Origin of the sequence: Dietzia sp. SL131 (assembly GCF_026672565.1) — a bacterium.
Lineage (GTDB): Bacteria > Actinomycetota > Actinomycetes > Mycobacteriales > Mycobacteriaceae > Dietzia > Dietzia kunjamensis.
Window position 1 is genome coordinate 281501 of record NZ_JAPPRI010000003.1, and the last position, 115343, is coordinate 396843.

A 115343-nucleotide genomic window follows, 5' to 3' on the forward strand; every position below is an offset into this window, starting at 1 on the left:
TGTTGCAGCGCCATGGGTTGCAAGTTCTGTTGCAACGAGGCGTCGAGGGTGGCCCACCCCTTTACCACCCTGGAACCAGCAACCCCACCCTCGTCCGTTCTGGGCTGGGCGGAACCGATGCCGATGAGTGTGCAGGTCAAACGGAACTGGTGAGGAGCGGCGGAATTGGGGAGTCGGTAGCGGTTCAACGGGCGGTTGCGAGTTCAAGTCTCGTCTCCAGCTCTCGAGTGGCGTCGGCGTTCGAGCCGGAAGCTGAGGGCACGCCAAGTGTCGGGCCGTCGGTGGTGGCCGCGGGATGCGGCCCCGAGCGGGACCCCCAGTTCAGTGATCATTGTTAGCTTCCGTCTACTGATGAGTAGAATGTTCTCAACATTCCCGTCGCCAGAAGGGCGCCGCCGAGATGACGCAGTCCGCAACAGAGATCGCCACTGCGTGGATGGCCGCCCTCGCCTCGGGCGACGCCGAGCGGACCATCGCACTGTCTTCTCCGTCGATCGTCTATACGACAGGCCAGGTCAGGCGCTACGAGGGGCACGATGGTGTCCGCGACATCGTGTCCGACCTCTCCCGACTGGCCGGTTTCCTCACCATCGGGGTGGAGGGGGAGATCCTGGAATCCGAGGGGGTCGTCGCGCTGCGCCGCCTCGAGCGGTACACCCTGCCCAGCGGCGGGATCGAGATCCGCGGTTGTTCCTTCGTGGAAGTGGCGGACGGGGTGGTCACGCGGTGGGCAGACTACAAGAGCATGCACGCGATCGACGAGATCGTCGGCTAACGGGGAGGCGGATGCCGTGAGCGAACGCGGAGCCGGGGAGGTGGATCCCCGGGAAGTGGTCAGGGCGCTGGTCGAGGCGGCGTTCGCGGGGGACGTCGAGACCGCGCAGTCATGGTGCACGCCGGACGTCGTTCTCACGATCGAGGGCACGCAGACCGTCCGGGGACACGAGGGCCTGCGCCATGTGATCGAGTTCAACCAGGATGTCTCGACCGACGTCAGCGTGGACATCCACCACGTACTGGGCTCGGGCGATGTGGCGGCGCTCAACCGGACCACACACCTCACCATCGGTGGGGTCGCCCTGAAGGTGGAGGTCGGCTCGTTCTTCGCGCTCCGCGACGGTCTCGTCGCGGCGTGGACCGACTATCAGGACATGCAGGACGTCACCCGGGCGCTCGGACACTGACGATCGGGCAGGGCCCGGCGCCGGCGGCCGACCGCCGACCCGGGGCGGACGGCCCCGGGTTCAGGCCTCCGGGACGAACTCCCCGTAGCCCAGTTCGCGCAGCGACCGCCGGATGGTCTCGGCCGCCGCGTCGGACTCCTCGGCGGGCGCGTCGGGGTCCGCCAGCGACAGGTCGAATCCGGACATGTCGTCGGCGGGGAAGATGTGGATGTGGGTGTGCGGCACCTCGAAGCCGGCGATGAGATACCCGGCGCGCGCCGCACCGAGGCCTCCCACGACCGCCTTGCCGACGGCCTGTGCGACCTCGTTGAGCCGGGTCAGCAGCGCGGGCTCGAGATCGGTCCACCGATCGACCTCCGCGCGCGGGACGACCAGCGTGTGGCCGGGCGCGACCGGTGCGATGGTGAGGAAGGCGACCACCTCGGGGTCCTTCCAGACGAACCGGCCCGGCAGTTCACCGGCGATGATCTTGCTGAAAACGGTCGACATGGACCCCAGCCTACGTATCGGGGGCGATGGCCTCAGGTGGCAGACTGGCGAAAAGTGGTCTAATGGATGTATCCGCTACCCGCCGGGTGGCCCCCGTCCTCTCTACACACGCGAAGGAGCATCGACATGGTCGAGGCAGGTATTGCGACGGCAGAGGGCGCGGTGAAGAAGAAGGCCTACCACCACGGCGATCTGCGCAACGCCATCATCCAGGAGGCGACCGCGCGCGCGAGGGTCTCGGGGGAGAAGGCGATCATCCTCCGCGAGATCGCCCCGCACATCGGGGTGTCCGCCACCGCGGCGTACCGCCATTTCGCGAATCGGCAGCAGCTCGTCGAGGAGGTCGCGGCCCGCGGGTTCGTCGAGCTGGTCGGTCGCGTGGCGGCCGCGGCCGTCGGCGGTGCGGTGTCCGATCCGGTCCTCGCCGCCTACCGCGAGCTGCGCGAAGCGGCTCTCGCCGTGGTGGAGTTCTCGATCGACGAGCCTGCGTGGGCCCGCACGATGATGGAGAACCTGGGCCCGTCGGAGACCGTCGCCGCGCACGCCGATGCCATCAATGTGGAATTGCAGGCGATCGTCGAGCGCGGGATCGAGGCGGGGGCGTTCCGGCCCGGGGTCGTCATGAACGACGAGCTGCCGCTGTGGGCGGCGATCGACGGCCTCAGCGCCCAGGCGATGTTCGGGATCCGCCCGATGCGGACCCCGGACGCCGCACGGTCGACCGCACGGACCATTGATCTGTGTATGACGGACCTGCTCACCGACGAGGCGCTGCGGGCCCGCGACGCGGCGTTCCCCGCCGCCGACATCACCGCCGACGCAGGGGTCTAGGAGACTGCTGAACAAGCTGCGATCCTGGCACGGCCGGTGTGCGTGAGGGCCGGTTGGCCGTCGCGCGAGGTGCGGTGTTGGAGATTTCTGGGTTCGGCGAGAAGGGCGAGAGGTTCGCGGCGCCCACCGCGGGTTGTTCGAGCCTGTGCTGGGGCGGGAATGCCTGGCCCCGGCCCGCTGATCAGGCCAGGGCCCAGGTTCCGTTCTGGCTCGTTAGTCCCATCGCGACTAGCCGGCGCAGGTTCAGGGCGGCAACGCGGTGGTGGAGCCAGTCGTTGTTCTTCTCGACCCCGCGGTACGGCACGCGGCGGGCACCTCGGGTCAGCCAGGCGATCGAGCGTTCCACCATCGGTCGGTTCTGGCGGTAGACGGTCTTGAAGTCCTCATCGCCGGCCCGCTGGCGGTGCTGGCGTTGCAGCAGGTGATGCTCGCCGAGCACGACTTTGCGCCCCGTGGCTGAGGTGGTGCACCGCTGACGCAGCGGGCAGCCACGACACGCCGCCCCGAAGGTGGCATTGCCCTTGGCAGACAGGCCACGGGTGATGTTGGCGGGGCAGGTCAGGGTGCCCGCCACGGCGTCGAAGGTGAAGTCATCCAGGGTGAACCCGCCCTCGACTGCGGGCCGTAGCGGCCACGGCTTGACCAGGGGCAGCCACTGCTTGCCGGCCAGGGTGTGCAGCATGTCGCCGCTGGCATAGGCGGAATCGCCGAGCACTTCGACCGGCTCGCCGGCGTCGATGGTGGGATCGGCGGTGACCAGCTGCGCGCCGACCGCGGCATCGGAGTTGGTCGGCCCGTTGGGCTTGGTCAGGGAGCACATGGTGGTCAGGCCGGTGTCGGGCTCGACCACGATGTGGGCCTTGAACCCGTCTTGGCGGCGCTGGCGGGTCTTGTGGGCGTGGCGGGCATCGGGGTCCACGGTGGAGATCACCCGATCCGGGGCGGTGCGGCGGGCGATGCGCCACCGCCCGTCGGTACCGTCTGAATCCTCGGCCGGTTCGACATCCTGCCCTGCTACCAGCGCCAACAGGGCGACCGCTTCGGCCGGCTTGCCGCCGGCGGCGGTGATCGCCTGAACATCGAGTGCCGCCAACAGCGCCAGAGCATCGGCCACCAGGGCGGAGACCAACTCATCACGGGCGGCCTGGTCATCCCAGGCGATGCGCGGCTTACCGGCCTCGGTGTAGTCCTGCCCGCACACCGCCGCCAGCCGGGTGCACTCGGTGGCGATCAGCTCCTTCGCCCCGGGCACCTCGCGGCCGACCCGGCGGATCTGGGCGATGAGCTGGGTGATCGTGTCTTGACGGGCCACTGCGTCGTCCAAGACCGTTGAATCCAGCGCCCGGCGGGTCTTGGCCTTGACCGCACCGGTCTCGGCGATGACCTGGCGCACCACCTCGAAGATCCGCTGCGGTCGGTCACTGGCCGCCAGGCGGCGTCGCCAATAGGTCAACGTCGACGAGTTGAAACCCTTCGCATCGACCGGATACCCGCAGGCGGCCTTCCACCGCAGGTCGAACGTCAGCGCGTCGACCGCTTCCCGGTCTGAGTGACCGAACAGTGCCTGGAGCACGATGACCGAGGCGATCACCTCACCGGGAATCGACGGCCGGCCCCGGCCCGAGGGAAACAGGTCGGCGAACAACTCGTCCGGGAACAGCCGGTCCCGGTGCTCGGCGAGCAACGCGAACACGCTGCCCTCCTCGAGCAGATGCCCCGCCACCGACTCCACATCCAGCAACTCGCGCTGCCGATCCGACTCACCCTGCATGACCCACATCATTTCAGGGCCACCCCAACCCCGCAGGCCGGACACGCACTTTGTTCAGCAGTCTCCTAGGGCCCGTTCGTTCCGGGCCGGGCCAACCCGGCGCGGCGGCCGGGCTACTGTGGTCGTCGTGCGCATTCTCGTGATCGGTTCCGGTGCCCGTGAGCACGCCCTCCTCGTCGCCCTCGCCGCGGATCCCGCGGTGACGGAGTTGCACGCGGCGCCGGGCAACCCCGGCATGGTGCAGGCGCAGTGCCACGAACTCGCGGTGACCGATCCGGCGGCCGTGACGGCCCTGGCCCGTAGGCTCGACGCCGGACTGGTCGTCATCGGTCCCGAGGTGCCCCTGGTCGCGGGCGTCGCCGACGCCCTGCGCGAGGCCGGGATCCCGGTGTTCGGCCCGTCCGCCGAGGCCGCCCGCATCGAGGGGTCCAAGGCGTTCGCCAAGGACGTCATGGCGGCTGCGGGTGTGAAGACCGCGCGCGCCGAGATCGTGGACTCGCCCGCCGACCTCGACGACGCACTCGACCGGTTCGGACCGACCTGGGTGGTCAAGGACGACGGGTTGGCCGCCGGCAAGGGGGTCGTCGTGACACCCGATCGCAACGCGGCCCGGGCGCACGCTCTCGCCTGTCTCGACGACGGGCACCCGGTGCTGTTGGAGTCGTTCCTCGATGGCCCGGAGGTCTCCCTGTTCTGCCTGGTCGACGGCGAGACCGTCGTGCCGTTGCTGCCCGCCCAGGACCACAAGCGGGTCGGCGAGGGCGATCGCGGTCCCAACACCGGCGGGATGGGCGCCTACACGCCGCTGCCGTGGTTGCCGCAGGGAATGGTCGACCGGATCGTCACGGAGGTGTGCGAGCCGGTGGCCCGCGAGATGGTCGCCCGTGGCTGCGGCTTCTCAGGCCTGCTGTACGCGGGGCTGGCGATCACCTCGTCCGGGCCCGAGGTCGTGGAGTTCAACTGCCGCTTCGGCGACCCGGAGACACAGGCCGTGCTGGCGCTGCTCGAGTCGCCGCTGGGCGAGACCCTGCACTCCGTGGCCACCGGCCGACTGGCCGACCTACCGCCGCTGGTGTGGCGTGACGGCGCCGCCGTGACCGTGGTCCTGGCAGCCGAGCACTACCCGGCGACGCCGCGGCGCGGTGACCTCATCGAAGGCGCCGAACAGCCGGGCGTGCTCCACGCCGGCACGGCCCGCGACGCGGAGGGCCGGCTCGTCTCCGCCGGGGGCCGGGTCCTGTCGGTCGTGGGCACGGGGGCGGACCTGACAGCGGCCCGGGCCGAGGCCTACCGGATCCTCGACGGCATCGAGCTCGGCGGCGGGCATTTCCGCCGGGACATCGGCCAGGCCGCCGAGGAGGGGCGCATCAGCCTCCCCGGCTGACGCGCCCCGCGCGATCAGCGCGAGTAGAGCTCCATCCGGGGCACCTGCGCGACCAACCACGGGCTGAAGGCGAACGGGGTGGCGTCGACCGAGGTGCGGACATCCGCCGGACGGGCCCAGTGGTGCGCGCACACCTCGTCGGCCCGCGGGTTCACCTCGGCGCGGATGCGGGCGGTGAACACCGGACAGATCTCGTTCTCGACGATTCCCGAGTCGTCGACGGCCCGATAGCGGAAGTCCGGTACCGCGGGTTCGATCGAGTCCACTCGGGTTCCGAGCTCCTGCTCGGCCCGCCGGACTATCGCCTCGACCGGATCCTCGCCCGGACCGGGGTGGCCGCAGAACGAGTTCGTCCAGATACCGGGCCAGGTCCGCTTGTCCAGAGCTCTCCGGGTGAGGAGCACGTGCCCCTCGTCGTCGACGACATGGCACGAGAACGCCAGGTGCAGCAGCGTATCCGTGGTGTGGACCGTGGCCTTGTCGGCGGTACCGATCGGGTTGGCGTCGTCGTCGAGGAGGACGACGAGCTCGGTCGGCACGGACGGCGACCCGGCGGCGCGGGACCCGGCGGTGGCGGGGGGCTCGGAAGGGGAGGACATGCCGCCCAGCCTAGGCATTTCCGGCGGGCCCGGCCGCCGCGCGCAGCCGGAGGGCCGCCGCGCGGGGCGCCGCCGGCAGTCGATCAGCCCGCGAGGCTGCGGGCGATCACCAGCCGCTGGATCTGGTTGGTGCCCTCGAAGATCTGGGTGATCTTGGCCTCGCGCATGTACCGCTCGACCGGGAACTCGCGGGTGTAACCCACACCGCCCAGGACCTGCACCGCGTCGGTCGTCACCTTCATGGCGGCGTCGGTGGCGGTGAGCTTGGCGATCGAGGCCTCCCGCGAGTACGGGCGGCCGGCGTCCTTGCGGCGGGCGGCGTCGAGGTAGGAGGCGCGGGCCGAGGCCACCGCGGCGGCCATGTCGGCGAGGAGGAAGCCCAGCCCCTGGTGGCCGATGATCGTCTTGCCGAACGCCTCGCGCTCGCGGGCATAGGCGACCGCGTCGTCGAGGGCGCGCTGGGCGATGCCGGTGGCCACCGCGGCGATCCCGAGGCGGCCGGAGTCCAGGGCCGAGAACGCGATGCGCAGGCCGTCGCCCTCCGCGCCGAGCAGGCGGTCCGCGTCGACCCGGGCGCCCTCGTACGAGGCGGTGGTGGTGGGGACGCCGTTGAGGCCCATCTTGTCCTCGGGCTTGCCGAAGTGCAGGCCCTCGGTCTCGCGCGGAATGAGCAGGCACGAGATCCCACGGGAGCCCTCGCTGGTGCGGACGAAGGTGTTGTAGACGTCCGCGATCCCGCCGTGGGTGATCCACGACTTGGTGCCGTTGACGACGAACACGGAGCCCGGGCCGTCGCCCTCCCGCTCCGCGCGGCACCGCAGGGCGGCGGCGTCCGACCCGGCCTGCGGCTCGGACAGCGAGTACGCGCCGATCTGCTCGCCGGCGAGCATTCCCGGCAACCACTCGGCCTTCTGCTCGTCGGTCCCGGCGGTGGCGAGCGGGAAGCAGGACAGGCCGTGCACGCTGGTCGCCACGGCGACGGCCGCCCAGCGGGCGCCGAGCTCCTCCAACACCTGGAGGTACACCTCGTAGGGCTGGTCGCCGCCGCCGAACTCCTCCGGGTAGGGCAGGCCCAGCAGCCCGACCTCGCCGAGCTGGGCGAACAGGCCCTGGGGGTAGGTGTGGTTCCGCTCGTGCTCGGCGGCGATCGGCTCGAGGAGTTTATCCGCGACGGAACGCGTCATCTCGAGCAGTTCGTACGCCTCGTCGCTGGGGAGCAGGCGGTCCACGGCCATGGGGGTCCTCCGGGTGCGGGTGGGGGACCGTGCGGTCCCCGGGGTCGGTCGGCTCCCATTAGAGTGCACCGCCGGGACGCGGCACGCCCAGCCCCGATAGTGGGGGTGCCCGTTGGTGGGTGCTGCTGGTGCGTCGTGGTTCACGTGCGCCACAATCTGGCGGTATGACCGAGAACACCGCGTCCACGCCCCTGTCGCCGGAGCAGTTGCTGGAAATCTACGACGTCCCCGGTGCGAGCGCCGCGGAGTTCCTGTGCGACCGCCACGCCCCCGAGGCGGTCGCCTTCACCGTCATCGACGCCGACCTGTCCGGGCGGGACATCACCTACGGCGAGCTGCGGACCGAGAGCGAGAAGGTCGCCGCGGCGCTGGCCGAGCTCGGCGTGGGCGAGCGCGACCGGGTGGCCACGCTGATGTCCAAGTCCGCGGACCTGGTGTTCACCCTCATGGGGATCTGGCGACTCGGTGCCGTCCACATGCCGCTGTTCACCGCGTTCGCGTGGCCGGCCATCGAGATGCGTCTCACCGGTGGCGACGCCAAGGTGGTCGTCTCCGACGCGGACCAGCGCGGAAAGCTCGAGAGCGTCGCCGTCCCGGTGGTCGTCGCCGGCCTGGCGGACTGCCCCGAGGCCCGAGACGGCGACCTCGACCTGGCCACGATCACCGCCGCCCAGCAGCCCTGCCTCGCCGCGGCGGTCACCGGTCCGGACGCCGGCCTGGTCATGCTGTTCACCTCCGGCACCACCGGCACCCCGAAGGGCGTCGTCGTGCCGGTGCGCGCCCTGGCCGCGTTCCACCAGTACATCGAGACGGGCCTGGACGTGCGGGCCGGCGACGTGTTCTGGAACGGTGCCGACCCGGGCTGGGCGTACGGCCTCTACTACGGCATCCTCGGCCCGCTGGCGGTCGGCCGTCGGAGCCTGCTGCTGCACGCCCGCTACAGCCCGGAGCTGGCGTTCGCGGTCCTTCAGTACTTCCACGTCACCAACTTCGCGGCCGCGCCGACCGTGTACCGCACCATGCGGGCCAAGCGGGACATCGCACCGGCCGACGTCAGACTCCGACGGGCCTCCGCCGCCGGTGAGCCGCTCACCCCCGAGGTGATCGAGTGGTCGACCGAGCAGTTCGGCGTCGAGGTGCGCGACCAGTACGGGCAGACCGAGCACGGGATGTTCATCATCAACCCGTGGCACGACTCGCTGCGGGAGGACGTGCGCCCGGGCTCCATGGGCGTGCCGCTGCCGGGCTGGTCGTGCACCGTGCTCGCCGCGGACTACGACGAGCCCGCCCCCGTGGGCGAGCTGGGCCGCGTGGCGATCGATGTCCCCGCCAGCCCCCTCATGTGGTTCACCGGGTACCACCAGGCCCCGGAGAAGACCGCCGAGCGCTTCAGCGCGGACGGGCGCTGGTACTACACCGGCGACGCCGCCAAGCTCGACGCGGACGGCCACTTCTACTTCTCGAGCCGCGACGACGACGTGATCATCATGTCCGGGTACCGCATCGGCCCGTTCGATGTGGAGTCCGTCCTGGCCAAGCACCCGGACGTGCTCGAGTCGGCGGTCATCGGCGTCCCCGACGACCTGGCCGGGGAGGTCCTCGAGGCGTACGTGGTCCTGCGCGACGGCGTGGAGGGTGGCCCGGAGGCCGAGTCCGGCCTACAGAAGTGGGTCAAGACGGAGTTCGCCGCCCACGCCTTCCCGCGCCGGATCCACTTCGTCCGCGAGCTGCCCAAGACCCCGTCGGGCAAGATCCAGCGGTTCCTGCTGCGCAAGGAGCGCGCCGGACGGGCCTGAGCGCGCCGGACAGGCCTGAGGCGGCCCGCGCCGCACGCTGCCACCGCCGGATCCGCCCCGGCCGAACGCGGTGAACGGGGTTCACACACCCCGTGGCGGGTCTACCCTCAGCACATGAAACCGGCGGCGGCTGCCCGTGCTCTCGTGTCCGCGGCGCTCGTCGTCGTCGTCCCTCTCGCCTCGGCGACCACCGCGGCGACGGCGGCGGCCAACCCGGTGATCTCCTCGGTCGCCCCCGACCCCTCCGTGCAGCGGGGCGCCGACGGGGCGTTCCACGTCCACGCGACCTCGGACGACTGGGGCGACGGCGCCGGGTCCCGCCTCATCCCGCACTTCCGGTCCTTCGACCTGGTGGAGTGGGAGTACGTGGGCGACGCGTTCGCCGCCCGGCCCGCGTGGGCCCCGCCCGGTTCGTTCCTGTGGGCGCCCGACGTCCACCTCACCGCGACGGGCGCCGTCATATACTACACGACCGGGGGCGCCGCGCCCTGTATCGGCCGGGCCACCGCGCCGGGCGTCGACGGCCCGTGGACGCACGATCCGGCGCCGATCGTCTGCCACGGCGCCCCGGAGCCGTATCAGGACCTGGATCCCATGGACCCCGAGGTGGTGGTCACCGACGCCGGCCCGGTCATGCTCATGGGGAACTTCGAGGGCATCCACGCGGTGCCGATGAACGCCACCGGCACGGCGCTGGACGGCGACCCCGTGCTCGTCGCCGGCACCGGCGTGGAGGCCCCGGCCGTGGTCACCCGTCAGGGGCGCACGCACCTGTTCACCAGCGCCGGGCTGTGCTGCGACGGGGAGGCCTCGCAGTACCGCGTGCTGGGCGGCCGCGCCGACGGGCTGTTCGGGCCGTACGAGGACAGGACCGGGCGCCCGTTGGTGCAGGCGCCGGGCGAGCCCCTTCCCGGTGACGTCATCCTGCGCGGCGACACCGACTGGGTGGGCCCGGGGCACGTGGACGTGGCCACCGACGACGCCGGCGGGGACTGGATGCTCTACCACGCCGCGCCCCGCGGCAACGCGGTGCTGCCCAGCGGCGTGCAGCGGCGCTACCTCATGCTCGACCGTCTGGACTGGGTGGGCGGCTGGCCGGTCGTCGGGGACGGCACGCCGTCGGAGGCGCGGCCCGCCGATCCGGTGGTCGCGCTCCCCGTCCGACTCACCGCGGTGGGGGAGGCGTCGCTGCGACCGGGCGACGACGGCACCGCCGCCGCCGACGACGACGACGACGAGGTGATCGACCTCTCGGTGCGGGTCGCCTCCACCGGCACCGCCTATTCCGGCGAGGTCCGGGCCACCATCACCGGCCCGAACAAGCGACGGCTCGCACTGCCGATCGTGACCGGCACCGGGGACCTGCCGGCCGTCCCGGTGAGCGTGGGCGCCGGGGCGTCGATGGACCGCCCGTTGACGCTGCGGCCGCCCGCACCGCTCGCCCCGGGACGCCACGAACTGGTGATCTCGATCGGTGCCGCGGAGGGCGGCGCGGCGCAGGAACTGGCGGTGTTCGGCCTCGAGGTCGCCCCGGACGGAACCTTGTCACTCGGATCGGGCGCACTCGGATCCGCACCGATCGGATCGTCCGGCTCCTGATCGGATGTGAGGCCGCCGTCCCGGGGTTACCGTGATCGCCAGAGCACCCCGCTGGGAGGCGTCGGGGTGACCGGCGGAGGGAGCGGGCCATGACCGGCGGGGGCACGGACGCGGGCGGCACCGACGACCGCAGGATCGTGATGGCACCACACCTGAGGGGTCTGGAGCCGGACCCCGACCGCGGGATGGAGGTCGACCAGAAGTCACCCGGCGAGCTCGACCCCGCGGTGCCGCGGGGCGAGTTCGTCCGCAGCGTGATCGGGACCATCGCCGGGCTGGCGGCGGCCGTGCTCGTGTACCTGGTCATGCCGGGCGATCTCGAACACAACGCGCGCCTCACCGCGGCGGTCGCCGTGCTCCTGGGCATCTGGTGGATGACCGAGTGCATCCCCATCCCCGCCACCGCGCTGGTGCCGCTCATCGTCTTCCCCGTCCTGGGTGAGGACGTCTCGGTCAACGACGTGGGCGCCGAGTACGGCAACAACATCATCTTCCTGTTCATGGGCGGCTTCCTCATCGCGATCGCCATGCAGCGCTGGAACCTGCACCGGCGGATCGCCCTGCTCACCGTGCGCGCGATGGGTACCCGGTCGACCCGGGTGGTCGCCGGGTTCATGATCGCCACCGCGTTCCTGAGCATGTGGGTGTCCAACACGGCCACGGCGGTGATGATGCTCCCGATCGGGGTGTCGGTGCTGATGCTCGCCTCCGAGCTCGGTGGGAAGGACCGTGCCGGTGGGAACGGCAGCGCCGGTGGGAACGACGACGAGGACGCGATCCCCCGGATGGACTCCTCGTCCGATCCGCGTTCCGAACAGGTGAAGCAGGCCGTGATCCGGTCGAACTTCGGCACCGCGCTGATGCTGGGCATCGCCTACGCGGCGTCGGTCGGCTCGCTGGCGACCATCATCGGCACCCCGCCCAACACCCTCCTCGCCGGCTACCTGGAGGGCGAGCACGACATCGTCCTGGGCTTCGGACGCTGGATGCTGGTCGGACTCCCGCTGGCGGTGGTCATGCTCGTGATCACGTGGTTCCTCCTCACCAAGGTGCTGTTCCGTCCCGAGATCGAGCGGATCCCCGGCGGTCGGGCACTGTTCGACGACGAACTGCGCAGGCTCGGCCCGACCTCGTCGGGCGAACGGCGCGTCCTGGCGGTGTTCGTCGCGGCGGCCGTGGCCTGGGTGGCCGTGCCGCTGGTGTGGGAGGACCCGCCGATCTCGGACGCCGGGATCGCGCTCACTGCCGGACTGCTGCTGTTCCTGCTGCCGGCCGGCACCGAGCGCGGGGTGCGGCTGCTCACCTGGGACGCCGCGCTGGGCCTGCCGTGGGGCGTGCTGCTGCTGTTCGGCGGCGGACTGGCACTGTCCGCACAGTTCTCCGGTTCCGGGCTCACCGGGTGGATCGGCGAGCAGGCGTCGGCGCTCGACGCGCTGCCGACCGTCGCGCTGGTGCTCGTCGCGGCCGCCGGGGTCCTGTTCCTCACCGAGCTGACGAGCAACACCGCCACCGCCGCCACGTTCCTGCCGGTGGCCGGTGGCGTCGCCCTCGGCCTGGACCTGGACCCGATGTTCCTGGCCGTCCCGGTCGCGCTGGCCGCCACCTGCGCCTTCATGCTCCCGGTGGCGACCCCGCCCAACGCGATCGCCTACGGCTCGGGATACGTGACCATCGGGCAGATGATCCGCGGCGGGATCTGGCTCAACCTGATCGGGTTGATCGCCATCACCGCGGTCACCATGACGCTGTTGGTGTGGGTGTTCGGGCTGACCGGCTGATCGTCTGACCGGCCCGCTAGCGTCGGGGGCATGCCCGTCGCACGCGAACCCTCCCGCCGCTCGGCCGTCGAGCCCTTCCATGTCATGAGCGTCCTCGCCGCCGCCGCCCGCCGGCAGGAGACCCACGGCGACGTCATCTCGCTGTGCGCGGGGCAGCCCTCGACCCCGGCCCCCGGCCCGGTGCTCGCCGCCGCCCGCCACGCCCTGGACACCGAGATCCTCGGCTACACCGAGGCGCTGGGCATCCGGCCGCTCCGCGAGGCGATCGCGGGGTACCACCGGCGGCGGGACGGGGTGGACGTGACGGCCGACGACGTCGTCGTCACCACCGGGTCCTCCGGCGGCTTCACCGTGCTGTTCCTCGCCGCGTTCGACCCCGGCGACACCGTCGTCATGGCACGCCCCGGCTACCCCGCCTACCGCAACACCCTCCAGGCCCTGGGCTGCCGGGTCCACGAGATCGCCTGCGGCCACGAGACCCGGTACCAACCCACGGTCGCGCAGCTCGAGGCGGTCACGGCGGAACTGGGGCACCCGCCCGCCGGCCTCATCGTGGCGAGCCCGGCGAACCCCACCGGCACGATCATCGACGCGGGCGAACTCGAGGCCCTCGCGCGCTGGTGCGAGGCCCACGGCACGCTGCTCGTCAGCGACGAGATCTACCACGGCGTCACCTACGGCCGGGAGTGCGCGAGCGCGTGGCAGACCAGCCGCGAAGCCGTGGTCATGGGCTCGGTGTCCAAGTACTTCTCCATGACCGGCTGGCGGATCGGCTGGATGCTGTTGCCGGAGTACCTGCGTGACCCCGTGGACCGCCTGATCGGCAACCTCACCATCTGTCCGCCCGCCGACGCCCAGTTCGCCGCCGTCGCCGCGTTCACCGAGGCCGCCGCCGCGGAGCTGGACGGCCACGTCGATCGGTACGCCCGCAACCGCGACCTGGTCCTGCGCCGACTGGGCGAGCTGGGCGTGGGGGAGATCGCGCCACCCGACGGCGCCTTCTACGCGTACTTCGACGTCTCACGCTGGACCGACGACTCGGTGGCGTGGTGCGCGGAGGTCCTCGAGCGAACAGGGGTCGCGTTGACGCCGGGCGTCGACTTCGACACCGTCGACGGTGGCCACACCGTCCGGCTGAGCTTCGCCGGCGGCACCGAGGAGATCGCCGAGGCGATGGACCGGCTGGAGGCCGTGCTCGCCCCGTAGGTACCGGCCCCGCGGGCGGCTGTGATGTACGGCCCCCGCCGGCGCCCGCGGAGCGCTACGGTCGGCGCATGGGTTCCGCCGAGATCATCACCGCCATCGTCTACGTCACCCGGCCGTGGCTGCTGGCGCAGGCTCCGCTCACGGTGGAGCAGGTCTACCTCAACGCCCGGGAGATCCTGGCCGGGTCCACCGGCGGCTCGATGATCTCCTGACCGGGCTGCGATACTGGGGGGCGTGACCGCCCAGAGCAGCAAGCCCCGCATCTCCAACGTCCTCGCCTCGCGCTACGCGAGCGCCGACCTGGCCACGCTGTGGTCCGCCGAGCACAAGATCGTGCTCGAGCGGCAGCTGTGGATCGCGGTGCTGCGCGCACAACGCGACCTGGGCATCGACGTCCCCGACGGGGTGATCGAGGCCTACGAGGCGGTGATCGACCGCGTCGACCTCGGCTCGATCGCCGAGCGCGAGCGCGTCACCCGGCACGACGTCAAGGCCCGCATCGAGGAGTTCAACGACCTCGCCGGCCACGAGCACATCCACAAGGGCATGACGAGCCGAGACCTCACCGAGAACGTCGAGCAGCTCCAGGTGGTGCGGTCACTCGAGCTCGTCCGCGACCGCGGCGTCGCCGCGGTCCGGCGTCTGGCCGAGCACGCCGTCGCCCACCGCGACACCGTGATGGCCGGGCGCAGCCACAACGTCGCCGCGCAGGCCACCACGCTGGGCAAGCGTTTCGCCTCCGCGGCCGACGAACTGCTGGTGGCGTTGGAGCGCGTGGAGTCGTTGCTCGAGCGGTACCCCCTGCGCGGCATCAAGGGCCCGATGGGCACGGCGCAGGACATGCTCGACCTCCTCGGTGGCGACGCCGCCAAGCTGGCCGAGCTCGAGGGGCGGATCGCCGAGCATCTCGGCTTCGCCCGCACCTTCGACTCGGTGGGCCAGGTCTACCCGCGGTCGTTGGACCACGAGGTCGTCTCGGCGCTCGTCCAGCTCGGCGCCGGCCCGTCGTCGTTGGCGCAGACCATCCGGCTCATGGCCGGGCACGAGCTGGTCACCGAGGGCTTCCAGCCCGGCCAGGTCGGCTCGTCCGCGATGCCGCACAAGATGAACACCCGCTCCTGCGAGCGCGTGAACGGTCTGCAGGTCGTGCTCCGCGGTTACGGCTCCATGGCCGCCGAACTCGCGGGCGCGCAGTGGAACGAGGGCGACGTCTTCTGCTCCGTGGTGCGTCGTGTCGCGCTGCCGGATGCGTTCTTCGCCCTGGACGGCATGTTCGAGACGTTCCTCACCGTGCTCGACGAGTTCGGCGCCTACCCGGCCGTGATCGACAAGGAGCTCCAGCGCTACCTGCCGTTCCTCGCCACCACGAAGGTCCTCATGGCCGCGGTGCGCGCCGGGGTCGGCCGCGAGGTCGCCCACGAGGCGATCAAGTCCAACGCGGTGGCGGTGGCGCTGGCCATGCGCGAGGAGGGCCGCGAACCCGATCTGCTGGACCGGCTCGCCGCCGACGACCGGCTGCCGCTGGATCGCGCCGCGCTCGAGGAGGCGCTCGCGGATCGTGCCGCGTTCGTCGGCGCTGCCGGCGACCAGGTCGACGCGGTCGCCGCCCGCGTCGAGGCGCTCGTGGCCCGCCACCCGGAGGCGGCCGGCTACGCGCCGGGTTCGATCCTCTGACAGCCTGTCCGTAACTCGCCGGGCCCCCCGCCCGATAAGTCCTGTACACCGACGGAGGCGGGGCCCTCCCGTCGCCGAGTGACAGGGAAGGACCACAGCATGGTCACGAGGCCCAGCGGCTCCCTCGGGGGCGCACTGTACGACGTGTTCGGGATGATCCAGGCCGGGTTCGCCACCGCCAGTTCGGCCGTCGGGATCGACCCGGGGGCGTTCATGCAGCAGTTCTACGTTCCGATCGCGTTCTCTCTGATGCCGCTCGGCGCCGGCAGCCTCATCTTGGACCAGCTCGGGATCTGAGGCCTTTGCCCGATCGGCCCCAGGCGATCGGCCTCGGCCCCGGGCGGGCTGGCACTAGTCTGTGCAGCATGCGCCAGACCCCCATCCCCGTCCCCGGCACCTCCGGCCTGCAGGCGACCCTGCACCACGCTGACCAGCCCCGGGCGTTGCTGCTGCTCGTGCACGGCTTCGCCGAGCACTCCGGCCGGTACGGGCGGACGATCCGCTTCCTCACCGACCGGGGGATCAGTGTTGCCTCCTACGATCTGCGCGGCCACGGCACGGCTCCCGGGCCCCGCGCCAAGGTGTCGATAGAGACGCACATCCGCGACAACCTCGCGGTGCGTGACGCGGTGGTGGAGTGGAGCCGGTCCGCCGAGGGCGGCGGGGCCGAGTCCCTGCCCCGGCTGCTGATGGGGCATTCGATGGGCGGGTTGATCGCGGGGGAGTCCGCGCTCCGGCGGCCGTGGGACCTCAAGGGCCTCATCCTCTCCTCGCCCGGGCTCGTCGTGGGCGAGGGGACACCGGCACCGCTGCGCGTGGCGGCGCCCGTGATCGCTCGTCTCCTGCCGTTCCTGCCGGTGGAGAAGCTCGACCCGCACGACATCTCCCGAGTGCCCGAGTACGTCGAGGACTACACCTCGGATCCGCTGGTCCACCACAAGGGCGTGCCCGCGGTGACGGCGGGGACGATGCTCGCCGGCGGCCTCAAGTTCATCGAGCGGTCGCCGGCACTGCGGTTGCCGACGCTGATCCTCAACGGCTCGGCCGACACCATCACCTACCCGTCGGGCGCGCGGCGCTTCGCGCAGATCGCCGGTTCGGACCGCGACCCGCGCCCGGAGATCACCTACCGGGAGTTCGAGGGCGGCCTCCACGAGCTGTTCAACGACCTGTGCGCCGAGGACGCGTACGCGGCGTTGGGGGAGTGGCTCGAGGCCCGACTGGGCTGAGTCCGACCAACCACGGGTGGGGGCCGACGGTCTCGACTCGGGACGTGGGCGTCCGGCTACGCTGGCCGTCATGCGACCCGATCTCTCCTCTTACCGCCATCTCGTCTCCGGAAAGGTCCGCGAGCTGTACGAGATCGACGGTGAGACGCTCCTCCTGGTGGCCACCGACCGCATCTCCGCCTACGACCACGTCCTCGGCACGCCCATCCCGGACAAGGGCCGCGTGCTCACCGCGATGAGCGCCTACTTCTTCGACGCCCTCGACGTGCCCAACCACCTGGCCGGGACGCTGGACGACGAGCGCATCCCGCTCGAGGTGCTCGGCCGCGCGATGGTGGTCCGTCGACTCGACATGGTTCCGGCCGAGTGTGTGGCCCGCGGTTACCTGACCGGGTCGGGGATGACCGAGTACCGGGAGTCGGGGACCGTGTGTGGCATCGAGCTGCCCGGGGGCCTGGTCGAGGCCAGCCGACTGCCCGAGCCGATCTTCACCCCGGCCACCAAGGCGGCGGTGGGGGATCACGACGAGAACATCTCGTTCGATCAGCTCACCGGGATCGTCGGGACCGAGCTGGCCGAGCAGCTGCGTACGGCGACGCTGGACGTCTACGCGCGGGCCGCGGAGATGGCGGCCGAGCGCGGAGTGCTGCTGGCCGACACCAAGTTCGAGTTCGGCCTGGTCGACGGGGAGCTGATCCTGGCCGACGAGGTGCTCACCCCGGACTCATCGCGCTACTGGCCCGCTGACGAGTATTCGCCGGGCCGTGTGCAACCGAGCTTCGACAAGCAGTACGTGCGGAACTGGTTGACGGGCCCGGAGGCGGGCTGGAACTCCGATGCCGACACCCCGCCACCGGCTCTGCCGCAGGAGGTCGTGGACGCGACCCGGGCGCGCTACATCGAGGCCTACGAGCGCATCTCGGGCCGCTCGTTCGCCGACTGGATCGGGGGCGACGCAGCGTGAGCTCCACCGAGACGACCGACACCGACACCGCAGCCACCGACACCGCCGCCGCCGCGACCGCCACCACAGCCACCACCACGGGGCAGACGCCCACGCCGCCGCAGGCCGAGCGCCGTCCCTTCCGTCGCGAGCACCACGGCCGCGTCTTCGTCGACGACTACGAGTGGTTGCGCGACAAGGACGCTCCCGCGACCCGTGCCTACCTCGAGGCGGAGAACGCCTACACCGATGCGATGACCGCCGACCTCAAACCCCTGGAGGACGAGGTCTACGAGGAGATCCGCTCCCGCGTCAAGGAGACCGACATGTCGGTTCCGGTGCGCGCCAGCGGCTGGTGGTACTTCTCGCGCACCGAGGAGGGCCGCTCGTACGCCAGGCACTGTCGGGTCCCGGTCCCGCAGCAGTTCGTCGACGACCCGTCGGACCCTGCGGGCTGGGTTCCGCCCGAGGTCTCCCCGGGCGTGGAGTTGCCGGGTGAGCAGTTGCTCCTCGACGGAAACGCCGAGGCGGAGGGTCACGACTACTTCGCGCTGGGCGCGTTCTCGGTCAGCCACGACGGCCGCGCACTGGCGTGGGCCACCGATACCGAGGGCGACGAGCGGTACACGCTGCGCTTCCGCTCGCTCGACCCGGACTACACGGCCCCGGACGAGGAGATCTCCGGGATCGCCGCCGGCGTGACCTGGTCCCGCGATGGCCGGTACGTCTTCTACGTCACCGTCGATGACGCCTGGCGACCGGACACGGTGTGGCGTCACCGGCTGGGCACGACGAGGGACGACGACGACAAGGTCTTCCACGAGCCCGACGAGTCCTACTGGATCGGGGTCGGCGAGACACGCAGCGAGAAGTTCCTGCAGATAGCGGCGGGGTCCAAGATCACCACCGAGGTGTGGTGCCTGGACTCGAACGATCCCGCCGGTGAGTTCTGGTGCGTCCGGCCGCGGCAGGAGGGCGTCGAGTACGACGTCGAGCACGCGGTCGTCGGTGGCGAGGACCGGTTCATCATCACCCACAACGACGGCGCCCCGAACTACGAGGTGGTCGAGGCGCCTGTCGGTCCGATCGAGGGCGAGCTGCGGGATCTGCGCACGCTGGTGGCCCACCGCGACGACGTCCGGGTGGAGGGCGTGGACGCCTTCGCGCGCGTGCTGGTGCTGGGGTACCGCGAAGCGGCGCTGCCGCGGTTCGCGCTGATGCCGCTCGAGCAGGGGTCCACGGCGGGAGTCGAGGCGTACGGGCGGTTCGAGCCCGTCGAGTTCGACGAGGAGCTGTACACCTCCGGTCCGGGGTCCAACCCGGAGTGGGACTCGCCGGTCCTGCGGTTCGGCTTCGGTTCGTTCGTCACGCCGGGCCGGGTCTACTCGCTCGACCTCGCCTCGGGGGAGCGGACGCTGCTGCGTGAGCAGGAGGTGCTCGGCGGGTACGACCCGAGCGGCTACGTCCAGCGACGCGACTGGGCGACGGCCGCGGACGGCACCCGGGTGCCGATCTCGCTGGTGATGTCCACCGGCACCGCCGCCCGCGTCGATGCCGGCGAGCAGGTGCCGACGCTGCTGTACGGCTACGGCTCGTACGAGACCAGTATCGATCCCGCGTTCTCGGTGGCGAGGCTCTCGCTGCTCGACCGGGGGATGGCCTTCGCCGTGGCGCACGTGCGGGGCGGCGGTGAGATGGGTCGGCTCTGGTACGAGAACGGCAAGACGCACACGAAGCGCAACACCTTCACCGACTTCGTCGACTGTGCGCGACACCTGGTCGACTCCGGGCTCACCTCCCCGGACCGGCTGGTCGCCGAGGGCGGCAGTGCCGGTGGACTACTGATGGGGGCGGTCGCGAACCTGGCCCCCGAGTTGTTCGCGGGCATCCAGGCCGTGGTGCCGTTCGTCGACCCGCTCACCTCGATCCTCATGCCGGAGCTGCCGCTGACGGTGATCGAGTGGGACGAGTGGGGCGATCCGCTGCACTCCGAGGAGGTCTACGACTACATGGCCTCGTACGCCCCGTACGAGAACATCGAGGCCAAGGACTATCCGGCCATCCTCGCGGTGACCTCGCTCAACGACACCCGGGTGCTGTACGTGGAGCCCGCCAAGTGGGTGGCCAGGCTGCGGGCGGTGTCCCCGTCGGCCAACTCGGCGGACCGGCCGGTGCTGCTGCGCTGCGAGATGAGCGCGGGTCACGGGGGAGTGTCCGGGCGCTACGAGCGGTGGCGTCAGACCGCGTTCGAGTACGCGTGGACCCTCCGCACGGCGGGCGCAGGCTAGACCCGCCCGGCGCCCACCCCACCCCGAGGATCCGCTACTCCAATTCGGGATCCGCTAGTCCCATCGGGGTAGCGGATCCCGAATCGGAGTAGCGGATCTCCTGGGGATCAGGCGGTGTGGTCGGCGGCGGCGGGCGCGAAGTCGTCCGCGCTCTCGGGGGGCATGGTGCGGGTCATCGCGGCTGCGGGAATGACCGCCCCGGCCAGGAACGTGAGGATGCCGAGGCCTCCCATCACATAGGCGAGCCGGTGTCCGTCGCCGATCTCGAAGCTCGAACCGAAGATCAGCACCATCGAGATCACGAACAGTCCGCCGGTGACCAGCGAGAGTGCCCGCGAGCGCGCCTGCAGGAGCGTTGCCAGCTCGAACTCGTCCAGGTATCGGGCGGGGGCGGTGTCCTTGGAGTCGATGGCGATGCGCAGCATCGTCCAGACGACGCAGATCACCACGGTCATGGGGAGCCAGGCCAGGATGATCGGGAACCAGAAGTAACCCGCCACCGCGATCGCGGCCATGATCGCCAGGCTCGCCCAGTTCAGGCGGACGAGCAGTCGGCGACGTCCCGGGGTACGCCACGACGGGAGTCTGCCCTCCGTCCGGGTCTGCATCTTCTCGAATCGCTGCTCGGATCGGGTGAGGGTGTCGACGCGGTTGGAGGTCATGATCGGTCCTCTCGGGTGGGGCGGTAGATCTCGGCGGACATCGGTCGGAACTCCTCGCGGGAGAACACGGCCTCGACCGGCAGGTCGAAGACCGCGCAGATCCGGAAGGCCAGATCCAGGCTCGGGTAGTGGTCGCCTCTCTCGAGCGCCCCCACGGTCTGGGGGTTGACCTCGATCTGCTCGGCGAGCGCCGCACGGCTCAGGCGGCGCTCGGCCCGCAACACGGCGATTCGGTTGTGAATGGGGAGCTTTTCTCCCCGTCGGACTGGGCTCATGTTTCTAAGTGTTGGGAAAACCCAACGATTTGTCAATGGTCCGTTGTGGGTAGGCTGGATCACATGAGTAGCGGAAGCATTCACGACATCTCGTTCACCACCATCGACGGCGAGCAGGCCAGCATGGGCGACTACGCGGGCCACGCGGTCCTCGTGGTCAACGTCGCCAGCGAGTGCGGGCTCACCCCGCAGTACGAGGGGCTGCAGGAGTTGGCGGACGACTACCGCGACCGCGGCCTCTTCGTGATCGGGTTCCCCTGCAACCAGTTCATGGGCCAGGAGCCGGGTGACGAGGACGCCATCAAGGAGTTCACCTCCGGCAAGTACGGGATCACCTTCCCGCTCGCGGCCAAGGTCGACGTCAACGGGCCCGACCGACACCCGCTCTACGTCGAGCTCACCAAGGTGGCCGACTCCGACGGTGAGGCGGGGGACGTGCAGTGGAACTTCGAGAAGTTCCTGCTCTCGCCCGAGGGGGAGGTCGTCGGACGGTTCCGTCCCAAGGTCGAGCCCGGAGCCCCCGAACTGGTGGACGCGCTCGAGGAGACACTTCCGATCTGACCGCGCCGGCGGGGATATCGGTCTCGGCACTGTGTCGGGTCGGCACTATGTCGGTCTCGGTACTGTGTCGGGCTCGGCAATCTGGAGTACACCTCGCCGTCGTCACCGCGTCATCACTCCCTGACACGATCCCCCCATGACCCCGCGCCTCATCGTCTCGGTCTCGGGACTCCGCGACACCACCCTCGACCACGCCGTCGACCTGGTCGGCGACCTCGAACGTCGATCCGTGCCGGTCTCGCTGCTCGTCGCCCCGCGGCGGGGGCGCGAGTACCGACTCGCCGACGACGACGGCACCCAGGAGTGGCTGCGGCATCGCCGTCGGCGGGGCGACGCCATCGTGCTGGGCGGTTACGACGACGCGGCGACCAGGCCCCGCAGGCCCGAGTTCGCCTCGATCGGACCCGCCGAGGCCGCCGTGCGTCTCACCGCCGCCGACCGGCTCATGGCGGAGATGGGCCTGCGGACCCGGGTGTTCGCCCCGCCGCGCTGGAACGCCTCCCCGGGATGCCTCCGGGCACTCCCCGGAGCGGGCTTCCACATCTGCGCCGCGCTGACCGGGATCCACGACCTCCCGCGCGGCACCACCGAGCGGGGTCGGGCGCTCTCGATCGGCGAGGGGTTCGTCGCCGACGCCTGGTGGTGCCGGGCCCTCGTCGCCGCGGCAGGGCGCACCGCCGAGGCCGGCGGGACGGTCCGGCTCAACGTCGCGGCCGGGCAACTCTCGCGCCGGGCACCCCGGTCGGCGCTGCTCGACGCGGTCGACGCGGTCGTCGGCGAGCACGGTGCGCGGCCCGCCCGCTACGAGTGGTCACCGGTCGCGCTTGTGGGTGCCGCGTGAGCTTTCGGTCCGGCGACCAGCGGCGGGTAGGATCGACCAGTGAGTCCCGGCCGGTCCGGGATCATTCCGCGTAGCCGTCCGATCGAGGAGTTCCCACCGTGGCCCGAGTCGTCGTCGAAGTCATGCCCAAGGCCGAGATCCTCGATCCGCAGGGTCAGGCCATCCACCGAGCCCTCGGCCGTCTGGGCCACGGCGGCGTCACCGACGTACGGCAGGGCAAGCGGTTCGAACTCGAGATCGCCGACGGTGTGACGGAGGCCGAGCTCGAGGAGATCGCTTCGTCCCTCCTGGCCAACACCGTGATCGAGGACTGGAAGGTCGTCCGCGTGGACACCGCGGAGGCGGCCTCGTGACCGCACGGATCGGCGTCATCACCTTCCCCGGCACGCTCGACGACATCGACGCCTCCCGTGCCGTCACCCGGGCCGGGGCCGAGGCCGTCTCCCTGTGGCACGCCGACGCTGACCTCAAGGGCGTCGACGCCGTGGTGGTCCCCGGCGGCTTCTCCTACGGCGACTACCTGCGGTGCGGTGCCATCGCCTCGATGGCCCCCGTCATGGAGGAGGTCATCTCGGCCGCCAACGGCGGCATGCCCGTGCTGGGGATCTGCAACGGTTTCCAGATCCTGTGCGAGGCCGGGCTGCTCCCCGGCGCAATGGGCCGCAACCGAGACATGCACTTCATCTGCCGCGACGAGTGGCTGCGGGTGGAGAACAACGGCACCGCCTGGACCTCCCGGTTCGAGCAGGATGCCGAGATCCTCATCCCGCTCAAGTCCGGCGAGGGCCGCTACATGGCCACGCCCGAGACCATCGAGCAGCTCGAGGCGGAGGGGCGCGTGGTCTTCCGCTTCGCCGGAGACGCCCCCAACGGCTCCACCAACAACATCGCCGGCATCAGCTCCGCGAACGGTCGCGTGGTGGGTCTCATGCCGCACCCCGAGCACGCGATCGACCCGCTGACCGGGCCCTCCGACGACGGGCTGGGCCTGTTCCTGTCCGCACTGGACACGATCGTGAGGGTCTAGACGACACCAGGTTTAGACGATGCACCGCGGCTGACGCGGCGCGGTGCACGCGCCGCCAACCGCGCGCAGCGCGTCCATGACGAAGGGCCCGCCGGAATCTCTCCCGACGGGCCCCTTGTCCTGAAAGCGTCGAATCAGACGGGGAGGCCAGCGCTGCCGGTGCTCCCGAGGTCGCCGCCCAGGCCGCCGACGAAGGCCAGGAGCAGGTTCGGCAGGATGAAGAGCGCCTGGGCGATGGTGTCGATGGCCGACGAGCCGGTCAGGCCGCCTTCCAGGCTGCCGACGAGCTCAGCGCTGAGGGGGGCGGTGGCGTCGGCGATCGAACCGGTGAGGTCCATGGGTTCTCCTTTATTTAGTTCGCCCCTGGAATGGCGGGGCGACGTGCGGCGACCCGGGTGGTCACGCGCATAGGGAGAATTTTGCACAGGTACCTGGGAATTCATTTAGATTCGCCAGGAATGTGTCACGTGTCACCTAATGTACATGGTGAATACAAGGGGGCGCGCCGCCCGGCGGTCGGGCGGCGCGTCGCTGCCGCTCAAGGGATTCATTGGGGCGACGTTCTCCGGCCGAGGGCGCTACGGCCCCCAGGTGCTGCCGATGTCGGCGCCCGCCATGGCGGCCAGGCTCCCGAAGAGCGAGGGGAGCGAGAAGAGGGTGCCGAGGATCGTGTCGATCGCCGACGAGCCGGTGGGGCCCCCGGCGAGGCTTCCTCCTAGCGTCATACTAAGCGGCGCTGTGGCGTCATAGATGGAACCGGTGAGGTCCATAGGTGTCTCCTTGGTTGGTGGGTGGCGGATTCGGTCAGGCGCCGGTGGTGCTGCCCAGGTCGGCGCCGATCCCGGCGATGACGCTGAGCAGGTAGCCGGGCGCCGCCGTCAGGGCGAAGGCGACAGTGTCGATGAACGATGAACCCGTGAGGCCGATGGCGCTGCCCGTTGCCTGGGCGCTCAGGGGAGCGGTGGCGTCGAAGATCGAGCCGGTGAGATCCATGTGTGGCTCCTTGGTTGACTACGTCGTGTTGCCGCCCCGGGGAGGGCGGCCGCGACGGCCCGGATGGTCGTCGCGCACCCGGAACGCCGGGACAATGAGAAGTGTCTCACCAAGTGGCGACCAAGTCGCCCGGGGAAATCACAATGTGATATTAGGCCGGCGAACATCCGGCGGCACCGGGCTGGGAGTGCGCGGTCGAGTTCTCCACCGGTGATGCCGTGATGTGCGGCGGGGATGGGGCGGCCCCCTCGAAACCCGGGTGGCCGCGGCCCCCTGCGCGGGAGTCGGCAGGCTCGTCGTTACCGGGGCGGCCATCGAGTTGACCGGTGGTCCAGGTCGTTGCAGTCAGGTTTCGGGGCGCGATCCACCGTCGTCGCGGCGTGAGTGGCCCGATTGGCGCCGAACCCGCGTCGACTGCGGCCGATGCGGTAGAACCGTGGGATGAGCGAAACCAGTAACCAGCCCGTCTCCGCCTCCGACAAGGCCGACCGGCCGTTCGACATCGTCCTCTACGGTGCGACCGGGTTCACCGGGGGACTGGTGGCCGAGTACCTGTTGCGGCACATGCCCGAGGGTGGTTCCTGGGCGGTGGCGGGCCGGAACCGGACCAAGCTGGACGCGATCGTCGCCCGACTGGCCACCGAGATGCCCGACGTCCCCGCGCCCGGGGTCGTCGTCGCGGACACCGACGACGCGCGCTCGCTGGCGGAGATGGCACGGTCCGCTCGCGTCATCATCACCACCGTCGGCCCGTACCTCGAGTACGGCGAGCCCCTGGTGGCCGCCTGCGCCGAGGCCGGAACCGATTATGTCGACCTGACCGGCGAGCCCGAGTTCGTGGACCGCATGTACCTCGAGTATCACGACGCGGCCGTGGCCTCCGGCGCACGGATCGTCCACGCCTGCGGCTTCGACTCGATCCCCCACGACCTGGGCGTGTTCTACACCATGAAGCAGGTGCCCGAGGGTGTGCCGGCGGTGATGTACGGGGCCGTCCACGCGGACGCCCAGTTCTCCGGCGGAACCTTCCACTCGGCCATCGGCCAGTTCGCGCGCCTGCGGGACGCGGCGAAGACCGCCAAGCTGCGGCGCCAGAAGGAGGGCAGGGTCGCCGACCGGCGGATCAAGTCGGTCCAGGGCAAGCCGCACCGGGACAGCGTGCTGGGCCGCTGGCTCGTGCCGCTGCCGACCATCGACCCGCAGATCGTCCTGCGGTCGGCCGCAGCCCTCGAGAGCTACGGGCCGGACTTCACCTACTCGCACTACGCGTCGGTCGGCTCGCCCGTCACCGCCACGGCCGGCATGGTCGGTGTCGGCGCGCTCGCGCTCGGCTCGCAGGTCGGCCCCATCCGGTCGCAGATCCTCAAGCGGATCGACCGCGGGGCCGGGCCGAGCGAGTCCCGCCGGGCCCGGTCATCGTTCGACGTCACGTTCGTCGCGCTCGCCGGCGGACGTCGGATCGTCACCCGGGTCTCGGGGGGCGACCCGGGGTACACCGAGACGTCGATGATGCTCGCCGAGTCGGGTCTGAGCCTGGCGTTCGACGACCTGCCCGCGCTCTCGGGTCAGCTCACCACGGCCCAGGCCATGGGTGACGCTCTGCTGGACCGGGTCCAGCGCGGCGGCCTGACGTTCGAGGTCCTGTCGACGTAGGTCGGACCCCGGGCGGCCCCGCACGAGGTGGGGCCGAAGGCGTCGATTCGCCACCCGGACGGGGCCGACTAGACTCGGCCCCGTGACCTCTCACGTGGACTCCATCTCGCACGCCTCCGACACCCCCGAGCTCGCCCAGCCGTGGGCGGAACTCGGACTCAAGGAGGACGAGTACGCCCGCATCCGGGAGATCCTGGGGCGCCGCCCCACGGACGCCGAGCTGGCCATGTACTCCGTCATGTGGTCGGAGCACTGCTCCTACAAGTCGTCCAAGGTGCACCTGAAGTACTTCGGGGAGACCACCACCGACGAGATGCGCTCGTCCATGCTCGCCGGCATCGGTGAGAACGCCGGCGTCGTGGACATCGGCGGCGGCTGGGCCGTGACGTTCAAGGTGGAGTCCCACAACCACCCCTCGTACATCGAGCCCTATCAGGGCGCCGCGACCGGTGTCGGCGGGATCATCCGCGACATCATGGCGATGGGTGCGCGGCCGGTGGCCGTCATGGACCAGCTGCGCTTCGGCCCCGCCGACGCCGACGACACGCACCGCGTGCTCCCCGGCGTCGTGGCGGGCGTCGGCGGCTACGGCAACTGCCTGGGCCTGCCCAACATCGGTGGCGAGACCGTGTTCGACGAGTCCTACGCCGCCAACCCCCTGGTCAACGCCCTCGGCGCGGGCGTCATGCGCGTCGAGGACCTGCACCTGGCGTTCGCGTCCGGCACGGGCAACCGGATCATCCTGTTCGGTGCCCGCACCGGCCTCGACGGGATCGGTGGCGTGTCGGTGCTCGCCTCCGAGACCTTCGACGTGGATGAACACGGCGCGCCGGTCAAGCCCCGCAAGCTCCCGGCCGTCCAGGTGGGAGACCCGTTCATGGAGAAGGTCCTCATCGAGTGCTGCCTCGACCTGTACCGCGAGGAACTGGTCGTGGGCATCCAGGACCTCGGCGGAGCCGGCCTGGCGTGCGCCACCTCCGAACTGGCTGCGGCCGGCGACGGCGGCATGCACATCGTGCTCGACAACGTCCCGCTGCGTGCGGAGGGCATGACCGCCGCGGAGATCCTCTCCAGTGAGTCGCAGGAGCGCATGTGCGCCGTGGTGACGCCGGAGAACGTCGAGGCCTTCATGGAGGTGTGCCGCCGCTGGGACGTGCTGGCCGCCGACATCGGCGAGGTCACCGACGGCGACCGTCTCACCATCGAGTTCCGCGGCGAGACCGTCGTGGACGCCCCGCCGGAGTCGCTGGCCGACGAGGGACCGGTCTACGAGCGCCCCGTCGAGCGCCCCGCCGACCAGGACGCCCTGCAGGCCGACACCACCGCGAACCTGGCCCGCCCGGCCACCGGGGACGAGCTGCGCCAGACCCTGCTGGACATGATCTCCAGCCCGGCGCTGTGCTCGCGCAAGTTCATCACCGAGCAGTACGACCGGTACGTCCGCGGCAACACGATCCTCGCGGAAGCCGCCGACGGCGGTGTCCTGCGCATCGACGAGGAGACCGGTCGCGGCATCGCGCTGTCGACCGACGCCTCCGGTCGCTACACCAAGCTCGACCCGTACACCGGTGCCCGGCTGGCCCTGGCGGAGGCGTACCGCAATGTCGCCGTCACCGGCGCCACCCCGGTCGCGGTGACCAACTGCCTGAACTTCGGCTCCCCCGAGGACCCGGGCGTGATGTGGCAGTTCCGCGAGGCCGTCCACGGCCTGGCCGACGGGTGTGCCGAGCTCGGCATCCCCGTCACCGGCGGCAACGTCTCGTTCTACAACCAGACCGGCTCCACGCCGATCCTGCCGACGCCCGTCGTGGGCGTGCTCGGCGTGCTCGACGACGTCGCCCGCCGCACGCCCACCGCGTTCGGTGACACCCCCGGTGAGAGCATCTACCTCCTCGGCGAGACCCGGGACGAGCTCGACGGGTCCATCTGGGCCCAGGTCGCCCACGACCACCTCGGCGGACTGCCGCCCACGGTGGATCTGAAGTGGGAGGCCACCCTGGCCCGCATCATGGCGACCAGCTCGAAGGACGGCCTCATCACCGGCGCCCACGATCTGTCCGAGGGCGGCCTCGCGCAGGCTCTCGTGGAGTCGGCGCTGGCGGGCGAGTGCGGCATCCGCGTCGTGCTGCCCGAGGGCGCCGACCCGTTCGTCTGGCTGTTCTCCGAGTCCGCCGGCCGCGTGATCGTCTCCGTGCCGCGCGGCGAGGAGATCCGCTTCCAGCAGATGCTCACCGCGCAGAACATCCCGCACGCGCGGGTCGGCGTGACCGACCCCGACTCGGGCACGTTCGAGGTGCAGGGCCAGTTCACCCTCACCACCGACGAGTTGCGCGCCGCCCACGAGGGGACGCTGCCGGCGCTGTTCGGCGTCGACCCCGTCTGAGTCGTCGGGGAGGACGGCCGGACCGGGGACAGGCGGGCGGATGCGCGACCTGCGCGGGCGTGAGCGGGTCCTCGCGGTGGTGCTCGCCGCCACCGCGGGGTTCGTCGACGCCGTCGGCTTCCTCGTGGTGGGCGGCTACTTCGTGTCCTTCATGAGCGGGAACTCCACCCGCATGGTCGTCGATCTCTCGGGCGGTGACCTCGCAGGTGCCGCCATCGCCGCCGTCGTGCTGGTCTCCTTCTTCCTGGGGGCGGTCGGGGGCGCGGTGGTGACCCGACGTCGCAACCTCGACGACCGACCGGCGGTCCTGTCCCTCGTGGCGTTCCTGCTCCTGCTCTCGCTCGTCCTGCACTGGGCCACCACGGCCACGGTGCTCGGGACGCCGGTGTCCGTCGCGGCGGCGGCGGCATCGATGGGGGCCATGAACTCCGTCTTCCACTCCCGTGGCGAGGTCTCGCTCGGCGTGACGTACATGACGGGCGCCGTGGTGAAGTCGGCCCACCGCCTGGTCGACGCGCTGGCCGGGGGATCGTGGGCCCCGTACCGCCAGCAGGTGGCCCTGTGGTCCGCGCTCGTCCTCGGTGGTGTCGCCGGCGCACTGCTGCACGTGGCCATGGGCGCCACCGCGCTCGCGCTGGCCGCGGCGGTCGTGATCGGCGCGGCGGTCGTGACCGTCCTGCTGCGCGCCCGGGACTACCGCACCCCCTGACGGCCCGTCAGGGCCCCGGGCCTACGGCAGCCCTCGTCGTCGTGCCCCCAGGTAGGCCTCCGGCGCCGCGAGGCCACGGACCACCTCGTCGAGCATAGGACGTACGAACCGTTCCTTGTGCGCGGTGTCGGAGGCCGCCGCGGCGGCCAGGTTGAGCGCGGAGAACGTCGCCAGCATCAGCGACACGCGCACGAGGGTGACGCTGACCGGGAGACCGAACAGCAGCCCGCCGGGCTCGTCGGGAGGGCGCAGCGTCCACCGTGTCTCGGTGATCTCGGGGACGGCGATCCACCCGAGGGTCACGAAGAACAGGAACACGAGCGTGGCGAACAGCGCCGCCTGGATCAGGGTCGCCAGCACGGGCACCAGCACCAGGTTCACCCGCTCGCCCGGACGCAGCGGATGTTCCGGCGCGCGCCCACCCAGGTCCTGGAGGATGTCGTCGCGGGTGGAGATGCCCACCAGTAGCACGGTGAGCGCTACCATGACGCCCAGCACGGCGAACGTCCGCGGCCAGGACAGTTCCACCATGACCTGCCAGATCTCCACGCTGAAGAACAGGAACAGCACCGCCAGCATGAGGATCGGCAGCACCCTCGCCACCATTGGCCCCATGGTGGCCAGTTCCCGCCGCACGCGCCGCGCCGACCAGCGCACCAGCGAGCCCAGCCCCGTGTAGGTGCCCACCAGGACGCCCACCGCGAGCAGGACGGTGGTGCGGTACGAGGGGCCGTCGTGGGGGTCGAACACGACGTGGGGGACGACGACGAGGGCGATCAGTGCCCCGAGACCGACCGCCGAGCCGACCACCGGGCGCGCGCGACGGGCCGCCGTCGACACCAGCCATCCCACGAGTGGGGCGGCGACCCAGAGCGCGACCGCCAGCAGGAGGAGTTCGGCGATCGGCTCCGGGGCGTCGAGCAGATCCGGCTCCGCCCCCGGCCCGGCCCGCTCGAGCAGCGCGATCATGTAGTCGTTCGACCGGTCCACGGCGGCGATCCCGGTGGCGGCCACCGCGAGCCCGGCGCCGAGGCCGGCGGAGCGGGGAGCACCTCGCGGCGCCGGGTGGCCGGGGCGATCACGAGCGGCAACCCCAGGGCGCGCAGGTGGTCCTCGTGGACGGTCAGGCTGCTCGCGGGGGTGGGGTCGGGCGTGGGCACGCACATATTCTCGCAGTGATCGGGCTCCGCACGGGACGGACCGGCGGCTATCGTCGATCCATGTCCACCAGCGAGCGCACGACGCCCGTCGCGGGCGGCGGCGCCGACCCGGCGGCTCCGGCCGTGACGGGAGTCCCCGTCGAGCCCGGCCGCCCGACCGAACCGCCCGTCTACGTCAGCCCGCCGACCAAGGTCCGCGACGACACGGTGCGGCCAACCCTGCCGGGACTCGCGGTGGACACCGTGTTCTTCGCTGTCGCCACCCTGTCGGCGGGCTGGCTGGGCTGGCGGTTGCTGGGCGACGTCTGGCACCACACCTGGTGGCATCTGTTCCTGCTGATCCCGTTCTGGGCGCTGGTCGCCTACCTGGTGCTGCCCCGCCTGCAGACACTCGTCACGTCGGTGTACGTGCCCGGGTACTTCATCGCCCGCACCCGCACCTCCGACGGTCTGCTGGGGGATCCGGTCAACCTCGCCGTCGACGGCACGGCCCGCCAGATCCACGAGGCGATGACCGCCTGCGGCTGGGTGCTGGCCGACGACATCACGGTCCGCTCCTCGTGGGGGATCGTCATGTCCTCGGTCCTGCGTCGGTCCTACCCGTCGGCGCCGGTCAGTCCGTTGCGGCTCTTCGGTCGCCGGCAGTGCCTGGCGTATCAGCAGGAGGTCGAGGGCAACGCCGCGCAGCGCCACCACGTGCGCTTCTGGCGGTGCCCGGACGGGTGGCTGCTGCCCGGCGGGCACCGCGTGCAGTGGCTCGGCGCCGGCACCTACGACCGTGCGGTGGGCCTGTCGCTGTTCACCCTCCAGGTGACCCACAAGATCGACGCGGACATCGACGTCGAGCGCGACTACATCGTCGACTCGATCCGGTACCACGTCCCCGGTGTGGGGGTCCGGGTGCTGGAGAACTTCTCGACCGGCTACCACTCCCGCAACGGCGGCGGTGACGCGATCCGCACCGACGGGGACCTGCCCGTGCTGGACCTGCGCACCGTGCCGGTGCCCGAGGCGTCGGCGGCCGACCTGCCGCCGGGCGTGGTGCGCGCGGCCCGCGGGTTCGACGACCCGGTCGCCGAGGGCGGCGTCGCCTCGGGGGATCCGGACCGTCCGGCCGACGACGTCGCGCCCGACCCCGGCCACCTGCCGCGGCCGGCGGCGCTCACCGCGGGGTGCGCCCTCGTCGCCGTCAGCGTCCTCGTGTTGACCGTGCTGGCGTTGCGCGACCTGCTGGGCGGGACGGACCTGGAGGAGTTCGCGGGGCTCGAGCAGTCCGAGGTGGTGCCCGCGGTCGTGGTGCTCGCGTTGTTCATCGGCGCGACCTACGGCGCGATGGGGGTTCTGGCACTGCTCACCTACCTGGGGTATGCCAGGCCGCGCGTGTGGTTGCTGACACTGACCGTGGTGAGCACCGTCTCCACCGAGTACGGGCGCGTGTCCACAGATGCCGAGCAGGACACGTTCCTCGGCGGGTACCCCGTCCTGGCGGTCAACGTCCTCATCATGCTGTTGCTCACGAGCCTGGCCGCGCGGACGTGGAGTCGGCGCACCGCCCAGGACCGTCGCGACCGCCGTCGGGGCGTGCGCACGGGCGCGCGGGGACTGCCGGCTGCCGAGGGCCCGGTCACCGTGGCGGCGGGGGATCCGACGTGAGCCGCGTCCCCGACGCCGCGGCGGTGCGCGCGGCCGTCGAGGCGGTGACACCGTGGCTCGACGACGACGACGAGGCGACCGCCAGACCTGGTCGGTCCGCGTTGGCGGCGGCGGTCCGCGGCACCGTGGAGATCCTCGCGGCGGAGCTGCCGGGACGGTCGGTCGAGGTCCGGGTGCCGCCGTTCGCCGCGGCGCAGTGCGTGGAGGGGCCCCGGCACACCCGCGGCAGCCCCCGAACGTCGTCGAGACGGACCCCCGCACCTGGCTGGAGTTGGCGACGGGCCGGCTCGACTGGGACTCGGCGATCTCCGAGGGCCGGGTGCGCGCCTCGGGGACCCGGGCGGCGGCGGTCGCCGCGGGGCTGCCGGTCGTCCGGCCGGGGTGAGGGGCCCGACCGGGTGCGGGGCTCAGCCGGGGGTGGGGCCCGGCCGGGTGCCTCGTGACGGGGCGGGCGCGGACGCCCGGCGGAGGGGGGCTGCGCGCCGGACTTTGGGGCCGCGGGGGTCGGTGACCGTAGACTTGCAGGCGCACCGCCGGGGTCCGTCCGGGCGGACCGCCCCGAAAGTCGCGAGGGAGCACCAGCAGGTGGAGAGTACGTCGTCACGACCGGCACCGTCCGGGTCACTCCGCCGTCCCGGTGGCAGCTCCGCCGTCGGGCTCGGGCTGCCCGATCCGTCAGCCCCCGGCCCCGCAGGCCTGCCCGTCGACGCCGAGCGCATCGGCCCGGTCGAGGAATGCGGCGTCTTCGGCGTGTGGGCCCCCGGCGAGGACGTCGCCAAGCTCACCTACTACGGCCTGTACGCACTCCAGCACCGTGGCCAGGAGGCCGCCGGGATCGCCGTGGCGGACGGTGAGCAGGTCCTGGTCTACAAGGATCTCGGCCTGGTCAGTCAGGTCTTCGACGAGCAGACCCTCGAGTCGATGCACGGTCACGTGGCGATCGGCCACTGCCGCTACTCCACCACCGGCGCGGCGAGCTGGGACAACGCCCAGCCGATGTTCAGGCCGATCATCGACGGCGGTTCCGTCGTCCTCGGCCACAACGGCAACCTCGTCAACACGCAGGAACTCAAACGGCACGCGACGGACCTGGGGATCGGCGGGTACTCGGAGGAGAGCACCCACTCGGACTCCGACATCGTCTCGACCCTGCTGGCCCACGAGGCGCGCGACGGGGGACTCGAGGAGGCCGCGGCCCGTCTGCTGCCCCGGCTGCGCGGTGCCTACTGTCTCACCTTCTCCGACGAGAACACGCTCTACGCGGCCCGAGACCCGCACGGTGTCCGCCCGCTGGCGCTCGGCCGCCTCGAGCGCGGCTGGGTCGTCTCGTCGGAGACGTCGGCCCTGGACATCGTCGGCGCCTCGTTCGTCCGCGACATCGAGCCCGGCGAACTCATCGCGATCGACGCCGACGGCGTACGGTCCCGCAAGCTCTCGCCCCCGACCCCCAAGACGTGCGTGTTTGAGTACGTCTACCTCGCCCGTCCCGACTCGGTGATCAACCAGCGCCTGGTCAACTCCGCGAGGGTGGAGATCGGGCGCCGCCTGGCCCGCGAGCATCCCGCCGAGGGCGATCTGGTGATCCCGGTACCCGAGTCCGGCACCCCGGCCGCCGTCGGTTACGCGCAGGAGTCCGGAATCCCGTTCGCGCAGGGGCTGACGAAGAACGCCTACGTGGGCCGTACGTTCATCCAACCCAGCCAGACCATCAGGCAACTGGGGATCCGGCTCAAGCTCAACCCGCTGCGTGAGGTGATCCGCGGGCAGCGGCTCGTGGTGGTGGACGACTCGATCGTTCGGGGCAACACCCAGCGCGCCCTGGTCCGCATGTTGTACGAGGCCGGAGCCCGTGAGGTGCACGTCCGGATCGCCTCGCCGCCGGTGCGCTGGCCGTGCTTCTACGGGATCGACTTCGCCAGTCCCGCCGAGCTCATCGCCAACGGCGTCGATGCCTCGGACGGGATGCTCGAGGGGGTGCGCCGCGCCATCGGTGCGGACAGCCTCGGTTACGTCTCCGTCGAGGGGATGATCGAGGCCAGCGGCCAACGCGGCGACGAACTGTGCGCAGCGTGCTTCGACGGGCACTATCCCATCGAGCTTCCCGACGACTCGCCCATGAGCGCGGCCGTGCGCGCGCTGGCAGCCGAGGTCGACGGCCTCGAGGCCGATCGCTTCCCGGTCCGCAGTGACATCGCGGACCCCGTCCGCCGACCCTGAACGGGCGCCCGACCAGGGGCGCCGACGAGGAGAGACCACATGACCGACAACTCACACCCCCCGACCGGCGCCTCGTATGCCGCCGCGGGCGTCGACATCGACGCCGGCGAGCGCGCGGTGGAGCTGTTCGCCCCCCACGCCAAGCGGGCGACCCGGCCGGAGGTGATGGGAGGCCTCGGTGGATTCGCCGGCCTGTTCTCGCTGAAGAACACCTACCGGCAACCGCTCCTCGCGTCGTCCACGGACGGCGTCGGGACCAAGATCGCCGTCGCGCAGGCGATGGACGTCCACAACACGGTCGGTATCGATCTCGTCGCCATGGTCGTCGACGACCTCGTGGTGTGCGGTGCCGAGCCGCTGTTCCTGCAGGACTACATCGCCATCGGCAAGGTCGTCCCCGAGCACGTCGCGGACATCGTCGAGGGGATCGCGGAGGGCTGCGTCCGGGCCGGGTGCGCGCTGCTGGGCGGGGAGACGGCCGAGCACCCCGGTCTCATGGCCCCGGGGGAGTACGACATCTCCGCCACCGGTGTGGGGATCGTCGAGGCCGACGAGATCCTCCAGGCCGAGAAGGTCCGCCCCGGCGACGTGATCATCGGCATGGCCTCCTCGGGGCTGCACTCCAACGGGTACTCGTTGGCCCGGCACGTCCTCCTCGAGCTCGCCCGACTTCCGCTCGAGGGGCACGTCGAGGAGTTCGGACGGACCCTGGGTGAGGAGCTGCTCGAGCCGACGCGTATCTATGCGCTCGACTGCCTGAGCCTCATCGCGGAGACCGACGTCCGGGTCTTCAGCCACGTCACCGGCGGCGGGCTCGCCGAGAACCTCGCCCGGGTGATGCCCCGCGGCCTGGTCGCGCGCCTCGACCGGGGGCGCTGGCCCGTTCCCGCCGTCTTCGGCACCATCGCCCACCACGGCCGCGTCGAACAGGCCGAGATGGAGCGCACGTTCAACATGGGGGTCGGGATGGTCGCCGTCCTGCCCGAGGAGGACGTGGACCGGGCCCAGGCCGTCCTCACCGCACGCCACGTCGAGAACTGGGTGATCGGGCGCGTGGAGAAGGCTGGCGAGGACGCCGACGCCCCCCGCGTGACACTCGAGGGTTCACACGCCCGGTTCTGACCGCTCGCAGACGACAGCGACCCTGCCGGGGCAGTTCCGGCCGGATCGCTGTCGTCGTGCGGTGTCCCGGCCCGTACGACACGCGTGAGCCGGGCATCCTCGGGGATGCCCGGCCCACGTGGGTCTACCGGGAACGGGGGATGATCAGTACCTGGTGTCGCCGTCGGACCATGACCCGTAGGGGTCATCGTCCTCATCGGTGCTGAGCCGCGTCGGCGACCCTCCACCCGACAACTCCTGCTGGAGACGTTCTAGGTCCGTCTGCGGAGTGTTGTACTTGAGTTCGCGAGCGACCTTGGTCTGCTTCGCCTTCGCGCGGCCTCGGCCCATTGACCTGACCCCCTCGGAAACGGTGCTGGGCCACCTCGGGGGTGCCCATTGCAAGTGTGAGTATCTGCCTGTCCACAGGATAGCGTGCCCGGCGCGGAATGTCCGCCCGGGTGTCGAGGGAGTCGCCTCCAGCAGTGTCCCGCGGGGGTGATCCGACCCCCGCGGGGGTGTCAGGCCTGGCCGCGGAGTCGGCGGATGGCCTCTCGTCCGGCCTGGGTCCCGGTGTCCTCCGGGGCGCTGTCCGGGTCGACGGCGGCGACGACCCCGTCGATCTCGAGGGCTGCGTCGACGGCCACGGACCGCTTGAGCAGGGCGAGGGCCACCGGTCCGTCCTCGTGGTGCTGGACCACGGTCCCGACGCGTCCGACGGGGCGGCCGGCGGCGCGGACCTCGGCGCCCGGCACGGGCAGTTCGTCGCTGGCGGATCCATCCAGCTGGAGTCGGACCAGGACCCGGGGCGACCGTCCGAGGTTGTGGACCCTGGAGACGGTCTCCTGGCCGCGGTAGCACCCCTTGTCCAGGTGCACGGCGCCGCGCTGCGCCACATCGCCGATCCAGGTGGGGAGCTCGTGGGGGATGGTCTTCTCGTCGGTGTCCACCCCGAGGCGGCCGCGTGGCGGGGTCGTCCCCGCCGCCCGTAGGGCCTCGAACGCCCACGAACCCGCCGGACGCGCTCCCGCGGCGACCGCCGCGTCGAACCACGCGCTCAGTTCGGAGCGCGGGACCAGCAGGTCGATCGATCCGGTCAGGGGCCAGGGCATCCGCCGGGCCACACCGCCGCCCGGCAGCGGGATGCCGGCGTAGTCCCCGACCGGCAGGGTCACCTCGGTGCCGTCCGGGGCCTCGAGGGTGGCGGGGAGGGCGGCGCCGGTGAGGGTGAGGACGGCGAGGTCCGCGGTCTCCGGTGTCGCGTCGGCCCAGAACACCATCTTGGTGAGGAACTGCAGCAGGTCCGCTCCCCGGCCGGGTTCGGTGTCCACGACGAGCGTGCCGGCGACGTCGGCGAGGACCGCGTGGTGTTCCACCCGCCCGTTCGCGTCCAGCACCAGCGTCTCGGCGCCGCCACCGTCCGGGATCTCGGACACGTGCTGGGAGACGAAGCCCTCCAGCCAGGTCAGCCGCTCGCTGCCACCGATGGTCAGGACGTCCCGGTGGGAGCGGTCGACGACCACCGGCGCGGAGTCGGCCGCGCGCTGCTCCCCGAACGGGTCGCCATAGTGGTACGGCACCCCGACGTCGGGGGAGGTGTCGGCCTGGTTCACTGCTCCGGGGCGGGTCAGGATCGGGCTGCGGTAGCCGCTGTCGGTCCGCTCGGGCACAACTGGGTCGGTCACGATCGCGAGTCTACGTACCCCGCCGTAGTGTTGGGCGGCATGGGCACAGCAGCGGAAACGGGTACCGACCGGACTGACGACGCACGGGTGGTCGTCCTCGTCGCGGGCGGTCCGGAGGGGCCGCGTCCCCGGGTCCACCCGTCCGATCAGCCACTGTTGTTGGCCGACGACCTGGCCGCCGTCCGTGGCGACGGTTGCTTCGAGACACTCCTCGTCGTCGGTGGCCGCCCCGCCAAGCCGGAACGTCACCTGGGGCGACTCGCCAGATCAGCGGCCTCGCTGGGGCTGACCGGGCCGTCCCCGGAGCAGTGGCTGGCGGGCATCGACCTGGCCGCGCGCCGGTGGGGGCCGGACTCGGAGGCGATGCTGCGGTTGGTGCTGTCCCGCGGGCCCGAGCGCGGCGGGCGGGAGACGGCCTACATCACCGTCGCGCCCGTGAGCGGGGTGGCCCTGCGGGCACGGGCCGACGGAATCGCGGTGACGGCCCTCGGTCGGGGGTATGCGTCGGACGTCGCCGCGTCCGCCCCGTGGCTGCTGCTCGGATCCAAGACGCTGTCGTATGCGGCCAACATGGCGGCGCTGCGGCACGCCGCCGCGGCCGGGTTCGACGACGTGATCTACCTGTCCTCCGACGGCGAGGTGCTGGAGGGCCCCCGTTCCACCGTGGTGATCGCCCGCGGCGGTGAGCTGGTGAGCCCTCCGGCGGAGGTGGGGATCCTCGAGGGCACCACCCTGGCGGCCATGGCGGAGATCGCCGGGAACGAGGGGGTGAGCGTGCGGCGGGAGCGGCTGCTGCTGACCGACCTGTTGGCCGCGGACGCGGTGTGGCTGTTGTCCTCGGTGACCCTGTGTGCGCGGGTCCGCAGGGTCGACGATGTGACGCTGTCGACCGGGGACCCCGGGATCGATGTCGTCGGCCTGGTCGACCGCGCGGTCGGCCGCGGGTGACGGGCCCCGCCACCCGGGCGGGGAACCGCTAGCCGGCGATCCGACGCAGTCGCGCGGACATGTGGGGCACCAGGCCCCGCTCCGGGTGGACGCGCTCCTCGACCCAGCCCAGGTCGCCACCCTCGACGATCCCGTAGATGCGCTTGGCGCCGCCACGCTTGGGTCCGGTGGGGGACGCGAGGACCACGTCGGTGGTCATCTCCCAGGCAGACTGGCTGATCGGTGCGCCGTAGTACATCTCGATCACGCCGGACGCGTGGGCCACGAGGAACTCGAGCTGGTCATCCGCGGAGATCCGCCAGAATCCCGTCTCCCGGTAGGCCGCATCGTCCACGGCGCCGCCGGCGTCGAAGGTCCAGGCGCGGGAGGTCCAGGTCAGGTAGTTCTCGCCGTCGTGGGCGACGATGAGTTGTTGGCCGAACCGGTGCTGGCCGCGGTCCTCGGTGTCGGCCTCGCCCTCACCCTCCCAGACGCCCACGAGCGGCAGCAGAGCCAGCAGACCCGGGTGCAGATCGGGGCCGAAGCGCAGGTTGGCGGTGTCCTCCGGGACCGGGAGCTCGGAGAACGGGGCGATGTTGCGGCGGGCGGTCGCCTCCGACCGCTCCGCCGCCGCGTCGACGGCCGCGTTTCCGGATCCGGGCACGACCGACCCGCCGCCTCCCCCTACGGGGACGGGCGGCGTGGGGTCACCGGTGTTCGGCTGGTCGCGTTCCGTCACGACTCGTCGGTGACCGTGCGGTACACGATGTAGCAGGTGGCCCACAGGATGGCCAGCGTGCAGAGGACCAGGAGGATCTCGAAGAAGAGCACCATGGCCCAATCCTAACCCCGAGCCTCTCAGCCGAGTGAGACGCGGGCCTCGATCGAGTGGATGAGGCAGTCCTCGGGGGGCACGACGAAGTCCTCGCTGACCCGCGCGGTGGCGCCCACGACGGTCGCCAGGGTGAAGTCCGCGTGCACGACGCCCTCGCGCCCCGGGGGGTCGACGGTGATGACGATGTCGCGGACCTCGCGGATCACCGAGTACTGCAGGTGCAGGTGGAGGTCCCACCGGAGCTGGTCCGCCCCGAACCCGGTCTTCAGGCCGTTCTCGCGACGGACACAGTCCTTCGCGAACGGCACACGGAACGCCGCGGCCGGGACCGTGAGCGCGGTGAGGTACATCCGAACGGCTGCCTCCCGCTCCTCGGGGGAGTAGGGGCCGGGGTGATCGGGCACGGCCGGGGTCGCCCCACGGCGTTGATCGATTCCCACGAGGACGGTGGAGGCGACCGCGGCGCCGACGGCGACGACGGAGGCTCGCCCGGCCATACCGAGCGCACGCGACAGGAGAGACATGGGATCGAGATTAGCCAGTCCCGCCGGCCGCCGGGGTGAACACACGGCTCACCGCTCGACGGGGACCCCGATCAGGGAGCCGTACTCCACCCAGCTGCCGTCGTAGTTGACGACGTTCGGTTGATCGAGGAGCTCGTGGAGGACGAACCAGGTGTGGCTGGACCGCTCGCCGATCCGGCAGTACGTGACGACGCGCTGCCCGGGGGTGCCGAGAAGATCGGCGTAGATCTCACGGAGCTCGGCGTCGGGCCGGAACGTACCGTCGCGGGTGACGGCTCGGTTCCACGGAATGCTCACCGCGCCGGGGATGTGCCCGCGCTGTCGGCCGCCCTCCTGGGGCAGGCCGGCCGGGGCGGCGAGTCGGCCGGTGAACTCGTCGACCGATCGCACGTCGACGAGCGCGTCACTGCCGAGGCCCGAGAGCACGTCCTCGCGGAACGCCCGGATCGACAGGTCCTGGGGCTCGGCGACGTACTCGGTCGCCGGCCGCTGCGGCAGCTCGGTCTCCAGTGGCAGGCCGTCCCGCTCCCAGCGCATACGGCCCCCGTCGAGGAGACGGACGTCGGGGTGCCCGTACAGCCGGAGGTACCAATAGGCATAGGCGGCGAACCAGTTGTGGTTACCGCCGTAGACCACCACGGTGTGCTCGCGGGTGATGCCCCGACCGGACAGGAGTTCGCCGAACCGCTCACGGTCGACGAGATCGCGCGTGTACTCCTGCTGGAGTTCGGTTCGCCAGTTCAGCGCGACAGCACCGGGGATGTGTCCGTCGGAGTGGTAGGCCGTCACGTCCTCGTCGACCTCGAGGAAGACCACCGAGTCGTCGGCCAGGCGCGAGGAGGCCCAGCGGGTGCTGACCAGTACGTCGTCGCGACTCATGGGCCCGAGTCTAGAGGTCCGTCCGTGCGAGGCCGTCGAGCGGCGCGGTGCCGGGCCCGCCCTCACCGGCGGCGGTGATGGTGCCGCCCGTGATGCTGAGGGTCTCGACCGCCACGCCCAGCGGGAGGACGTCCGGTTCCAACGTCAGTGCCGTGCGGCGCAGGGCCAGCTCGCCGTCGCCGTCGGGGAACCCCGCCGGCCCGGTCGCGGGTGCCACGGGGACGAGCCGTGCGCCGAGGTCGTCGACGACGAGGTCGACGAACGCCGAGACGCGGACGTCGGATCCCTCGAGTGTCCCGGTGACCCGGGCCCGGGTCTCGGTACCCCCGGCGAGGCTCGGGTCGTCGGCCGCGCCGACCAGCACGTCCCGCATCCCCAGGGCCGGGCCGAGCGAGGCCCCGGTGATCTGTACCGAGACCGTCACCTCCCCGGCGGTCAGCGGACCGGTCGGGTCCTCCGGCACGGAGACGTCGGTGGCCACGGCCTCCACCGCGACCGGCCCGAGCCCGGGCCGGTCGACCCCTTCGACCCGGATCGTCGCCGAGACGAGGGTGTCCGGGCCGGACCACCGCGACCCCGGCGCGCCGCCGATCGTCACCGAGGGGGGCCCGGCACCAGTGTTCCCCGGGTCGATCCGACCGGACAGGTCGGCCTCGATCCGTGAGGCGGACACCGTCTCCACGGTGAAGGCGCTGCCGGCCCCGACGGCCACGGCGACAGCCGCGACGACGACGGGGCGGGGGAGTCTCATGGCATTCAGGTGTACTCCAATCCCCGTATCGGGGGTGCGGGTCGCTAGTATCGTCTCGGCCCCCGGACGGAGAGGAAGCGACATGGACGTAGTGCTCCTCGCCGCTGAAGCAGACCCGGAGGCGGTCATCCCCGCGCTGCCTCTCCTCCCGCACTCGGTGCGTGTACTCCCGCCGCTGGCGTCCTCGCTGGGGGATCTCTCCGGTGCGGCACTCGCCCTGGTCGACGCGCGGAGTGATCTCGCGGCGTCGCGGGCACTGTGCAGGCTGCTGTCCGGTGGCGGGGACCTCGCCGTCATCGCCGTCGTCTCCGAGGGGGGACTGATCGCCGTCAGCGGGGACTGGGGCCTCGACGACATCCTCCTGCCGACCACCGGGCCGGCGGAGGTGGACGCCCGGTTCCGCCTCGCCGCCGCGCGGCACTCGTCCCAGGGCGAGGCGGACGGTGGCCTCCTCACGGTCGGCGAGCTGGTCATCGACGAGGAGACCTACGTCGCCCGCGTCAAGGGGCGCCCCCTGGATCTGACCTACAAGGAGTTCGAGCTCCTCAAGCACCTGTGCCAGCATCCCGGCCGGGTCTTCTCCCGCGCGCAGCTGCTCCAGGAGGTGTGGGGTTACGACTTCTTCGGTGGAACCCGGACCGTTGACGTCCACGTCCGGCGCCTGCGCGCCAAGCTCGGTCCCGATCACGAGTCGCTCATCGGCACCGTCCGTAACGTCGGGTACAAAGCGGTCCGGCCGTCGGATCGCAGGGAGGACGGAGGCGACGCATGACAGTCACCGAACGCGCACCGGACGCCGGTGCCGCCGACCGCATCGAGGCGATGGCACGGCAGGCGGGATCGGTCGACGGGGTCGCACCCCTCGGTGAGCAACCCCTCCGGGCCCTCCGCGGGCCGGCCGGCGGGGCGCGTCACTTCCTCGCGACCGACCCCGATGAGCCTGTTGCCGCCGCGGGCGGGGGTTCCGCTGACCCCGCGATCGTCGGCTACGCCCAGCTCGTCGGCGCCGGGGACGAGGCCTCGGCGGAACTGGTCGTGGACCCCTCGCACCGGCGCCGGGGGCACGGGAGCGCCCTCGTCCGCGCGGTCCTCGATGCCGAGCCCGGCGCCGCGATGTGGGCGCACGGTGACCTGCCGTCCGCGCGGGCAGTGGCAGAGGGCCTCGGGCTGGCGCGGACACGCGAACTGCTGAAGATGCGCCGGCGCGCCGCCGGCGGGCCCGCACTTCCGGATCCGCACCCGCCCGGGGGGATCGAGACCGGAACCCTCGCCGAGGCCGCGTCGGAGGGCGGGTCGCGGTGGCCGGGGATGGACACCCGGGAGGAGTTCCTCCGCGTGAACAACGCCGCGTTCTCGTGGCATCCGGAACAGGGGGGCTGGACGCGAGAGCAGCTCGACGACCGGCTCGGCGTCGACTGGGTGGACCCCGGCGCGGTCTTCCTCGCCGTGGACGCCGCGGGCGAGAAGCCGCGGCTGGCCGGATTCCACTGGACGAAGACCGTCGCCGAGGCCGGGGAGCCGGTCGAGGGCGAGGTCTACGTGGTCGCCGTGGACCCGGCTGACCAGGGCAGAGGCCTGGGCGGTCTGCTCACGACCGTCGGGGTCGAGCACCTCGAGGGCCGGGCCGGCGCGGAGTCGGTCGTCCTCTACGTGGAAGGCGACAACCTCCCGGCCATCCACACCTACGAGAGGCTCGGTTTCGCCGTCGAGCACCGAGACGTGACGTACGCCTCACGCTGAATTCCGTGGCGGTCCGGAGACGAGATCTCAGGATCACCCCAGGTGGGGGACCGCGGGGGGAGAAACGTCTGTCCGGGTGAACAACCCATGACCAGGGAGTTCATCTCGGGTTCACCTACGTTCGCGGCGTTGTTCACGTCCGCGCCCTAGGTTCTCTCCACGTCGGATCGGCGCGTTCCGGTCCGACCCTGCGACGCAGTCGCCAACAACGTGACCCGGTGGAGGTCTCCACCGGATGAACCAAGGAGATTCTGTGGACCTCAAGCGCACCGGTGCCCTGCTCGGGCTGGCCGCCCTGACGACTGTCGGGCTGGCCGCCTGCTCGGACGACAACGCCGCGTCTAACGAGACCGCGCAGAACGTCGCCGACGCCGAATGTGGTGGCAAGGACAGCCTCACGGCGTCGGGCTCATCGGCCCAGAACAACGCGATGACGATCTTCGCCAACTCCTACGCCACGAGTTGTGAGGGCCAGACCATCGACTACAACTCGAACGGCTCCGGCGCCGGCGTAAAGGAGTTTATCGGCGGTCAGACCGATTTTGGCGGTTCCGATTCACCGCTGAAGGAGGATGAGTACCCCCAGGCCGAGCAGCGCTGTGAAAGCCCCGCGTGGAACCTTCCGGCAGTCTTCGGCCCGATCGCCGTGGCCTACAACCTCGACGGGGTCGAACTCAGCCTGTCGGGCTCCACCATCGCCCAGATCTTCAACGGCGAGATCACCAAGTGGAACGACCCGGCCATCGCCGCGGAGAACGAGGGAGTGGAGCTCCCCGATCAGGACATCACCGTGATCTTCCGCTCCGACGAGTCGGGTACGACCGACAACTTCCAGAAGTACCTCGTGGCCGCGTCCGACGGCGCGTGGACCCAGGAGGCCGGCAAGACGTTCAACGGCGGCGTCGGCGAGGGTGCCAAGGGCAACGAGGGCGTCTCGGCCGCGATCGGCCAGACCCCGGGGACCATCACCTACACCGAGTGGTCCTACGCCAAGAACCAGGGCCTGTCGATGGCCAAGGTCATCACGCCGGCGGACGCTGAGGGCGTGGAGCTCAACGCCGAGACCGCGGGCACGACCATCGACTCCGCCAAGCTGCAGAACGAGGGCACCAACGACCTGGTGATCGACACCTCGTCCTTCTACGTCCCGGAGGCCGCGGGGGCCTACCCGATCCTCATGCCGACCTACGAGATCGTCTGCTCCGAGTACCCCGACGCCGAGACCGCTGCTGCGGTCAAGGCCTTCCTGAACATCGCCGTCTCCGAGTCCGTGCAGGGTGAGCTCGAGGGCGAGGGTTACATTCCGGTTCCCGACGCCTTCCGTGGCAAGCTGACTGACGCGATCGACGCGATCAAGTGATAGCCCGGTCGCCGTCCCCGTCCCCGTCCGCGGACGGGGACGTCGACCGACCTCATACAGACCCCCGGAAGACTGAAGGTCCCATGACTGTGCACGACTCCGTCGAACGAGACGTCGACAAGACCGCCGGCCGCCGCGGTGAATGGTCGGAGGACGACCACCCGGGGGCCGGGGGCCGGCAAGACGGCCCACGGGGCCTGCTCACCAACGGGTCGTCCCGGAATATCGACTCCGTCTTCCGGTCGGTCACGGTCGCGGCGGGCGCGATCATCGTCGGGCTCATCGCGCTGATCGGCATCGTGCTTGTCCTCCAGGCGGTGCCCTCCATCCTCGAGGACCAGGTCAACTTCTTCACCAGTTCCGAGTGGAACACGACCGATCCCGACAACCTGAGGTTCGGCATCCTCGACCTGTTGAAGGTCACGGTCCTGAGCTCGGTCTTCGCACTGCTGCTCGCGGTGCCCGTCGCGATCGGGATCGCGACGTTCCTCGTCCAGTACGCGCCACCCCGGATCTCCCGGGCGCTGTCGGCGGTGATCGACCTGCTGGCGGCCGTCCCGTCGATCGTGTACGGGATGTGGGGACTCATCGTCCTCGGCCCCTGGATCACCCCCTTCGCCACCTGGCTCAACGAGAACCTGGGGTGGTTCTTCCTCTTCGCCGACGGGAACGTCTCGATCGCCGGAGGCGGGACCATCTTCACCGCGGGCATCGTGCTCGCGATCATGATCCTCCCGATCATCACCTCGATGTCCCGCGAGACGATCCGTCAGACCCCGTCGTTGCACCAGGAGGCCGCTCTGGCACTCGGCGCGACGAAGTGGGAGAAGATCCGGATGACGTGCTTCCCCTACGCCAAATCGGGCATGATCGCCGGGTCGATGCTCGCCCTCGGCAGAGCGCTCGGTGAGACGGTGGCGGTGCTCATCATCCTCCGTGCCTCGAGCTCGGCCAGCGGCTTCTCCCTGTTCGACGGGGGCTTCACGTTCGCGTCCAAGATCGCTTCCGGGTCCGCGGAGTTCAACAACCCGATGTCGACCGGGGCCTACATCGCCGCCGGGCTCGTGCTCTTCCTCCTCACGTTCATCGTCAATCTCATCGCGCGCTCGGTGTCCGGTGGAAAGGTCAACGGCTGATGTCCCAGGTAACCCCCGACCTCGCACGGCCGGCCAAGCCGTCCGAGACCTTCCTCCCCGTCTCCGGTGGGCGGAAGGCGAAGAACTCCGTGGCGACGGTCGTGTTCACCCTGTCGTTCATCGTCGCGGTGATCCCGTTGATCGCGCTGCTCTACAAGGTGGTCTCCGCGGGGGCCGAGGCGATCATCAACCCGAACTGGTGGACGAACTCGCTCTTCCTGGTATCGCCGTCGTCGCTCGCCGGCGGCGTCGGTCACGCCATCTACGGCAGCCTCGTCCAGGCGCTCATCGCGGCCGTCATCTCGATCCCTCTGGGTATCGCCGCCGGCATCATGCTCGTGGAGTATCCCGACTCCACGCTGGCGCGACCCACCACCCTCATGGTGGACGTCCTCGCCGGCGTCCCCTCGGTGGTCGCGGCGATCTTCATCTTCGGCATCTGGATCACGATGCTGCAGTTCGAGTTGAGCGCCTTCGCTGTGGGACTCGCGTTGGTCCTGCTCATGATCCCGCTGATCGTCCGCTCCACCGAGGAGATGCTCAAGCTCGTCCCGGATGAGTTGCGTGAAGCCTCGTACGCGTTGGGGGTGCCCAAGTGGAAGACCATCACCAGCGTGGTCATCCCCACCGCGCTGTCGGGGATGATCTCGGGCATCTTCCTGGCGCTCGCCCGGGTGATGGGGGAGACCGCGCCCGTGCTGATCCTGGTGGGGTACACCGCGAGCTACAACTACGACCTCTTCCAGGGCAACATGGCCTCGCTGCCACTGCTGATCTACAACCAGCTGTCCAACCCCAACGACGCCGGTCAGTACCGCATCTGGGGCGCGGCCCTCACGCTCATCCTCATCATCGCGCTCGCGAACGTTCTCGCGGCGTTCGCTTCCAAGGCGCTCGCGCCGAAGACCAAGTAAGGACACATCGGTTCAGATGGCAAAGCGACTCGACCTCGAGAACGTCGATATCTTCTACGGTGACTTCCACGCGGTGAAGGACGTCGACCTCCACGTCCCGCCCCGGTCCGTGACCGCGTTCATCGGCCCTTCCGGATGTGGCAAGTCCACCGTCCTGCGCTCCCTCAACCGGATGCACGAGGAGATCGCCGGGGCTTACGTCAAGGGCTCCATCAAGCTCGACGACGTGGACATCTACGACAAGAAGATCGACCCCGTCGCCGTCCGGCGGACCATCGGGATGGTCTTCCAGCGCCCCAACCCGTTCCCGACGATGTCGATCAAGGAGAACGTGGTCGCGGGGCTCAGGCTCCAGGGCGTCAAGAACAAGAAGACCCTCGACGAGGTCGCCGAGAAGTCGTTGCGCGGTGCGAATCTCTGGAACGAGGTGAAGGACCGCCTCGACAAGCCCGGTGGTGGGCTCTCCGGCGGCCAGCAGCAGCGTCTGTGCATCGCCCGCGCGATCGCCATCGAGCCGCAGGTACTCCTGATGGATGAACCCTGTTCCGCGCTCGACCCGATCTCGACACTGGCCGTGGAGGACCTCATCGCCGAGCTCAAGAACGAGTTCACGATCGTGATCGTCACCCACAACATGCAGCAGGCCGCCCGCGTGTCCGATCAGACCGCGTTCTTCTCCCTCGAGGCCACCGGCATGCCGGGTCAACTGGTCGAGGTCAACTCCACGGAGAAGATCTTCTCCAACCCGGACAACAAGCAGACCGAGGACTACGTGTCCGGCCGTTTCGGCTGACCCGTCCCGGCGCTCACACGGACGTCACTGCCCCGGTACAGGCCTCGAGGCCGGCACCGGGGCAGTGACGTTCCCCCACGTCAGGTCGCGGTGTGTCAAGAGTCCCCGGCGGTGCCGTCCCGGCCCGTGGCCTCGTGGCGGGCGATGCGCTCCTTGAAGGTCCGGTCCGTCTCGTTGAACTGGCGCACCAGTTCCTCGCTGGAGGGGGACGGGCGCTCGGGGTCGTCCTCGGGGGCGGTGGCGTACTCGCCGGTCGCCAGGAAGATCACGCGCTGCGCGACCTCGACCGCGTGGTCGGCGAACCGCTCGTAGTATCGGCCCAGCAGGGTCAGGTCGACCGCGCAGGCCACGCCCCACTTCCACTCGCGAACGGTAAGCAGGGTGAACAGGTGGCGACGGAGGTCGTCGACGGCATCGTCCTGTTGTGCCAGGGTCGCGGCCTGCTCGGGGTCCCGGCTGAGCAGCACCTCGGTGGCCGAGCGGCCGAGGGAGACGGCCACCCGGCCCATCTCGGCGAGGTAGCCGTTGACTGGCTCGGGCAGAACCGGCTCGGGATGGCGCCGGCGGACGATCTTGGCGACGTGGCCCGCCAGGGTGCCCATCCGGACGAGGTCCTGCACGAGCTGGATCGACGTGACCACCTGGCGGAGGTCACGCGCCACCGGGGCCTGAAGGGCGAGCAACGCGAAACCGCGCTCCTCGTTCTCGGCCGCCAGCCTGGACATCTCCGTCGCGGACTCCAGGACCTTCTCCGCGGCGACGAGGTCGACCTGGAGCAGGGCGTGGGTCGCCAGCTCCATGTCATCGGTCACGAGGGAGCACATCCGGGCCATCGAGGTGGCCAGGTCCGCTAGTTCTTCGGAGTAGACAAGACGCATAGCGCCACCATACGCGCATGTCAGCTCGGTGATCGCCACTCATGGTGAACGCACGGTGAACTCGTGGCCACCCCGGGGGTCAGCCTCCGGAGTTCTCGGCGTCCGCGCCCTCGAGCGCGGTGGCGTCGTCTTCCGGGTCATCGAGCCAGCCCTCGGGCAGCAGCACCTTGGAGGGGGAGCCCTGACGCCCCCGCGGTCCGTACCCGTCGGCCGGGAAGGGCTCGTCGGCGGGAAGGTCCGCGAGCAGCTCGGCCAGGTCGTCCAGGGTGCGGACGGCGGACAGGCCGACCCGTTTCTGCGATCCGGCCGGGAAGCCCCGGAGGTACCACGCGACGTGCTTGCGGATGTCGCGCATCCCCTTGTGCTCGCCGTGGTGCTGCGCGAGGAGTTCGCCGTGGCGGTACATGATGCGCGCGACCTCGCCCAGCGCGGGCGGGGTCGGCGCCTCACGACCGTCCAACCGTGCGGCCAGTTCGGAGAAGAGCCACGGACGGCCGAGGCAACCGCGGCCGATCACCACGCCCGCGCAGCCGGTCTGTTCACGCATCCGCACGGCGTCCTCGGCGGAGAAGATGTCGCCGTTCCCCAGCACCGGCACATCCGAGACCGCGCCGACGTGCTCGACGAGCCGGGAGATCTGTGACCAGTCCGCCTCCCCGGAGTACCGCTGGGCGGCCGTCCGTGCATGGAGCGCGACGGCCTGCGCGCCCTCCTCGACGGCGATGCGGCCGGCGTCGAGATGGGTGTGGTGGGCGTCGTCGATGCCGACGCGCATCTTCACCGTCACCGGGATGTCGGTGCGCTCGGTGGCGCGGACCGCCGCGGCGACGATCGAGCGGAACAACCGGCGCTTGTAGGGGATGGCGGACCCGCCACCACGTCTGGTGACCTTGGGCACGGGGCACCCGAAGTTGATGTCGATGTGATCGGCCAGGTTCTCGTCGACGATCATCTTGGCGGCCGCGTAGGTGTACTCGGCGTCGACCGTGTACAGCTGCAGACTGCGCGGCGACTCGTCCGGGGCGAAGGTGGCCATGTGCAGCGTCCCGGGCTGGCGTTCCACCAGGGCGCGGGCGGTGACCATCTCGCAGACGTACAGGCCGGACACCGAGCCCTGCTGGTCACGCTCGATCTCGCGGCAGAGCGTGCGGAACGCGACGTTGGTGACCCCGGCCATCGGCGCCAGGACGACGGGGGACGCGAGCTCCAGGGGGCCGATGCGCAGTGCGGGGGCCGCGGCGGCGGTGGGTGCGGACATGACCCCGATTCTCCCAGCGGGGGGCGAGCAGGTCCAATGGGCCCGCGCGCCGGGCGGTACATGGTGCCCCCAGTCGGGCTCGAACCGACGACCTGCGGATTAAAAGTCCGTAGCTCTACCAACTGAGCTATAGGGGCGACGGTCACGATACCGTCCTCGTGTGCGGTTGGTTTATCCGCCCGGTGGGCGGTGCCCTACACTGGACCCCGCTGCGGACCGGGGCACCCGGACGTGGCGCAGGCCCCCTTCGTTTAGCGGCCTAGGACACCGGCCTTTCACGCCGGCAGCGCGGGTTCGAATCCCGTAGGGGGTACACATGGTCGAGGTCCCGGTCACCGTCAGGTGGCCGGGACCTCGTGCATTCATGGCCCGCGTGCCTCTGTCGCGACCCTGACGTGCTCGGATACGGCTGGCAGGGGGCCGATTTGCGCAAGGGTCCGGCGGTCCACTAATGTTCTTTCTCGTGCGAAGAGCACGGCCCTGTGGCGCAGTTGGTTAGCGCGCCGCCCTGTCACGGCGGAGGTCGCGGGTTCGAGTCCCGTCAGGGTCGCCAGAGACATACCGGCGCATTCGGTGTTCACCGGGTGCGCCGGTGGTCTTAGGGCCAGGTAGCTCAGTTGGTACGAGCGTCCGCCTGAAAAGCGGAAGGTCGTCGGTTCGATCCCGACTCTGGCCACAACACCGACGAACGCGTCGGAGGGAACCCCCTCCGGCGCGTTCGTCGTTTCGGGGAACGTCCTCCCCTCGTTATAGCGTGGACGCCATGCCATCGACTGCCGCCGAGGTCCCTGACGTGCCGGAAAAGTCCCGTAGGGGACCTCGGTGGGGGATCGTCGCCGCCGTCAGCGGACTCGTCGGCATCCTGCTCGCGATCATCGTGCCGCTGCTGCCGGTCACGCAGACCACCTCCACCGTCAGCTGGCCCGAGGCGGGCACCCTCGAGCCGGTCACCGCGCCGCTCGTCGCGTACTACCCGCTCGACCTCACCGTCGAGGTGCCGTGCACGGCCGTCGGGCAGTTGCCCGACGGCCGCGAGGACGGCGTGCTGGTCTCGACCGCGCCCCGCGAGGCGGGGGAGAACGCGGCGGCCCGCGCGCTCATGGTGTCCGTGGCCGGCCCCGACGTGGAGGTCCGCAGCCGCAACGCGCTCGTCGCCTCCGCGCCCACCGACGCGGTCGCCGCGCCCGGCGCGTGCTCCACGATCCGCGTCACGGCCGACTCCGGCTCGATCGGTGCCGAGTTCGTCGGCCTGGAGATCGACGGGCAGGGCGTCGGGGGCCGGATCGACGCGGACCTCCGTCCACAGGTGGTCGGGGTGTTCACCGACCTGGAGGGCGCGGCACCGGAGGGCATGGCCGTCGACATCACGGTCGACTCGCGCTACACCACGCAGGCGACCGCCATCAAGCAGATCGCGATCGTCGTGGGCATCCTCGCGATCCTCGTGGCACTCGTCGCGTTGCACCGGCTCGACCTGCGGGACGGGCGGACCGCGCGACGCATCCTCCCACCGGGCTGGTGGAAACCGCGTCCGCTGGACCTGCTGGTCGTGGCGACGCTCCTAGTGTGGCACGTCATCGGGGCCAACACCGCCGACGACGGCTACATCCTCACCGAGGCGCGCGCTGCCGTCTCCAGCGGCTACATGCCCGAGGTGTTCCGCTACTACGGGGCCCCGTACGCGCCGTTCGGCATGCCGTACTACCTCTACACGGGTATGAGCGCCATCTCGCTGGGCAGCGTCTGGCTCCGACTGCCCGCGCTGCTGCTCGGCATCGCCTCGTGGATCCTGCTGTCCCGGGAGGTCATCCCGAGGCTCGGCATCGCCGCCCGCCGCGCCGCGGCCGTGCGGTGGAGCACCGCCGCGGTCTTCCTCGCGTTCTGGCTCACCTACAACAACGGCCTCCGGCCCGAACCGATCATCGCCTTCGGTGTCCTGGCCACCTGGGTCTCGCTCGAGCGGGCACTCGCGACGGGACGGCTGCTACCCGCGGCGACCGGGTTCATCATCGGTGGGCTCACCCTGTCCGCAGCGCCCACGGGAACGTTCTGCATCGCGGTCATCATCGCCGCGTCCAGGCCACTACTGCTGCTCGTCATCCGGCGCGCGAAGCGCGACGGCTGGGTACCGACCGTCGCGCCGCTGCTGGCCGCCGGACTGGGCGTGCTGCACCTCATCTTCCTCGACCAGCCGCTGGTCACCACGCTGCAGTCGTCGGCGCTGCTCGGGGATGTCGGCCCCTCGGGCAGCTGGTACGAGGAGGTGTGGCGCTACGAATGGCTGATGAACCCCACCCCGGACGGCTCGCTGGCCCGCCGTTTCGGTGTACTCGCCATGCTCCTGTCCCTCATCACCTGCGCCGCGATCCTGTTCCGTAAGGGCCGGATCCCCGGGGTGTCCGTGGGCCCCGCCCGCCGCATCGTGGGATTGGCGGCCATCTCGATCGCGTTCATGGCGCTCAACCCCACCAAGTGGACCCACCACTTCGGCGCCTTCGCCACCATCGGCGCGGCGCTGGCGGCGCTGGTGACCATGGCGGTCCTCCCGGCGGCGACCAGGTCGCTGCGCAACCGCATGCTCTTCCTCGCCGGCGTCCTGTTCGTCCTGGCGCTGAGCTTCACCTCCACCAACGGTTGGTGGTACATCTCCATCTACGGCATCCCGTGGGGCGGCACCCAGCCGACCATCGCCGGGATCACCCTCTACTCGGTGTTCCTCGGGCTGATGCTCCTGGCGCTCCTCGCCGCCCTGGTCCTGCACTACCGGGAGCCGTTCATGACGCGCACCGGGCAGGAGCGGGACGGTGGCGACCGCGGCCCCCTGCTCCGGTTCGCCCGTGAGGTCTCCCACGCCCCACTCGGGCTGGCCGCGGCCCTCGTCGTCGTCGTCATCGTCGCCTCCATGGCCGCAGCGGTCCGCAACCAGTACCCCGCGTACTCGGTGGGCCTGCAGAACCTCCGCGCTCTCTCCGGCGAGCCGTGCGGCATCGCCGATGTCGTGCTCGCCGAGCCCGACGCCAACGCCGGCCTGCTCGCCCCCGTCGGCGAGCCCCGGGACCAGCTCGAGGCCGGCGGCGAGGCGGTCGTGTTCGACCCCGACGGGATCCCGACCGACCTCACCGCCACGCAGGCGGCCGATACCGACACCCCCGGCACCGGCGAGGGCTCCGACACCACGTCGACCACCGCCGGCACCGAGGGCGGCGTGCGCATCGGGGAGGGCATCAACGGCAGCCACGCAGTCCTGCCGTTCGGACTCGACCCCGCCCGCGTGCCGGTCCTCGGCAGCCACCAGTCGGGTGCGCAGTTCAACGCGGAGGCGACCACCGACTGGTACCGGCTCCCCCGGGAGAACGGGGAGAACGGCGAGAAGGGGGAGGGCCCGCTCGTCACGATCGGTGTGGCCGGGTCCTTCGCTCCCGACGCGGTGCTCGTCGAGTACTCCACCGGTGGCGGGGAGTTCGAGGTGGCGGGCTCGGTCCTGCCGATCGACATCGGGCCGGCTCCGTCCTGGCGCAACCTGCGCGTGCCGATGGACACCCTGCCCGTCGACGCCTCGGCCATCCGGTTGGTCGTCCGCGACCTCGACCCGGACCCGTCGCGGTGGATCGCGTTCACCCCGCCGCGCATGCCGGAGCTGGTCACCATGCAGCAACTGGTCGGCGACTCGAGGCCGGTGCTGCCGGACTGGGCGGTCGCGTTCCACACCCCGTGCCTGCGCCCGTTCGACGAGTACGTCGGCGTCTACGAACTGCCCGAGTACCGCGTCCTGCCCGATCGGGGACTGGCCGTGAGCTCCACCAACACGTGGCAGGCGTGGGACGGCGGTGGCCCCATCGGGTTCATCGAGTTGCTGCTCGAGGGCGAGACGGTGCCGACCTACCTCGAACACGACTGGGACCGCGACTGGGGATCGCTCGTGCGGTACACCCCGCTCGTGCCCGAGGCGCGCGAGGCGACCGTCACCCACGACGAGGCCGTACGGTCGGGACTGTGGAACGGTGGGCCGCTCGCGCGGTGACCGGCTAGCATCGGCCCCGGAGCTATTACAAGGACTTCCAAGTAATGGCGCACAGGCACCTGACGACGACAGACTGGAGACACGCATGTCCGTGACGGAGAAGCAGTTCGAGAACATCCTGGTCGAGCAGACCGACCGGGTCGCGACCATCACGCTCAACCGCCCCAAGGCGCTCAACGCGCTGTCCAGCGGCATGGAGAAGGAGGTCGTCGAGGCCGTCGAGGCGTTGGACGGCGATCCCGGGGTCGGGTGCATCGTCATCACCGGGTCGGAGAAGGCCTTCGCGGCCGGCGCCGACATCAAGGAAATGAAGGACAAGAACTACCCGGGCATCTACCTCGAGCGGTTCTTCCACGACTGGAAGCGCCTCACCGCCGCGCGCACGCCGATCATCGCCGCCGTGTCCGGTTTCGCCCTGGGCGGCGGCTGCGAGCTGGCGATGATGTGCGACATGATCATCGCCGGCGACAACGCCAAGTTCGGCCAGCCCGAGATCACCCTCGGCGTCATCCCCGGCATGGGCGGTTCGCAGCGCCTCACCCGTGCGGTGGGCAAGGCCAAGGCCATGGACCTGTGCCTGACCGGCCGCCAGATGGACGCCGACGAGGCCGAGCGCTCCGGCCTGGTCGCGCGCGTCGTCCCCGCGGCCGAGCTGCTCGACGAGACCATGAAGGTCGCCACCACGATCGCCTCCATGAGCAAGACCACGGCCATCGTCGCGAAGCAGGCGGTCAACCGCTCCTTCGAGACCACTCTCGAGGAGGGCCTGCTCGCCGAGCAGAACGCCTTCTACGCGCTGTTCGCCACGGAGGACCAGACCGAGGGCATGTCCGCGTTCGCGGAGAAGCGGAAGCCCGAGTGGCGTCGCTGAACGACGGACTGAGGCACGGGCACCTCGCCGGGGGCGGTGGGCGCGATGACGCGCACCGCGCCCCCGGCGAGCCCCTGCCCGTCCTGGTCTTGACCGGCTACCTGGGCGCCGGCAAGACCACGCTGCTCAACCACCTGCTGTCCGGCACACCGGGGCTGCGCATCGCCGCGATCGTCAACGACTTCGGCGAGATCGACGTGGACGCCACCGCCGTCGCCGGGCGGGTGGACTCCATGGTCTCGCTCGCCAACGGCTGCGTGTGCTGCGAGGTCGACGCCGGTGAGCTCGGCGAGACCCTCACCCGGCTCGCGGGTCCCGAGCTGGGCCTGGATTTCGCGGTCATCGAGGCCAGTGGCCTGGCCGAGCCGCCCGTCCTGTCGCGGATGGTCCACGACGTGCCGCGGCACGTGGCGCGCCATGCGGGGATGGTCCAGGTCGTCGACGCCGAGGGCCTCGATGACGCCATGACGCGACATCCGCGACTCGCGGCGCACCTGGCGGAGGCCGACCTCGTCGTCGTCAACAAGTGCGACCTCATCACCCGCGAGCGGTTCGGCGAGCTCCGGGCGACGATCCGCACCCACGCCCCGCGCGTGGCCGTGCTCCCGGCGGTCCGCGCCGCGGTCCCGGCCGGGTTGCTCCTGGACATGGCCCCCGACGGCGCACCGCCCGCCGCGCCCGCCGCGACGTCCGGCGGCAGCCACCGGAACGGCGAGCACGGACGCCACGAGCACGGACACGGCGGGCACGGACACCACGAGCACGGACACCACGAGCACGGACACCTGCATGACGGCTACACGGCCGTCACCGTGACGCCGGCCGGTCCCCTGCACCCGCGCCGCTTCCTCACCGCGGTCTCGGCGCCGCCGGCCGGCGCCTACCGCGCCAAGGGCACGTTGACCCTGGCAGGCGCGGACGGCCCCCGCCGCTACGAGGTGGCTCTGGTGGGTCGCCGGTTGGAGCTGCGCGCCGGGGGAGAGGGGCCGGAGGGTCTGGTGGTGATCGGCGTGGAGATGGACGACGACGAGGTGGTCCGCTTCCTCGACGAGACCGTGCTGGACACCGGGGAGACGGTTGACGCCTCGGCCATGCTGGGCCTGCACCCGTACCTCGTCGGCGACCCGGACTCCAGCGACGTCGAGGAATGGATCTACGACGAACAGCGCGCGGCGCCCGTCACCGGGGTCGCCGCGATGTTGGCCGATCCCGAGGATCCGGAGGCATTCGATCCAGCTTTCACCCCCTGACCGCGGTGCGGGGACGAAGCTGCGGCCGGAACCCCCGACGACCTGACGCCTCTCTCATGTTCTGGTTCGGCGTCACCCCGACCACGTGCGTATAGTGGCGCTGACGACGCCGAAGTGTCGCACCGGCAGGGGGGCCAACCCGCCCGCGGCGGGGGTGCTGCACGGACGAGGGAGGAGACCTCGTGGACGAGGACAACACCGGCCACGGCCCGAGCGGCGCCGGGGACGCCCAGCGACGCAAGCGTGACCTCGCCTCGGTGCGTAGCGCGATCGCGGCGCTGCGGGAGGCCACGGGGATCCCCGTGACGATCGGTGGTGTCGTCGGGGAGGGCCACACGTTGGTCCTGTCCGAGTCCCTCGGGATGCGGACCTCGGCGATGAAGGACCTCAAGGTCCACTACGGGGCGGGCGTGGGCGGTCGGGTCATGGCCACCGGCAAGCCGGTCGGCGTGGCGGACTACCCGCGGGCCGGGGTCATCACCCACGAGTACGACCTGCCGGTGCTCTCCGAGGGGCTGCGGTCGATGGCCGCGATCCCCGTCGTGGTGGGCAAGGACGTACGCGCGGTGATCTACGCCGGTGTCCACTCCTCGGTCAGGTTCGGCGAGAAGGTCCTCAACCAGATGGCGGCCACCGCCCGTGCCCTGGAACAGGAGATCGCGGTCAACGACGCACTGGCGGCCCGCGGCGCCGCCCCGGTCGGGCCCGGCTCCGGCGAGGGCCGGTGGGACGACGTGCTGTCCAACGAGCGGATGCGCGAGACCCACGCCCGCCTGCGGATGCTCGCCTCACGCACCGAGGACCCGGACGTCCGCGCGGAGCTCGAACGCATCTGTGCCGAGATGGTCTCCCCGCCGCCCGAGATGCCCACCGCGCGGTTGTCCCGCCGCGAACTCGACGTGCTGGCGTGCGTAGCCCAGGGCAAGACCAACATCGAGACCGCCGTCGACATGGGCATCGGTGCCGAGACGGTGAAGAGCTACCTGCGGTCGGTGATGCGGAAACTCGACGCGCACACCCGGTTCGAGGCGGTCAACGCAGCACGCCGCATGGGCGCGCTGCCCTGACCCGCACCGCTCCGGCCGGTCGCGGTCCGGTCAGCCGCGCTCCGTCCGCTGAGCTCCGGTCAGCCGCGCTCCCCCGCCGGGCACCCACAGGACGTCGCCCTCCGGGTTCGCGACCCGGCCCAGGACGAACAGCAAATCCGACAGCCGGTTCAGGTACTTCGCCGGCAGGACCGAGGTCGTCTCCGGATGGGCCTCGACGGCCGCCCATGCCGAACGCTCCGCCCGTCGGGTGACGGTACGGGCGACGTGCAGGTACGCACCCCCCGGGGTCCCGCCCGGCAAAATGAACGACGTCAGGTCCGGCACCTCGGCGTTGAACTGGTCGATCCAGCTCTCGAGGCGATCGATATAGGGCTGCTCGATGCGCAGCGGCGGGTACTTGGGGTCCTCGACCTCCGGCGTCGACAGGTCCGCGCCGGCGTCGAAGAGGTCGTTCTGCACGGTCCGCAGTACCGCGACGACACGGTCGTCCAGGCCTCCGAGCGTCACGGCCACGCCGATCGCCGCGTTGGCCTCGTCGCAGTCCGCGTACGCCACCAGTCGGGGATCGTTCTTGCTCACGCGCGAGAAATCGGAGAGGCCCGTGGACCCGTCGTCGCCGGTCCGGGTATAGATCTTGGTCAGGTGAACAGCCATGTCGGCCAACCTACGCTGCCGCGGGGCCGCGGCTGGAGCGGATCCCTCCCTCCTCTCGCCTAGGGTGGAACCGTGAGCGCTAATCCCACGTCCCGCGAGGAGAGCTTCCTCGTCCGCGGCGGTACCCGACTGTCCGGCGAGATCTCCGTATCAGGCGCCAAGAACAGCGTGCTCAAGCTGATGGCGGTGGCGCTCATGGCCGAGGGGCGGACGACGCTGACCAATTGCCCGACGATCTCCGACGTCCCCGCGATGGCCGATGTGCTGCGCCACCTCGGGTGCACGGTCGAGGTCTCCGGCGACACCGTCGTGATCGACACCCCGGCTGAGTTGGGGCACGTGGCCGATGACAAAGCGGCCCAGCGCCTGCGCGCATCGGTGTGCATCCTGGGACCACTGGTCGGCCGCCATCATCGCGCCGTGATCGCGATGCCCGGCGGAGACGCGATCGGCAGCCGTCCCCTCAACTGGCACCAGAACGGACTCAACCGGCTCGGCGCCCGCACCCGCATGGACCACGGCCGACTCGTCGCCGACGCGACCGAGCTCCGGGGCGCGGACTACGAGTTGAGCTTCCCGTCCGTCGGCGCGACCGAGACCTTCGTGACCGCGGCGGTCCTGGCGGAGGGCACCTCGGTTCTCAAGAACGCCGCGCGCGAGCCGGAGATCGTCGACATCTGCGACCTGCTCAACGAGATGGGGGCACAGATCAGCGGCGCGGGGACGAGCACGATCACCATCCGCGGCGTCGATGAGCTGACGCCGGTCAGTCACCGGGTGGTCGGGGACCGGATCGTCGCGGCCACCTGGGCCATGGGTGCGGTGATGACCCGGGGCGACGTCACCGTCACCGGCATCGACCCCATGTTCATCCATGTGGTGCTTGAGAACCTGCGCGCGGTGGGTGCCGACGTCGAGACCGGGCCCGACTGGATCCGGGTCGCCCAGGAGGGCCGGCCGCGGGCCCGGGACATCCGGACCCTGCCCTTCCCCGGTTTCCCCACCGACCTCCAGCCGATGGCGATCGCACTCGCCTCCGTGTCCGAGGGGGTGTCGGTGGTGACCGAGAACCTCTTCGAGGCACGGTTCCGGTTCGTCGAGGAGATGGTCCGCATGGGCGTGACCGCCGAGACCGACGGTCACCACGCCAAGATCGTCGGCCGCGAACGCCTGGACTCCGCGACGGTCTGGGCGAGCGACATCCGCGCCGGGGCCGGGCTCGTGTTGGCCGGCATGTGCGCGGACGACGTCACCGAGGTCTGCGAGGTCTTCCACATCGACCGGGGATACTCCGACTTCGTCGGGAACGTCCGGTCCCTCGGCGGCGAGATCGAGCGAGTGCCCACCCATCGTTGAGGTCGACGGGGCGGAGATCGGGCACGCAACGCCGAAACTGCCTCTGACCAGGCGATTAGTACTTTCGCCGCGGCCCGTGTAACTTTATCGGAGCCGCCAGGGAGCGGGCCGGAGCCGAGAGGCGAGGGCCTGGTTCGGGTGGTGGGAAAGTGCGGGTGTCCGGTTCTCCTGGTTTGACTGGGGCGGGCGGGTCACCTACGCTGGAGAAGTTGCCCCGAGCGGGTGGCGGATTGCAGTGACTGCCCCGCGAGCTGGTTGTCTTCGGATGGCTGGTCAGTGGTGTGTGGGTGTTGTTTGAGAACTCAACAGTGTGTTTTGTTTGTGATAGTGCCAAATTTCTTGTTTGGTTGCGACCCTTTCACATCCCTGTCGTGGGGGTCGCGTTTTTGTTTGAACAGCCAGTTTTTTGGTTTGTTTTTGCTTGGATTGTGCTTTTCGTAGTGCTGAGAAGCTTTTATGGAGAGTTTGATCCTGGCTCAGGACGAACGCTGGCGGCGTGCTTAACACATGCAAGTCGAACGGTAAGGCCCCTTCGGGGGTACACGAGTGGCGAACGGGTGAGTAACACGTGGGTAATCTGCCCTGCACTTCGGGATAAGCCTGGGAAACTGGGTCTAATACCGGATATGAACTCCTGCCGCATGGTGGGGGTTGGAAAGTTTTTCGGTGCAGGATGAGCCCGCGGCCTATCAGCTTGTTGGTGGGGTAATGGCCTACCAAGGCGACGACGGGTAGCCGGCCTGAGAGGGTGATCGGCCACACTGGGACTGAGACACGGCCCAGACTCCTACGGGAGGCAGCAGTGGGGAATATTGCACAATGGGCGAAAGCCTGATGCAGCGACGCCGCGTGGGGGATGACGGTCTTCGGATTGTAAACCCCTTTCAGTAGGGACGAAGCGCAAGTGACGGTACCTGCAGAAGAAGCACCGGCTAACTACGTGCCAGCAGCCGCGGTAATACGTAGGGTGCGAGCGTTGTCCGGAATTACTGGGCGTAAAGAGCTCGTAGGCGGTTTGTCACGTCGTCTGTGAAATCCCTCGGCTTAACCGGGGGCGTGCAGGCGATACGGGCAGACTTGAGTACTACAGGGGAGACTGGAATTCCTGGTGTAGCGGTGAAATGCGCAGATATCAGGAGGAACACCGGTGGCGAAGGCGGGTCTCTGGGTAGTAACTGACGCTGAGGAGCGAAAGCATGGGTAGCGAACAGGATTAGATACCCTGGTAGTCCATGCCGTAAACGGTGGGCGCTAGGTGTGGGGTCCTTCCACGGACTCCGTGCCGTAGCTAACGCATTAAGCGCCCCGCCTGGGGAGTACGGCCGCAAGGCTAAAACTCAAAGGAATTGACGGGGGCCCGCACAAGCGGCGGAGCATGTGGATTAATTCGATGCAACGCGAAGAACCTTTACCTAGGCTTGACATATACAGGACGACGGCAGAGATGTCGTTTCCCTTGTGGCTTGTATACAGGTGGTGCATGGTTGTCGTCAGCTCGTGTCGTGAGATGTTGGGTTAAGTCCCGCAACGAGCGCAACCCCTGTCTCATGTTGCCAGCACGTAATGGTGGGGACTCGTGAGAGACTGCCGGGGTCAACTCGGAGGAAGGTGGGGATGACGTCAAATCATCATGCCCCTTATGTCTAGGGCTTCACACATGCTACAATGGCTAGTACAGAGGGCTGCGATACCGCGAGGTGGAGCGAATCCCTTAAAGCTGGTCTCAGTTCGGATTGGGGTCTGCAACTCGACCCCATGAAGTCGGAGTCGCTAGTAATCGCAGATCAGCAACGCTGCGGTGAATACGTTCCCGGGCCTTGTACACACCGCCCGTCACGTCATGAAAGTCGGTAACACCCGAAGCCGGTGGCCTAACCCTTGTGGAGGGAGCCGTCGAAGGTGGGATCGGCGATTGGGACGAAGTCGTAACAAGGTAGCCGTACCGGAAGGTGCGGCTGGATCACCTCCTTTCTAAGGAGCACTCACCACGCTTTGGTGTGGTCAGAGTTTGCGCAGGGTTCGCGTCCGAATGTGGCGCGCTCTGTGGCTCATTGGGTGGAACACTATCGCGCAGGACTCGCCGTGATCGGCGGTATCAGATTGCAGGATCTGGTGCCGGCGTTAGCGTGGTCCGGACGAAACACACTGTTGGGTGTCTGAAACAACACCATCGGGCCTTCGGGTTTGGTTGTTTCTGATGGCACTGATTCCCGAGACATCTGATGCGCCATACGTGGCCGGGGTGTGGGTGGGGTTGGTGTGTGTTGTTTGAGAACTGCACAGTGGACGCGAGCATCTTTAATTGTTTGTGAATGTAAGTGTGTAAGAGCACACGGTGGATGCCTTGGCACCAAGAGCCGATGAAGGACGTAGTAGGCTGCGATAAGCCTCGGGGAGCTGCCAAACGAGCTGTGATCCGAGGGTGTCCGAATGGGGAAACCCAGCACGCGTGATGGCGTGTTACCCGCATCTGAATACATAGGGTGTGTGGAGGGAACGCGGGGAAGTGAAACATCTCAGTACCCGCAGGAAGAGAAAACAATAGTGATTCCGTCAGTAGCGGCGAGCGAACGCGGATCAGGCTAAACCGCATGCGTGTGATACCCGGCAGGGGTTGCGTGTGTGGTGTTGTGGGGCATGATGTCCCGGTTCTGCCGGACCGGGCGCTGATTGATCGCGGGTTAGGGGAACGACTTGGAAGGGTCGGCCGGAGAGGGTGAGAGTCCCGTACCTGAAAACCTTGCGGCGGGGCGATTTGTGTTCCCAAGTAGCAGCGGGCCCGTGAAATCTGCTGTGAATCTGCCGGGACCACCCGGTAAGCCTAAATACTTCTTGGTGACCGATAGCGGATTAGTACCGTGAGGGAATGGTGAAAAGTACCCCGGGAGGGGAGTGAAATAGTACCTGAAACCGTGTGCTTACAATCCGTCAGAGGCTTGAGGGCTGATGGCGTGCCTTTTGAAGAATGAGCCTGCGAGTTAGTGGTATGTCGCGAGGTTAACCCGTGTGGGGAAGCCGTAGCGAAAGCGAGTCCTAATAGGGCGACTGTAGTGGCATGCTCTAGACCCGAAGCGGAGTGATCTACCCATGGCCAGTGTGAAGCGACGGTAAGACGTCGTGGAGGCGCGAACCCACTTAGGTTGAAAACTGAGGGGATGAGTTGTGGGTAGGGGTGAAAGGCCAATCAAACTCCGTGATAGCTGGTTCTCCCCGAAATGCATTTAGGTGCAGCGTCGCATGTTTCACCTCGGAGGTAGAGCTACTGGATGGCCGATGGGCCCTACAAGGTTACTGACGTCAGCCAAACTCCGAATGCCGAGGTGTGAGAGTGCGGCAGTGAGACTGTGGGGGATAAGCTTCATAGTCGAGAGGGAAACAGCCCAGATCGCCGGCTAAGGCCCCTAAGCGTGTACTAAGTGGAAAAGGATGTGGGATCGCTGAGACAGCCAGGAGGTTGGCTTAGAAGCAGCCACCCTTGAAAGAGTGCGTAATAGCTCACTGGTCAAGTGGTCCTGCGCCGACAATTTAGCGGGGCTCAAGTACACCGCCGAAGCCGCGGCATTCATACAATAACCTCCTCCGGGCAGGTGTATGGATGGGTAGGGGAGCGTCGTGTGGCCATAGAAGCGTCGGAGTGATCCAGGCGTGGAGGCCACACGAGTGAGAATGCAGGCATGAGTAGCGAATGACGAGTGAGAAACTCGTCCGCCGAATGATCAAGGGTTCCTGGGTCAAGCTAATCTGCCCAGGGTGAGTCGGGACCTAAGGCGAGGCCGACAGGCGTAGTCGATGGACAACGGGTTGATATTCCCGTACCCGTGTGTGCGCGCCCATGGTGAATCAGTGATACTAACCGCCCTGAACGTCCTAGAGCATCCTTCGGGATGACGTGGACCGGATGCGCGGGACCTGAACTGGTAGTAGCCAAGCGATGGGGTGACGCAGGAAGGTAGCTGGGCCAGTCAGTGGTTGTACTGGTGTAAGAGTGTAGGCCGTGACATAGGCAAATCCGTGTCACATCAAGGCTGAGACTTGATGCATACCCGTTGTGGGGAATTCAGTGATCCTATGCTGCCGAGAAAAGCCTCTAGTGAGTTCATACACGGCCCGTACCCCAAACCGACACAGGTGATCAGGTAGAGAATACCAAGGCGATCGAGAGAACTGTGGTTAAGGAACTCGGCAAAATGCCCCCGTAACTTCGGGAGAAGGGGGACCACGCCCGGTGACGATCCTTGCGATCTGAGCTGGGGGTGGTCGCAGAGACCAGAGAGAAGCGACTGTTTACTAAAAACACAGGTCCGTGCGAAGACGTAAGTCGATGTATACGGACTGACGCCTGCCCGGTGCTGGAAGGTTAAGAGGACCGGTTAGCCGCAAGGCGAAGCTGAGAATTTAAGCCCCAGTAAACGGCGGTGGTAACTATAACCATCCTAAGGTAGCGAAATTCCTTGTCGGGTAAGTTCCGACCTGCACGAATGGCGTAACGACTTCTCTGCTGTCTCGACCACAGACTCGGCGAAATTGCACTACGAGTAAAGATGCTCGTTACGCGCGGCAGGACGAAAAGACCCCGGGACCTTTACTATAGCTTGGTATTGGCGTTCGATTCGGTTTGTGTAGGATAGGTGGGAGACTGTGAAGCATGCACGCCAGTGTGTGTGGAGTCGTTGTTGAAATACCACTCTGATCGTATTGGACGTCTAACCTCGGCCCATGATCTGGGTTAGGGACAGTGCCTGGTGGGTAGTTTAACTGGGGCGGTTGCCTCCTAAAGAGTAACGGAGGCGCCCAAAGGTTCCCTCAGCCTGGATGGCAATCAGGTGTTGAGTGCAAGTGCACAAGGGAGCTTGACTGTGAGACTGACACGTCGAGCAGGGACGAAAGTCGGGACTAGTGATCCGGCACCGGCAAGTGGAAGCGGTGTCGCTCAACGGATAAAAGGTACCCCGGGGATAACAGGCTGATCTTCCCCAAGAGTCCATATCGACGGGATGGTTTGGCACCTCGATGTCGGCTCGTCGCATCCTGGGGCTGGAGTAGGTCCCAAGGGTTGGGCTGTTCGCCCATTAAAGCGGCACGCGAGCTGGGTTTAGAACGTCGTGAGACAGTTCGGTCTCTATCCGCCGCGCGCGTAAGAAACTTGAGGAAGGCTGTCCCTAGTACGAGAGGACCGGGACGGACGAACCTCTGGTGTGCCAGTTGTTCCACCAGGAGCATCGCTGGTTAGCTACGTTCGGAAGGGATAACCGCTGAAAGCATCTAAGCGGGAAGCCTGTTCCAAGATGAGGTTTCTCACCACCTTCGCGTGGTTAAGGCCCCCCACAGACCATGGGGTTGATAGGCCGGAACTGGAAGCGCAGCAATGCGTGCAGGTGACCGGTACTAATCGGCCGAGGGCTTACACACAAACAGCCCCTAAAGAATCGCAACGCGTCCACTGTGCAGTATCTGAAACAACACACCCACGCAAAAACACGTGGGCCTTGTTTCACAGAGTTACGGCGGCCATAGCGGCAGGGAAACGCCCGGTCCCATTCCGAACCCGGAAGCTAAGCCTGCCAGCGCCGATGGTACTGCACTCGTGAGGGTGTGGGAGAGTAGGTCACCGCCGAACACAACTTCACACGAGAGCCCCGAATCACCCTCACCGGTGACTCGGGGCTCTCGTCATTGCACCCACACCAGGCCGGCCCACACCAGGCCGGCCCACACCAGGCCGGCCCACACCAGGCCGGCCCGCACCAGGCCGACCCGGCCATCAGGCCAGCCGACCGCCGGCGGCACCCATCACCCGACGCGCCAACGCCGAACCCCGCAACTGCTCCACACCCACGACCTCACCACCGGGACCCGACAACGGCACCCGCCAATTCGGATACTCATCCGACGTCCCCGGAACATTCACCGGCCGCCACTAATCGCCGGATGCAGGGGTTCGTCTCCAACCGGCGGTGTGGCCTGCTGCGGTGATCTCGGACGGTGGACCCTCTTAAAGTGAGGGGCCTACCGAAATGAGATCCAGCAGTGAGTGCATCACGCAGGCTGGCAGATAGGGCTTGTCGGTACCGCGGGTCCGGCGAGTTGGTACCGCCATTCCGGCGACCCGGAACCGGCCCGTGTGTGAAGCGGGCCGGCACCGTCGGGGGTTACTCCCAGTAGCCGGTAGCGGCTCGGGCTTGGTCGTCGCGCTGTCGGCGCATGTCGACTTCGCCGAGGTTGATCTCGCGGGCGTTGTTGGCCAGGCGGTTGACGATGGAGTCCGCGGCGACCCGGTCAGGCAGCGCCTCGAGCCAGTACGCCGGCCGGGATTGGGAAGCGATCATCGTCGGCAGCCGGTGCTCCCGGTTGGCCAACACGGCGAACAAGTCGTTCGCGGCCTCAGGATCGATGCCCACGGTCAGGAAATCGTCGATGATCAGCAGCTCCACGTCCGAGAGGTCGTTGAGCATCTTCTGGTGGCGGATGCCGTCGCCGCGGGCGATGACCAGCCGCCGGGCGAGTTCGTCCATGCGGGCGTAGGTGACGGTGTGCCCGTTCTGGCAGGCGGCGATGCCGATCGCGCAGGCCAGGTAGGTTTTCCCGCCGCCGGTCGGTGAGAGGACCAGCAGGTTGGTCGGGTCTTGGCGCCAGTGGTGCCCGGCGTAGCGTTTCATCCGCACCGGGGTGATCCCGCGTCCTTCCTGGTAGTTGATCTCCGCGATCGAGGCCTGCGGGATCGGGAACTTCGCCGCTCGGATCAGCTTGTCGATCCGGTGGGCCTGGCGCTGGTCCAAGGCGTCGTCGACGGCGGTGAGAAAGATCTGCTCCGGGGTGAGCTCGTCATTGGCCTCATCGCTGATCAGCTCCTCGAACCGGGTCGCCACGTGCGTGATGCGCAGATTGCGGAACTTCTGGTGATCGATCTCCGTGAACATCACACGCCCTCCCCGCTGCGGCCGCGCGCATAGTGATCGGCCGAGCGCACCTGCACCGCGCCGTCGTCTCGGGCTCCGGCCGGTGGCGGGGGCTTTCGTGTGGCCGCCGCCGGGACCACGGGTCGGGGCGCTTTGCCATCGGAATCGATGGTGGCCATGACGCGTTTGAGCACGCTGTAGCTGCCGACGCTGTTCTGGTTGAGCAGCACTTGGCAGGCCGCCTCGAGCCGCTGGCGACTTCTCTTGCCGAGAGTCTCGAGAATGTTCTGGCAGTCCAGATAGCCCTGCGCCTCGATCACGTGACGATCCAGGATCTGGGCGATCACCTGCTCGGTGGCGGGGCCGAACCCGCGGGCACGGTCGGTGAACCACTGCCGCGACCACAGGCCGTCGATACCCTGGTGCTCTTTCGGGGCGTGAGCCAGCACCGTCGAGTACTGGCCCTTGCGGCCGTGGCGCCGGGAGTGCTCGCAGACGACCTGGTCACCGTCGAAGATCGTCACCGACTGCGCGGTCAGGCGCACCCGCAGCAGCTGACCGGCGAAGGTGTACGGCACCGAGTAGTACTGCGAATCGCAGGAGACGTGATAGTTCCGCCCGACCTTGAGCTGCTTCCATTCCACCGTGGCGAACCCGTCGTCGGGCAGGGCCGCCAGCAGCGGCGCTTAGTCGGACTCGAACCTCTCCCACCGGGTCGTACCGTCAGCCCGGCGAATCTGGGTGTTGATCTCGGCGACGCGGTCGGCGATCGCCGCGTTCAGGGCCTCGACGGTGGTCCACACCTCCTCGGCGAGGTAACCGATGACGCGTTTGTTGACCACCTCCACGGCTGACTCCACGGCTGCCTTGTCGCGGGGTTTTCGGACCCTCGCCGGCACGATCGCGGTGCCGTAATGGTCGGCCAGCTGCTGGTAGCGGACGTTGACAGCCCTGGCCGCCTCGCCCTGCTTCTGCCGATGAGTGGCGGTGGTCGGGTTGTCGGGCACCACCATCTGCGGTGTCCCGCCGAAGAACGCGAATGCGGCGACGTGAGCGTCAATCCAGGACGGCGATTTCATATCCGTGAAGCCGCGGCAGAACACCGCACCGGAATACGGCAGGACCGCCACGAACAAGTACAGCTTGGTGACCTCCCCGGTGACGGCGTCGAGGACCTCGAGGGTGTCGCCGGCCCAGTCGACCAGCATCGTTCTGCCGGGTTCGTGATGCAGCGTGGCCACCACGTCCTTGATGCGGGCGTGCTCGGCGAACAGGGCACAGTACTGCGAGTACCCGTACTTCTTCCCGGCCCCGGCGGGGTCGGCGAGATATTTGCCCCAGGCCTGCTGGATGGTGAAGTGCCGGTTGAACTTCATCGACGCCAGCACCCGATCAAAATCGGGCTTGGCGTAGTCCTCCGAGACGCGTTTGCGCCCATCGGGGAACATCCCGGCGATCTCGGCCGGGTTCATCGACGACGCTTGGCCGGCGGTGATGCCGTACGCGGTGATCGTCTTCTTCACCGCCGCGATCTCCCGACGCGAACACCCGACGGCGGCGACGATCTCGCTGTAGCTATGCCCGGCCAGCGCCAACGTCATGATGGCCTTGTACTCGGCCACATCAGCCTCCTCAAATAGGAAGAAGCGGCGCAGTCGCGCCGCCTCACCCCGAGCAGACCACCCCGCCCGCCCCAAGGAGTACCGAGTCGCCGGAATCGAAGTACCGGATCGCCGGACTAGGCGTACCCACTGGCCCTATCTGCCAACGCAGGCGGTTCAGCCAGGAGTTCAAGGATGAGCTGTGCCAGGAGGTCATCACGACCTCGAAGACGATCAAGGACGTCGCGGTGGCCTACGGCGTGGGCCCCGAGACGTTGCGGAACTGGTTGAACAAGTACCGGCAGGCCCACGGCGGTACCGAGACCGAGGTGACGCTCGATGAACGGGCACGACTCAAGGAGCTGGAGCGGGAGAACTCCGAACTCCGCGCCGAAACGGCGTTCCTGAAAAAAGCAGCCTTGGATTCAAATCGTCAATGCAACAGGGCGGCGTAGCGTTCGGCGGGAGTGTCGTAGTCGAGGGTTTTCCGGGGCCGGTTGTTCAATCTCTCCGCGATTCGGTGCAAGTCAGCCTGGGAGTAGCCGTTCATGCTTGTCTTCTTCGGAAAATACTGACGAAGCCAGCGATTGGTGTTCTCGTTGGTGCCGCGCTGCCAGGGCGAGTGTGGGTCGGCGAAGTACACGCTGATCCCGGTGCCGGCGGCGACGTCTTTGTGTCCGGCCAGCTCCATGCCGCGGTCCCACGTCAGGGAGCGAGACATCGTCTCCGGGAGCGCCGACAGCTCCCGGCACAGTCCTTCAGTAACAGAGGACGCATGGCGTGAGTCGACCTGGACTAAGCAGGTGTAGCGGCTGGAGCGTTCCACGACCGTGGCGATCTGGGACTGCTCCGATCCGATCATCAAATCGCCTTCCCAGTGACCTGGAACAGCGCGGTCCGCGACGTCGTCTGGACGGGCATCAATCGACACGGCGTCTTTGATCTGCGAGCGCCACTGGCCGGAGGTGGTGTTGCTGACCGCGCGACGAATCGGTCTGCCGGTGCGCAACTGCTTCTGTAACGACTTGTCCAGCACATTCCAGGATTGGATGTACAGCGACCGATAGATCGCCTCGTGCGAGATCAGCATCCGCGACCCGGCTGGGTACTGCTTCTTCAGCCGACCAGCGATCTGTTCCGGAGACCATTCCTCTTTCAGGCGTGCAGCGACGTAGCCTCGCAGTACAGGGTTCGTGGCCAGCTTGGGCTTCTGAGGACGCCGGGCCCGGCGCCAGGCGCGGTCGTCTGCGTCGATGGCGCGATAGCGCTCCCTACCCTCGTTCTGCCCGACTTCTCGGCTGATCGTTGACGCAGGCCGTCCCAGCTGGCGACCGATCTGGCGGTACGAGTCGCCCGCCGCCAGACCGCGGGAGATCTCCTCCCGATCGGACAGACTCAATGTCCCCGCCCGGCGCTTCTGCGGCGACTGATAGATCCCGCCCTTGGGCCGCAGGATCGAAAACACCGAACCCGGCGGCGAGTCGACCGATCGCGAGATCTCACTGATCGACGACCCCGCCTTCCACATATCCCAGACCCGCTGCCGTTCCTCCGGCGGCAGTCCGGGCCGGCCAATCTTAGCCATCGTCCACCTCCACCATAGATTGCTTGGTGTTGCGTTGACGGTTTGAGTCTAAGGCGGCTTACTTCGCGCGGGAGCAGCGACCGTGAGCCGATACGAGTACATCGACTCCTGCAGGAACGAGGTCAAGCCCCTAGAAGTGGTGTAACTGAATTGTGATCCTTCGTTGGTGATCAGGCGGGTAGTTGCATCAGTGCATCAGTGGTCACCTCCGTCTGCGAGCTGGTGTCGGTGTCGGTGGTCAGGGTGAGTCGGCAGCGGCCCAGGACTTCGAGTCTGGACCGTTCCCGTTCTGGTGGACACCCGGAGATGAGCGGTGAGTTCCCCCAAGATAGAGGGAGCGGATTATGGGATCGACTCGTCGGAGCTTCACTGCCGAGTACAAGGCCAACGCGGTAAGTTTGGTCATCGACGATGGCCGTACGATCGCCGAAGTTGCACGCAGTATCGGCGTTCACGAGATGACACTGGGGAAATGGGTGAAGAAGACTCGAGACGAGGGAAACGGCGATTCTGACCGCCCGTTGAATGAGGACGAGCGGGCAGAACTCGAGCGCCTCCGCGAAGAAGTGAAGCACGCCCGGATGGAGGCGGAGTTCGCAAAAAAAGTAGCGACCTGGTTCGCGAAAGACCCGCGGTGAAATTCGCGGCTATCGCGGACTGGGCTGAATCCAACTCCTACCCGGTCACGTTCATGTGTGCTCAACTCGGCGTCTCGACTTCTGGCTACTACAAGTGGCGCGGCACGTCCCGCTCAGCTCGAGACCTCCGAGACGACGAGTTAACAGCGCTGATCGAGCACCACTACGAGCACCTCAACGGCCGTCCCGGCGTTCGACGCATGCGCGCCGAGCTCGCCGCCGGCGGCCACCGGGCCTCGCACAAGCGGGTGTGGCGGCTCATGAAGGCCGCAGGCCTGGAAGGCCGCCACCCGAAGGCGTGGAAGCGCACCACCGTCGCCGGAGACAGCCCCGTCGCCGCACCTGACCTCATCGGCCGCGACTTCACGGCGGCAGAGGCGAACACCAAGTGGTGCGGCGATATCACCTACGTGCGGACCTGGAACGGCTGGGCGTACGTGGCCACGGTCATCGATCTGCACTCCAGGATGGTCGTCGGATGGGCCGTGGCCGACCACATGCGCACCGAGCTGGTCACCGACGCACTGGACATGGCCATCGCTCGCCGTCGACCATCCGGAGAAGTCATATTCCACAGCGATCGCGGAACTCAATACACGTCCACCGACTTCGACAAATACTGCAGTGAAAACAATATCAGACGATCATTGGGGCGAACTGGCATTTGTTTCGACAACGCGGTCGCAGAATCATTCTTCGCGAGCTACAAGAAGGAACTCATTCACACGCGCCCATGGCCCACTCTCAAATCACTCAAAAAGAGCACATTCATCTGGATCGAGGAGTACTACAACAGGACGCGACGACATTCCACACTGGGCTATTTGACACCAGCCGAGTTTGAACTAGGATTCAGAGACATATACGAACTCGCCGCTTAATTGCAGTGGCCACTTTAGCGGCTCTTCGCATCTAAGTGTGGGTGAGGGCGACACGCCGGTGAAGCAGTAGGGAGCAAGAGGGTCGAGGCCCTGAAGGATTGGAAGTACCTCTACACCCAATCCCGAAGGGGCCTCGACCCATGTCTGAGCCTATCGGGTGCTGCCGGCCTGCCGCTGGCGCCGCACCTTCGTCTCGTTGTTCCCGCTGCGATGTTCTCGTCGGTCTCGATGACGTGTACGTCCTTGATGCGCGCATGGTCGACGAGCACCTGGAGGTGACCGTCGAGTCCGAGCCTGGGCCTGTCGGGTGCCCCGACTGCGGCGCCGTCGGAGTAGGCCATGGCCGGCAGGTAGTGCGTCTGGTCGACATCCCCTCGTTCGGTCGCCCCGTCACGATCATCTGGCGCAAGCGCCGCTTCCTGTGCCCGGGAGCGGCGTGCGAACGCTGCACCTTCGTCGAACATCTTCCCGGCCTGGCCTCGCCGCGGCACGCCACCACGACCCGCGTAGTGGAGTGGGCGGTACAGCAGCTGCGACGAGAGCACGCCACCGTCAACGGACTGGCCCGCCAGCTCGGCACCGCGTGGCACACCGTGTGGACGCCGGTCAAGGCCGTGCTGCAGTCGCTCGCCGATGATCCGGACCGCTTCGACGGCGTCCTCACCCTCGGAGTCGATGAACACATCTGGCACCACGTCTCCCGCCGCAAACGCGGGCCGAAAGAACTGACCGGGATGGTCGACCTCACCCGCGATCGGGACGGAAAGGTGCAGGCCAGACTGCTGGATCTCGTGCCAGGCCGCTCCGGGGCAGTGCTGGCCGACTGGCTCACCGGACGCGGTGAGGGCTTCACCAGCGGTGTCGAGATCGCCGCCTTGGATCCGTTCCACGGCTACAAGCGGGCCATCGATGACGAACTCGAGGACGCCACCGCGGTGCTCGACGCTTTCCATGTCGTCAAGCTCGCTCTCGGTGCCGTGGACGAGGTCCGCCGTAGGTTGCAGCAGCAGATCTGCGGGCACCGCGGACGCAAGGGCGACCCGCTCTACGGGATCCGCACCATCATCCGCTGCGACCCGGCACGGCTGACCGAGCGGCAGTGGCGACGGTTCAATGACGCACTGGCCGCCGACCCCAGGCACGAGGAACTGTTCCTCGCCTGGCAGATCGCCCACGAACTCCGACAGGCCTACCACCATAAAGACCTGCCAGCCGGGCGCAGCGCTGCGGAGAAGATACTCGCGACCTTGCCGTCCTGCCCGATCCCAGAGATCGCCCGCCTCGGCCGCACTCTTCGCAAGTGGAAGGACTCCTTCCTCGCCTACTGGACCACCGACCGATCCAACAACGGAGGAACCGAAGCGATCAACGGCCTCATCGAACTCCACCGGCGCCTGGCCCGCGGCTACCGCAACCGCGACAACTACCGCCTGCGGATGCTCCTCATCGCCGGCGGGCTACGGACCTGACCCCACACTTAGATGCGAAGAGCCACTTTAGCGGGAACACTCCAGTCCGAGGTATCGGCGTCCTTCGGCCCATTCGTCGGTCTGCTCGGCAAGGACGGCGCCGATGAGGCGGGCGATGGCATCGCGGCCCGCGGAAGATGCCCACGACGTCGGTGCGGCGGCGGATCTCTCGGTTGAGCCGCTCGGTGGGGTTGTTGGACCAGATCTGTCGCCACACGTCGTCGGGGAACACGGTGAAGGCGAGCAGGTCCTCGCGGGCGTCGCCGAGGTGCTCAGCCACGTCGGGCAGTCTGCCTTCGGTGTACTCGAGGAGCCGGTCGAACTGCTCGTGCACCGCGGTGTCGTTGGGCTGGTCGTACACGCTGTGCAGCATCGCCTTCACGGCCGGCCACATGGACTTGGGGCACACCGCCATGAGGTTCGCCGAGTAGTGGGTGCGGCAGCGTTGCCACGCGGCTCCCGGCAGGTTCGCCGCAATCGCCCCGACCAGCCCGGCGTGGGCATCGGAGGTCACCAGCCGCACCCCGCCCAGGCCGCGGGCAACCAGGTCGGCGAAGAAGGTGTTCCACGAGGCCGTGGTCTCACTGGTGGCGACCTGTATGCCCAGTACCTCGCGGTGGCCGTCGCCGTTGACGCCGGTGGCCAGCAGCACGGAAGCCTTGACGACCTGCTTGTTCTCGCGGACCTTGATCGTCAACGCGTCGGCGGTGACGAAGGTGAACGGCCCGGCCTCGTCCAGGCGGCGGTGCCGGAACGCCGCGACCTGCTCGTCCAGGTCCTGGGCCATGCGTGAGACCTGCGACTTGGACAGCGAGTCGATACCCAGGGTCTTGACCAGCTTGTCCATCCGGCGGGTAGACACCCCGGCCAGATAGCAGTCGGCTACGACGGTGATCAGCGCGGACTCGGCCCGCTTGCGGCGCTCGAGCAGCCACTCGGGGAAGTAGCTGCCCGAGCGCAACTTCGGGACGGCGACGTCGACGGTGCCGACCCGCGTATCCAGGGGCCGGTGGCGGTAGCCATTGCGGTGGTTGGTGCGCTCAGCCGAGCGGGCGTTCCACTCGGCGCCGCACACAGCGTCGGCATCGGCGGAGAGCAGTGCGTTGATCATGGTCTCCCAGCAGCTCGCGCATCAGATCCGGCGACGCGTCAGATAGGGCTTGGCCAAGCAGGCCTGCCGGGTCGACAATATGGGGTGCGGTCATCGCGATGACTCCTCGAGGATTCTTTAGACGGTTGACTCGAAAGATCACGCGGTGGCCGCTCTACATCCGTCAACGACACGGATGTCGGAGACGATCTCGGCCACCGAGTTACACCACTCTATGGGGCACTACTAGGAACGACCCGTCCGAGACCAACCCGCTCTACAAGATGTGCGCCTGGCTGGCCGTCTCGACCTCCGGGTTCTACAACTGGCTCTCGCGCCCGACCTCGGCCACAGCTGCCCGCAGACAGGCGCTCACGGCCAGGGTGAGGCACTTCTTCGCCGCCACTGACGGCACGTACGGGTATCGGCGGATTCACGCCGACCTGGTCGACGAGGGCACCCAGTGCTCCCAGGAGTTGGTGCGTCAGATCATGCGCTCCGAGGGCCTGGTGGCCTGCCAGCCGAGACCATTTCGGGTGACCACCGAAGCCGACGACGCTGCTGCAGCCGACATGCCTGACCTGCTCGAACGCGATTTCACCGCCGAACGACCTGGGGTCAAGTTCGTCGGCGACATCACCTACATCCACACCTGGCAGGGGTTCGTGTACCTGGCGACGGTGATCGACTGCTACTCCAAGAAAGTCGTGGGCTGGTCGATCGCCGACCACATGCGCACCGAACTGGTCGAGACCGCTTTGAAGAACGCCGCCGCGACGACGGTGATCGAACCGCGGGCGATCTTCCATTCCGACCGCGGCAGCGTCTACACCTCGGGCGACTACCGCAAGCTGGTCAAGGACCTGGGGATGCGGTCGTCGATGGGCAGAACGGGCGTGTCCCTCTTAACCGGCTAATTCGATAATCATTGCTGGTCAGCGACACGCCACGAAGTAGCTAATCATCTGTGATGTGAGTCACAAGTGCTACACCTGTTTCCATGAACAGCAGACTCGGCCTTCGGATTGAACGAGATGACCACGGTTGGGTGCTGGCTGGGTCGGAGGCCTCCCGGTTCCAGCTCGTGAATGAGTATCTGCTCTATCTGCTGGATCGGAACTACTCGCCGGCGACGGTTCGAGCGTATGGGTATGACCTGCTGGCCTTTTGCCGGTGGTTGCTCGATCAGGACCTCGACCTCGCGTCGGTGATAACCAATGACCTGCTCGACTATCTCAGGGTCTGCCGGGAGGCGACGGTCCCGGGCCGGGTGGGGACGAACGTGGTGACGATGACTGGCGAGCGAGTGGACCGGTACGCGGCCACGACGATCAATCGGCGCCTGGCGGCGATCTCGGGCCTGTACTCCTTCACTGGGCTCAGGGATCCGAACGCCATCAATCCCGTCCCGCGAGGTCGCGAGGCGCGGTGGCTGGTCGCTGGGGAGAGGTCTGGGATGCTCGCCCACACCAGGAGACGTCGACAGCCCCGCTCGGCGCTGCGACTGCGGGAGGCGAGAACGTTGCCGGTGGCGTTGTCTGCGCCGGATGCGGCGGCCCTGGTCGCGAGTCTGCGGACGTGGCGAGACCGGGCGATCGCGGGACTGATGCTGTGGTGCGGCCTGCGATCTTGCGAAGTGCTGGGGCTGAACGTCACCGACGTCGACATTGGAGGGCGGTGGATCACCGTCACCGGCAAGGGCGCCAAGCAGCGTCGCGTGCCCCTGGATCCCGACGTCGGGGCAGTGATTGATGTGTATCTGCTGGCAGAACGTCCCGAATCCGATTCGGATCGGCTGTTTCTGGTGGCTAAGGGCGCCACCCGCGGGCAGGGGCTGACTCCGGCGGGCCTGCGCACGATCTTTCGGTACCACCGGGAGATCTCCGGAGTCACCGGTGGACATCCACACGCGTTGCGGCACACCTTCGGCACCGTGTTGGCCGAGGCCGGCGTCGACCTGGCGGTGATGCAGGCCCTGCTCGGGCACGCCCACGTCGATACCACTGCCCGCTACGTTCATCTGGCTCCGGTCCACGTGAAAGGGGAGTTCGATGCCGCACGTGCACGCCTTCGCAACCAGGCCCGGTGACGCCGCCGTCACCGGTTCGGGGTTGGTGGCCGAGGACCTGTTGCAGGCCTACCTCGATCGCCTCGCCGCTACGGGCCGGGGAAACGCGGTCTACGAGCGCGCCGCACGGAAGTTCTTGCGCACCTGGCCCGACCCCGAGGCCTGGGCCCAGCAGCCACTTGCCGACCGGCTCGCCGCGGGAAGTCAGACCCGCCCGCTGATCACGTACCTGATGGTTCACCAGGGCCTTCGTCCCGGCTTTGACTATCTGCTCGAACGCAAGCTGTCCTCGATCTGGAGAGAAATCCAGTCCAGCTGGCTGCAGCCGGAGATCGATCGATTTCTGTCTGCATCCGAGGACCTGGGGTTCTCACTGCGGGTGCGGCTGGCGACCGGGTCGCAGGTGCCGGTGCGGCTACTGATCCAGACTGGCCGCCCGATCACCGAGCTGACCCAAAGCGACCTCGATGCGTTCGCCGCAGCCTGCCATGAACGAGGACGGCGTACCGGGACCAGCCACAGCCACTACCTATCGGCGATCAGCACCACCCAGACGGTGCTGTACCACCTGGGCGTGGTCGACCAGCTGCCCCGCGCCGGGGGCCCGATCCCGCTGGCTGAGCGACTGGCCGAGATCACCCCATCGATCCGGGACGAAATGGTCGCCTACCTGGAGCGAAAGAAGGCAACCTGCCAGGTCAAGACCGTCTCGACCATGGCCACCCGACTCAAGCACTTCGGTGTGTTCTTGACCGGCATCGATCCTGACCTTGCCAGCGTGGCCGACCTGGATCGGCGCCACCATATCGAGCCCTGGCTGTCCTCGCTGCCCGACTCGGTCAGCGACAAGGACGGAAAACCGATCAGCAACGGCGACCGCAACCGACGCGTGATCGCCGTGATGACGTTCCTGACCGATATCACCGAGTGGGGCTGGGACGCGGCCCCCGGCAGGAAAGTGCTCTTCCGCGATGACATCCCCAAACTCCCGCAGGTGCTGCCACGGTACCTACCGATCGACGCTGATCGGCGCCTGCAACAAGCACTGACCACCCATCCCGCGAACGAGCTCGCTGCGCTGGCTCTGCGCCTGCAGCGAGCCTGTGGACTACGTATCGGCGAGCTGCTCGACCTGGAACTGGACTGCGTCCACGAGATCGACGGCAATGGCTCCTGGCTCAAGGTTCCCCTGGGCAAGATGGCCACCGAGCGGATGGTCCCACTCGATGATCAGACCCTCGAACTGATCGACAGGGTCATCCAGATTCGCTCCCACTGCCAGCCGTTGCCTCACCCGCGGTACCGGCGCCGAGCACAGTTTCTGTTCACCTACCTCGGACGCCGACTGACCCAACAGGGCGTGCGCGCCGAACTCAACCACGCCGCCGATATCGCCGGACTCGACCACATCACCTCCCACCAGCTGCGCCACACCTACGCGACCGCACTGGTCAACGCTGGCGTCTCCCTGCAAGCACTGATGGCCCTACTCGGTCACGTCAGCGCCGAGATGAGCTTGCGCTACGGCCGACTCTTCGACACCACCATCCGCGAGGAATACGAACGAGCCCTGGACCTGGCCAAACAGAACACCCCGCCCCAGAACCCGGCACCGGGCAGCCCCGGTGGCCGGATCCAAATTCCGCTGGCCGACATCACCGGCGGACGTCCCTGGCAGGACACGCCGCTGCTCAAATCGCGCATGGCAGGAGGATTCTGTCTACGAGCCCCAGCCCAGGGCGCCTGCACCTACGCCAACATTTGCGAACACTGCCCCAGCTACCGCACAGAGCCTTCATCATTGCCGATCCTGGCGGCCCAACGCATAGACGCCGAAGCACTTGCCCGCGACGCCGAAAGCCGAGGGTGGATCGACGAAGCCGACCGCCACCACAAGCTCCTGAACCGCCTCGATGCGCTCATCGCCGACACGGAAGCGGCCGCAGGATGACCGCCCGCGGCAAGATCAACCTCGTCGAACGCGCCTGCACAGACCTGGCCCGCGAAGGCCAACCGATCACGGTCGTCGCCATCGCAGCCGCCACCGGACTGAGCCGCTCGACGATCTATCGCAGCACTGAACTGCGCACCATCGTCGAGCACCACAAGCACCCCGAAACTCCGATGGCCTCGCTCACAGATGAACTCGCGACCCTGCGAACCGCGGTCAACTGCCTCGCAGAGCAAGTGCGCCGCCACGACGAGCAACTCCGCCGCATGCGCCGCTGACCGCGTTATCCGGCCAACGGCCCATCAGGCCCCCGATTAGCCGGATAATGCTGGGATAACGCGATGGCCGAGTCGTTCTTCTCGGCGCTGAAGAACGAGCGTGTCCACCGAACCGCCTACGCCACGAAGCGGCAGGCCAGGCGCGACGTCATCAGCTACATCGAGGGGTTCTACAACACCCGACGGCGCCATTCAGCGCTCGGCTACAAGCGCCCGAACGAGGTGCACTACGCTGACCTCCAGCCGGCAACGGCAGCGTAGAGAAACCATCAACTCCGCTGTCCGAAATCGACGCGGCAGGTCAGTGCGGTCGAAGAACGGACACTGTCCTGGCCTCCGAGCGACGCCTCAGAGATCGTGTTCATTTCCCGCGGTTGCTCTACTACCGGAGGCGTCTGAACGACTATCCGTGCTTGATGTCCGCCAAGGCTGGGCGCTTTGCGGTTCGTCGCACCGTCGCCTGGCGAGGATCCGGCAGTAGGCAGTTGTTCCATGCAGGGATGGCCCGGGGCACCAGAGGGCGTCGGCGAGGTCGCTACTTATCGATCGAGCGTGGCACCTCGCCGAACCGGGGGGCCCTGACGACACTCCCTCGTAAACCCCGATCGGGGAGATTTGCTCAGAGAACCATGGATCGGAAGCGTCCGCGACTCCGAGATCGAGGGGATCCGATCGGCGCGGAGGGACAACGGTGTTCCTTCTCCCGAACGGCCCACTGGACATGGGATGGGGAAGTCGGCGGACAGTGGTGCGTTGCTCGAGCCCCTGCTCGATGCCGGGCTGGACGGGAGCGCAGGGACCGCTTTTGTGGATGTAGATTCCGCCGGGACTGATGTTGGCGCCGCCTCTATCCTCGACTCCCTCTCCGCCACCAGAAGGGCGCCCGCCGAGCCGATCTCGGGCGGCAGCGTGACGGTGCCCTCGCCCTCGGCGCAGAACGCGGACTCATGATCAGCGGTCGGTGACGGCGGGCTGAACCCCCGGGACGCGCGTGGGATCGTCATTGCAGGATCGGACGAAGGCAGTCGCCGGTCCACATTTCAGCACCGAGGACGGCGAGCTCACCGGGCTAGCAATCGCATCGCACGGGGGCTGTCTCGGCCGAATCGAGGTCCAGTTCGAGGGCCATGGCGATGGTACGTGCGTATCAGCCGTGTTCCTGAGAATGACAAGGGTCAAGCCCAATTGGCCCCGCTGTGCTGTTTTGATTTGGCCCCACCCTCGTGATGGGTTGGGGGTGGGTGTGCCGGTGGTCGGCGTCCCGGTCGCGGCTCCCATTCGGATCGGGGGACTACGGGGCCGACGAGACGGGTGACCCGGATCCCGGTGACCGCGGATCGTTCTCGCCCGACGGCATCATCGGCGCCAGCGTCATGAATGAGCGCAGCGCGGTCCATGATCACGACCGGTCGGATGAACGGTCGCAGTGCAGACCACCTCGCGGTGCAACCGACACCGCGGAGAATGCTGGTTTCTCTCAGATCTCTACGTCTATCGTCGTGGCAAGTGATCGGACGAATGCCTGCACGCTCTCGAGTCGGGTCTCCCAGGAGTCGTCGAGTGCGGCTTCCAGGGCGGGCACGCCCGGTCTCCAGATCGGCAGACCTCGGTGTTCCGAAACCGTCTCTGGCCTCCCCCGGCATTTGGTGTGTCGTCGGTCGCGATGTGTCAAACGTACTTGTCACGGAAGATCGTCCGCGGTCGATCAGTGTGGTTGGGCCCAGCATGTCTGTGGTCGGCGCGCGGGAGACGCGTACAACTCAGACCGACGAGCAGATTCGCGCGCGGGACATCCCTCACGCGGTACCAGCCGATGCCGCGGAACGGGTCGCAGACGGCCGACCAGCTCTGCTTCAAGCGAGACGCCGGCACCCCGATCGAGTACCTCCCGCATGCCCGACCAGGTCGGCCGCATGGCTACAGCCCGGAAGGCTGAGATCCTCTGTCCCGAGAACTCACGAATGCACCGGTTCTTCGATTGCGGTCCGGTGCCGGTGGACCCCGGATCGTGTCGACTGCTCTCCCAGGTCGGTTACGCCGCCGGCGTGCCCAAGTGCTAGCGGCCAAGCCAATCTCCCTGTAGGCGGACACGTAATTCCCTGCTGACGGGCAGTTGATCTCCCTGTCCGTGGCCAAGGGATCGGGCCGAGTCGCCACCGTGGAACTTCCGGCATCCGGCCGTGTACTCGCGCGTCGCCCGCCCCCGGACCAAGTGGTCGGGGACCGCTGCGTAGACCCCCAACCCCTCCTGCGCAGGGACGTGCTCGCGCATCGGGCGAACAGGACCAACTTCGGCGAGGCCGCCTGCCTCGTCCTCCCCGATACACGCGAATTCGGCAAGACCCAATTGGCTGTCGCGATCGGACTCAGAGCGAACGCCGGTGGCTACCCAGTGCAGTTCGACACCGCGGACGTATGGCAGTCCGGGTTTCCTGCGACGCAGACCGAGAGCCATCTCGAATCCGAGGTGAGTGAGCTACGGCCCCGCACGTCGCTCGTCATCGACGATGTCGGCCATACCCGTTCGACACCGGTGCAGCGAAACGGCGCTGGCAGCTCGAGGCCCACCGTCACGAGCGAAGGTCGAACCCCGCCGCCTCGAAGAGGGCGCAGTGCGACTGGGGACACAGCGTCGCCGAGACGGTCTCGCCGGTCGCGGATATCGAACTTCGTCCACCATGCCGAGATCCGACCGCTCGGCGAACACTCCCACCCGGGCGGGAGGTGTCGCGACACCACGACCGCACAGACCCGCGACCAGTGGGGGTGGGGTCAGTAGCCGCCCGCTACGTAGGTGGCGTTACGCGTCCGCCTTTGACACCCCGTCCCGAGCGGGGGGTCGGGCGCCACGGATTACACCGGTTCCCGATTGGGACTCCTCCTTGGGCGCGGGGCCCAGTGTGGTCATCTCGGCTGGCTTGTTCACCTAGCGAGGCCGTTCCGACGAGAGCCCTCCAGTATCCACGCAGCAGGACGACGGTGAAGGGTCCGTTGGAAGGGGCCAGCATCGCCCCTCCGCCGAACGAGCCGTATTCCACCGGGCGGGCTGGGTTCTTTAGAAACCGCCGGCCACCGCCCGGTCGGGCGTACATCGTGACATCCGCAGGGCAGGCGACACGCCGATGGACTCGGCGGGCGATACAGCGGGTCTTACTCGAGAGCCCGCAGTGGCGGCAGTAGCGCGATCCCAACGGCGCCCCGGACGGACCGACGCGGCTCGATGCAGTGAAAAAGAGACCTACCTGCGGAAACAGGCCCGATTTGGTTTCGTCGACACTCCCGTGTAACTTTATCGGAGCCGCCAGGGAGCGGGCCGGAGCCGAGAGGCGAGGGCCTGGTTCGGGTGGTGGGAAAGTGCGGGTGTCCGGTTCTCCTGGTTTGACTGGGGCGGGCGGGTCACCTACGCTGGAGAAGTTGCCCCGAGCGGGTGGCGGATTGCAGTGACTACCCCGCGAGCTGGTTGTCTTCGGATGACTGGGGAGTGGTGTGTGGGTGTTGTTTGAGAACTCAACAGTGTGTTTTGTTTGTGATAGTGCCAAATTTTTTGTTTGGTTGCGACCCTTTCACATCCCTGTCGTGGGGGTCGCGTTTTTGTTTGAACAGCCAGTTTTTGGTTTGTTTTTGCTTGGATTGTGCTTTTCGTAGTGCTGAGAAGCTTTTATGGAGAGTTTGATCCTGGCTCAGGACGAACGCTGGCGGCGTGCTTAACACATGCAAGTCGAACGGTAAGGCCCCTTCGGGGGTACACGAGTGGCGAACGGGTGAGTAACACGTGGGTAATCTGCCCTGCACTTCGGGATAAGCCTGGGAAACTGGGTCTAATACCGGATATGAACTCCTGCCGCATGGTGGGGGTTGGAAAGTTTTTCGGTGCAGGATGAGCCCGCGGCCTATCAGCTTGTTGGTGGGGTAATGGCCTACCAAGGCGACGACGGGTAGCCGGCCTGAGAGGGTGATCGGCCACACTGGGACTGAGACACGGCCCAGACTCCTACGGGAGGCAGCAGTGGGGAATATTGCACAATGGGCGAAAGCCTGATGCAGCGACGCCGCGTGGGGGATGACGGTCTTCGGATTGTAAACCCCTTTCAGTAGGGACGAAGCGCAAGTGACGGTACCTGCAGAAGAAGCACCGGCTAACTACGTGCCAGCAGCCGCGGTAATACGTAGGGTGCGAGCGTTGTCCGGAATTACTGGGCGTAAAGAGCTCGTAGGCGGTTTGTCACGTCGTCTGTGAAATCCCTCGGCTTAACCGGGGGCGTGCAGGCGATACGGGCAGACTTGAGTACTACAGGGGAGACTGGAATTCCTGGTGTAGCGGTGAAATGCGCAGATATCAGGAGGAACACCGGTGGCGAAGGCGGGTCTCTGGGTAGTAACTGACGCTGAGGAGCGAAAGCATGGGTAGCGAACAGGATTAGATACCCTGGTAGTCCATGCCGTAAACGGTGGGCGCTAGGTGTGGGGTCCTTCCACGGACTCCGTGCCGTAGCTAACGCATTAAGCGCCCCGCCTGGGGAGTACGGCCGCAAGGCTAAAACTCAAAGGAATTGACGGGGGCCCGCACAAGCGGCGGAGCATGTGGATTAATTCGATGCAACGCGAAGAACCTTACCTAGGCTTGACATATACAGGACGACGGCAGAGATGTCGTTTCCCTTGTGGCTTGTATACAGGTGGTGCATGGTTGTCGTCAGCTCGTGTCGTGAGATGTTGGGTTAAGTCCCGCAACGAGCGCAACCCCTGTCTCATGTTGCCAGCACGTAATGGTGGGGACTCGTGAGAGACTGCCGGGGTCAACTCGGAGGAAGGTGGGGATGACGTCAAATCATCATGCCCCTTATGTCTAGGGCTTCACACATGCTACAATGGCTAGTACAGAGGGCTGCGATACCGCGAGGTGGAGCGAATCCCTTAAAGCTGGTCTCAGTTCGGATTGGGGTCTGCAACTCGACCCCATGAAGTCGGAGTCGCTAGTAATCGCAGATCAGCAACGCTGCGGTGAATACGTTCCCGGGCCTTGTACACACCGCCCGTCACGTCATGAAAGTCGGTAACACCCGAAGCCGGTGGCCTAACCCTTGTGGAGGGAGCCGTCGAAGGTGGGATCGGCGATTGGGACGAAGTCGTAACAAGGTAGCCGTACCGGAAGGTGCGGCTGGATCACCTCCTTTCTAAGGAGCACTCACCACGCTTTGGTGTGGTCAGAGTTTGCGCAGGGTTCGCGTCCGAATGTGGCGCGCTCTGTGGCTCATTGGGTGGAACACTATCGCGCAGGACTCGCCGTGATCGGCGGTATCAGATTGCAGGATCTGGTGCCGGCGTTAGCGTGGTCCGGACGAAACACACTGTTGGGTGTCTGAAACAACACCATCGGGCCTTCGGGTTTGGTTGTTTCTGATGGCACTGATTCCCGAGACATTTGATGCGCCATACGTGGCCGGGGTGTGGGTGGGGTTGGTGTGTGTTGTTTGAGAACTGCACAGTGGACGCGAGCATCTTTAATTGTTTGTGAATGTAAGTGTGTAAGAGCACACGGTGGATGCCTTGGCACCAAGAGCCGATGAAGGACGTAGTAGGCTGCGATAAGCCTCGGGGAGCTGCCAAACGAGCTGTGATCCGAGGGTGTCCGAATGGGGAAACCCAGCACGCGTGATGGCGTGTTACCCGCATCTGAATACATAGGGTGTGTGGAGGGAACGCGGGGAAGTGAAACATCTCAGTACCCGCAGGAAGAGAAAACAATAGTGATTCCGTCAGTAGCGGCGAGCGAACGCGGATCAGGCTAAACCGCATGCGTGTGATACCCGGCAGGGGTTGCGTGTGTGGTGTTGTGGGGCATGATGTCCCGGTTCTGCCGGACCGGGCGCTGATTGATCGCGGGTTAGGGGAACGACTTGGAAGGGTCGGCCGGAGAGGGTGAGAGTCCCGTACCTGAAAACCTTGCGGCGGGGCGATTTGTGTTCCCAAGTAGCAGCGGGCCCGTGAAATCTGCTGTGAATCTGCCGGGACCACCCGGTAAGCCTAAATACTTCTTGGTGACCGATAGCGGATTAGTACCGTGAGGGAATGGTGAAAAGTACCCCGGGAGGGGAGTGAAATAGTACCTGAAACCGTGTGCTTACAATCCGTCAGAGGCTTGAGGGCTGATGGCGTGCCTTTTGAAGAATGAGCCTGCGAGTTAGTGGTATGTCGCGAGGTTAACCCGTGTGGGGAAGCCGTAGCGAAAGCGAGTCCTAATAGGGCGACTGTAGTGGCATGCTCTAGACCCGAAGCGGAGTGATCTACCCATGGCCAGTGTGAAGCGACGGTAAGACGTCGTGGAGGCGCGAACCCACTTAGGTTGAAAACTGAGGGGATGAGTTGTGGGTAGGGGTGAAAGGCCAATCAAACTCCGTGATAGCTGGTTCTCCCCGAAATGCATTTAGGTGCAGCGTCGCATGTTTCACCTCGGAGGTAGAGCTACTGGATGGCCGATGGGCCCTACAAGGTTACTGACGTCAGCCAAACTCCGAATGCCGAGGTGTGAGAGTGCGGCAGTGAGACTGTGGGGGATAAGCTTCATAGTCGAGAGGGAAACAGCCCAGATCGCCGGCTAAGGCCCCTAAGCGTGTACTAAGTGGAAAAGGATGTGGGATCGCTGAGACAGCCAGGAGGTTGGCTTAGAAGCAGCCACCCTTGAAAGAGTGCGTAATAGCTCACTGGTCAAGTGGTCCTGCGCCGACAATTTAGCGGGGCTCAAGTACACCGCCGAAGCCGCGGCATTCATACAATAACCTCCTCCGGGCAGGTGTATGGATGGGTAGGGGAGCGTCGTGTGGCCATAGAAGCGTCGGAGTGATCCAGGCGTGGAGGCCACACGAGTGAGAATGCAGGCATGAGTAGCGAATGACGAGTGAGAAACTCGTCCGCCGAATGATCAAGGGTTCCTGGGTCAAGCTAATCTGCCCAGGGTGAGTCGGGACCTAAGGCGAGGCCGACAGGCGTAGTCGATGGACAACGGGTTGATATTCCCGTACCCGTGTGTGCGCGCCCATGGTGAATCAGTGATACTAACCGCCCTGAACGTCCTAGAGCATCCTTCGGGATGACGTGGACCGGATGCGCGGGACCTGAACTGGTAGTAGCCAAGCGATGGGGTGACGCAGGAAGGTAGCTGGGCCAGTCAGTGGTTGTACTGGTGTAAGAGTGTAGGCCGTGACATAGGCAAATCCGTGTCACATCAAGGCTGAGACTTGATGCATACCCGTTGTGGGGAATTCAGTGATCCTATGCTGCCGAGAAAAGCCTCTAGTGAGTTCATACACGGCCCGTACCCCAAACCGACACAGGTGATCAGGTAGAGAATACCAAGGCGATCGAGAGAACTGTGGTTAAGGAACTCGGCAAAATGCCCCCGTAACTTCGGGAGAAGGGGGACCACGCCCGGTGACGATCCTTGCGATCTGAGCTGGGGGTGGTCGCAGAGACCAGAGAGAAGCGACTGTTTACTAAAAACACAGGTCCGTGCGAAGACGTAAGTCGATGTATACGGACTGACGCCTGCCCGGTGCTGGAAGGTTAAGAGGACCGGTTAGCCGCAAGGCGAAGCTGAGAATTTAAGCCCCAGTAAACGGCGGTGGTAACTATAACCATCCTAAGGTAGCGAAATTCCTTGTCGGGTAAGTTCCGACCTGCACGAATGGCGTAACGACTTCTCTGCTGTCTCGACCACAGACTCGGCGAAATTGCACTACGAGTAAAGATGCTCGTTACGCGCGGCAGGACGAAAAGACCCCGGGACCTTTACTATAGCTTGGTATTGGCGTTCGATTCGGTTTGTGTAGGATAGGTGGGAGACTGTGAAGCATGCACGCCAGTGTGTGTGGAGTCGTTGTTGAAATACCACTCTGATCGTATTGGACGTCTAACCTCGGCCCATGATCTGGGTTAGGGACAGTGCCTGGTGGGTAGTTTAACTGGGGCGGTTGCCTCCTAAAGAGTAACGGAGGCGCCCAAAGGTTCCCTCAGCCTGGATGGCAATCAGGTGTTGAGTGCAAGTGCACAAGGGAGCTTGACTGTGAGACTGACACGTCGAGCAGGGACGAAAGTCGGGACTAGTGATCCGGCACCGGCAAGTGGAAGCGGTGTCGCTCAACGGATAAAAGGTACCCCGGGGATAACAGGCTGATCTTCCCCAAGAGTCCATATCGACGGGATGGTTTGGCACCTCGATGTCGGCTCGTCGCATCCTGGGGCTGGAGTAGGTCCCAAGGGTTGGGCTGTTCGCCCATTAAAGCGGCACGCGAGCTGGGTTTAGAACGTCGTGAGACAGTTCGGTCTCTATCCGCCGCGCGCGTAAGAAACTTGAGGAAGGCTGTCCCTAGTACGAGAGGACCGGGACGGACGAACCTCTGGTGTGCCAGTTGTTCCACCAGGAGCATCGCTGGTTAGCTACGTTCGGAAGGGATAACCGCTGAAAGCATCTAAGCGGGAAGCCTGTTCCAAGATGAGGTTTCTCACCACCTTCGCGTGGTTAAGGCCCCCCACAGACCATGGGGTTGATAGGCCGGAACTGGAAGCGCAGCAATGCGTGCAGGTGACCGGTACTAATCGGCCGAGGGCTTACACACAAACAGCCCCTAAAGAATCGCAACGCGTCCACTGTGCAGTATCTGAAACAACACACCCACGCAAAAACACGTGGGCCTTGTTTCACAGAGTTACGGCGGCCATAGCGGCAGGGAAACGCCCGGTCCCATTCCGAACCCGGAAGCTAAGCCTGCCAGCGCCGATGGTACTGCACTCGTGAGGGTGTGGGAGAGTAGGTCACCGCCGAACACAACTTCACACGAGAGCCCCGAATCACCCTCACCGGTGACTCGGGGCTCTCGTCATTCCACCCACAACACCCCGACCGCCGGCAGCACCCATCACCCGACGCGCCAACAACGAACCCCGCAACTGCTCCACACCCACCACCTCACCACCGGGACCCGACAACGGCACCCTCCAATTCGGATACTCATCCGACGTCCCCGGAACATTCACCGCACGGCGATCACCCACGAGATCCGCCACCGACACGGCGAACAACAGCGACGGCGACTCGGCCACGAATCGATGCAGTGCCACGACCAGATCATCGGGGGAGTCCCCGTCGAGCAGGCCACGCTCCCGCACGACAGCAGTGAAGGCCGAGATCTCGGCCTCGGCACCACGACGTTCCTCGGCGCTGTCGCCCGTCAACTGTCCCAACTCCTCGCGGATATCCACATGGACGAGGTCGGCGTAGCCGGCGGTCGGCGGGAGATCATGGGTCGTCACCGACGCCATACACAGCCGTCGATAGTCCTCAGGCGGGATCGGGGCGTCCTCGTCCTGCTCGAACCACATCACGGACGTGCCCAGGATCCCGAGCTCGGACAGCGTCTCGCGGACCCCCGGAGCCACCGTTCCCAGGTCCTCGCCCACCACGACCGCGCCGGCCCGTGACGCCTCGAGTGCGAGAACTCCGAGCATCGCCTCGTGGTCATAGTGGACATATGTGCCCTCGGTCGGAGCCGCGCCCCGGGGAATCCACCACAGCCGGAACAGGCCGAGGATGTGATCGATCCGGACGCCGCCTGAATCCCGCAATGCCGCGCGGACGATGTCGCGGAAGGGACGGTAGCCCTCCTCGGCGAGGGCGTCCGGACGGAGCGGCGGCTGCGACCAGTCCTGACCGCGTTGGTTATAGGCGTCCGGGGGAGCACCCACCGAGACCCCACGGGCCAGTGAATGGTGGAGCGACCACGCATCGGCGCCCGTGGGATGGACCCCCACCGCCAGATCGTGCAGGACCCCGAGACGCATCCCCGCGGCAAGGGCCTCGCGCTGGGCGTGCGCCCGCTGCTCCGCGACCAACCACTGCAACCACAGGTGGAAACGGATCTCTTCCGGATTCTCGTCGGCGTAACCCGCGACGGCCTCCGAGCCCGGATCCCGGAGTTCCTCCGGCCAGGTGGACCAGTCGGGGCCGTGGTCACCGGCCAGCGCGGACCACGTGGCGAAGCCCAGAATCCCGGGCTGCTCATCGACGAACCGGTCGAACGAGTCGGCCCGGGCGCGAGCCAGCGGGACCATGAACAGGATGCGCAACGCCTCGAGCTTCGCGGTCCACGAACTGTCGCGATCGATCGTGTCCACAGTGTTGGTCGCAGCCGCGGTGCGGGCCAGGTCATCCACGCGACGGCGGTCGGCGACTGACAGGGCGGAGTACTCCGGCACGAGCTCGGGGCGCAGGTACAGGGGGGAGGCGAACCGGCGGGTCGTCGGGAGATAGGGCGACGGACCGACCGGCACGAACGGCTCACCCGCATGCATGGGGTTGACCAGGACGAAGTCCGCGCCGAAGTCGCGGCTCGCCCACCCGGCGAGGTCCCCGAGGTCGGCCAGATCGCCGACGCCCCAGGATTGTTCCGACCGGACCTGATAGATCTGTGCCGCCAACCCGACTGCACGGTGCTCCTCGAGTCCGGCGGGCACGGGGATCGCGCGGGGATGGACTAGCAGGGTGCACTCACTGGAGTGGCGGGTGCCGTCCGGGGCTCGGACCACTGCGGTGACGCGATGCCATCCGACGGGCAGATCATCGGGGACCGCCAGAGTGACCCGCTCCATCGCCACCCCGTCGACATCCCGGGCGATCCGGGGTTCGTCGAGGGGGAGCAACGTCGACGGCACGTCGGCGTCCTCGAGAAGGACCTCGACATTCACGATCGCGCCGCGCGGGACGTGGACCGGGCACCCGATGGCGGTGCCCTCACGCGCCACCAGCGTCGGTGGCAGCACACGTCGCCAGGGGCGCAGACGAACAGCACCGAGTGCCTCACGTTCGGAGACGCCGCCCTCGTCGTCGTCGTCGCCGCCGACCTCGACGCCCATCGCGGCGAGCACCGCGCGCAGGGTCGAGGCCGGGACCTCGCGACGGACGCCGTCGGCGTCCTCGTAACTCGATGCGACGCCGCAGACATCGGCGAGCTCGGCCAGGGCAGGGGATACGGCGTGGTTCTCGGTCACGGGACCCACTGTGCCACCGGAGCGAGCCCAGTGAGTCTCGTGCAGAAACGGACCGCAGTCCGAACCGTCCGGTGGGCACAGCGTAGTGTGAAGCGGAACACGTATCAGCTCGCTCAGAGAAAGGCCGTGGACCACCCATGACCGAGGCATTCATCTACGACGCCATCCGGACTCCGCGAGGCAAGGGCAAGCCTGGCGGCGCTCTGCACGGGGTCAAGCCGATCGACCTGGTCGTCGGCCTCATCGAGGAGATGCGGCGTCGCTTCCCCGATCTCGACGAGAACCGGATCTCCGACATCATCTACGGGATCGTCACCCCGACGGGGGATCAGGGCATGGACCTGCCGCGGATCGCCGCGCTGGCCGCCAAGATGCCCGACACCGTCGCGGGTGTGCAGATCAACCGTTTCTGTGCCTCCGGTCTGACCACGATCAACATGGCAGCGCAGAAGATCCGCTCCGGGTGGGACGAGGTCGTCCTCGCCGGTGGTGTCGAGTCGATGTCCCGGGCGCCGATGGGCTCCGACGGCGGCGCCTGGGCTCTGGACCCGGCCACCAACTACGACACCTACTTCTCCCCGCAGGGGATCGGCGCCGACCTCATCGCCACCCTCGAGGGGTTCACCCGCGAGGACGTGGACCGCTACGCCGAGCGCTCGCAGCGCCTGGCCGCCCGCGCATGGGAAGAGGGGCGCTTCGCCAAGTCCGTCGTGCCCGTCAAGGACATCAACGGCGTCACCATCCTCGACCATGATGAGCACATGCGCCCGGGCACCACCGTCGAGGCCCTGGCCAAGCTCAAGCCGTCCTTCGCCATGGTCGGCGACATGGGCGGATTCGACGCGGTGGCACTGCAGAAGTACCACTGGGTCGAGGAGATCAACCACGTCCACCACGGTGGCAACTCGTCCGGCATCGTCGACGGCGCCGCACTCGTGGTCGTCGGATCGGAGAAGGCCGGGCAGGAGATGGGCATGACCCCGCGCGCCCGCGTCGTCGCCGCGGCCACCTCCGGTGCCGACACCACCATCATGCTGACCGGGCCCACCCCGGCGGCCAAGAAGGCGCTCGCCACCGCCGGCCTGACCCCCGATGACATCGACCTGTGGGAGCTCAACGAGGCCTTCGCCTCCGTCGTGCTGCGCTTCCAGAAGGACATGAACATCCCCGACGAGAAGCTCAACGTCAACGGCGGCGCCATCGCCATGGGGCACCCGCTCGGCGCGACCGGCGCGATGATCACCGGCACGGTGCTCGACGAGCTCGAGCGCACCGGCGGCAAACGAGCCCTCATCACCCTCTGCGTGGGTGGCGGCATGGGCGTGGCCACCATCATCGAACGCGTCTGACCCGCACCGACACCACAGGCATAGGAGTAGAAAACCAGTGAGCGAAAACATGTTCCGGTGGGAGCAGGACGGCGACGGCATCGTCACCCTCACCATGGACGACCCCGACCACGGCGCCAACACGATGAACGCCCGGTTCATCGACGACTTCTCCGCCACCGTCGACCGCATCGAGGCCGAGAAGGAGTCCATCAAGGGCGTTGTGCTGACGTCCGCCAAGAAGAGCTTCTTCGGCGGCGGCGACCTCAAGTCCATGATCAAGGCCGGTCCCGACCAGGCCGACGAGCTCTTCGAGCGGTCCATGAGCATCAAGGGCCGCATGCGCGCTCTTGAAACCTGCGGCGTTCCGGTCGTGGCCGCCCTCAACGGCGCGGCCCTGGGCGGTGGCCTCGAGCTCGCGCTCGCCTGCCACCACCGCGTCATGGCCGACGCCCGCGGCGCCAAGGTCGGCCTGCCCGAGGTCACCCTCGGGCTGCTGCCGGGCGGCGGCGGCATCGTCCGCACCGTCCGCATGTTCGGCCTCGCGCAGGCCGTGCCCAACATTCTCATGTCCGGCCGGTCCTTCGCCCCGGACAAGGCTCTCAAGGCCGGCCTGGTCGACGAGGTCGTCGAGCCCGAGAAGCTCCTCGACGCAGCCAAGGCCTGGATCAAGACCGACCCCGAGGCGAGCCAGCCGTGGGACCGCAAGGGCTGGACCCTGCCCGGCGGCACCATCAGTGACCCGGCGCTGGCCGGCGTCCTGCCGTCGTTCCCGGCGAACATGCGCAAGCAGACCAAGGGCGCACCCTCCCCGGCACCGCGCGCCATCATGGCCGCCGCCGTAGAGGGCTCGCAGGTCGACTTCGCCACCGCCGAGAAGATCGAAGCACGCTACTTCGTGTCCCTCGTCACCGGCCCCATCGCGAAGAACATGATCCAGGCGTTCTTCTTCGACATGCAGCACTGCTCCTCGGGCGGGGCCCGGCCCAAGGCCGCCGACGGCTCGGAGATCCCGCGCACCCAGTTCACGAAGGTCGGTGTCCTCGGCGCCGGCATGATGGGCGCCGGCATCGCGTACGTGTGCGCGAAGGCCGGCATCGAGGTCGTGCTCAAGGACGTCGAGCAGGCCTCCGCCGACAAGGGCAAGGCGTACTCGGAGAGCATCGAGGCCAAGGCCCTCGAGCGCGGTCGCACCACGCAGGAGAAGTCCGACGCCCTGCTCGCCCGCATCACCCCCACGACAGACCCGCAGGCCCTGGCGGGGTGCGACCTCGTGATCGAGGCCGTCTTCGAGTCGCCCGAGCTGAAGAAGAAGGTGTTCCAGGAGATCGAGGACATCGTCGCCCCCGACGCGCTGCTCGGCTCCAACACCTCGACCCTGCCGATCACCGACCTCGCCACGGGCGTCAAGCGGCCCGAGGACTTCATCGGCCTGCACTTCTTCTCGCCCGTCGACAAGATGCAGCTGGTCGAGATCATCAAGGGTGACAAGACCACCCCGGAGACGCTGGCCAAGGCGATCGACCTCACGCTGGCCATTCGCAAGATCCCGATCGTGGTCAACGACTCGCGTGGCTTCTACACCTCACGGGTCATCGGCACGTTCGTCAACGAGGCGATCGGGATGCTGGCCGAGGGCATCGAGCCCGCCACCATCGAGCAGGCCGGCCGCATCGCCGGCTACCCGGCGGCCCCGCTGCAGCTGTCCGACGAGCTGAACCTCAACCTCATGGTCAAGATCCGTCAGGCGACCCGCGACGCCGCAGAGGCCGCTGGTGAGGAGTTCGTCCCCGACGCCGTCGACCAGGTGATCCTCAAGATGGTCGAAGAGCTCGAGCGTTCCGGCCGCGCCGCCGGCGCCGGGTTCTACGAGTACGCCGACGGCAAGCGCGCCGGATTGTGGTCGGGTCTCCGCGAGGCGTTCAACACCTCCCCGGACAACGCACCCCCGCTCCAGGATCTCATCGATCGCATGATCTTCGCAGAGGTCCTCGAGACGCAGAAGTGCGTCGACGAGGGCGTGATCGTCGACGACGCGGACGCCAATATCGGCTCCATAATCGGCATCGGATTCCCGGCGTGGACCGGCGGCACCCGCCAGTACGCCAAGAACTACTCCGAGCCGGGGGCCAAGATCGCCACCGGGTACAAGGGCTTCGTCACCCGTGCCGACGAGCTGGCCGCCAAGTACGGTGAGCGCTTCTCGCCCACCGAGTCGCTGAAGAAGCTGGCAGCCGAGCAGGGCTGACCTCCTCCCACACGGCCCGTACGGCGGTCGTCCCGGGGATACCGGGGCGGCCGCCGTACGAGCATCCCGGCGCGTGCGAACGCCTCTCGGTGTCGCGGAACGTGTGCACCACCTCGCGCGGGAGGGCGTTCGGGGCCGTTGTCCCCATGGCCGATTCGCAGAAAGGGAACGCGAGATGTCTGGGCTGATCACAGCGGACGATCTGCACAGTGGATATCGGATCCGACTCGGGGAGATGACCCTCTCGGAGGAGGAGATCGTCGACTTCGCGTCCGAGTGGGATCCCCAGTGGTTCCACACGGACCCGGCCGCCGCTGCGACCGGGCACCACGGAGGCGTGATCGCCAGCGGCATCCACACCCTGGCGATCCTCCAGAAGCTCAGCGTGGAGGCGTTCTACTCACGGTCGGCCGTGATCGCCGGGCGCGGATTCGACCGCCTGCGCTTCACCGCCCCGGTGCGTCCGGGCGCCACGCTGAGTGGCACGGCCACCGTGACCGAGGTGAGCCTCGACGAGGCGAGGGGGCGGGTTGGGATGGACATCGAGATGCACGATCAGGACGCGCGGACCGTCCTCACCGCCACGATGACGGTGTTCCTGTGGCGCCGCGGCCACGGTGGCGCCGCCGGCGGGTGACGGCGGGGCCGGACCCGAACCCGATCCGCGCGAGCGCGTGGAATCCGGCGTCAGCCGCGCTCTGCGGCGACCCGGCCCATCCGCACGAACGCTTCGGTGAGCAGCTCGGCGGAGCAGGCGAAGTTCGCCCGGGCGAAGCCCTCGCCCTCCGTGCCGAACGCCGGCCCGGGGCTCAGCGCCACCCGGCCCTCGTCGAGGAACGCCGCGGCCGGGTCGTCGCCCAGACCCGGGTAGCCGCGCAGGTCGATCCACGCCACGAACCCGGCGTCGGGCCGACGCCACCGCGCGCGGGGAAGGTGCTCGGCCAGCAGCTGCTCCATCAGATCGAGGTTCGACGCGAGCGCGGCACGCAGCTCATCGAGCCACTCCAGTGACCCGGTCAACGCGGCCTCCGCGGCCAGTGCCCCGAAGTGCCCCACGGCGCCCGACAGCGCCGAGCGCCGGACGTGGAACCGCTCCGGGTTGCCGTTGATCACGAACGCGCACTTGAGTCCGGCGAGGTTGAACGCCTTGGACGCCGACGAGATGGCCAGCCCCACCTCGCGCGCGGTGTCGGAGGCGGCCAGGAACGAGGTGAAATCGACTCCCGGCGTGGCCAGGGGCGCCCAGATCTCGTCGGAGACCACCACGGCGTCGTGCCGCGCGGCCAGGTCGGCGAGCTCGGCCAACTCTGCCTGGCCGTGAAGAACGCCCGTGGGGTTGTGCGGGTGACTGAGCAGCACGGCCCGGGCCCCGTCTGCCAGAGCCTGCTCGATGCCCGCCAGGTCCAGGCGCGGGTCCTCGCCGTCGTGGTCGACCAGGGGCACCGCGACCGGCGTCATCCCCACGCGCCGGATCCACGGTCCGAACGGCATGTACACAGGCGGCGTGTACACCACGCCGCTCCCGGCCGGGATGGTCCGGGCGAGGGTCTCCCGCACGCCCACGCCGACGTCGTTGACCGGCACCACCGAGTCCTCCGGCACGTCGTACCCGAAGCGCGAGTAGTACCGTGCGCACACCCCGGCGAGGCGCTCGATCTCGGCGAAGTAGCCGGTGTCACCGTCCGCCACCGCGGCGGCGAGGCGCTCCCGGATCGCCGGGGCGAGCAGGACGTCGGTCTCGGCCACGAACAGCGGCAGGACGTCCTCGGGGTAGGCCACCCACTTCTGGCTCCGCCGTCTACGCAGCTCGGACTCGGGGACATCCAGGGGGAACGGCACGGCGGTGGGTCCTTTCGCAGCGGGTTCGACCGTCCCAGGTTACTCAGCTGCCGGGCACGAACCCCGGGTGCACCCACACGTCGAAGTCCCGGGAGTCGGCGCCGAACGGGGAGAGCGGCATCAGCGAGACCCACGTGGTGGTAGTCGAGCCGGGGACGGTGCCGGCGGGGATTCCGATACCGCCCGACGTGGTGGGCCATTCCAGCTCGTAGGCCAGGTCGTAGGCGCCCCGGACGCTCCCGTCGGCCGCGGACCCCGTCGATCCGGTGATCACGTCCGAGAGCACCGTGATGCGGTGGAGCCGGTGCGGCGTCCCCGAGGGGTCGCGTTGCCAACAGTCCGATCCCTGGGACACGTAGTTCGAGCACCAGATCTCCGTGTCCGTGCCGAACGGGGAGAGCACGCGCATGGGTGCTCCGTTCGGGGCCCAGAACTGCGGATCCGACGGCGCGACGGCGTAGGGCCAGTACGAGAGCTCGGCCCATCCGAACGGGCCGTCGGTGGCGGGTGGGAACGGGCGGTCGGCGGGCCAGGCTGGATCGTCGAGTGACTGGGCGAGGGCGGCGGGCGCGGTCGCGAGGGGGCCGAGTAGCGGCGTGGCCAGGAGGACCGCGGCGAGAGCGACGCGGCGGAGTTGTGTGACGGTGCGTGACATGGACCCAGTCGACCACGCGAGCGGCACCCTCACAGGCCGAACCGCCAGACGTGAGTACACCGTGACGGGACCGTCACGACGGGTAGCGCAGGGGAAACAGCGGATTCCTACGGTGGCGTGGCACAGGGCGCCGGCGGGGCGCCCGCTACCGGGGAGAGGTGTAGCGATGACGCGCTCGCACGTGATCGAGGACTGGGATCCGGAGGACACGGCCCAGTGGGAGTCCGGAGGCCGGCGCACCGCGATGCGCAATCTGTACTGGTCGGTGTTCGCCGAGCACGTGGGGTTCTCGGTGTGGACCCTGTTCGCCGTGATGGTGCTGTTCATGCCCACGGACGTCTACGGCCTGGACGCGCCGGACAAGTTCCTGGTCTCCGCGGTGGTCACCCTCACCGGCGCGTTCCTGCGCATCCCCTACACGCTGGCCACCGCGACCTTCGGCGGCCGCAACTGGACCATGTTCTCCGCGTTCGTGCTGCTCATCCCGGCGGGGGCGATGCTGTGGATCATGGCCAATCCCGGGCAGCCGCTGTGGCTGTACCTGGTGGTGGGCGCCCTCGCGGGCCTGGGCGGCGCCAACTTCGCCTCGTCCATGACCAACATCAACGCCTTCTTCCCGCAGCGCATGAAGGGCTGGGCGCTGGGCCTCAACGCGGGCGGCGGCAACCTGGGCGTGGCCACCATCCAGGTGGTGGGGCTCGTGGTGATCGCCGCGGCCGGAAACCGCTCGCCGCACTGGGTGATCGCGGTGTACCTGGTCCTGCTGGTGGTCGCGGGCATCGGCGCGGCATGCAAGATGGACAACCTCGAACACCACACCGTGGACGTGACGAGCATGCGCGACGTGGCAGGCGACCGCGACGGCTGGGTGCTGTCCCTGCTCTACATCGGTACCTTCGGCTCGTTCATCGGGTTCAGCTTCGCCTTCGGGCAGATGCTCACCATGACCTTCACCGGTAACGGGCAGTCCCCGGCCGACGCCGCTCTCCACGCCGCGCAGATCACATTCCTCGGCCCGCTGCTGGGCTCGTTGACCCGCATGCTGGGCGGCCGCCTGTCCGACCGCTTCGGCGGTGCCCGGGTTACCCTGGTGACCTTCCTCGGCATGGCCGCGACGACGGTGGCGCTGATCGTCACCTCGAGCATGCAGGCGGCCGACGGCGGCCGACTGTCGGGCGGCGCGCTGGTGTTGTTCTTCGCGGCGTTCCTCACCCTGTTCGCGCTCACCGGAATGGGCAACGCCTCGGTCTACAAGATGATCCCCACCGTCTACGAGGCCCGTAGCCGCGGCCTGGACCTGCCGGAGGCCGCCCGGGCGGCGTGGTCGCGCGCGCATTCGGGCGCCCTCATCGGGGTCGCCGGCGCGGTCGGCGCGTTCGGCGGGTTCCTCATCAACATGACCCTGCGCAGCTCCTACCAGTCATCGGGGTCCGCGACCTGGGCGTTCGTGGCGTTCACGGTCTTCTACGTGGTGGCGGCGCTCGTCACGCGGGCGGTGTACCTCCGGCGTCCGACCGCCGCGCCGACGGGGGCCGGGGCCGCGGCATCCCGCACCGCGTCGGAACAGGGCCGGGCCGCACGTCCGGTGCCGGCCGCGCGCTGACGGGAAAGGGACGAGGGGACGACGACGACGAGGAGAGCACCATGACGACCGTTCGCAGCAGCCCGGAGGTGCCGAACCTGACGACGGTGCCCGAGCCCGTTGAGGCGGGCCCCGGCGGGGACCGGCCCACCCACACGCACTGCCCGTACTGCGCCCTGCAGTGCGCGATGACGGTGACGCCGGCGGCGGACCCGGCCGAGGCGGTCGAGGTGGCGCCCGCGTGGTTCCCCACCAACCGTGGCGGGCTGTGCCGTAAGGGGTGGACGTCGGGAGAGCTGCTCGATCACCCGGGCCGGCTCACCACCCCGCTCATCCGTCACGACGGGCGATTGGAGCCGTGCGACTGGGACACCGCCCTGGACCGCGTGACCGAGGGGATCCGCCGTGCGCAGGCCGCGGGCGGGCCCGACGGTGTGGCCGTGTTCGGCGGGGGCGGCCTGACCAACGAGAAGGCCTACCAGCTGGGCAAGTTCACCCGGCTCGCGCTGGGCAGCCGGCTCATCGACTACAACGGCCGCTGGTGCATGTCCAGCGCCGCGGCGGCCGCGAACCGCAGCTTCGGCCTCGACCGCGGACTGCCGTTCCCCGTCACCGACCTCACCGACGCCCGGGCCGTGATGCTCATCGGTGCCAACCCCGCCGACACCATGCCTCCGTTCCTCCAGCACCTCGACACGGCAGCACGCGCCGGCGGGCTCGTGGTGGCCGACCCGCGGCTCACCGCGACCGCGCGGCGCGCCCTCGACGGGGGCGGTGTGCACCTGCGACTGCGCCCCGGCACGGACGCGGCACTCGCGCTGGGGCTGCTGCACCTCGTCGTCGTCACCGGGGCCGTCGACACGCGGTACCTCGCCGCCCGCACCACCGGATTCGAGGACGCGTGGGCGCACGCCGCCGCGTGGCTGCCGGAGCGCACCGAGCGCGTCACCGGCGTCTCGGTCGCCCACCTCGAGCGGGCGGTCGCCCTGCTCGCCCGCGCGCGTGACGCCGGGGCGGGGTCGTACATCCTCACCGCCCGGGGCGCCGAGCAGCACGCCGACGGCACCGCCGTGGTGGGCGCCGCCATCGCGCTCGCCCTGGCGCTGGGACTGCCGGGACGTCCGGGGAGCGGCTACGGCACCCTCACCGGGCAGGGCAACGGGCAGGGCGGCCGCGAGCACGGGCAGAAGGCCGACCAGCTGCCCGGGTACCGGATGATCACCGACCCCGCCGCCCGCGCGCACGTCGCCGGGGTGTGGGGAGTGGACCCGGAGCAGATTCCCGGGCCGGGTCTGTCGGCGTTCGAACTACTCGACTCGCTCGGCCGGCCGGGCGGGCCCACCGCGATGCTGCTCCACGCCTCCAACCCGGTGGTCTCCGCGCCCGACGCCGACCGGGTGACCGAGCGGCTACGCGCGCTCGACACGCTCGTCGTGGCCGACTTCGTCCTCTCGGAGACCGCCGCGCTGGCCGACGTCGTCCTGCCCGTGCCCCAGTGGGCGGAGGAGGAGGGCACGCTCACCAGTCTCGAGGGCCGGGTGCTGCGGCGACGCCGGTCCGTCACCCCGCCCGCCGGCGTGCGCGACGAACTGTGGATCTGGCACGAACTCGCCCGCCGCCTGGACCGCGGACCCGAGCGGTTCCCGCCCGACGCGCGAGCGGTGTTCGGCGAGCTCGCCCGCGCCTCCGCCGGCGGCAAGGCCGACTACTCGGCGATCGACTGGGACCGACTCGACGCCGGCGAGGCACTCCACTGGCCGTGCGGCGCCGACTCGCCGGACGGCACGCCCCGCCTGTTCCTCGACCGCTTCGCCACGCCCGACGGCCGCGCCCGGTTCGTCGTGGACGAACCGCGCGCACCCGCCGAACCACCCGACTCGCAGTACCCGCTGCTCGGCACCACCGGGCGATTGCTCGCGCACTACCAGTCCGGCGCGCAGACCCGCCGGGTCGCCGAGCTCGCCGACGCCGAACCGGACATGTGGGTGCAGGTCCACCCCGTCGTGGCACGCGCGGCCGGCCTGGTCGACGGTGATCCCGCGCGCATCGTGTCGCGGCGGGGCGCGGTCGAGGCCGTGATCCGCTGCGACGAGGACATGCGCACCGACACCGTCTTCCTGCCGTTCCACTTCCCGGGCGACGGCCGGGCCAACCTGCTCACCCTGCCGGAGCTCGACCCGCACAGCCGGATGCCCGAGTTCAAGGTGTGCGCGGTCCGGCTGGAGGCGGCATGAGCGCGCGCCGCGTCGTCGTGGTGGGCGCTGGGATGGCCGCCGCCCGGCTCGCGGAGGAACTGCGCGTCGGCGAGCCGGACCCGGAGCGGTTGTCGGTGACCGTCCTGGGCGCGGAAGCGGAGGAACCGTACAACCGAATCATGCTGTCCCACGCCGTCGCGGCCCGGCCGGTCGCCGCCCCCGCCGCCCCCGACGCGCCGGCAGTGGCCCCCGCGGCCCCCGCCGCCGTCGCGCCCGCGCCGGTTTCCCGACTCAAACCCGTCGGGTGGTGGGAGCGTCACCACATCACGGTCCGGACTTCTACACCTGTCGCGGCGATCGACCGCGCCTGCCGCGAGGTGGAGCTCGCCGACGGCGAACGCATCGGCTACGACCACCTGGTCCTGGCCACGGGAGCCGCACCCCGCATCCCGCCCGTCGACGGCATCCGCGGCCCGGGCCGTGGTCTGGCGCCCGGCGCGTTCACCCTCCGGGATGCCGCGGGTCAACGAGAACTGACCGCTCATCTCGCCGCACACCCCGGCCCGGTCGCGGTCGTCGGTGCGGGCTTCATCGGCCTGGAGATCGCCTGCGCACTCGCCGGGGCGGGGCACGACGTCGTCGTCGTCCACCCCCGCGACCGGCCCATGAACGGGTGCCTCGACGCCGGCGCCGGCGCCGTACTGGTCCGCGCCCTCGCCGCGCTCGGGGTGCGGGTGCTCACCGGCGTACGCGCCACGAGGTGGGACGGCGTCACCCTGACGCTCGACGACGGCGAGGTGCGCTGCCGGACCGTCGTACTCACCGCCGGGTCCGCGCCCCGGGCAGACCTCGCACGCGACGCCGGGCTGGAGGTGGGCCACGGCGTGGTTGTCGACGACGAGCTGACCACCAGCGATCCCGCCATCTCCGCGATCGGCGACTGCGCGCAGCACCGGGGCGTCGTCAGCGGACTGGTCGCACCCGCCTGGGACCAGGCCGTGGCGCTGGCCGCCCGGCTCAGCGGCGCGGACCCGCAGGCGAGATACCTCGGGGGCGCGGAGGTGACCAGGCTCAAGGCCCACGGGCTCGACGTGGTCGCCCTGGGCTCCCTCGCGGCCGACGTCTACGGATCACGGTGCCCCGACACCGGTGCGCCCATCGAGGTCACGACCCTGAGCGAACCCGCCCGCGGCCGGTATGCGCGCGTCGACGTCGCGGGCGGACGGGTGCTGGGGGCGGCGCTGGTGGGGCACCCGGAGCCCGTCGGGACACTGACGCAGCTGTTCGAGAACGCTCTTCCCGTGCCGGACGACGTCGTGTCGGTGGTGCTGGGACGGGCCGAGGCGGTGGCCGCACAGACCCCGTCGACGATGCCGGCCGCGGCGGTGATCTGCCGCTGCAACGGCGTGAGCAAGGGAGACCTGGTCGCGGCCTGGGCCGACGGGGCACGCGACAACGATGCCCTGGCGCAGCGGACCCGCGCCGGGACGGGCTGCGGTGGGTGCTCGTCGGCGGTCGACGGGATATGTGGATGGCTACAGGAGGCGGGATGACGGGGGACGCGCGGGCACGGGACGCGGCGGCGGGGGCGTGCGGTGCTGCGGCGGGGGCGGACGAGGCGGTGGAGGGAAACCTGCCGGACACACGCCTCGTTCATGATGGGGGAGTGACCGATTCCGACGTGACCACCTCCGAACCCGATCTCCCGCTGCTCGGACGCACTGTCGCCGTCACCGCCGCCCGGCGGGCCTCCGAACAACGGACCCTCCTCGAGCGGCGCGGGGCCACCGTCCTGCACGCCCCGGCGATGCACATGATCCCCATCGCCGAGGACACGGTGGTGCGCGAGGCCACCGGGCGCCTGCTCGACGCGCCCGCCGACCTCATGGTGCTCACCACCGCGGCCGGCGTGCGCTGGTGGATGCAGGTGTGCGAGGAATGGGGCCTGGCCGACGACCTGCTCGAGCTGATGGGCGCGGTCCCGCTGTACTCCCGCGGACCCAAGACCACCGGCGCGATCCGTGCCGCCGGCCTGCGCGAGCACGCCTCGGCCAAGAGCGAGGCCAGCCCGGAGCTGCTGGAGATGCTGCTCGAGCGCGGCGTCGAGGGCCTGACGATCGGCGTCCAGATCCAGGGCGCCGGCTCCGGGTGGAACCCGATGTCCGTGCTGCTCGACGGTCTGCGCGAGGCGGGTGCCGACGTGATCGAGGTGCCCGTCTACCGCTGGGAGCTGCCCGACGATCTCGCGGCACTCGACGATCTGGTGCGGACCATCGCGGCGCAGGGCGTCGATGGCGTGACCTTCACCGCGGCGCCGGCGGTGGTGGCGGTGCTCACGCGTGCTGAGGCGCTGGGCGTGTTCGACGACCTGCTCGAGGCGCTGGACGGGCCCGTCGCCGCGCTGTGCGTGGGGCCGGTGACCGCAGCGCCTCTGGCAGAACTCGACGTGCCGTTCACCAGTCCGGACCGGATGCGGCTCGGGTCGCTCATGCGGCACACCACCGACGAGCTCGCCGCCCGGACCGCGCCGATCGAGGTCGCCGGGCACGAGCTCACCCTGTGTGCGGCGGCCGCACTGGTCGACGGCAAACCGGTGGAGCTCACCCCGGCCCAGCTCGCGCTGCTGCGGGCCCTGGCCCGGCGCCCCGGGGCCTGCGTGAGCCGCGATGACCTGCTCGCGGCTCTCCCCGGAGACGGCACCGACCTGCACGCCGTCGAGACCGCGATGGGTCGCCTGCGGCGCGCGCTCGGCGTTCCCGACCTCGTGACGACCGTCGTCAAGCGCGGATACCGACTCAGCATCTAAAGGCGCCGCCGGTCCTGCGGACTCCTCGACCTATGCGCCCTGAATGGTCCGAACCCGCAGCGTAACCCGCCTGTGAATGTGCATTCTGCCATCGCTCGCCAGCGGGGCGGGGCACGCAGACGGGGCAGCGCACGCAGAAGGGGCAGCGCACCCGCGAGTGGGTGCGCTGCCCCTGGTTCGGGCCGGGCCGGGCCGGCGGCGCGCAGGGCCTGGGGACTACGCCGCGATCACGCGGGCATGCCGGACGGCGGGCTGGGTAGCCACGAACACCGTTCCATCGACGGCGACCCGGGCGGGGAACACCGAGAGTCCGTGCGAGGGGTCGTCGAGGCCGCGACCGTCGGCGAGCGCATAGGCCTGCTTGCCGATCGGTGAGATCACCGCGGGTTCGCCGGCGCGGTCGCCCACCAGGCCGCGGCTCATCACGGCGGCCCGGGCGACGGGGTCGATGTTGCAGAGGGCGCGGACCTCGTCGTCGTCGATCTTGTAGACCGCCACCTGGCGGCCGTCGGGCAGCAGGGCGGCGACCCCACGCCCCGGGATGAGGCGGCCGACCGGGCAGACGGCGATCTCGGCGGGGCGCGCGGCGCCCGATGCGGGAGCGGGGCGGGTGGCGGTGAACAGCTGGGTGGTGGTCATGACGGATCTCCTCCTGGTGGGCGGAACTGGTGAGCGGAAGTCGTGGGCGGAAGTAGTGGGCGGAGCTGGTGAGCAGGAGTCGTGGGCGGGGTGGCCGGCAGAGCTGGCCGGTGTCCGGCGCGGGACCGTCAGACGCGGGCCGGCATGGACGGCGAACCGAGCAGGACCGGCACCTTGCGGCCGTCGCGCTCCTCGAACTGCACGGTGGGGTCGGGCGCCTCGGGGGCGTTGATGAAGGAGACGAACCGGCCGAGCTTGTCGGGGTCGTCCAGGACGGCCGCCCACTCGTCCACGTACCCCTCGACATGCGATTCCATCCGGCCCTCGAGCTCGGCCGCGAGCCCCAGTGAGTCGGAGCAGACGACCTCACGAAGGTGGTCGATGCCGCCTTCGAGCGACTCCAGCCACGGTGCGATCCGCTGCAGGCGCTCGGCGGTGCGGACGTAGAACATCACCGTGCGGTCGATGTAGCGGATGAGCTGGTCGTCGGTGAGATCCCCGGCCAGCAGCTGGGCATGCCGCGGCGTCGCGCCACCATTGCCACCGACGTAGAGGTTCCAGCCGGTCTCGGTGGCGATCACCCCGACGTCCTTGCCGCGCGCCTCGGCGCACTCGCGGGCACAGCCGGAGACGCCCATCTTGATCTTGTGCGGCGCCCGCAACCCGCGGAACCGGGTCTCGAGCAGGACCGCCATCCCCACGGAGTCCTGCTGGCCGTAGCGGCACCACGAGGTACCCACGCAGCTTTTCACCGTGCGCAGCGACTTGCCGTAGGCGTGACCGGACTCCATGCCCGCGTCGACCAGGCGTCGCCAGATCTGCGGCAACTCCTCCACACGCGCGCCGAAGAGATCGATCCGTTGGCCGCCGGTGACCTTGACGTACAGGTCGTGGTCGCGTGCGATCTCGCCGATCACGATGAGCTGATCGGCCGTGACCTCCCCGCCGGGCATCCGCGGGACCACCGAATAGGTGCCGTTCTTCTGGATGTTGGCCAGGAAGTGGTCGTTGGTGTCCTGCAGCGAGGCCTGCTCGCCGTCGAGAACATGGTCGGAGCTGGTCGAGGCGAGGATCGAGGCGACGGTGGGCTTGCAGATGTCGCAGCCGGAGCCGCGGCCGAAGCGCCCGATCAGGCCGGAGAAGGTCCGGATCCCGGTGACGGTGACGATCTCGAACAGCTCCGAGCGGGACTGGTCGAAGTGCTCGCACAGTGCCGTGGACTGCTCGACGCCCTCGGCCTCGAGCACCTGACGCATGAGCGGCAGGCACGACCCACACGAGGTGCCGGCGCGGGTGCACGCCTTGAGTGCCGGGACGTCGCACGCCCCGCCGCAGATCGCGTCGCGCAGCGTGCCCTTGGTGACGGCGTTGCAGGAACAGATCTGGGCGTCGTCGGGCAGCGACTCGACGCCGACACCCCCGCCGTCCGCCGCGGCGCCGGGAGTGATGAGGGACAGGGGATTGGACGACGGCAAGGTGCGCCCGAGCAGCGGCTTGAGCAGCTGGTACGGGCCCGCGTCCCCGACGAACACCCCGCCGAGCAGGGTCAGGGCGTCGTCGCTGAGGACGAGTTTGGAGTAGGTGCGCGTGACGGGGTCGTCCACCACCAACTCGAGGCAGCCGGGCGTGCGCCCGTGGGCGTCGCCGAAGCTGGCCACGTCGACCCCCATGAGCTTGAGTTTGGTGGCGAGGTCGGCGCCGGTGAACTCGGCGTCGGCGCCCGGGCCGTCGCCCAGCCGGGCGGCGACCACCTCGGCGGAGGCGTACCCGGGCCCGACCAGGCCGTAGCAGGTGCCCTCGATGGCCGCACACTCGCCGATCGCGAACACGTGCGGGTCCGAGGTGCGGCACGCCCGGTCGGTCAGCACGCCGCCCCGCTCGGCCAGTGCCAACCCGGCCCCGCGGGCGAGCTCGTCACGGGGGCGCACACCGACGGAGAACACCACGACCGCTGCCTCGACCGCGGTCGTCTCGCCGTCGTCGCCGGTCAGGGTCACCCGGACCCCGCCGTCACCGTCCGCACCGTCGCGCGGTTCGATCACCGTGTCGGTCACGCTCAGGTGCACCTCGATGCCACGGTCGCGGATGAGGTCGCCCAGCAGCGCGCCGCCCCGACCGTCGACCTGGACGGGCATGAGCCGGTCGTTGCGCTCCACGACGTGCGGGGTCAGCCCGATCAGGCTCAACGCATTGGCGGCCTCGATGCCGAGCAGCCCGCCGCCGATCACGACGCCGTGCGCGCCGGGCCCTGCGGTCTCGGCGGCCGCGCGGATCGCGTCGAGGTCGTCGAGGGTGCGGTAGACATGGCAGCCGGGCAGGTCGTGACCGGGCACGGGCGGGACGAACGCGCGCGAGCCGGTGGCCAGGACCAGCGTGTCGTAGGAGATGAGCTCGCCGGAGTCGAGTTCGACCTGCCGCGCGGATCGGTCGATCGCCGTGACGAGGTGTCCCGAGCGGACGGTGACCCTCGGGTCGGCGGAGTGGCGGGCGTCCTCGAGGTGCAGGGCCGCACGTTCCCAGGCGCCGACATAGGCCGAGAGGCCCACGCGGTCGTACGCGGGGTCGGGTTCCTCGCCGATCACCGTGACGGCCAGGTCGGTGTCGGCGTACCGCGAGCCGAGGGTGGAGACGAATCGGTGGGAGACCATCCCGTGCCCGACGACGACGATGTGCTCAGTCATTCCTGGACCTCCTTCGAGCCTGTACCGATCAGGCTAGGAAGGCGGTGTTGCGGAACTGTGGCGTCGGATCACGGTCCCGTGACGCTTAGTTCACAGGGGACCCGGCGGCGGGTGAGGCCGCGGACGGGCTACGGGTGCGGGCGTGCCGAGGGCGCGCGGATGCCGGGAACCGGGTGAGGGCGGTCGCTTGCGCAGATGCCGGGGGAGGGGGGCCGCTCAGTCGAGGGGGAGCAGGCTCGTCGGCGTGGCCGAGACCTCGTCCACCCGGTCGAGGTTCTGGCGCACCCGCTCCCACTCGCCGGAGGGGATCTCCTTCTCGAGTCGGCGCAGGACGGCCTTGTCGGAGGTCGCCCATGCAACGGGCATGGGTGAGATGAACTGGTACAGGTTGTCGCCGCCGCGGGCGCTGCGGTTGCCGACCACGGCCACGCACGGCACGCGCTCGCCCACGCGGACGTCGTGACCCGGGAGCTTCTCGCAGCTGCGGACGGCCAGCGCGGGGAGCTTTCCGGCGGAGCGGTCGACGGCACGGTCGACCAGCGCCAGGAGGGTCAGCCCGCGGGGGCGCACCTCGGCGATGATGGCCGGGACGAGTTCCGAGGTGGCGTAGGTGCGCTGCATCGAGCCCATCTTGCGCGGGATGTACCCGATCATCGCCAGGCATCCGAGAGCGAAGACCCCGGCCAGCGCGGCGACGATCCAGGCCCAGGCCTCGAAGCCGGAGTAGATGAGCAGGCCCACGGCCGCGCCCAGGACGAGCACACCGAGGATGCCCGCGGACCACTGCAGCCGCCGCACCTCGGCGAGGCTCTCGTTGTGCTTGCGGACCCAGGCGTCGTCGACGGGGATGTCGGCGAGGCGGTACTGCTCGTGCGGGGCGCGGGGGGTGCGATCGACGGCCATGGGTCCAGTATCCCAGGAACCGTCCGGACCGGACCCGCGGGTGGCCGCCGGCGTCAGCCGACCTCGGGGATCGGCGGCCCCAGCAGGTCGTCGGCGTCGATGATCCGGTAGGCGTACCCCTGCTCGGCGAGGAACCGCTGCCGGTGCGCGGCGTACTCGGCGTCGAGGGTGTCGCGCGAGACCACCGAGTAGAAGTGTGCCTGGCCACCGTCGTGCTTGGGCCGCAGCAGCCGGCCCAGCCGCTGCGCCTCCTCCTGCCGGGAGCCGAACGTCCCCGACACCTGCACGGCCACACTGGCCTCGGGCAGGTCGATCGAGAAGTTGGCGACCTTGGACACCACGAGCGTGGAGATCTCCCCGGCGCGGAACGCGTTGAAGAGCTTCTCACGCTCTTTGTTGGAGGTGGAGCCCTGGATGACCGGGGCGTCGAGCTCGTCGCCGAGCTCCTCGAGCTGGTCGAGGTAGGCACCGATCACCAGGGTCGGGGCGCCGGCGTGCTTGGCGAGGATGCTCTTGACCACAGGGATCTTGGTCCGTGCGGTCGAGCACAGCTTGTACTTGTCCTCCGCCTCGGCGGTGGCGTAGAGCATCCGTTCGTTCTCCGTGAGCGTCACCCGTACCTCGACGCAGTCGGCCGGGGCGATCCAGCCCTGCGCCTCGATGTCCTTCCACGGGGCGTCGTACCGCTTGGGTCCGATGAGGGAGAAGACGTCACCCTCTCGGCCGTCCTCGCGCACCAGGGTGGCGGTGAGCCCGAGCCGGCGCCGGGACTGCAGGTCCGCGGTCATCCGGAACACCGGCGCGGGCAGCAGGTGCACCTCGTCGTAGATCATCAACCCCCAGTCGCGGGAGTCGAACAGCTCCAACGCCCGGTGGACGCCCTTGGTCTTGCGGGTGACCACCTGGTACGTGGCGATGGTGACCGGGCGGATCTCCTTGCGCTCGCCGGAGTACTCGCCGATCTCGTCCTCGGTCAGCGTGGTGCGGGCCAACAGCTCCCGCTTCCACTGCCGACCGGCGACGGTGTTGGTCACCAGGATGAGCGTGGTGGCCTTGGCCTTGGCCATCGCGGCCGCCCCGACCATCGTCTTGCCCGCGCCGCAGGGCAGCACGACGACACCCGAGCCGCCCGCCCAGAACGAGTCGGCGGCCATCTGCTGGTAGTCGCGCAGCTCCCAGGGCTCGGTCTCGGTGGACAGGTCGATGTCGTGGGCCTCGCCGTCGACGTACCCGGCCAGATCGTCGGCGGGCCAGCCCACCTTGAGCAGCTCCTGCTTGAGGCGGCCGCGTTCGGACGGGTGCACCACGACGGTGTCGGTGTCGATGTCGGCGCCGAGCATCGGGGCGATCTTCTTGTGGCGTTTGACCTCGGCGAGCACTGCGGAGTCCAGGGAGACCAGGGTCAGTCCGTGGACCGGGCTCTTGACCAACTGGAGCCGGCCGTAGCGGGCCATGGTCTCGGCGATGTCCACCAGCAGCGGCTGCGGGACGGGGAAGCGGGAGAAGTTGACCAGCACGTCGACCACCTGCTCGGCGTCGTGGCCGGCGGCCCGGGCGTTCCACAGCGCCAGCGGCGTGATCCGGTAGGTGTGGACGTGCTCGGGGGCGCGCTCCAGCTCGGCGAACGGGGCCAGCGCCTGGCGCGCGTCGTTCGCCTGATCGTGGTCGATCTCCAGCAGCACGGTCTTGTCCGACTGGACGATCAGCGGTCCACCACTCACTCCGGCCCTCCTCGGGGTCTCACCGGACCCGCGTGGGTCCGACCCTTCATTGTCCAGGAATCCGGGTCAGCGGGTCGGGTCGACGTCGGAGACGGAGATCACGCGGTGCAGCGGCAGGGTGACGGGCTCGGCGGAATCGGGCTCGATCCCCTCGATCCGACCCCCGCCGACGGAGGCCGGCACGAGCAGTCGCGCGGTGGACCGGCCCTGGGCGTCGACGACCGAGACGGTGACGGCGGTGCCCGTGCTCGCCGCGTCGTGCAGGCGGGCGATGGCGGCCTCGCCGGTGTACGCGCCCCCTGAAGTACCCCGCGCCGAGCGCACCCGGTCGGCCGAGCGCATCGCCGCGACGGCCGCCCGCAGTTCGGAGGGGGTGGCCGTGCGCGTGGGGACGCGGGGCGCGCGGGTGATGCGGCTCTCCCGGACACGGGCCACCGGCCGGGTCAGGGCGACGACGGCGCCGGTCGTGTCCTCGACGACGGGGGAGAACCCGTGCTCGCGCAGGGCCTCCACCAGGTCCAACGGCCGGGCCTGGGAGATGAGGACGGTCGGCGCGACGGTCCGCAGTGCGCAGTTCTCGGCCACCGGGGAGCTGAGGACCTGGGCGACCAGCGACGGGTCGTCGCACCGGACGAAGGACAGGGCGGTACCCACCCGCAGCCGACCGTGACGACGGGCCACGTCCTCGATGAGGTAGTCCAGCGACTGCGGGACGGGGGTGACGGAGGTCCGGGCGAGCAGGTCCCGGATCCCCGCCGCCGTGCGCCCGGCGTCGAGTGCGCGACGCACGGAGGTCTCGGTGACGCGGTAGGTGGTGGCGGCGCCGGCCGACTCGACGTCGGCCAGGAGCGCGAACTCCGCGGCGAGCTCGGGCACGAGCGGGCCGGGGGCGAGGATCGTCAGGTCGGCCTGGACGATGACCTCCGAGACCGGGTCTGGCAGGGCGGCGACGAGGACCGGTTCGAGGTCCTCGACGCCGGGGGCGGGGGTGCCGTCATGGGTGGTGGCGGTGTGGGTGGCGGCTCCGGCGACGGGTGCGTGGGTGTCGCCGGCGAGGGCCCTGGCCGCGCTGGTGGCGGTGGTCCCGACGACGAGTCCCATCAGACGCGCCTCCGCCACGGTCTCGGCCACGGGCCGGGAACCCGCACGCGAGAACCACACCGGCGAGGACCAGCGCACCACCTCCGTCAGCAGAGTGGCGTCGGGCTCCGCTGCGGGGTCCAGGGCGGCCAGCGCCTTCAGGACCCGGATCCGTTCGGTGGGTCCGGGCGGGCCGATGGGCTCACCCAATGCGGGCACGGTGCCGCCGCCCTCGATCTCGGACCCGACCCGCCACGGCGTCCGCGGCATGGACCACCACGCGAGGACGAGCTCGGCCCAGCGGCGTGCGGGTTCGCGGGCCGACCACACGTCGGCGGCCTCGGTGGGCGCCCACACCGAGTCGAAGGCCACGTCGCCGACGTCGGCGTCGCCGACCGCGATGAGTCCCGCGGCCGCGAGGACCTCGAGCAGCAGGGGGAGCTCGCGCTCGACGAGGCCGGAGGCGCGGGCCACCCGCCGCAGTTCGCGCACCCCGACACCGCCGGCCTTGAGGGTGGCGGCCGGGGCGGTCGACAGGGCGGAGAGGACCGAGTCGCAGCGGTGCAGCAGCTCAAGGGCCGCGACGCCGCCGGAGGCGTCGACCCGGCCCGCCCCGCCCGCCCCGCCCGCGGCCGCCCCGGCCCTCGGCGCGGCCCACGCAGGGGCGTGGAGCAGCGACGATCCCTCGTCGCGGGCGCCGTGGCGGGCCCGGTCCAGCGCGTGGGCACGCGGGACGACCACCTCGCCGTCGTCCCCACCGGTCACCTCCGCGAGCCCCGAGCCCGCCAGCTCTGTCGCGGCGGCACGCACCGGCTCCGACGCCCCGGCGCCGAGAGCCCCGACGGGGGTGCGCCCGCGGGCGATCGCCTCGAGCACCCCGACCGCCGGAGCGGACAGGCCGCCCCAGGCGACGTCGAGGTCGGCGCCCGCGGGCTCGCCGGGGTGCGGCGCCACCACCGGGGCCGACCGGACGGCCACCGCCGTGACGGGCGCCATCCGGACATGGTCCCCTCCGCCCCAGAGCAGGGTGAGGTCGCGGAGACGGGCGAGGGCGGCGTGGAAGACGGGCTCGTCGTCGTCGACACCCAACCGGCCCGACACCGCACCCAGCGGCACCGCCCCGGAATCGGCTCCCACCGCTGCGGCGGTGGCCAGGACCACGAGCTCCGGCCACGTCAGGGTCCCCAGCGCGCGGGCGGTGGACGCCGGCAACCGCAGCCTCGACGCGAGCACGTCGACCGAGGCCGGGGGAGGGGTGGCCACATCCGGACGCGACTCGCACACGCGGACGAGCGCGTCATCGGACAGTCCGGCCAGCCACGCGGGGAAGTCCGGCTCGTCGCCGGCGGCACCGGGGGAACCAGCACGGCGGGGGGCGACACGGCGGGAGGAGGCTCGGGAACTCGGCATGATCCGTCCCAGCCTAGTGAGATCGCGGCGGCGGTGAGGACCGTCCGGGTCCGATACGACCCGGATGCTGACGGGACGCCCGCGAGGTGAGACACTGGACACGTGGCTGCCAAGAAGAATCTGACCCATGACAACCCGGGATGGCCCGACGCCTCGTTCGGCGAGCACCCGGTGACCGAACTCGCCGCGCTGGTCGCGGGAGGCCTGTCCCCTTTCGGGCAGGAGACCTTCCCGCTGCCGCAGCATCGGCTGGGCTACCTCCACCCGGAGACGGTGGTCAACAGGACCGTCCGCACCCGCTGAGCGCGACGCACTCACACACGAGGAAGGGCCGCCACTCCCTGCAGGGGGTGGCGGCCCTTCCTCGTGGTCCGTGGACCGGGGCTGCGCGGGTGACGCGTCAGTTGGCCAGGTAGGTGGCGAAGAAGCCGTCCACCAGGTCCTGGTTGCCGGCGTAGGCGGCGTCGACGGCGTCCCGGTTGGCCTCGTAGGTGTCGGCGATCGGCAGCACGATGCCGCGGCCCTCGGCGAAGGAGGACAGGGTCGCCACGTGATCGGCGGCGGTGACCGCCTCCGGGGCGGCGGGCGCGGCCGGGGCGTGGGCACGCGGGGCCGGCGCGGGCGCCGGGTTGGACAGGTCGCGCGGGGTCGGCGCGGAGTTCAGGCCCAGCTTGGCCGAGCAGGCGGGCCAGGCGCCCCAGCCCTGACCGGCGAGGGTCTTCTCGGCGATCGCGATCTGCTGCTCGCGCGTGGCCTGGTTGGCCGTCGGGGCGTACTGCGTACCGCCGTAGGCGGCCCAGGTGCTCGGCGAGAACTGCAGGCCGCCCTGGTACCCGTTCCCGGTGTTGATGCCCCAGTTGCCGCCGGACTCACACTGGGCCAGGCGGTCCCAGTCGGAGTCGGGGGCGGCGTTGGCGGCCGGCGCGAGGGCCAGGCCGGCGGCGGAGAACGCGGTGCCCGCGAGGACAACCTTCACAGCGTTCCTGGGCGCTGAGGAGGCGGCGGCGGCACGGTGGCGTCCGGTGTAAGAGGTCATGTCGTCAGTCCTTTTCACTCTGTGCCTACGGGGTGAGCTGTCGGGTTCGGACGAGTGCGTCCGGCCGCCGGTGGCGGCTTCACCCCAAGGCGACCATCGGTCGCCGGGCCCGTGGTGGGCCCTGTCGGGTCCCCCGTCCCCGCCCGGGTAATGGTCACTGTGGCATCGGCCGCTGGGCGGGGTTCGGTAGGTGCGTCCGATGCCGACTCGCTGACGAGTCTGCTACGAAACTGTAGCGGTCCGATGCCGGATCGTCACCATTCTGAAATAAACCGAGGCAGTGTGGGTCTGACGTGCGCGCCGTTATCGGCTCGTTACCAGCGACGTTCGCGGACGGGTGTGGTTGGTCACACCGACGGCGGCCGCGAGCCGAGGATGGCGTACAGCAGTCCCAGCAGGAACCCCACCGGGGTGAACGACATCGCCCCGAGATAGAGGAGAGTCGGCGCGTCGCGGCCGAGCACGAACGGGGTCAGCGCCGCCGCGACGGTGAACAGCACCCCGATCGTGAAGATGACGAGCGCCGTCACGAACAGGCCCCGGCGTCGTGGCCGCACGGGGTCGGCTGCCCGCGCGGACGCGGCGGCGTCAGGTGTCCAGGGGTCGTCGGCAGGGCGTCGATCGTCGGCGGTCACACGGGGAGGTTACCGCTCGCCTCGCGGTGGGCACCAACGCGCACGAGGGTAGTCTCGGGGCATCAGTCATGGTTGTCGGTCGCGTATCCCGCGTCCGGTCGGAAGGTGGTTCGCGGTGCCCAGCGGCAAGGTCAAGTGGTACGACGCGGAGAAGGGCTTCGGTTTCCTGTCCCAGGAGGGCGGAGAGGACGTCTACGTGCGCTCCGAGGCGCTCCCCGCAGGGCTCGAGACGCTGCGTCCGCGCCAGCGCGTGGAGTTCGACATGGTCTCCGGGCGCCGCGGCCCCCAGGCGTTGCGCGTGGTGGTCCACGACGAGCCGACGGTCGCGGAGGAGCGGGCCCCGAGGAGCGGGCCCCGACGTTCGGCGGACGAGCTGCACGGGATGGTCGAGGACATGATCAAGGTGCTCGAGTCGACCGTCCAGCCCGAGTTGCGCCGTGGTCACCGGCCGGAGGCCAAGGTCTCGGGCCGGGTGGCGTCGGTGCTCCGCGCGGTCGCGCGCGAGCTGGACGCCTGACCCACGGATCAGTCGGCGTAGGTGAAGCGCACCGACCACTCGCCGTTGAGGATCGACTCCGACCCGTCAGCGGCATAGACGATCGCGACCGCACGGATGGCGAGGCCCTCGATCCGGCCCTCCTCCGGGGTGGTCACGGGCACCAGCAGCTGGCCCGGCCCGCCGGCCTCGACGGTGTAGTCGCGGGAGCCGTCGGCGCGGATCTCATAGACGTCCATCGTCGACGCACGCAGCTCTCCGGGCAGCCGGACGGTGAGGACGTCCTCATCCTGCACCCGGAACTCGCCGACCGGATTGGTGAAGGTGTTCCCGTCCAGGTCGGTCGCGGTGAACGGCAGCACGGTCACCTGGCCGCGATCGCTCGCGACGGTCACCTCGGGTAGTGCACCGTACCGGGCCTCCGAACCCTGCCAGGCGCCGACGATCGCGGCGATCATGATGATCATCCACGCCGCGATCGCCCAGGTGATGGGACGGATACGGGAGCCGGTCGACGGGGTCTCGTTGCGGGAACTCACTCCCTCATTCTGCCGAGGGGCCGGGTGTCGGCCACACCCGGGTCGCGCGGCGGGCCCGGGAAGCGCGGCCTGTTGCCGCCTAGGCCGGGGACGAGGGTCGACCCGCGGCCGGTCAGGTGCGATTGCGCGAACATCAGGGCGCCGACCACGGCGATCACCGAGAACCCCACGGTGAAGTCGGTCGGCAGGAGGACGCCCAGTGCTCCGCCGAGGACCCACGCCACCTGCAGGGCGGTCTCGGAGCGACCGAAGGCCGAGGAGCGTGCGGCGTCCGGGATGTCCGTCTGGACCGACGCGTCGAGGGCGACCTTGCCCAGGGCGCTGCACACCGCCGCGACGAGCGCGAGGACGGCCGCGGCCCAGATGGTCCCGAGGAACGCGGCGACGACGGCCGTCGCCAGGGCCGCCCCCGCGGCCGTGCCGGCGATCCGTTCGGGCCGGCCCAGCGGGAGCCGCGCACCGACGGCATTGCCGGTGAAGGTACCCAGCCCGCCGGCGGCGCCCGCCATCGCCAGGAGGCCGGCCTGCTCGATCGCGGTGGCGTCCTCCTGGGCCTTGGCCATGAACGCCAGGAACAGGGTGAGGAAGCCGGTCATGAAACGCAGGAGCGACACCGCCCACAGGTTCGCCAGGACGTTCCTGCCCAGCGGCCGCGTGAGGACCGCCCGGAGGTCACCGGTCAGACTCGGGCCCCGCTCCATCCGCAGGGTGGCGGACTCCTCGTCCCGGGACGCCTCGGCGTGCGCGGGGATGGTCACGGCGACGTAGGCCGCGACGAGGGCGACCGCTGCGAGCAACCACAGGGCGGCGTCGGAGTCCCACAGCCATGCCACGGCGCCGGCTGTCGCCCCTGCGATGAGGCTGCCGCAGACGTGCCCCAGCACGGTCAGGCGGGAGTTGGTGCGGACCAGGTCCAGGGTCGGGGGCAGCACGTGGGGGGTGATGGACGCCTTGACGACGCCGAACGTCTTGGACAACACGAGCATGCCCAGCGCGAGGGGGTACAGGAGCCAGGAGTCGAAGTTCAGCGCGAGGATCACCGCGAGCACCGCACGCAGGGTGAACGTCAGTGAGACGGTGAGACGTCGGCCCCGGTGGAGGCGGTCCAGGGCGGGGCCGATGACCGGCGCGATCAGCGCGAACGGCGCGACCGTGACCAGGAGGTACAGCGCCACGCTGGCGCGGGACTCCGCGGTCGCGGCGGAGAAGAACAGGGTGTTGGCCAGGGCCACGGCGAGAATCGCGTCGCAGGCGAAGTTGGCGACCGTGACGTAGCTGAGCGGAGCGAGTCCCGAACGGTCCGCGCCGTCGGCGTGGAAGACCCGGCGCACGCCCCGTCCGGCGGAGGAGGCGGCGCGGCGCGCGGGACCGGCGGTACGCTCACCCAACGAGGCGCACCTCGTACATGGTCGGCCACAGCTTGCCGGTGAGCAGGACGTTCCCGGAGTCCGGCAGTGCCGCGATCCCGTTGAGCACGGCATCGGGGTCGGCGGGCCGCGGTTGCTGGAGCTGCCCGGCGTCGTAGATGGCGGTGACCTGCCCCGTGGCGGGGTCGATCCGCACGATCTCGTCGGTCATCCACACGTTCGCGAGGACCGAGCCGTCCGCACATTCCAGTTCGTTGAGCCGGGTGACCGGCGTGCCCCCCGAGGTCACCGACACGCGTCCGGTCGGCTCGAAGGTCGTCGGGTCGCGGAAGGTCAGGGTGTCGGAGCCGTCGCTCATCACCAGCGCCGTGCCGTCGGAGCACAGGCCCCAGCCCTCGCCCTCGTACGGGACCTCGGAGCGCACCTCGAGGGTCTGCGGGTCGCGGTTGTGGGCGATGCCCTTCTGCCAGGTGAGGGTCCACAGGGTGTCGGGGGTGACGGCCAGGCCCTCGCCGAACTCGTCCCCCGCCATGGCGACGGTCACCGCGGGCTCGCCACCCCCCAGCGGTCGACGCTGGACCACGGAACTGCCGACCCGCCCCGTCGACTCGTAGATCTCGTCGCCCACCACCTGTAGCCCCTGGGTGAACAAGGACGGGTCGTGCTCGAGCGTGCGCACGACCTCCACCGAGCCGCGCGCGGGTTGCGGGTCCGACGGCCCGACCGGCACCCGGGGGGCCGCCGAACTCCCGGCGGCCGAGCCGGCGGGGACGCTCGACGAGGCCAGGGAAGCGCCGGCGGTGGTGGCGGGCGGTGCTCCTCCGTCGTCCGAGGAACACGCCGTGAGTGCGGCGACGAGGCTCAGGGACACGACGAGGGGGCCGACCGGGCCGAGGGCGCTGCGCATGCCCCCCAGGATGCCGCACGACGGGCCGGGCCGTGACCTCCACGCGGAGATGCGCATAATGGGAGCGGTGAACACCGAGGTAGGCACGGATCAGGGGTCGGATTTCGACGGCGCGCTGCGTGAGCGGCTGGCCTCCGGCGTCGACGTAGCCCGGTCGGCGGTCGAGGAGTTCGCCGCGGAGGGTGTGGGGGAGCACCTCGGCAGCACCGTCGAGGCGGAGTTCACCACCACGCACCGGTTCGCCTCCGAGCTGCCCGGGTACCGAGGTTGGTACTGGGCCTGCGTCCTCGCGCTCGTGCCCGGTGGTGACCTGACCGTCGACGAGATCGCGCTCCTCCCGGGAGCGGACGCGCTGGTCGCCCCCGAGTGGGTGCCGTGGGATCGGCGCATCCGGCCCGGGGACCTCGGCGCCGGGGATCTGCTCCCGCCGCCCGAGGACGACGACCGGCTCGTCCCCGGCTACACGCTGAACGGCGACGACGAGCTGGACGACGCCGCGGGGCCGATCGGTCTCGGCCGACCGCATCACCTGAGCTGGGAGGGGCGGGCCGCCGCCGCCGACCGGTGGACGGTCGAGCGCGGACCGGACACCGAGATCGCCCGGGCCGCCAAGCACCACTGTGGGACCTGTGGGTTCCTGGTGCCCGTGGCCGGGTCCCTGGGCGCCCTGTTCGGCGTCTGCGCCAACGAGTTCTCCGCCGACGGGCGGGTCGTCCACCTCGAGTACGGCTGCGGCGCCCACAGCGAGGTCGAGATCCCCTCCGACACCGGGCCGGCTGTTGCCGAGGCGTACGACGACGCCGCCGTCGACGTGGTGGTCCTGCCCCAGCAGCTCGCCGCGACCGCACGTGCCCGCTCCGCCGCCGATGACCGCACGGACGATCAGGCCGCGTCCGGCCACCCTGCGTCCGGCCACGCCGCGTCCGGTGCGGCCGCCCCCCACGAGGGTGGGGACGCCGAGACGTCTGTCGACGAGCCCACGTCCGCGGACTGACCCGCTCAGTCCAGGTCGTAGTCCAGGCCCTGTTGGGCACCCGCGCTGCCGCGTAGTACGGCCCGGCGCTGCAGTGCGTAGACGATCGTGCCGACCGCCCCGACGCCGACGCCGACCGCGCCCAGGATGACCGAACGCATGTCGACCTCCTCCATGAGCATGTGGGCCAGGAGGGCCAACGTCCACGCCAGGGTGCCGATGATGACGACGGGTCGGGGGTCCAGCAGGTAGGCGGGAATCCGGGGGACCCCCGGGTCTGTCGACTCGTCCGTCATGACCGCGACGCTACCGCAGGCGGCGGGGCGGTTACTCTATGACGGTTCCTCACCCACAGCTCAGGAAGGTCACCAGATGTCGCAGAGCACCGGGGCCCCGTCGCAGCCCCCCACCAAGGTCGGGGCGCTCGATCGCTACTTCAAGATCAGCGAGCGCGGCTCGACGGTGTCCCGCGAGGTCCGCGGCGGGCTCGTCAGCTTCTTCGCGATGGCCTACATCATCATCCTCAACCCGCTGATCCTCGGCTCGGGCACCGACGTCGAGGGCAACCAGCTGTCGATCGTCGAGATCGCCGCGGTCACCGCCTTCACGGCGGGCGTGATGACCATCGCGTTCGGTGCGATCGCGCGGTACCCCTTCGCATTCGCCACGGGCCTGGGGATCAAC

Annotated in this window: 91 protein-coding genes, 4 tRNA genes, 6 rRNA genes, 5 pseudogenes and 1 riboswitch (1 of these 107 cut by a window edge); of the genes and pseudogenes, 66 read left to right on the top strand and 40 right to left on the bottom strand. The window is 69.0% G+C overall.

What is annotated here, in order from left to right:
- Positions 1-400: 400 nt before the first annotated feature.
- Both OVA21_RS02020 and OVA21_RS02025 read left to right on the top strand, forming a co-directional pair.
- Complete coding sequence (locus OVA21_RS02020; protein WP_132064016.1) at positions 401-775, top strand: nuclear transport factor 2 family protein; 375 nt, start codon at positions 401-403, stop codon at positions 773-775.
- 16 nt (positions 776-791) lie between these two features.
- Positions 792-1184, top strand: a complete 393-nt coding sequence (locus OVA21_RS02025) for a nuclear transport factor 2 family protein (RefSeq protein WP_227022412.1) — start codon at positions 792-794, stop codon at positions 1182-1184.
- Between the two features lie 60 nt (positions 1185-1244).
- Here OVA21_RS02025 and OVA21_RS02030 read toward each other — a convergent pair whose 3' ends face one another.
- Positions 1245-1673 carry an HIT family protein gene (locus tag OVA21_RS02030; RefSeq protein ID WP_067711927.1) on the bottom strand — a complete coding sequence of 143 codons (429 nt, stop codon included), beginning with the start codon at positions 1671-1673 and terminating at the stop codon, positions 1245-1247.
- A 126-nt stretch (positions 1674-1799) separates the two neighbouring features.
- On the opposite strand from OVA21_RS02030, the gene OVA21_RS02035 reads away from it, so the two are divergent.
- Entirely contained in the window at positions 1800-2504 is a 705-nt protein-coding gene (locus OVA21_RS02035) for a TetR/AcrR family transcriptional regulator (RefSeq protein WP_194307179.1), read from the top strand.
- A gap of 181 nt (positions 2505-2685) precedes the next feature.
- On the opposite strand, the gene OVA21_RS02040 is transcribed toward OVA21_RS02035, so the two are convergent.
- The gene (locus OVA21_RS02040; RefSeq protein ID WP_096905213.1) at positions 2686-4275 is read right to left on the bottom strand and encodes an IS1182 family transposase; all 1590 of its coding nucleotides are present in this window, start codon (positions 4273-4275) and stop codon (positions 2686-2688) included.
- 127 nt (positions 4276-4402) lie between these two features.
- Between OVA21_RS02040 and purD the strand changes: the two genes are divergently transcribed.
- On the top strand, positions 4403-5659 hold the full coding sequence (gene purD / locus OVA21_RS02045; protein WP_119191921.1) for a phosphoribosylamine--glycine ligase: 1257 nt from the start codon (positions 4403-4405) through the stop codon (positions 5657-5659).
- A gap of 14 nt (positions 5660-5673) precedes the next feature.
- On the opposite strand, the gene idi is transcribed toward purD, so the two are convergent.
- On the bottom strand, positions 5674-6258 hold the full coding sequence (gene idi / locus OVA21_RS02050; protein ID WP_163375508.1) for an isopentenyl-diphosphate Delta-isomerase: 585 nt from the start codon (positions 6256-6258) through the stop codon (positions 5674-5676).
- 83 nt (positions 6259-6341) lie between these two features.
- The gene (locus OVA21_RS02055; RefSeq protein WP_163375509.1) at positions 6342-7493 is read right to left on the bottom strand and encodes an acyl-CoA dehydrogenase family protein; all 1152 of its coding nucleotides are present in this window, start codon (positions 7491-7493) and stop codon (positions 6342-6344) included.
- A 164-nt stretch (positions 7494-7657) separates the two neighbouring features.
- Between OVA21_RS02055 and OVA21_RS02060 the strand changes: the two genes are divergently transcribed.
- The 10 genes from OVA21_RS02060 (at position 7658) to OVA21_RS02105 (ending at position 20006) form a co-directional block, all read left to right on the top strand.
- Entirely contained in the window at positions 7658-9289 is a 1632-nt protein-coding gene (locus OVA21_RS02060; protein ID WP_268091665.1) for an AMP-binding protein, read from the top strand.
- A 114-nt stretch (positions 9290-9403) separates the two neighbouring features.
- Positions 9404-10888, top strand: coding sequence for a family 43 glycosylhydrolase (locus OVA21_RS02065; RefSeq protein ID WP_268091666.1), 1485 nt, complete (start codon positions 9404-9406; stop codon positions 10886-10888).
- An 89-nt stretch (positions 10889-10977) separates the two neighbouring features.
- A complete protein-coding gene (locus OVA21_RS02070) occupies positions 10978-12666 on the top strand; it encodes an SLC13 family permease (protein ID WP_268091667.1) in 1689 nt (562 codons plus the stop codon).
- Between the two features lie 30 nt (positions 12667-12696).
- Positions 12697-13872: an aminotransferase class I/II-fold pyridoxal phosphate-dependent enzyme gene (locus OVA21_RS02075; RefSeq protein WP_268091668.1), complete on the top strand. Its 1176-nt coding sequence runs from the start codon at positions 12697-12699 to the stop codon at positions 13870-13872.
- A gap of 68 nt (positions 13873-13940) precedes the next feature.
- Positions 13941-14084 carry a hypothetical protein gene (locus OVA21_RS02080; RefSeq protein ID WP_156776009.1) on the top strand — a complete coding sequence of 48 codons (144 nt, stop codon included), beginning with the start codon at positions 13941-13943 and terminating at the stop codon, positions 14082-14084.
- Positions 14085-14106: 22 nt separating this feature from the next.
- Positions 14107-15546 (top strand): adenylosuccinate lyase, encoded by a 1440-nt coding sequence (purB, locus tag OVA21_RS02085; RefSeq protein WP_132064011.1) that lies wholly within the window; start codon positions 14107-14109, stop codon positions 15544-15546.
- Between the two features lie 99 nt (positions 15547-15645).
- Entirely contained in the window at positions 15646-15843 is a 198-nt protein-coding gene (locus tag OVA21_RS02090; RefSeq protein ID WP_132064010.1) for a hypothetical protein, read from the top strand.
- Between the two features lie 68 nt (positions 15844-15911).
- Positions 15912-16775 (top strand): alpha/beta hydrolase, encoded by an 864-nt coding sequence (locus OVA21_RS02095; RefSeq protein WP_268091672.1) that lies wholly within the window; start codon positions 15912-15914, stop codon positions 16773-16775.
- A gap of 70 nt (positions 16776-16845) precedes the next feature.
- Entirely contained in the window at positions 16846-17739 is an 894-nt protein-coding gene (locus OVA21_RS02100) for a phosphoribosylaminoimidazolesuccinocarboxamide synthase (RefSeq protein WP_268091673.1), read from the top strand.
- Positions 17736-20006: a S9 family peptidase gene (locus OVA21_RS02105; RefSeq protein ID WP_268091674.1), complete on the top strand. Its 2271-nt coding sequence runs from the start codon at positions 17736-17738 to the stop codon at positions 20004-20006. Before OVA21_RS02100 ends, OVA21_RS02105 begins: the two co-directional genes overlap by 4 nt.
- A 107-nt stretch (positions 20007-20113) precedes the next feature.
- Here the strand turns inward: OVA21_RS02105 and OVA21_RS02110 are convergent, their stop codons facing one another.
- Positions 20114-20668, bottom strand: coding sequence for a hypothetical protein (locus OVA21_RS02110; RefSeq protein ID WP_268091675.1), 555 nt, complete (start codon positions 20666-20668; stop codon positions 20114-20116).
- Positions 20665-20943 (bottom strand): helix-turn-helix transcriptional regulator, encoded by a 279-nt coding sequence (locus OVA21_RS02115; RefSeq protein WP_069389637.1) that lies wholly within the window; start codon positions 20941-20943, stop codon positions 20665-20667. Before OVA21_RS02115 ends, OVA21_RS02110 begins: the two co-directional genes overlap by 4 nt.
- 63 nt (positions 20944-21006) lie before the next feature.
- Between OVA21_RS02115 and OVA21_RS02120 the strand changes: the two genes are divergently transcribed.
- The 4 genes from OVA21_RS02120 to purQ all read left to right on the top strand — a co-directional run bounded on the left by OVA21_RS02120 (position 21007) and on the right by purQ (position 23372).
- A complete protein-coding gene (locus tag OVA21_RS02120; RefSeq protein WP_069389636.1) occupies positions 21007-21504 on the top strand; it encodes a glutathione peroxidase in 498 nt (165 codons plus the stop codon).
- Between the two features lie 136 nt (positions 21505-21640).
- Positions 21641-22345: a DUF2334 domain-containing protein gene (locus OVA21_RS02125; protein WP_163377134.1), complete on the top strand. Its 705-nt coding sequence runs from the start codon at positions 21641-21643 to the stop codon at positions 22343-22345.
- 98 nt (positions 22346-22443) lie between these two features.
- Positions 22444-22698, top strand: coding sequence for a phosphoribosylformylglycinamidine synthase subunit PurS (gene purS, locus OVA21_RS02130; RefSeq protein ID WP_069388988.1), 255 nt, complete (start codon positions 22444-22446; stop codon positions 22696-22698).
- Positions 22695-23372 (top strand): phosphoribosylformylglycinamidine synthase subunit PurQ, encoded by a 678-nt coding sequence (gene purQ, locus OVA21_RS02135; RefSeq protein WP_268091677.1) that lies wholly within the window; start codon positions 22695-22697, stop codon positions 23370-23372. Before purS ends, purQ begins: the two co-directional genes overlap by 4 nt.
- A 134-nt stretch (positions 23373-23506) precedes the next feature.
- On the opposite strand, the gene OVA21_RS02140 is transcribed toward purQ, so the two are convergent.
- The 3 genes from OVA21_RS02140 to OVA21_RS02150 form a co-directional block, all read right to left on the bottom strand.
- Entirely contained in the window at positions 23507-23710 is a 204-nt protein-coding gene (locus OVA21_RS02140; RefSeq protein WP_268091678.1) for a hypothetical protein, read from the bottom strand.
- A 240-nt stretch (positions 23711-23950) separates the two neighbouring features.
- Complete coding sequence (locus OVA21_RS02145) at positions 23951-24142, bottom strand: hypothetical protein (RefSeq protein WP_268091679.1); 192 nt, start codon at positions 24140-24142, stop codon at positions 23951-23953.
- Positions 24143-24176: 34 nt separating this feature from the next.
- Complete coding sequence (locus OVA21_RS02150) at positions 24177-24365, bottom strand: hypothetical protein (RefSeq protein ID WP_268091680.1); 189 nt, start codon at positions 24363-24365, stop codon at positions 24177-24179.
- A gap of 441 nt (positions 24366-24806) precedes the next feature.
- Between OVA21_RS02150 and OVA21_RS02155 the strand changes: the two genes are divergently transcribed.
- The 3 genes from OVA21_RS02155 (at position 24807) to OVA21_RS02165 (ending at position 29110) form a co-directional block, all read left to right on the top strand.
- A complete protein-coding gene (locus OVA21_RS02155) occupies positions 24807-26018 on the top strand; it encodes a saccharopine dehydrogenase family protein (RefSeq protein WP_268091681.1) in 1212 nt (403 codons plus the stop codon).
- Positions 26019-26100: 82 nt separating this feature from the next.
- Entirely contained in the window at positions 26101-28401 is a 2301-nt protein-coding gene (gene purL / locus OVA21_RS02160; protein ID WP_268091682.1) for a phosphoribosylformylglycinamidine synthase subunit PurL, read from the top strand.
- Between the two features lie 40 nt (positions 28402-28441).
- On the top strand, positions 28442-29110 hold the full coding sequence (locus tag OVA21_RS02165) for a YoaK family protein (protein ID WP_069388991.1): 669 nt from the start codon (positions 28442-28444) through the stop codon (positions 29108-29110).
- Between the two features lie 21 nt (positions 29111-29131).
- Here OVA21_RS02165 and OVA21_RS02170 read toward each other — a convergent pair whose 3' ends face one another.
- Both OVA21_RS02170 and OVA21_RS02175 read right to left on the bottom strand, forming a co-directional pair.
- Positions 29132-30100 carry a hypothetical protein gene (locus OVA21_RS02170; protein WP_268091683.1) on the bottom strand — a complete coding sequence of 323 codons (969 nt, stop codon included), beginning with the start codon at positions 30098-30100 and terminating at the stop codon, positions 29132-29134.
- Positions 30076-30270 carry a hypothetical protein gene (locus OVA21_RS02175; RefSeq protein ID WP_268091684.1) on the bottom strand — a complete coding sequence of 65 codons (195 nt, stop codon included), beginning with the start codon at positions 30268-30270 and terminating at the stop codon, positions 30076-30078. The genes OVA21_RS02170 and OVA21_RS02175 overlap by 25 nt, the downstream gene beginning before the upstream one ends.
- Before the next feature lie 60 nt (positions 30271-30330).
- Here OVA21_RS02175 and OVA21_RS02180 point away from each other — a divergent pair, with 60 nt between their 5' ends.
- The 4 genes and pseudogenes from OVA21_RS02180 to purM all read left to right on the top strand — a co-directional run bounded on the left by OVA21_RS02180 (position 30331) and on the right by purM (position 35262).
- Positions 30331-31923 (top strand): LssY C-terminal domain-containing protein, encoded by a 1593-nt coding sequence (locus OVA21_RS02180; protein ID WP_268091685.1) that lies wholly within the window; start codon positions 30331-30333, stop codon positions 31921-31923.
- 125 nt (positions 31924-32048) lie between these two features.
- Positions 32049-32308, top strand: a pseudogene (locus OVA21_RS02185) (sterol carrier family protein).
- Positions 32309-32508: 200 nt separating this feature from the next.
- Complete coding sequence (purF, locus tag OVA21_RS02190) at positions 32509-34140, top strand: amidophosphoribosyltransferase (RefSeq protein WP_069388590.1); 1632 nt, start codon at positions 32509-32511, stop codon at positions 34138-34140.
- 39 nt (positions 34141-34179) lie between these two features.
- Positions 34180-35262, top strand: coding sequence for a phosphoribosylformylglycinamidine cyclo-ligase (purM, locus tag OVA21_RS02195; RefSeq protein ID WP_067712004.1), 1083 nt, complete (start codon positions 34180-34182; stop codon positions 35260-35262).
- Between the two features lie 144 nt (positions 35263-35406).
- Here the strand turns inward: purM and OVA21_RS02200 are convergent, their stop codons facing one another.
- Together OVA21_RS02200 and ygfZ are read right to left on the bottom strand one after the other, a co-directional pair.
- Positions 35407-35592, bottom strand: a complete 186-nt coding sequence (locus OVA21_RS02200) for a DUF3073 domain-containing protein (RefSeq protein ID WP_067712007.1) — start codon at positions 35590-35592, stop codon at positions 35407-35409.
- Positions 35593-35762: 170 nt separating this feature from the next.
- Positions 35763-36926, bottom strand: coding sequence for a CAF17-like 4Fe-4S cluster assembly/insertion protein YgfZ (gene ygfZ, locus OVA21_RS02205; protein ID WP_268091687.1), 1164 nt, complete (start codon positions 36924-36926; stop codon positions 35763-35765).
- A 39-nt stretch (positions 36927-36965) separates the two neighbouring features.
- Here ygfZ and OVA21_RS02210 point away from each other — a divergent pair, with 39 nt between their 5' ends.
- Positions 36966-37874 carry an aminodeoxychorismate lyase gene (locus tag OVA21_RS02210; protein WP_268091688.1) on the top strand — a complete coding sequence of 303 codons (909 nt, stop codon included), beginning with the start codon at positions 36966-36968 and terminating at the stop codon, positions 37872-37874.
- Positions 37875-37902: 28 nt separating this feature from the next.
- On the opposite strand, the gene OVA21_RS02215 is transcribed toward OVA21_RS02210, so the two are convergent.
- The 4 genes from OVA21_RS02215 to OVA21_RS02230 form a co-directional block, all read right to left on the bottom strand.
- The gene (locus OVA21_RS02215) at positions 37903-38592 is read right to left on the bottom strand and encodes an FABP family protein (RefSeq protein ID WP_083249488.1); all 690 of its coding nucleotides are present in this window, start codon (positions 38590-38592) and stop codon (positions 37903-37905) included.
- A 119-nt stretch (positions 38593-38711) separates the two neighbouring features.
- Positions 38712-39212, bottom strand: coding sequence for a hypothetical protein (locus OVA21_RS02220; protein WP_067712013.1), 501 nt, complete (start codon positions 39210-39212; stop codon positions 38712-38714).
- A gap of 48 nt (positions 39213-39260) precedes the next feature.
- Positions 39261-40091 carry a sulfurtransferase gene (locus OVA21_RS02225; RefSeq protein WP_120284463.1) on the bottom strand — a complete coding sequence of 277 codons (831 nt, stop codon included), beginning with the start codon at positions 40089-40091 and terminating at the stop codon, positions 39261-39263.
- Positions 40092-40101: 10 nt separating this feature from the next.
- Positions 40102-40842, bottom strand: coding sequence for an LmeA family phospholipid-binding protein (locus tag OVA21_RS02230; protein ID WP_268091690.1), 741 nt, complete (start codon positions 40840-40842; stop codon positions 40102-40104).
- A gap of 82 nt (positions 40843-40924) precedes the next feature.
- Between OVA21_RS02230 and OVA21_RS02235 the strand changes: the two genes are divergently transcribed.
- From OVA21_RS02235 to pstB, 6 genes are all read left to right on the top strand, one after another.
- On the top strand, positions 40925-41614 hold the full coding sequence (locus tag OVA21_RS02235; protein WP_067712021.1) for a winged helix-turn-helix domain-containing protein: 690 nt from the start codon (positions 40925-40927) through the stop codon (positions 41612-41614).
- A complete protein-coding gene (gene mshD, locus OVA21_RS02240) occupies positions 41611-42582 on the top strand; it encodes a mycothiol synthase (RefSeq protein ID WP_268091691.1) in 972 nt (323 codons plus the stop codon). Before OVA21_RS02235 ends, mshD begins: the two co-directional genes overlap by 4 nt.
- A gap of 253 nt (positions 42583-42835) precedes the next feature.
- Positions 42836-43942 carry a phosphate ABC transporter substrate-binding protein PstS gene (gene pstS / locus OVA21_RS02245; protein ID WP_268091692.1) on the top strand — a complete coding sequence of 369 codons (1107 nt, stop codon included), beginning with the start codon at positions 42836-42838 and terminating at the stop codon, positions 43940-43942.
- An 83-nt stretch (positions 43943-44025) separates the two neighbouring features.
- On the top strand, positions 44026-45078 hold the full coding sequence (gene pstC, locus OVA21_RS02250; RefSeq protein WP_268091693.1) for a phosphate ABC transporter permease subunit PstC: 1053 nt from the start codon (positions 44026-44028) through the stop codon (positions 45076-45078).
- Positions 45078-45992, top strand: coding sequence for a phosphate ABC transporter permease PstA (gene pstA, locus OVA21_RS02255; protein ID WP_067712026.1), 915 nt, complete (start codon positions 45078-45080; stop codon positions 45990-45992). The genes pstC and pstA overlap by 1 nt, the downstream gene beginning before the upstream one ends.
- Before the next feature lie 16 nt (positions 45993-46008).
- Positions 46009-46785: a phosphate ABC transporter ATP-binding protein PstB gene (gene pstB / locus OVA21_RS02260; RefSeq protein ID WP_268091694.1), complete on the top strand. Its 777-nt coding sequence runs from the start codon at positions 46009-46011 to the stop codon at positions 46783-46785.
- 95 nt (positions 46786-46880) lie between these two features.
- Here pstB and phoU read toward each other — a convergent pair whose 3' ends face one another.
- The 3 genes from phoU to OVA21_RS02275 form a co-directional block, all read right to left on the bottom strand.
- Positions 46881-47663, bottom strand: a complete 783-nt coding sequence (gene phoU / locus OVA21_RS02265; protein ID WP_396468121.1) for a phosphate signaling complex protein PhoU — start codon at positions 47661-47663, stop codon at positions 46881-46883.
- A 79-nt stretch (positions 47664-47742) separates the two neighbouring features.
- On the bottom strand, positions 47743-48921 hold the full coding sequence (gene dusB / locus OVA21_RS02270) for a tRNA dihydrouridine synthase DusB (RefSeq protein WP_268091695.1): 1179 nt from the start codon (positions 48919-48921) through the stop codon (positions 47743-47745).
- A gap of 61 nt (positions 48922-48982) precedes the next feature.
- Positions 48983-49058, bottom strand: a tRNA-Lys gene (locus tag OVA21_RS02275).
- A 103-nt stretch (positions 49059-49161) separates the two neighbouring features.
- On the opposite strand from OVA21_RS02275, the gene OVA21_RS02280 reads away from it, so the two are divergent.
- The 7 genes from OVA21_RS02280 (at position 49162) to OVA21_RS02310 (ending at position 56130) form a co-directional block, all read left to right on the top strand.
- Positions 49162-49234, top strand: a tRNA-Glu gene (locus OVA21_RS02280).
- Positions 49235-49397: 163 nt separating this feature from the next.
- Positions 49398-49474 (top strand) — tRNA-Asp (locus tag OVA21_RS02285).
- Positions 49475-49523: 49 nt separating this feature from the next.
- Positions 49524-49597 (top strand) — tRNA-Phe (locus OVA21_RS02290).
- An 87-nt stretch (positions 49598-49684) separates the two neighbouring features.
- Positions 49685-52942, top strand: coding sequence for an arabinosyltransferase domain-containing protein (locus OVA21_RS02295; protein WP_268091696.1), 3258 nt, complete (start codon positions 49685-49687; stop codon positions 52940-52942).
- Positions 52943-53027: 85 nt separating this feature from the next.
- Positions 53028-53813, top strand: a complete 786-nt coding sequence (locus OVA21_RS02300) for an enoyl-CoA hydratase (protein ID WP_067712041.1) — start codon at positions 53028-53030, stop codon at positions 53811-53813.
- Positions 53801-55063, top strand: coding sequence for a CobW family GTP-binding protein (locus tag OVA21_RS02305; RefSeq protein WP_268091697.1), 1263 nt, complete (start codon positions 53801-53803; stop codon positions 55061-55063). The genes OVA21_RS02300 and OVA21_RS02305 overlap by 13 nt, the downstream gene beginning before the upstream one ends.
- Positions 55064-55245: 182 nt before the next feature.
- On the top strand, positions 55246-56130 hold the full coding sequence (locus OVA21_RS02310; protein WP_132063991.1) for a LuxR C-terminal-related transcriptional regulator: 885 nt from the start codon (positions 55246-55248) through the stop codon (positions 56128-56130).
- Between the two features lie 30 nt (positions 56131-56160).
- Here the strand turns inward: OVA21_RS02310 and OVA21_RS02315 are convergent, their stop codons facing one another.
- Positions 56161-56766: a cob(I)yrinic acid a,c-diamide adenosyltransferase gene (locus OVA21_RS02315; protein WP_067712052.1), complete on the bottom strand. Its 606-nt coding sequence runs from the start codon at positions 56764-56766 to the stop codon at positions 56161-56163.
- Between the two features lie 72 nt (positions 56767-56838).
- On the opposite strand from OVA21_RS02315, the gene murA reads away from it, so the two are divergent.
- The 4 genes from murA to rrf (OVA21_RS02335) all read left to right on the top strand — a co-directional run bounded on the left by murA (position 56839) and on the right by rrf (OVA21_RS02335) (position 63739).
- Positions 56839-58122: a UDP-N-acetylglucosamine 1-carboxyvinyltransferase gene (gene murA, locus OVA21_RS02320; RefSeq protein WP_120284445.1), complete on the top strand. Its 1284-nt coding sequence runs from the start codon at positions 56839-56841 to the stop codon at positions 58120-58122.
- 453 nt (positions 58123-58575) lie between these two features.
- Positions 58576-60093 (top strand): 16S ribosomal RNA (locus tag OVA21_RS02325).
- Between the two features lie 341 nt (positions 60094-60434).
- A 23S ribosomal RNA gene (locus OVA21_RS02330) occupies positions 60435-63531 on the top strand.
- Between the two features lie 91 nt (positions 63532-63622).
- Positions 63623-63739 (top strand): 5S ribosomal RNA (rrf, locus tag OVA21_RS02335).
- Together the 16S, 23S and 5S rRNA genes form the textbook arrangement of a ribosomal RNA operon.
- Positions 63740-64271: 532 nt before the next feature.
- Here the strand turns inward: rrf (OVA21_RS02335) and OVA21_RS02340 are convergent.
- The 3 genes from OVA21_RS02340 to istA are packed head-to-tail and all read right to left on the bottom strand — an operon-like array spanning position 64272 to position 66640.
- On the bottom strand, positions 64272-65039 hold the full coding sequence (locus tag OVA21_RS02340) for an ATP-binding protein (protein ID WP_067719582.1): 768 nt from the start codon (positions 65037-65039) through the stop codon (positions 64272-64274).
- The gene (locus OVA21_RS02345; protein ID WP_442778946.1) at positions 65039-65698 is read right to left on the bottom strand and encodes a Mu transposase domain-containing protein; all 660 of its coding nucleotides are present in this window, start codon (positions 65696-65698) and stop codon (positions 65039-65041) included. Before OVA21_RS02345 ends, OVA21_RS02340 begins: the two co-directional genes overlap by 1 nt.
- Before the next feature lie 6 nt (positions 65699-65704).
- Positions 65705-66640: an IS21 family transposase gene (istA, locus tag OVA21_RS02350; protein WP_268091700.1), complete on the bottom strand. Its 936-nt coding sequence runs from the start codon at positions 66638-66640 to the stop codon at positions 65705-65707.
- 137 nt (positions 66641-66777) lie between these two features.
- Here istA and OVA21_RS02355 point away from each other — a divergent pair.
- Positions 66778-67035: pseudogene (locus OVA21_RS02355) on the top strand (transposase); the annotation flags it as partial.
- 17 nt (positions 67036-67052) lie between these two features.
- Here OVA21_RS02355 and OVA21_RS02360 read toward each other — a convergent pair.
- Positions 67053-68204 (bottom strand): IS30 family transposase, encoded by a 1152-nt coding sequence (locus OVA21_RS02360; protein WP_069389026.1) that lies wholly within the window; start codon positions 68202-68204, stop codon positions 67053-67055.
- 344 nt (positions 68205-68548) lie between these two features.
- On the opposite strand from OVA21_RS02360, the gene OVA21_RS02365 reads away from it, so the two are divergent.
- The 3 genes from OVA21_RS02365 (at position 68549) to OVA21_RS02375 (ending at position 71192) form a co-directional block, all read left to right on the top strand.
- The gene (locus tag OVA21_RS02365; RefSeq protein ID WP_205475954.1) at positions 68549-68842 is read left to right on the top strand and encodes a transposase; all 294 of its coding nucleotides are present in this window, start codon (positions 68549-68551) and stop codon (positions 68840-68842) included.
- Positions 68839-69723 carry an IS3 family transposase gene (locus OVA21_RS02370; RefSeq protein ID WP_205475956.1) on the top strand — a complete coding sequence of 295 codons (885 nt, stop codon included), beginning with the start codon at positions 68839-68841 and terminating at the stop codon, positions 69721-69723. Before OVA21_RS02365 ends, OVA21_RS02370 begins: the two co-directional genes overlap by 4 nt.
- Before the next feature lie 233 nt (positions 69724-69956).
- On the top strand, positions 69957-71192 hold the full coding sequence (locus OVA21_RS02375; RefSeq protein ID WP_205475939.1) for an ISL3 family transposase: 1236 nt from the start codon (positions 69957-69959) through the stop codon (positions 71190-71192).
- 39 nt (positions 71193-71231) lie between these two features.
- On the opposite strand, the pseudogene OVA21_RS02380 reads toward OVA21_RS02375, so the two are convergent.
- Positions 71232-72397, bottom strand: a pseudogene (locus tag OVA21_RS02380) (IS256 family transposase); the annotation flags it as partial.
- A 160-nt stretch (positions 72398-72557) separates the two neighbouring features.
- Here OVA21_RS02380 and OVA21_RS02385 point away from each other — a divergent pair.
- The 8 genes and pseudogenes from OVA21_RS02385 to rrf (OVA21_RS02420) form a co-directional block, all read left to right on the top strand.
- Positions 72558-73181, top strand: a pseudogene (locus OVA21_RS02385) (IS3 family transposase); the annotation flags it as partial.
- Positions 73182-73282: 101 nt separating this feature from the next.
- A complete protein-coding gene (locus OVA21_RS02390) occupies positions 73283-74371 on the top strand; it encodes a tyrosine-type recombinase/integrase (RefSeq protein WP_096906459.1) in 1089 nt (362 codons plus the stop codon).
- A complete protein-coding gene (locus OVA21_RS02395; RefSeq protein WP_007632370.1) occupies positions 74334-76301 on the top strand; it encodes a tyrosine-type recombinase/integrase in 1968 nt (655 codons plus the stop codon). The genes OVA21_RS02390 and OVA21_RS02395 overlap by 38 nt, the downstream gene beginning before the upstream one ends.
- On the top strand, positions 76298-76579 hold the full coding sequence (locus tag OVA21_RS02400; RefSeq protein WP_007632371.1) for a DUF6262 family protein: 282 nt from the start codon (positions 76298-76300) through the stop codon (positions 76577-76579). The genes OVA21_RS02395 and OVA21_RS02400 overlap by 4 nt, the downstream gene beginning before the upstream one ends.
- 48 nt (positions 76580-76627) lie before the next feature.
- A pseudogene (locus tag OVA21_RS02405) lies at positions 76628-76840 on the top strand (integrase core domain-containing protein); the annotation flags it as partial.
- A 3396-nt stretch (positions 76841-80236) separates the two neighbouring features.
- Positions 80237-81753, top strand: a 16S ribosomal RNA gene (locus OVA21_RS02410).
- Positions 81754-82094: 341 nt separating this feature from the next.
- Positions 82095-85191, top strand: a 23S ribosomal RNA gene (locus tag OVA21_RS02415).
- A 91-nt stretch (positions 85192-85282) separates the two neighbouring features.
- Positions 85283-85399: ribosomal RNA gene (gene rrf / locus OVA21_RS02420) — 5S ribosomal RNA — on the top strand.
- Between the two features lie 30 nt (positions 85400-85429).
- On the opposite strand, the gene malQ is transcribed toward rrf (OVA21_RS02420), so the two are convergent.
- On the bottom strand, positions 85430-87619 hold the full coding sequence (malQ, locus tag OVA21_RS02425) for a 4-alpha-glucanotransferase (RefSeq protein ID WP_205475865.1): 2190 nt from the start codon (positions 87617-87619) through the stop codon (positions 85430-85432).
- A gap of 137 nt (positions 87620-87756) precedes the next feature.
- Between malQ and OVA21_RS02430 the strand changes: the two genes are divergently transcribed.
- The 3 genes from OVA21_RS02430 to OVA21_RS02440 all read left to right on the top strand — a co-directional run bounded on the left by OVA21_RS02430 (position 87757) and on the right by OVA21_RS02440 (position 91832).
- The gene (locus OVA21_RS02430; RefSeq protein WP_096905959.1) at positions 87757-88968 is read left to right on the top strand and encodes an acetyl-CoA C-acetyltransferase; all 1212 of its coding nucleotides are present in this window, start codon (positions 87757-87759) and stop codon (positions 88966-88968) included.
- A 37-nt stretch (positions 88969-89005) separates the two neighbouring features.
- Positions 89006-91195 carry a 3-hydroxyacyl-CoA dehydrogenase NAD-binding domain-containing protein gene (locus tag OVA21_RS02435; RefSeq protein WP_132063576.1) on the top strand — a complete coding sequence of 730 codons (2190 nt, stop codon included), beginning with the start codon at positions 89006-89008 and terminating at the stop codon, positions 91193-91195.
- 175 nt (positions 91196-91370) lie between these two features.
- Complete coding sequence (locus OVA21_RS02440; RefSeq protein WP_119193401.1) at positions 91371-91832, top strand: MaoC/PaaZ C-terminal domain-containing protein; 462 nt, start codon at positions 91371-91373, stop codon at positions 91830-91832.
- Positions 91833-91882: 50 nt separating this feature from the next.
- Here OVA21_RS02440 and OVA21_RS02445 read toward each other — a convergent pair whose 3' ends face one another.
- Positions 91883-93034: a MalY/PatB family protein gene (locus OVA21_RS02445; RefSeq protein WP_119193402.1), complete on the bottom strand. Its 1152-nt coding sequence runs from the start codon at positions 93032-93034 to the stop codon at positions 91883-91885.
- A gap of 43 nt (positions 93035-93077) precedes the next feature.
- Positions 93078-93689 carry a hypothetical protein gene (locus tag OVA21_RS02450; RefSeq protein ID WP_119193403.1) on the bottom strand — a complete coding sequence of 204 codons (612 nt, stop codon included), beginning with the start codon at positions 93687-93689 and terminating at the stop codon, positions 93078-93080.
- 166 nt (positions 93690-93855) lie between these two features.
- Here OVA21_RS02450 and OVA21_RS02455 point away from each other — a divergent pair, with 166 nt between their 5' ends.
- The 4 genes from OVA21_RS02455 (at position 93856) to OVA21_RS02470 (ending at position 100272) form a co-directional block, all read left to right on the top strand.
- Positions 93856-95292 (top strand): nitrate/nitrite transporter, encoded by a 1437-nt coding sequence (locus tag OVA21_RS02455; RefSeq protein ID WP_132063573.1) that lies wholly within the window; start codon positions 93856-93858, stop codon positions 95290-95292.
- A 41-nt stretch (positions 95293-95333) separates the two neighbouring features.
- Positions 95334-97505 (top strand): molybdopterin oxidoreductase family protein, encoded by a 2172-nt coding sequence (locus OVA21_RS02460; protein ID WP_268091702.1) that lies wholly within the window; start codon positions 95334-95336, stop codon positions 97503-97505.
- Positions 97502-99019 (top strand): FAD-dependent oxidoreductase, encoded by a 1518-nt coding sequence (locus tag OVA21_RS02465; RefSeq protein WP_268091703.1) that lies wholly within the window; start codon positions 97502-97504, stop codon positions 99017-99019. The genes OVA21_RS02460 and OVA21_RS02465 overlap by 4 nt, the downstream gene beginning before the upstream one ends.
- A gap of 113 nt (positions 99020-99132) precedes the next feature.
- Positions 99133-100272 carry a uroporphyrinogen-III synthase gene (locus tag OVA21_RS02470; RefSeq protein WP_268091704.1) on the top strand — a complete coding sequence of 380 codons (1140 nt, stop codon included), beginning with the start codon at positions 99133-99135 and terminating at the stop codon, positions 100270-100272.
- Positions 100273-100488: 216 nt separating this feature from the next.
- Here the strand turns inward: OVA21_RS02470 and nirD are convergent, their stop codons facing one another.
- The 5 genes from nirD to OVA21_RS02495 form a co-directional block, all read right to left on the bottom strand.
- Positions 100489-100911, bottom strand: coding sequence for a nitrite reductase small subunit NirD (gene nirD, locus OVA21_RS02475; RefSeq protein WP_268091706.1), 423 nt, complete (start codon positions 100909-100911; stop codon positions 100489-100491).
- Positions 100912-101039: 128 nt separating this feature from the next.
- Positions 101040-103592, bottom strand: a complete 2553-nt coding sequence (gene nirB, locus OVA21_RS02480; protein WP_268091707.1) for a nitrite reductase large subunit NirB — start codon at positions 103590-103592, stop codon at positions 101040-101042.
- Positions 103593-103808: 216 nt separating this feature from the next.
- On the bottom strand, positions 103809-104495 hold the full coding sequence (locus OVA21_RS02485; protein ID WP_163376603.1) for a DUF3239 domain-containing protein: 687 nt from the start codon (positions 104493-104495) through the stop codon (positions 103809-103811).
- Positions 104496-104548: 53 nt separating this feature from the next.
- On the bottom strand, positions 104549-106216 hold the full coding sequence (locus tag OVA21_RS02490; protein WP_069390399.1) for a DNA repair helicase XPB: 1668 nt from the start codon (positions 106214-106216) through the stop codon (positions 104549-104551).
- 66 nt (positions 106217-106282) lie between these two features.
- Complete coding sequence (locus OVA21_RS02495) at positions 106283-108706, bottom strand: helicase-associated domain-containing protein (RefSeq protein WP_268091708.1); 2424 nt, start codon at positions 108704-108706, stop codon at positions 106283-106285.
- A gap of 102 nt (positions 108707-108808) precedes the next feature.
- Between OVA21_RS02495 and OVA21_RS02500 the strand changes: the two genes are divergently transcribed.
- Positions 108809-109009 carry a hypothetical protein gene (locus tag OVA21_RS02500; protein ID WP_067712692.1) on the top strand — a complete coding sequence of 67 codons (201 nt, stop codon included), beginning with the start codon at positions 108809-108811 and terminating at the stop codon, positions 109007-109009.
- Between the two features lie 97 nt (positions 109010-109106).
- Here OVA21_RS02500 and OVA21_RS02505 read toward each other — a convergent pair whose 3' ends face one another.
- Both OVA21_RS02505 and OVA21_RS02510 read right to left on the bottom strand, forming a co-directional pair.
- Positions 109107-109742, bottom strand: a complete 636-nt coding sequence (locus OVA21_RS02505) for a transglycosylase family protein (protein ID WP_132063566.1) — start codon at positions 109740-109742, stop codon at positions 109107-109109.
- Between the two features lie 8 nt (positions 109743-109750).
- Positions 109751-109908, bottom strand: a riboswitch (cyclic di-AMP (ydaO/yuaA leader).
- A gap of 181 nt (positions 109909-110089) precedes the next feature.
- A complete protein-coding gene (locus OVA21_RS02510; protein WP_268091709.1) occupies positions 110090-110377 on the bottom strand; it encodes a hypothetical protein in 288 nt (95 codons plus the stop codon).
- 115 nt (positions 110378-110492) lie between these two features.
- Here OVA21_RS02510 and OVA21_RS19230 point away from each other — a divergent pair, with 115 nt between their 5' ends.
- The gene (locus OVA21_RS19230) at positions 110493-110894 is read left to right on the top strand and encodes a cold-shock protein (protein ID WP_159148729.1); all 402 of its coding nucleotides are present in this window, start codon (positions 110493-110495) and stop codon (positions 110892-110894) included.
- A gap of 8 nt (positions 110895-110902) precedes the next feature.
- Here the strand turns inward: OVA21_RS19230 and OVA21_RS02520 are convergent, their stop codons facing one another.
- From OVA21_RS02520 to OVA21_RS02530, 3 genes are read right to left on the bottom strand one after another with little or no spacing between them, the layout of a single operon-like run.
- Positions 110903-111412 (bottom strand): DUF2771 family protein, encoded by a 510-nt coding sequence (locus OVA21_RS02520; protein WP_159148728.1) that lies wholly within the window; start codon positions 111410-111412, stop codon positions 110903-110905.
- Positions 111409-112800 carry an MFS transporter gene (locus OVA21_RS02525; RefSeq protein WP_163376605.1) on the bottom strand — a complete coding sequence of 464 codons (1392 nt, stop codon included), beginning with the start codon at positions 112798-112800 and terminating at the stop codon, positions 111409-111411. Before OVA21_RS02525 ends, OVA21_RS02520 begins: the two co-directional genes overlap by 4 nt.
- On the bottom strand, positions 112793-113686 hold the full coding sequence (locus OVA21_RS02530; protein WP_067712679.1) for a glutaminyl-peptide cyclotransferase: 894 nt from the start codon (positions 113684-113686) through the stop codon (positions 112793-112795). The genes OVA21_RS02525 and OVA21_RS02530 overlap by 8 nt, the downstream gene beginning before the upstream one ends.
- Before the next feature lie 58 nt (positions 113687-113744).
- Here OVA21_RS02530 and OVA21_RS02535 point away from each other — a divergent pair, with 58 nt between their 5' ends.
- Complete coding sequence (locus OVA21_RS02535) at positions 113745-114680, top strand: DUF3027 domain-containing protein (protein ID WP_268093097.1); 936 nt, start codon at positions 113745-113747, stop codon at positions 114678-114680.
- 5 nt (positions 114681-114685) lie between these two features.
- Here the strand turns inward: OVA21_RS02535 and OVA21_RS02540 are convergent, their stop codons facing one another.
- Positions 114686-114955: a DUF2530 domain-containing protein gene (locus tag OVA21_RS02540; RefSeq protein ID WP_067712676.1), complete on the bottom strand. Its 270-nt coding sequence runs from the start codon at positions 114953-114955 to the stop codon at positions 114686-114688.
- Between the two features lie 76 nt (positions 114956-115031).
- Between OVA21_RS02540 and OVA21_RS02545 the strand changes: the two genes are divergently transcribed.
- Positions 115032-115343: the 5' portion of an NCS2 family permease gene (locus OVA21_RS02545; RefSeq protein WP_268091712.1), read on the top strand. 1158 nt of this gene lie beyond the right edge of the window; only the first 312 of its 1470 coding nucleotides appear in the window; the start codon lies at positions 115032-115034; the stop codon falls past the right edge of the window.

Coding starts and splice junctions, on each gene's coding strand:
- OVA21_RS02020 (WP_132064016.1), top strand. CDS start 401: ATGACGCAGTCCGCAACAGAGATCGCCACTGCGTGGATGGCCGCCCTC.
- OVA21_RS02030 (WP_067711927.1), bottom strand. CDS start 1,673: ATGTCGACCGTTTTCAGCAAGATCATCGCCGGTGAACTGCCGGGCCGG.
- OVA21_RS02035 (WP_194307179.1), top strand. CDS start 1,800: ATGGTCGAGGCAGGTATTGCGACGGCAGAGGGCGCGGTGAAGAAGAAG.
- OVA21_RS02040 (WP_096905213.1), bottom strand. CDS start 4,275: ATGCAGGGTGAGTCGGATCGGCAGCGCGAGTTGCTGGATGTGGAGTCG.
- idi (WP_163375508.1), bottom strand. CDS start 6,258: ATGTCCTCCCCTTCCGAGCCCCCCGCCACCGCCGGGTCCCGCGCCGCC.
- OVA21_RS02055 (WP_163375509.1), bottom strand. CDS start 7,493: ATGGCCGTGGACCGCCTGCTCCCCAGCGACGAGGCGTACGAACTGCTC.
- OVA21_RS02060 (WP_268091665.1), top strand. CDS start 7,658: ATGACCGAGAACACCGCGTCCACGCCCCTGTCGCCGGAGCAGTTGCTG.
- OVA21_RS02065 (WP_268091666.1), top strand. CDS start 9,404: ATGAAACCGGCGGCGGCTGCCCGTGCTCTCGTGTCCGCGGCGCTCGTC.
- OVA21_RS02070 (WP_268091667.1), top strand. CDS start 10,978: ATGACCGGCGGGGGCACGGACGCGGGCGGCACCGACGACCGCAGGATC.
- OVA21_RS02075 (WP_268091668.1), top strand. CDS start 12,697: ATGCCCGTCGCACGCGAACCCTCCCGCCGCTCGGCCGTCGAGCCCTTC.
- OVA21_RS02080 (WP_156776009.1), top strand. CDS start 13,941: ATGGGTTCCGCCGAGATCATCACCGCCATCGTCTACGTCACCCGGCCG.
- OVA21_RS02090 (WP_132064010.1), top strand. CDS start 15,646: ATGGTCACGAGGCCCAGCGGCTCCCTCGGGGGCGCACTGTACGACGTG.
- OVA21_RS02095 (WP_268091672.1), top strand. CDS start 15,912: ATGCGCCAGACCCCCATCCCCGTCCCCGGCACCTCCGGCCTGCAGGCG.
- OVA21_RS02100 (WP_268091673.1), top strand. CDS start 16,846: ATGCGACCCGATCTCTCCTCTTACCGCCATCTCGTCTCCGGAAAGGTC.
- OVA21_RS02110 (WP_268091675.1), bottom strand. CDS start 20,668: ATGACCTCCAACCGCGTCGACACCCTCACCCGATCCGAGCAGCGATTC.
- OVA21_RS02115 (WP_069389637.1), bottom strand. CDS start 20,943: ATGAGCCCAGTCCGACGGGGAGAAAAGCTCCCCATTCACAACCGAATC.
- OVA21_RS02120 (WP_069389636.1), top strand. CDS start 21,007: ATGAGTAGCGGAAGCATTCACGACATCTCGTTCACCACCATCGACGGC.
- OVA21_RS02125 (WP_163377134.1), top strand. CDS start 21,641: ATGACCCCGCGCCTCATCGTCTCGGTCTCGGGACTCCGCGACACCACC.
- OVA21_RS02140 (WP_268091678.1), bottom strand. CDS start 23,710: ATGGACCTCACCGGTTCGATCGCCGACGCCACCGCCCCCCTCAGCGCT.
- OVA21_RS02145 (WP_268091679.1), bottom strand. CDS start 24,142: ATGGACCTCACCGGTTCCATCTATGACGCCACAGCGCCGCTTAGTATG.
- OVA21_RS02150 (WP_268091680.1), bottom strand. CDS start 24,365: ATGGATCTCACCGGCTCGATCTTCGACGCCACCGCTCCCCTGAGCGCC.
- OVA21_RS02155 (WP_268091681.1), top strand. CDS start 24,807: ATGAGCGAAACCAGTAACCAGCCCGTCTCCGCCTCCGACAAGGCCGAC.
- OVA21_RS02165 (WP_069388991.1), top strand. CDS start 28,442: ATGCGCGACCTGCGCGGGCGTGAGCGGGTCCTCGCGGTGGTGCTCGCC.
- OVA21_RS02180 (WP_268091685.1), top strand. CDS start 30,331: ATGTCCACCAGCGAGCGCACGACGCCCGTCGCGGGCGGCGGCGCCGAC.
- purM (WP_067712004.1), top strand. CDS start 34,180: ATGACCGACAACTCACACCCCCCGACCGGCGCCTCGTATGCCGCCGCG.
- OVA21_RS02200 (WP_067712007.1), bottom strand. CDS start 35,592: ATGGGCCGAGGCCGCGCGAAGGCGAAGCAGACCAAGGTCGCTCGCGAA.
- OVA21_RS02210 (WP_268091688.1), top strand. CDS start 36,966: ATGGGCACAGCAGCGGAAACGGGTACCGACCGGACTGACGACGCACGG.
- OVA21_RS02220 (WP_067712013.1), bottom strand. CDS start 39,212: ATGTCTCTCCTGTCGCGTGCGCTCGGTATGGCCGGGCGAGCCTCCGTC.
- OVA21_RS02225 (WP_120284463.1), bottom strand. CDS start 40,091: ATGAGTCGCGACGACGTACTGGTCAGCACCCGCTGGGCCTCCTCGCGC.
- OVA21_RS02230 (WP_268091690.1), bottom strand. CDS start 40,842: ATGAGACTCCCCCGCCCCGTCGTCGTCGCGGCTGTCGCCGTGGCCGTC.
- OVA21_RS02235 (WP_067712021.1), top strand. CDS start 40,925: ATGGACGTAGTGCTCCTCGCCGCTGAAGCAGACCCGGAGGCGGTCATC.
- mshD (WP_268091691.1), top strand. CDS start 41,611: ATGACAGTCACCGAACGCGCACCGGACGCCGGTGCCGCCGACCGCATC.
- pstC (WP_268091693.1), top strand. CDS start 44,026: ATGACTGTGCACGACTCCGTCGAACGAGACGTCGACAAGACCGCCGGC.
- pstA (WP_067712026.1), top strand. CDS start 45,078: ATGTCCCAGGTAACCCCCGACCTCGCACGGCCGGCCAAGCCGTCCGAG.
- pstB (WP_268091694.1), top strand. CDS start 46,009: ATGGCAAAGCGACTCGACCTCGAGAACGTCGATATCTTCTACGGTGAC.
- phoU (WP_396468121.1), bottom strand. CDS start 47,663: ATGCGTCTTGTCTACTCCGAAGAACTAGCGGACCTGGCCACCTCGATG.
- dusB (WP_268091695.1), bottom strand. CDS start 48,921: ATGTCCGCACCCACCGCCGCCGCGGCCCCCGCACTGCGCATCGGCCCC.
- OVA21_RS02295 (WP_268091696.1), top strand. CDS start 49,685: ATGCCATCGACTGCCGCCGAGGTCCCTGACGTGCCGGAAAAGTCCCGT.
- OVA21_RS02300 (WP_067712041.1), top strand. CDS start 53,028: ATGTCCGTGACGGAGAAGCAGTTCGAGAACATCCTGGTCGAGCAGACC.
- OVA21_RS02315 (WP_067712052.1), bottom strand. CDS start 56,766: ATGGCTGTTCACCTGACCAAGATCTATACCCGGACCGGCGACGACGGG.
- OVA21_RS02340 (WP_067719582.1), bottom strand. CDS start 65,039: ATGTTCACGGAGATCGATCACCAGAAGTTCCGCAATCTGCGCATCACG.
- OVA21_RS02360 (WP_069389026.1), bottom strand. CDS start 68,204: ATGGCTAAGATTGGCCGGCCCGGACTGCCGCCGGAGGAACGGCAGCGG.
- OVA21_RS02365 (WP_205475954.1), top strand. CDS start 68,549: ATGGGATCGACTCGTCGGAGCTTCACTGCCGAGTACAAGGCCAACGCG.
- OVA21_RS02390 (WP_096906459.1), top strand. CDS start 73,283: ATGAACAGCAGACTCGGCCTTCGGATTGAACGAGATGACCACGGTTGG.
- OVA21_RS02395 (WP_007632370.1), top strand. CDS start 74,334: ATGCCGCACGTGCACGCCTTCGCAACCAGGCCCGGTGACGCCGCCGTC.
- OVA21_RS02400 (WP_007632371.1), top strand. CDS start 76,298: ATGACCGCCCGCGGCAAGATCAACCTCGTCGAACGCGCCTGCACAGAC.
- OVA21_RS02430 (WP_096905959.1), top strand. CDS start 87,757: ATGACCGAGGCATTCATCTACGACGCCATCCGGACTCCGCGAGGCAAG.
- OVA21_RS02440 (WP_119193401.1), top strand. CDS start 91,371: ATGTCTGGGCTGATCACAGCGGACGATCTGCACAGTGGATATCGGATC.
- OVA21_RS02450 (WP_119193403.1), bottom strand. CDS start 93,689: ATGTCACGCACCGTCACACAACTCCGCCGCGTCGCTCTCGCCGCGGTC.
- OVA21_RS02455 (WP_132063573.1), top strand. CDS start 93,856: ATGACGCGCTCGCACGTGATCGAGGACTGGGATCCGGAGGACACGGCC.
- OVA21_RS02460 (WP_268091702.1), top strand. CDS start 95,334: ATGACGACCGTTCGCAGCAGCCCGGAGGTGCCGAACCTGACGACGGTG.
- OVA21_RS02465 (WP_268091703.1), top strand. CDS start 97,502: ATGAGCGCGCGCCGCGTCGTCGTGGTGGGCGCTGGGATGGCCGCCGCC.
- nirD (WP_268091706.1), bottom strand. CDS start 100,911: ATGACCACCACCCAGCTGTTCACCGCCACCCGCCCCGCTCCCGCATCG.
- nirB (WP_268091707.1), bottom strand. CDS start 103,592: ATGACTGAGCACATCGTCGTCGTCGGGCACGGGATGGTCTCCCACCGA.
- OVA21_RS02485 (WP_163376603.1), bottom strand. CDS start 104,495: ATGGCCGTCGATCGCACCCCCCGCGCCCCGCACGAGCAGTACCGCCTC.
- OVA21_RS02495 (WP_268091708.1), bottom strand. CDS start 108,706: ATGCCGAGTTCCCGAGCCTCCTCCCGCCGTGTCGCCCCCCGCCGTGCT.
- OVA21_RS02505 (WP_132063566.1), bottom strand. CDS start 109,742: ATGACCTCTTACACCGGACGCCACCGTGCCGCCGCCGCCTCCTCAGCG.
- OVA21_RS02530 (WP_067712679.1), bottom strand. CDS start 113,686: ATGCGCAGCGCCCTCGGCCCGGTCGGCCCCCTCGTCGTGTCCCTGAGC.
- OVA21_RS02535 (WP_268093097.1), top strand. CDS start 113,745: ATGGGAGCGGTGAACACCGAGGTAGGCACGGATCAGGGGTCGGATTTC.
- OVA21_RS02540 (WP_067712676.1), bottom strand. CDS start 114,955: ATGACGGACGAGTCGACAGACCCGGGGGTCCCCCGGATTCCCGCCTAC.